Consider the following 115,343-nt stretch of genomic DNA (forward strand, 5'->3'; position numbering starts at 1 on the left):
TCACTATGCAGGCAGCACAAAAGGCAGAGTCTCAAGGTAATGAGCACAGCGCCGAGACGCCGACGGTTGCGGTAGAGGGCCGTGGTCACAAGGTCCGCGCCATGCTCAAGGTTCAGCTCGGAGATGAGGTCTATTCGAGCTGGTTCAAGAGCCTGGAATTCGAAAGCTTCGATGGACGGATCGTCAAGGTTTCGGTGCCGGTCAAGTTTGTGCGCAACTGGATTCAAGAACACTATTCCGAGCACTTGCTGCGCTGCTCGCGCGTTGAATTCGCAACGGCCGAGCGCGTCGAAGTCGTTTGGCGGCAGCCCGGTGCGGTTCCGCAGCGGTCGGCGGATGCTCGTATCGGAGACGCCGCGCACACCAGCGCTGCCATTCCAGCACCCATCGCGCACGTCGAGACGCCGCGTCCGGCAGCACCGCTGCGGGCTCCGGTTCTGCCCGTCCAGCGGACGTCTGCGGGCGGCCTTGAAGGTTCGCCGCTCGATCCGCGCTATACATTTGAAAGCTTCGTCGTCGGGGCGTCGAACCGGATGGCGCATGCGGGCGCCACGCAGGTTGCGGAAACGGTCCTAACGGGTGCGCCCGGCTACAATCCTCTTTACATCCATTCGGCGGTCGGCCTCGGCAAGAGCCACCTTCTTCATGCCATCGCTTGGGAAGTGAAGAAGCGTGCGCCGAATGCACAGGTGCTGTATCTTACGGCCGAACGCTTCCGCTATCAGTTCGTCGAAGCGCTGCGGTCGTCTGATCCGCTGGCGTTCAAGGAGCGCTTCCGCAACATCAACATGTTGCTGATCGACGACCTCGAATTCCTGCAAGGCGAGCGGACCGAGCAAGAGTTCGATCACATCATCAATGCACTGCTCGACGGCGGTAAGCAGGTCGTCGTTGCTTCGGCGCGGGCGCCGAACCAGATCGAACGCCTGAACGAGCGGATGCGGTCGCGGCTGCAACGCGGTCTCGTCACCGAGCTTCAGTCCCTCGATCATGAGCTTCGCCTCAAGGTGCTGGACAAGCGTCTGGCCGAGAAGAAGGCGGCCGATCCGTCCTTCTCGCTGTCGCGCGATGTCGTCGATCTCCTGGCGCTGCGCCTGACGGAGAACGGCCGCGAGCTCGAAGGGGCGGTCACGCGCCTTTACGCGACGTGGCAGTATATGCGCACGCCGATCACGCTCGACATTGCTGAGACGGTCATCCGTGATCTCGTGCAGAACCTTGAGCCGCGCCGGATCAAGATCGAGGATATCCTGCGGATTATTTCCCGGCATTACGGCGTGTCGAAGGGCGATCTGCTGTCGCAGCGCCGTCATCGTTCCGTCGTTTGGCCGCGCCAGATCGGCATGTACCTGGCCAAACATCTGACAGCGCGTTCGCTGCCGGAAATCGGACGGCGGTTCGGCGGCCGCGACCACACCACCGTTTTGCACGCGATCCGCAAGATCGAGGGCGAAATCAGCAAGAATCCGAACCTCGGAGATGAGCTTGAGGAGCTGAAACGGCTTCTCAACCACTGACCGCAACTTCACCCCTTGCGGCCTGATGCGACGCGGGGCCGGCATTTCATCCCCCTGGAGTGCCGGCCTTGCCGCGTGTGGGATAAGCCCGTAATTGGCGGTATCACGCAGATTGTGCGCTGACCCATACATCTTACTTGAAAAACTAGCTTCTTTCGGGTCTGATCCGGCTCCACGGGCGATTCCGCCCAGCGGCGCGGTCCGCGCCAAAATCGTTCTTTTGCGTGAGATGCTGCGGCGGGCTTCGACCGCGCTTCCATGCACACTTCCATAGCTGAGGATAAATATGCGTCTCGAGATCGAACGTGGGGAACTCTTGAAGGCGCTCAGCCACGTCACAAGCGTCGTCGAACGGCGGACGACGATCCCGATCTTGTCGAACATCATGCTTAAGGCCGCAGGCGATGCGTTGATGTTCAAGGCGACGGATCTCGAACGCGAGGTGAGCGAGAGCGTCGGTGCCAAGGTTTCGGCGCCCGGCACGCTGACGGTTCCGGCGCATGTGCTGCACGACATCGTGCGCAAGTTGCCGGACGGTGCCGAGATCGAGATCAAGCGCGACGGCGATAAAGAACGTCTGACGATCACGTCGGGGCATTCGCGCTTCAGCCTGCAGACGCTGTCGGCCGACGATTTCCCGGATCTCGCGGTTGGCGAGATCGGGCACGAGTTCACGATGGAAGCCGGCGACTTGAAGCGGCTCATCGACAAGACGAAATTCGCAATTTCGACGGAAGAAACGCGCTACTATCTCAATGGCATCTATCTGCATCCGGCTGAGACGGACGGCACGAAGACGCTGCGTGCTGTCGCGACCGACGGTCATCGCCTGGCGCAGGTGGAACTGCCGCTGCCGAAGGGCGCGGAGGGCATGCCGGGCGTCATCATTCCGCGCAAAACGGTGCACGAGTTGACGCGGCTGCTCGAAGATTCGAGCGCGAAAGTGAAGGTCGGCGTGTCGCAGACGAAGGTGCGGTTCGAGATTGGCTCGGTCGTGCTGACGTCGAAGCTGATCGACGGTACGTTCCCCGATTACGGCCGCGTCATTCCGCACAACAACGACAAGGAAATGAAGGTCCCGAACGCGTCGTTCAAGAGCGCCGTCGATCGCGTGTCGACGATTGCAAGCGAGCGCGGGCGTGCGGTGAAGCTCAATGTCGGCAAGGACAAGCTGATCCTGACGGTGAACAATCCGGAAGGCGGCAGCGCGACGGAAGAAATTCCGGTCGGCTACAGCGCTGGGCCGCTGGAGATCGGTTTCAACGCTCGCTATCTGCTCGACATCGCCGATCAGCTCGAAGGCGAGGATGCGCGGTTCCTGCTCGCCGATCCCGGTTCGCCGACGATGGTGCGCGACAGCAGCGACGCCAGCGCGCTCTACGTGCTGATGCCGATGCGGGTTTAATCAGCGGCGTGAGTTCGTCTCCCCTTGACTAGGAGAGGGTGCGGCCAGCTTCCCCTCCCCTCGACGGGGAGGGGGCAGGGGTGGGGTGGCGATTTGGTCAATGAGCGCGCCCGCGAGCTTCGCAACAATGCCACTGCCGCCGAGCGCCGACTTTGGTATCGGCTGCGAGTTTTAAACAGTGAAGGCCAAAAGTTTTCGGAGGCAAGTGCCTGTCGACAAATTCATCGTTGATTTTGCCTGCTTATCCCATCGGCTTATCATTGAGGTCGATGGCGCGACACACTCGACGGATGAAGAACTCGCGAACGACTTGGGCCGCCAACGCTATCTTGAGAGCCAAGGCTTCATGGTGCTTCGGTTTCAGAACGCCGACATTGCCGAAAACATAGACGGTGTGATGGATGTCGTTGTCGATGTTTTGCGAACGCGCGCCCATGATTTGACCCCCACCCCTAACCCCTCCCCGCAAGGGGGAGGGGAATGACACTCTGGGTCGAGCGGCTGCAGCTCACGAATTTTCGCAGCTACACGTCGGCGAGTGTGACGACGGATGCCGGGCCGCAGGTGATTGTCGGCGCGAACGGGTCAGGCAAGACCAATCTTCTCGAAGCATTATCGCTGTTGTCTCCGGGCCAAGGATTGAGGCGGGTGCCGTTCGTCGATCTGGCGCGGGCGTCGGGTGACGGGGGTTTTGCGGTTGCGGCGCGAGCGCATACGCTTGCCGGGCCTGCCGATCTCGGCACGGGTTTAGTGCCCGGTGCAAATTCGCGTGGCGAGCGCACGGGCCGCATCGTGCGGATCGACGGCGTGGCGCAGTCGGGCTCGGGTATTCTCGCCGATTACCTCGAAATCGTGTGGGTGACGCCGGCGATGGACGGGCTGTTCACGGGCGCGGCATCCGAGCGGCGGCGGTTTCTCGACCGGTTGATCCTGTGTTTTGATCATGGATACCGAACGATCGCAGGGCGCTTCGAGCGCGCCATGACGAGCCGCAACCGGCTGCTCGCAGATGGCGTGCGCGACAACGCCCAGCTTTCGGGTTTCGAGCAAGTGATGGCCGAGACGGGCATTGCGGTTGCAGCGGCGCGGCTCGAAGCGGTCGCTGCCATGCGCACCATCGTCGAGAAGCGGCGGGCGCGTGATCCGAACTCGGCGTTTCCCTGGTCGGCATTCCGGCTCGAAGGGACAATCGAAGACGACCTGAGCGGTATGTCGGCGGTCGAAGCGGAAGATTTGTATGCCAAGACATTGCGCGACACGCGCGAACGCGACCGTGGCGCTGGCCGGACGCTCGATGGGCCGCACCGGTCGGATCTTATCGTCGAGCATGGGCCGAAAGCACTCGAAGCGCGGCATTCCTCGACGGGCGAGCAGAAAGCGCTGCTGCTCGGCCTCGTTCTGGCGCACGCTGAGCTTTTGACGGAGCGACAGGAAGGCGCTGCGCCGATCCTGCTGCTCGATGAAATCACGGCACACTTGGACGTTCACCGCAGGGCTGCGCTTTTCGATGAAATCCTGCGGCTCGGCGCGCAAGCCTGGATGACGGGCACGGACGCGGATGCCTTTTCAGCGCTTGCCGAAAAGGCCCGATTCTGGGGTGTGAACGAGGGAAAAATCGAAGCCCTTCCGTAACGACTTCAACAGGGACAAACGGCCACATCCAAAATGCTGAAAAACAAAGGTTTTTTGGCCTCAAATTCTGTCGATTTCGTGCGGATTTTCGAGGCGATTTGTGCTATACAAAACGATCGAATATCCGCCTGCTGAGAAAGCCAAAAAATGAACGCGCAACCGCTCAAGAAAACCCCTGAGTCTGACGACTACGGCGAAGACAGCATCAAGATGCTGAAGGGGCTCGACGCGGTTAGAAAACGCCCCGGCATGTACATCGGCGACACCGATGACGGTTCGGGTCTGCATCACATGATTTACGAAGTGGTCGACAACGGGATCGACGAGGTTCTCGCCGGTCATGCGAAGTCGTGCATGGTGACGCTGAATCCCGACGGCTCGTGCACGGTGCGCGACGATGGCCGCGGTATTCCGACCGGCATCAAGCGCGACGACGATCACGATCCGAAGCGCTCGGCGACGGAAATCGTTTTCACCGAGCTGCATGCGGGCGGCAAGTTCGACCAGAACTCCTACAAGGTGTCGGGTGGTCTGCACGGCGTCGGCGTGTCGGTCGTAAACGCGCTGTCGACGTGGCTCAAGTGTCGCGTCTGGCGCGACGGCAAAGAGCACTTCATCGAATTTCACAACGGCAACGCTGTTGCGCCGCTGAAGGTCGTCGGCGATGCGGGCGAGGAGCGCGGCACGGAAGTCTCGTTCCTGCCGAGCACCGAGACGTTCCACAACGTGACGGAATTCGATTTTGCGACGCTGGAGCATCGCCTGCGCGAACTGGCGTTTCTCAACTCCGGCGCGAAGATCGTGTTGACCGACGCGCGCCACGCCGACGTGAAGCGTGAGGAATTCATGTACGACGGCGGCACGGCTGCGTTCGTGCGCTATCTCGACCGCTCGAAGACGTCGGCGCTCAGTGAGCCAATCCTGATTAATGCCGAGAAAGACGGGATCACCGTTGAGGCGGCGCTGTGGTGGAATGACAGCTATCACGAGACCGTGCTCTGCTTCACGAACAACATCCCGCAGCGCGACGGCGGCACGCATCTCGCCGGTTTCCGCGGCGCGCTGACGCGTATCGTCAACAAATACGCGGAAGAGTCGGGCATTGCGAAGAAAGAGAAGGTCAACCTCTCGGGCGACGATGCGCGAGAGGGCTTGACGTGCGTGCTCTCGGTCAAGGTGCCGGATCCGAAGTTTTCTTCGCAGACGAAAGACAAGCTCGTCTCATCGGAGGTTCGTCCGGTCGTTGAGGCGGCGGTTGGCGATCAGCTCGGCGCGTGGTTCGAAGAGCATCCGAAAGAAGCTAAGGTTATCGTCGGTAAGATCGTCGAAGCAGCGTTGGCGCGCGAGGCGGCGCGCAAAGCGCGTGATCTCACCCGCCGCAAGGGCGCGCTCGATGGCCTGCGTTTGCCGGGCGGTTTGGCGGAATGCCAGGATCGCGACGCGTCCAAGACCGAGCTTTTCATCGTCGAGGGTGACTCGGCCGGTGGCTCTGCGAAGCAAGGACGCAAGCGCGAGTTTCAGGCCGTGCTGCCGATCCGAGGTAAAATCCTGAACGTCGAGCGCGCGCGCACTGACAAGATGCTGTCGTCGGAGCAGGTGACGAACATCATCGGCGCGCTGGGCACCGGCATCGGACGCGACGAGTTCAAGCTCGACAAGCTGCGTTATCACAAGGTCATCATCATGACCGACGCCGACGTCGACGGCGCGCACATCCGAACGCTGCTGTTGACGTTCTTCTATCGGCAGATGCCGGAACTTGTCGACAAGGGGCATGTCTACATCGCGCAGCCGCCGCTCTACAAAGTGGCGAAGGGCAAGTCGCATTCGTATCTCAAGGATCAACGCGCGCTGGAAGATTACCTGATCGATCAGGGCCTTGCCGACGCGGTTCTCGTCACGGGCGATGGCGCGGAGCGCGCAGGCCGCGATCTACGCGATATCGTCGAGCAGGCGCGGCAGATTGCGGGCGGCATCAATGGGCTGCATCATCGCTACAACCGCGACGTGGCCGAGCAGGGCGCCATCGGCGGCGCGTTCGATGCCTCGATCCTGAATACGCCGTCGGCCGAAAAGGCAAACGCCATCGCCGAACATGTCGCGAAGCGGCTCGATGCGATTTCGGAAGAGATGGAAACCGGCTGGGAAGGCCGCTACGGCAACGACGGCTATGTCTTTAAGCGCGAAGTGCGCGGCGTGACGGAAGTGCACTTCCTCGACCGGGCGTTGCTCGGCTCGCTCGATGCGCGGCGCATTAACGAACGGCACGCGCATCTCGTCGAAGTTTACGAGACGCCCGCGAAGCTCAAGCGCAAGGACAAGACGGACATCATCACCGGGCCGCGCTCGCTGCTCGAAGCCGTTTACGAGACAGGCCGCAAGGGGCTCGATCTGCAGCGCTACAAAGGTCTGGGCGAGATGAATCCGGAGCAACTCTGGGAGACGACTCTCGACCCGGACGTCCGCACGCTCTTGCAGGTGAAGGTCGGCGATCTGGCAGAAGCCGACGAAATTTTCGCCAAGCTGATGGGCGATGTCGTCGAGCCGCGCCGCGACTTCATCCAGGAAAATGCGCTCAACGTTTCGAACCTTGATGTGTGAGTGGAGGTATCGCTCACTCGCATCGGCGGGGACACTCGGATTTTTGCTCCTGGTTTTGATCTGCAGTTTTTCCGCGTCGGCGGAGACTTATGGGCCTTTTTTCTACCGTATCGGGGTTGCGGAAAGTTACGTGGGTTTTGAAACGTCACTTTCCCTGAACGGTTCGAAACTGGTCGTCGAAAACTGCATTCAAGTCGTTTTTCCAGGAAAGCGGCAGTGTTCTTCTCAAACCTTTCAAGAGGGCGAGTTTTCATTGACCGACGATTTCGTCGAATATGTCAGCGGCAATATCGAGAAAGTTGATCGCAAATCTCGCCTGTTTACGATCGAAGACAGTCGGGATCACCACGCAATCGTTCGAAACGTCACCGAACGCTTCGAGGGGTGGGAGACTACGCCCGCGAACTGGCTCAATCGGTGACGGGTTAGATCGTTCATTCTGCGCGGGTGCTTGATGGATCCTCGGGACAAGCCCGAGGATGACATACGACTAGACCCTTTTGCGGCCGGGAAGGGCGTGGGTTTCGGTGCCTGCTTTCTTGGCGGCGCCTTGGAGTTCGGCGCGGAACTCGTCGCGTTTTTCGTGGATCGATGCGATGACGAGTCCGGTCGGAATGCCGAGGCCGACGAGCGCCGATTCCGATAGCTGAAGACTTGCTTCGATCGTCTCGGGCACGGCGTCGTTGACGCCGATGTCGTAGAGGTGGCGAGCGTGGCTTGCATCCTTGGCGCGCGAGACGATGAGCAGGTTCGGGTGACGCGTTCGCAGCGCCTTCACGATGGCGTCGATCTCGGGCTGCGTGTGGATGGTGATAATCGCGGCCTTGGCGGTGTCGAGACCGCAATGTTCAAGAAATTCGACGTTGCGGACGTCGCCGAAATAGACCGGCTTGCCTTCGCGCCGGGCGTTGGCAACGAGGCTCGGGGCGCGGTCGACGGCGATATAGCGAATTTTGTGCTCGGCCAGCAGGTCGCCGATCAGTTGACCGACGCGGCCGTAGCCGACGACGAGCGCTTTGATGTTACCTTCGCCGGCGGGCGTTACGGTGAGCGCCGGATCGACGGCCGCAGGAGGGGCGTTGCGTTTCGCCAGCCAGCGGCCGAGCTTGGCGCAAGCCGGGATTAACGCCATCGTCAGCGAGACGGATGTTAGCAGGATGCTCGTCAATTCGCGGCTGACGAGGTGCGATTCCAAGGCGAGCGTCAGTATGACGAACGCGAATTCGCCGCCGGGCGCCAGCAGTGCCGCTGTTTCGAGGGCTGCGCCGCGGGCAACGCCAAAGAGGCGCGAGAGGCCGTAGATGATTACGGCTTGCAGGGTGAGTAGCCCGACTGTCGCTGCAAAAATAGCTCCGGGCGCCGCAACCATGGCTTTTAGATCGAGTTGCGAGCCGACCGAAAAGAAGAAGACGCCGAGCAGAAGCGATTTGATCGGCTCGACCGTCGTCTGCACGGCGCGGCGATATTCGGTTTCGGCTAACAGCAAACCGGCGACGAATGCGCCGAGTGCGAGAGACAAGCCTGCCGCGGCGGTGACGAATGCGGTGCTGACGGCAACGAAGAGCGTGGTGGCGATGAACAGGTCTTCGTTGTGTGTCTGCGCGACGACGCGGAATAGCGGCTGAAGAACGTAGCGGCCGACGCCGACGATCGCGACGAGCGCTGCTGCAGCCTGCACGACGGCCATTAGGATGCCGGCGAGAAGCGAGCCTTTGTTGCCGGGCTCCAATATGCTGATCAAGATCAGGATCGGAACGACGGCGAGGTCTTGGAACAACAGGATCGAGAAGCTCGTTCGGCCGACGGAGGTTGCGAGCCGCTTCTGGTTCGCCAGCATTTCGATGACGATCGCGGTCGACGACAGGCACAGCGCGGCGCCGATGACGAGGGCGATGACCGGCGGCTGACCCAACAGGTAGGCGACCAGTCCGATTAGGGCCGCCGAAACAACGACTTGCGATGCGCCGAGGCCGAAGACCAAGCGACGCATCGTTGAAAGGCGTTCAAACGACAGCTCAAGGCCGATGATGAAGAGCAGAAAGACGACGCCCCACTCGGCAAATTTTGCAAGTCGTTCGGGATCGGTGATCGTCAGCCAATCGAGATGCGGAATGTAGGGCGTCAGGGCGCCGAGGCCGCCGGGACTGAGGAACGCGCCTGAGAGGAGGAAAGCGAGAACGGTACTGACGCCATAGCGATGCAATAGCGGCACGACGACACCAGCCGTGCCCAAAACCAAAAGCGCATCTTTGTAGTTCGCCAGATTTCCCGCAGCCGACATCACCTCTCCTTAACAGTTGGTAAGAGTATGACGGCCCGGAACGCCACGCGCCACTGGGCATTTCGCTCGCTCGTCCGTATGCAGAAATTTTGCGTGCCTACAACTTGGCCGTCCGCGTTCGGATGTTTAAGCGCTGAGCGCTCGCGATGCGCGAACTTAACGCGGCTTTAGCCAACCTTCTGTAACAGTTTCACAGACGATCTGCGTCGGACTGGTGCCACCGACGCAGTGCAGGGGAGGGGGCTCCGCCTTCAAAGGAATTGACGGTGTTGCGTGCCATCGCAGCAGCTCTGGGTTTTGTGTTGTGGCTGGTCCGCAGGATTCTGTTCGGACCGCGGCGCAAGCCAGCTGCGGCGCCCGAGCCGACGCTTCCGGCGTCGTTTCAGTCCGTTGCGACGCGGGCGTTCGGTGCGGGTGGGGCCGACAAGCCTGTTCAGGCTGTGCAAGCGGCTTCGCGACCGAAACAGAAACGCGCGCCTCGGCTGACGCTGAAATATCGCGTCGCAATCGGCGGTGCGGTTCTGGGCACCGGTCTGTTGATGCTGACCTTCGCATTCATGATGGTCTATTACACCGTTGTTTTTCCGGACCCGCTGGCGCTGCGTGCCTCCGGCCATGCACCGCTCATCCGGATCCTGGCGCGCGACGGAACGGTGCTCGCCGTGCGTGGTGCGCCGCATGAATACATCCCGCTCGAAAAAATGGCCAAAGCGTTGCCTGCGGCAGTCGTTGCAACAGAAGACCGGCGCTTTTTCGATCATTACGGTGTCGATCCGGCTGGCATGCTGCGGGCGATGTTTGCGAACTTGCGCGCCGGGCGGTTCGCGCAAGGCGGTTCGACGCTGACGCAGCAGCTCGCGAAGAATTTGTTTCTGACGCAAGACCGAACGCTGTCACGCAAGATCGCCGAGCTTGGGCTGGCGCTGTGGCTCGAGGTTCGTTTGACGAAGCCGGAGATTTTGGAACTCTACTTGAACCAAGTCTATTTCGGTAGCGGCGCATATGGCGTGGAGGCGGCAAGCGAGCGGTATCTCAATAAACCTGCGAGCGAACTGACGATCCCGGAAGCGGCGATGATTGCCGGGCTTCTGAAGGCGCCTTCGAAATATTCGCCGTCGGCGAGCCCTGGCGCTGCCCGCGCGCGGGCGCGCGTTGTCATTACCAAGATGTTTGATGCCGGCTTCATCTCCGAAGCGCAGGAGACGCAGGCGCTGGCGCAGACGCTGGTGTTCAACGAACAGAAGATCGAGCAGACGGCGGCAGACGCGGGCTATGTCGTCGATTGGGTTCTCGATCAGTTGCCGGCTGCGGTCAGCGAGGACGAACAGGCCGATCTCATCGTCGAGACGACCGTTGATAAAAATCTTCAGCGGCGCGCGCAAGAGACCGTCGCGGATACGCTGGCACGGAAAGGCGAGGCCTACGGTGCGAGCCAAGCGGCGATGACGCTGCTCGACGGCAGCGGCGGTGTGCGTGTGATGGTCGGTGGCCGTGATTATGCCGGCAGCCAGTTCAATCGCGTCATCAGGGGCAAGCGACAGCCGGGGTCGGCGTTCAAGCCGTTCATCTATCTCGCCGCGTTGAACAAGGGCATGTCGCCCGACACGATCGTCAATGATGCGCCGATCACGATCGGCGGGTGGTCGCCGAAGAACGACGACGGGAAGTACGCAGGGCCGGTTCCGATCCGGCGCGCGATTGCGCAGTCGATCAACACCGTTGCGGTGCGCCTCAATCAGGCGATCGGGCGCGGCACGGCCGTCGATCTGGCGCAGCGGCTCGGCATCAAGTCCGAGCTGCATGATGGTCCGTCGCTCGCGCTCGGGACGTCGGAAGTGACGCTGCTTGAAATGGCGGGTGCTTATGCGGCGTTCTCGAATGGCGGATACGTGGTCACGCCGCACGTCATCACGCGGATCACGACGAGCCGCGGCCGTGTGCTCTACGAATACGAGCCGCCGCAGAACGCGCGCATCCCAGAGGCGGACCGCATCGGCGCGCTGAACGACATCCTGAATGCGGCCGTCGATTACGGCACCGGACGGCGCGCCGCACTTCCCGATCGGCCTGCGGCGGGCAAGACCGGCACGACGCAGGATTTCCGCGATGCCTGGTTCATGGGATACACGGCACAGTTTGCGGCAGGCGTCTGGGTTGGCAATGATAACGGCAAGTCGATGAACCGCGCGACGGGCGGCAGTCTGCCCGCCGAGATCTGGCGGCAGGTGATGCGCGTTGCCGACGAAGGCTTGCCGCCGCTGTTGTTGCCGGGAACCGTTGTCGCGAACCCCCAGGTCGAAGCGGCGACATGGGGCGGCCTTGCGAACCGGCTGCCGCGTGTGGTCGAAGCGCCAGAAATTCTGCCATGGCAGCGTCGTCCGGGCGCTTTGGTACAGCAGCCCTATTCGGCGACTTCGGTGTCGCTCGCCGCGCCGAATGCATCGCATCCGGCCAACAGCATCGGCGAAGACTTCATCGAGAAAGCTCTGGCGTCATCGCCGGCGAATGGCAGCAGTCATGCCGCGCAAGTCGCTGCGCCGGACTCATCGACGCCGCAAAGCGGCGCCTTTCCATTCAGCAATTGGTGGTGACGCCGGGATGCCCTGTCAGTGTCCGCGACAGTGGGCAGGGCCGTAGCGGTGAAGATCGGGACCGAGCACCTGCAACCATTGCTTGGCGCTTTCGAAATCCGGACAGATCTTTTTGACGAGCGCCCAGAAGCGTGGGCCGTGATTCATCTCGATGAGATGGGCCACCTCGTGCGCGGCGACGTAATCGAGCACGAATGGAGGCGCGAGGATCAGGCGCCACGAGAACGACAACGCGCCGGTCGTCGAGCACGAACCCCAGCGGCTCGTTTGATCGCGGATCGCAATGCGCTTGGCCTGGAGCGATAGCGGACGCGTGTGTTTTTCGACGCTCGCTGCGAGATCGCGTTTGGCTTCCTCGAAAAGCCAGCGCGTCAAACGGTTGGGCGCCAAGTCTTCGTCGCCAGGAACGACAATCGATGGATGCGCGCCACGCTTGTCGATGGCGATGATGCGTGAGCGCTTTTGGCCTGAGAAGGTAATCGTGTGCGGAACGCCGCGCAGCGGCATGGCGGCGGCGTGCTCGAACGGCACATGGTTCGGCAAGCTGTCGAGGCGGGCGCGAACCCAATCGATGTGGCGATTGAGGAAGGTGCCCGCTTCGTCGAGATCGCATTGCAGTGGCAGCGTGACGATCACGGCGCGGCGCGTGCGACTTACGCGGAGCGTAAGACGCCGGGCGCCGGGATGACGACGCACTTCCAACTGCGCACCGATGTCTTCGAGGCGGACGGATCGTGTTTTGGAACTCAAGTCGATGGCGCGCCGTCCGTTCATGATCCTCATGCGCTCTGCCCCCTAAAGCCGACGCGCATCCAAGTGATGCAACGAAGTGCCGATCGCGAATGGTTGATCAATACAGCACGATGATGACCTATCAAGGTTCTCGTCGTCGCTCCAGATGCAATGTCACAGGGATGTTCCAGCATGTGAAAGTGTGGCCCGCGGGTCTCAGGAACGAATCGCCGCTTGCTCACTGCGGAAGTGCCCTGTCCAACGAAGCAACGAGCTGATCGACATCGTTCGTATGCGGGATCGGCGCGAGCAGTTTTCCATCTTTCCCCATCAAATAAAAGATCGCGGAGTGATCGATGGTGTAGCTCTTGGGATCCTTTTCATCGGCGACTTTCTGATAATAGACGCGATAAGCCTTCGCAGTCGCTGCGATTTCGCTTTCTGTCCCGGTGAGACCAACAAGACGCGGACTGAACGCCTTAACGTATGTCGCCATCTTCTCGGGCGTATCCTGAGCAGGGTCCAGTGTGATGAAGATCGGCACGATGTCGTCGGCGCGCTTGCCGAGCTTGTCGAGTGCGGCGGACATCACTTGCAGGCCTGCGGGGCAGATGTCCGGGCAGTTTGTGTAACCGAAGAACACCAGCATGTAGCGGCCGAGGTAGTCCTTGTCGGTTACGCGCTTGCCGGTGTTGTCGATCAAGCTGAACGGTCCGCCGACGGAGGGGCGCCCGGAGACGGTCGACTGACCTTCGATCGTCGAACTCGGACTTCTGAGTGCAATAAATCCGAGCGCCGTGCCGGTCAGCAAGCCGGCAAAGGCGAGAGCTATCGTCGTGCGATTCATAATCTTGATGTCTCCAACTCGCATTGGCTAGAAATGTTATCAGGCGCCGAAGTCGCCGCATCGATGGGGCGGCCCTTCGCTCGCAACCCGCAAGCAAAGGTCTCGACATGCCCGTTGCGATTACAGCCCTCTACTCCGGCATCCTGGCTCTCATTATCGTTGCAATGGGGATCAACGTTACGGTGCACCGTTTCCGATACGGCGTGATGCTCGGTGATGGTGGACAGAACGTGTTGAAGCGCATGGTCCGCATACACGGCAACACCGTCGAAAACATTCCCCTCTGTGCGCTGCTCATGGCTCTCTATGAACTCAACGGCGGCGACAAGATAGTGCTGCATGCGGCAGGCATCGCTCTCATCGCGGGTCGGATGCTTTTCGCGGGACCTTTATGGTTTCACGATGGGCCAAGCCCCATCCGGGCGAGTGGGGTAACCCTGACATGGGCTACAACCGCGCTTCTAGCAATGCTAAATATTCTGCAGTTGCGTTCATAGCGCGAGCGCATACGTGACGACCGTGCGACGTGAAGTCACGACATTCAACATTGGATCATTGCGTTTATGAGCACGTCAATGGATGGCCCTCCGGCGGGGCAGCTTCTGAAAGGCATCGTCAACGAGCGCGAGAGTCAATTGCGGCTCGTCACCAGCGTTCGCCTGAGATGGGTGGCGGTGCTTGGGCAGCTCGGCGCGATCTCCGCCGTGACACTGCTTTACGGTTTTCCTTTGAATATCGGCAGTTGTCTCGTGCTGATTGCGGCGTCGGCATGGCTCAACGTGTTCCTGTCCATTCGCTATCCGGCGCGCCATCGTTTGACGACACACTTCGCCTTTGCGCTGCTCGTTTACGATGTGTTGCAGCTCGCAGGGCTTTTGTATCTGACGGGCGGGATCCAGAATCCCTTCGCGGTTTTGCTGGTTGCGCCGATCACGGTCGCATCGGCGACGCTGCCGCCACGTTACACGCTTTTTCTCGGCGCGATGGTGATCGCCGCCGGAACGCTGCTCATCAGCCATCACTATCCGTTGCCGTGGTACCAGGGCATGCGGTTCGATCTGCCACGAGATTATAAGGTCGGTGCGTTGATCGCGCTGATCTCGACGATGGGCTTCATGGCCTTTTTCACGTGGCGATTGAACAAGGAATCGCGACAGATGTCGGCGGCGCTTGCCGCAACCGACATGGTTCTCGCGAGCGAACAGCGCCTGCACGCGCTCGATGGCCTGGCGGCTGCGGCGGCCCATGAACTCGGTACGCCGCTGTCGACGATCGTTCTGGTTTCGAAGGAGCTCGAATACGAGCTCGGCAAGGACAGCCCATATCGCGAAGATCTTCAGCTCTTGCACAGCCAGGCGCGGCGGTGCCGTGAAATTCTGCAGAAGCTAACGCGCAAGCCCGACGAGCAGGATCCGATGCATGCGAGCCTGACCGTTGTCGAGCTTCTCGAAGAAGCTTCGGCGGCGCATCGGTCCGCGGGCAAGCGCATCATCATCTCGGCCAATCCGCTGCCCGGACTCGACGACGAAGTGCGGATCGAACCTGTCGCGCACCGGCGACCGGGTGTGATCTACGGCCTCGGCAACCTCATTGAGAACGCCGTGAGCTTTGCGCAGTCGGAGGTGCAACTATCGGCGCGCTGGAACGGCTCGCACGTTTACTTCACGATCACGGACGATGGTCCGGGCTTCGCGCCGGAAATGATGGACTCGATCGGCGAGCCCTACGTCACTTCTCGACGTTATGAGGATAAAGGCGAGCACGGCCATTCAGGCCTCGGGCTCGGGCTTTTCATCGCCAAGACCTTGCTGGAGCGGTCGGGGGCAACGGTGACGTTTTCAAACCTGTCGCCTCCGCGCCGGGGGGCTAACATCCAGATTTCTTGGCCAAGAACGGCGTTCGAGCTGCCGCCGGGGGCCTTCAATTGGCCGGGACGGCGTGGTATGCCTCTAAATGCGGCCTAGACGGGCAATTTGCCGCTAAAGCCCTGTCTTTTATTGCCCGCGAAGTAACCTTTCGGGTTGCTTTTTGCTTGCTTAAGGGACGTTAGCCCTTTAGGCCGCATAAGAAATATGGCCTGTCATGAAAAAAGCTAACGGATAAACCGTGATGCGGGAGGCTCCCTTGGTTACCGAAGACCTGTCTTTTAAGCAGGATGAATTGCCGGCCGACCGTTCGTTGGTCATCGTCGATGACGACCGGTCCTTCTTGCAACGTCTGGCGCGCGCAATGGAGCTTCGCGGCTTCGAAGTCCGCTTTGGCCACTCGGTTGCGGAAGGCGTCGATCTGATCCGCGAGAAGGCTCCGGCTTTCGCCGTTGTCGATATGCGTCTTGAGGATGGTTCGGGCCTCGACGTCATTGCCGAACTGGCGAAGGCTCGTCCCGATTCGCGCGCTATCGTGCTGACGGGTTACGGCAACATCGCGACAGCTGTTTCGGCTGTGAAACTCGGCGCTGTCGATTATCTCGCGAAGCCTGCCGATGCCGACGACGTGACGGACGCGCTTCTGGCGCCGACGGACGCGAAGGCGCCGCCGCCGGAAAACCCGATGTCGGCCGATCGCGTGCGCTGGGAACACATTCAGCGCGTCTATGAGCTTTGCAATCGCAATGTCTCGGAGACGGCACGCCGGCTCAACATGCATCGCCGCACGCTGCAGCGGATTTTGGCGAAGCGCGCGCCGAAGTAAGCGCGCCGCTTTCGCAACTGCTACCTCACACGACTTATTCGATCGCGAGGCCGGGGTCGATCTGCGCCAGCAGACGCATCGACGCCGTGCGCGCGATCGCTATCGTTAACGCCTTCCGCCGCGCGGCCGTCAGCGGATGCGGTGGCGGCGGACGCACCAAATCTCCAGCATAGGCGTCAGCGAGAATAAGCCCGGTATCGGGCGGCAGGATCTCCGATGGAAAATCGGGCGCCACCGCAAAGAGCAGCGCATCGCAGTACTCACGGTACTCCGGCCATTTCTGATCGGCGCGGAAGTCGGCAATGCTCGACTTGATCTCTACGATCCAGATCTCGCCGTTGCGTCCGATAGCGAGAACGTCGGCGCGACGGCCGTTACCGAGTGTGATCTCGTGCAAACTTTCGAAGTTGAGCGTGCGCAGCAGGCGCTGCGTGCCGCGCAGGATTGCACGTGCCCGCTCGTAGTTGCGCACGACCTCGGTCGCCGCGCTGTCCGTATTCGGGACAGGCTGAAAAGGATTCGTTGAGGAAGAGGAACCGTCGGTCATGGTCCCGCCATTATGACCGTGCGACTGTTGCAGACAAGCTGGCAGCGGGGACGGCCTCTTGGTCGTCCAAAACGTCGTTCGAGGGGATAGGGTCCCCGGGGGGAGAGCGTGCGAATGGTCTTCTGGCGCAACAGATCGGAGAAGAAGGCCGAGGCGCCGGTCACAGTCGAAGCGGAAACGCCGCCACCGATCACTACCGTCAAGCAGGCAGCAGCTGAGCAGCCTGCGGCGGAGGTCGCGGTGGACACAGTTGATACCATCGAGGCCGAAGCATCAACCAATGTGGTGACGCTCGTGACCAGTCGGCTTGCTGATCGCCTCGCGGATGTTGCGCCTACTGGCGAGCGTGGCGCGGCAAAGGATCAGCGCTCCGTCACGGAGACGCCCGCGCGCGATCTGGCGCAGATCAAGCCGGTCGAGCAGACGCATTTCTTCGGACAGAAACGAGCCATCGGCAAAATTCGCGCGGCGCTCGGCGCCGGTCGCGGCGAACATCTGCTCATCCTGGGCGAGCCGGGCACCGGCCGATTGGAACTCGCGGAAGCGCTCGGCACCGAAGTGGATCGTGCGCCTGCCGCCGACTGGATCTTCGTGGTGGATCCCAACGCGCCGTCGCGAGCTAAAGGGTTCGAGTTGCCGCCGGGCGAAGGCGCGCGGTTCCGACGCGATACGAGAATTACGCTCGACAAAGCGTGCGCGGCGTTTGGACGTTATCTAAAAAGCGAAGAGCACCGCATCAGTCTCGATCTCCTCGAAGAAGACATGCGCTATCGCAGCGAGCGCGCGGTCGAATCCATTCGTCGCCGGGCTGAAGCGCAGAACATTGCGGTCGTGAAATCTCTCGACGGCTACGTGCTGGCGCCGATGCATGAAGGGCGCGTCGTGCGCTCGGATGTTTTTCGGGCGCTGCCGGAAGCTTTGAAACGCAACGTCGAAGCGAAGATCACGGTGCTCGAAGACGAGTTGCAGTCGATCGTCGCGACGTTGCCGGACGCCGAATTCGAAGCCAGCGAGAAGCATGACGTGCTCATTCGTCAAGCGGCGCTCAGGACATTGCGTCCGGGCTTGGCTGCCGTTCGGCGCGCTTATGCCGATGGGCTTTCCATCGGTGCGGCGCTCGATGCTATCGAAGAGGCGTTTCTTTCGGCGGCCACACGCCATGCAGGGACCGAGACTTTCGCGCCGGTCATTTTTCTCGATTCCGAGGACGTGCAACTCGTCGATCCGACAGTGCCGAGTAAAGTCGTCATTGCGCGGCAGGCGTCGGCAACCGATCTGCTCGGCGAGGTCAGCCGCGATGCGCTGGGGTTTCCTGTTCTTCTTCCCGGCCACTTGATGCGCGCCGGGTCGGGAATCGTCATCGTTGAGGCGTGGCGGCTCGCGGCCGATCCGGCGGCTTGGCTGGTGCTCAGTGCTGCAATCCGCAGCAAGCAAATTTCTCCACTCAGTGCGCCGGGCGTCGGCGTAAAGATTGATCCGATGCCGTTTGCTGCGACCGTCGTGCTGGTCTCGGATGCGCAGTCGTGGTCGAAGCTCGAAGCCATTGAGCCCGGTATTGCGCGATATTTTCCGCACGTCGCAAAGCTCGCAGACACGGTGCCGATGTCGGAGCTCAGCGAGGACGAGTTCGCGAAAGGCGCGGCGCGGCTGGCGGTCGATCATGGTCTTCGCCCGATCAACGCCGGTGTAGCGCCGCTTATCTATAAGGACGCTGTTCGTCGCGGTGGCGGGCGTGTGTCGCTTGCCGGCATTCAGCTTCTGCATCTGCTGCAAGAAGCCGATGCCATCGCCGCAGATCACTCGGCGTCGCAAATTCGCGTGGCCGATCTCAACGCAGCGCTCGCCCGCCGCGCCGATGGCGATACGCCGTGATCGCCCACGTCGCCGAAGCATCGGAACTGAGCGGGCGGGTCGTGCTCTGGCTCGATCCGGAAGCCGAATATCCGGCGTCTCGGCTTGAGGCTCCGGTGCGCCTCGCGGCAGCTTATGGCGCCGAGATTGAAACAGTCGTCATTGCGGATGCCAGCAGCGGCTTGACCGAGGATGTGCCGATCCGCGTTATCGCGCCTTCCGGTGCCTCAGGTCGCCGCGATTTCTCCGAGCATGATCACCGCTTCGAGCTTCTGGTGACGCGGTGCCGCCGGGCGGTTGACAATGTGGGCGCGGCGCACGGCGTTCGGGTGCGGCATGCCTTGGCCAGCGGCGATGCCGTCGACCGGATTTCCGAAATGTGCGTTGAACGCGGCCCTTGGAATATCGTTGCGCTGGGGCGGATGCCGGTGTCGGGCAGCGATAACGTCATCGGGACGCTGCTTGCGAACGTCAGCGGTGCGACCGGCTTTCTGCTCTGCGGACCGCAGCGAACGAAACAGCCGCGCGTGGTCGTAATCGTCGAAGATGCCGAACGTTTGACGTCGATGCTGCGGGCGGCCGAGCGGCTGTCGGGTCCGCGCGGGCCGGTGCATGTCGTCATCGGCGCCGATACGGCCGAGTCTTATGCCGAGATCGAAGCGCAGTCGCGGCTGATCGCGCTCGAATTCCATGTGCCTGTCGTGTTCGAAGAGGTCGGGCCGACGTTCGGCGTGCCGGAAGCGCTGACGGAAGTCGTTGCGCGGCTGCGGCCGAGCCTCGTCATCGCCGTGTTCGGCGGGGCGGCCATTGCGGACGGACGCGAGCTGTCGCGTGCGTCCGTCGTCGCGCGCGCGCCGATCCTGCTGGTGCGATAGATAGCATTCGAATTGTCCTCCACGAGGAAACGTCTCGCTCGATCACGTCATTGACGCCTTGGAGGCGGCCTTCCTGGAGCACACACTCAAGGATCTTACCCGCAGTTCTGGATGGCCGGGTCAAGTCCGGCTAAGGTGTGAAAAAGGTGTGCACGGCAGCGCGAGAAAGGAAATTCAAATGACCGGCGATACGATAGCTGGCGCGTCGGAACCACTTTCAAGGCTGCTCGGACGCTGGATCTGCATGGATGAATGGTCCACGTGGGTCGCGATCGAAATTGAGTGGGTGCCTGGTCAGCGAATTAGTGTAAGGGCGACTGATACCAATGACTCAGAAAACGCCGAAATATATGACGTGAAGTTCGAAGGCGAAGTTTTGGAATTCGCGGCGCATTGGTCAACCGGATATTTTACAAAATATAAAGTCCGCGCGTTGGGTCATCACATGGAAGTCACTGCTACTTACACGCGCGTGGATCATTTTAAAAAAGCATAAGTCTCATCTGCGTTCGGGCCGAGCTAGTTAGGTTTAGTCGCCTGCTTTTTCGACTTGCGGATGGAAGAACTCCGGGCCGGAGCCGATGATCTGCGGGTCGTGCTTGCCGATGGCGTCGAGATCGCGGTCTTCGTAGTCGATCGCCAGCAGCACATGACGGATGGTTTCGAGGCGGGCGCGGCGCTGGTCGTTGGCGCGAACGACGACCCAGGGTGCAATCGCGGTGTGGGTGAAGCGGAACATCTCGACCTCGGCGCGAGTGTAATCGTCATAGCGGTTGAGCGAGGCCATATCGACCGGCGACAGCTTCCACTGTTTCAGCGGATCTTGCGCGCGGTCGTGGAAGCGCTCGATCTGCATTTCGCGGCCGATGGTGAGATAAAACTTGAAGAGCTTGATGCCGTCGCGGACGAGCAGGCCTTCGAATTCGGGCGCCTCGCGCAGGAAAACGGCGAGTTGGTCTTCGGTGCAGAAGCCCATCACGCGCTCGACGCCGGCGCGATTGTACCAGGAGCGGTCGAATAGCACGACTTCGCCCGCAGTCGGCAGATGCACGGCATAGCGTTGGAAGTAGAGTTGTCCGCGTTCGGTTTCGGTGGGCTTGGGCAGAGCGACGGTGCGCGTGTTGCGCGGGTTCATGTGCTCGTTGAATGCTTTGATGCACGAGCCTTTGCCGGAGCCGTCGCGGCCTTCGTAGAGGCACAGAATGCGATTGCCGACCTTGAGATTGTACCTTTGCAGCTTCATCAGCTCGATCTGGAGCGCAAGAAGCCGCTCTTCGTAGTCCTCGCGCTTCATGCGCTTGTCATAGGGATAGCCGCCGGAACGCATGGCGGCGTCTTCGATTTCCTTCGGAAGTTTTGGATCAGCGAGAGAGAAACCCTTCGGCAACGGCGACGTGTGCTCGAACGTCTCGTCCATGCCGCCGTTATGGATCGACATAGCGGTAGCAGCCTCGTCTGGCAGCGGCTCGTCTTCCAGCCTTTCGTGTTTTTTGTCTTTGCGCTTGCTCTTCGACATTTACCATCTCCGGCCCATAACGATGGTGAGCCTAGCATGCCGCTTCAAGGCGGTGTCGCTTGGCACTTTCGATGGTCAATCGCGTTCTAAAATGGGAAAGCCAGCAGTCACCCCCGCGACTGCTGGCTTTCCGCTTCTTCCGCCAAGCCTGCCCCCCAGCCGGCCGGCGGGCAATCCCGTCAGGATCTCTGTTTTGGATCGGAACCAGCGATGGCAGGCGCCGGAAGGCTGACCGCAACAGGCGCTTCGATCTCGGTGCGTTCGCGGCGACGCGGAGCGACCGGCTGGAACGCGCGGCGGGCATGCACCTCGCAATAGGGCAGCGCGGGAACCTTCGGTTTGCCGCAGAAATGGAAATCGGCAGATTGAGGATCGCCGATCGGCCAGCGGCAGCTGCACTCGCTCAGCGTCTGAATGGTTTTGCGCTCGGCGACCGGAATCTCGATCTCCTCTGCAGGCGCCACGTAAGTTTCGGCGTCTACATAGAGCGCGCGCACGGCCGGATTGCCGACTTGCGCAAAGCGCGGTTTGTTGACGGGCCGTTTCACATTCGCCAAGCGGGTGCGCGGGCGGTGCGACTTCATCCGCGAGGTGGTGGCGCGGCCGGAAAGGCCCAGGCGATGGACTTTGCCGATGACAGCGTTGCGCGTTACGCTGCCGAGGCGTCCGGCGATCTGGCTGGCGCTCAGTCCTTCAGACCAGAGTCTTTTTAAAAGGTCCACGCGCTCATCAGTCCACATAGCGTCGATTGCTCCCTCTCGAGCCGCATCAGCGGCGGAACACCCCCCGGTGCCCGCGATTACCCCGGCCGAAATCGAGCCCATGCCAAGCGCGCGTAAACGAACGCGACGCGCGGCGAAGGACGACGGTCCCAAACCGGTTACAAACGCAAAAACTTGAGAAGACGCAGAACAGAAACGCGCGAGAGACGCGGGCGGCCGCCAACTGGCAGATTGCCCAAAGCGCGGTCAGAGCCGATACACAACCGAGGATTTAGCGACTGGCGCCGCCATATCTCGTGGCCTGACTAGGAGAGATTACAACATGCTGAATCCCGCCTACAAGCCGGAGCTTTCACATTAGGGGTATTGACAGGGAAAAGTTGCGAGGAGGCCACAGACGATTCGCAGCAGGGGATATGTCAGATTTCCGTGCATGGCTGGGGGCGATTCAACCATAAGCATCTGGCGTTGAACTTTGGGTTCGGGATCGCGGGCGGCGCGGCAGAGCTTTTATTGACAGCGAAGCCGTCAGGAGGTATCAGGGGTTGTGATCGAGCCGCCGAATTTGGCGGCTTTTTGATTTTCTGCTCAGGGTTATCCACGCGCCATGGGAAGTTCCTCTGCTGCGTTGGGGAAAGCTCCCCGTAGCGCTTCAGACACAGCTGTTTCCAGCGGCCCATCGTCCGCTGTGATGGGTACATATGCCCGCCAGGACGTCGTCTTCGTCCGTGGCGAGGGCTGCTGGCTGACATCCGATACCGGAGAGCGCTATCTCGATTTCGGCTCCGGCGTTGCCGTCAACGCGCTGGGGCATGCGCATCCGCAACTCGTCGCGGCGCTGAAAGCCCAGGCGGAAAAGCTCTGGCATACGTCGAACCTTTATCGCGTCGAAGGCCAGGAGACGGTCGCCGAGAAGCTGACGCGGCTGACGTTCGCCGAAACGGTTTTCTTCTGCAATTCCGGGGCGGAAGCGTGCGAAGGCGCGATCAAGGTGGCGCGCCGCTATCATTATGTTTCCGGCCAGCCCGAACGGCAGCGGATCATTGCGTTCCGCGGCGCCTTCCATGGGCGGACGCTGGCGACGCTGGCTGCCGCGGGCAATGAGAAATATCTCGAAGGTTTCGGGCCGACGGTCGAGGGCTTCGACCATGTCGACCTCGGCGATGTCGCGGCCGTCGAAGCGGCGATCGGGCCGGAAACCGCCGCGATCATGCTGGAGCCGATCCAGGGTGAGGGCGGCGTTCGCACGGCGACGCCGGAATTTTTGAAAGCCGTTCGCGAGCTTTGCGACAAGCACGGTGTGCTGCTCGTGCTGGACGAAGTCCAGACCGGCATGGGCCGTACGGGCAAGCTCTTCGCGCACGAATGGGCAGGCATTACGCCGGACGTGATGGCGGTCGCCAAAGGCTTCGGCGGCGGCTTTCCCGTCGGCGCGGTGCTGGCGACGGCAGAAGCAGCGAAGGGCATGACGCCCGGCACACACGGCTCGACGTTCGGCGGCAACCCGCTCGGCATGGTGGTCGCCTCGACCGTCATCGACATTGTCTCCGAGCCGGATTTTCTCGAAGCCGTGCGTGATAAGACGCTGCGGCTGAAACAGGGTCTTGAAGGGCTCAAGGATCAGCACGCCGATCTTATCGAAGAGGTGCGTGGCGCCGGCCTGCTCATGGGGCTGAAGCTCAAGTCGCACGTCACGCCGCCGCAAGTGGTGAAAGCCGCCAACGCTGAAAAACTGCTGCTCGTCGGCGCGGGCGACAACTGCGTGCGCGTGCTGCCGCCTCTCATCGCGACCGATCAGGATATTTCCGATGGGTTGCTCGCTCTTTCCCGCGCGCTTGGCCGCGTGGCTGGTGAAACGTCCTGATGTCCGGCTTGGTAGAAGAGCTGGAGAAAGCTCCCGAATTCATGACCTCCAAACAGTCTCCTCGGCACTTCCTCGATATCTCAGATCTCGACGGCAAGACGCTGCGCAAGATCATCGACGCAGCGCACGCGATGAAGAAAGCGGGCAAGCGCGTTCCGAAGGAGCTGCGGCCGAAGGGCATCGAGGATCTCGTGCTGGCGATGATCTTCGAGAAGCCGTCGACGCGAACACGCGTTTCGTTCGATGTCGCCATGCGCCAGCTCGGCGGTGGCGGACTGGTTCTCAATCACACCGATTTGCAGCTTGGGCGTGGGGAGTCGGTAGCTGACACGGCGCGGGTGTTGTCGCGGTATGTCGACGGCATCATGATCCGCGCCAACGCGCACGCGACGCTGGCGGAGCTTGCGAAATACGCGACGATCCCGGTCATCAACGGTCTGACGGAAAAGAGCCATCCGTGTCAGGTGATGGCCGATATCCAGACGTTCGAGGAGCACTTGGGGCCGATCAAGGGTAAGACGGTCGCCTGGGTCGGTGACGGCAACAACGTTGCCGTGTCGTGGATGCATGCGGCGGTCCGCTTCGGCTTCAAGCTGCGGCTGGCGTGCCCGAAAGCGCTGTTCCCTGAAGATGAGGCCGTCGAGTGGGTCACACGCGAGAAGGGTGACGTCGAGATCGGGACGGACCCGGATCGTGCTGTGAAAGGCGTCGATTGCGTCGTGACCGATACCTGGGTTTCGATGGGGCAGTCGGATGCGGCGAAGCGCAAGAAGATGCTGGCGCCCTACGCGGTCGATGAAAAGCTGATGAGCAAGGCAGCGAAGAACGCGATCTTCATGCATTGCCTGCCCGCCTATCGGGGCCATGAGGTTTCGGAAGCGGTGCTTGAGGGTCCGCAGTCGGTGATTTTCGACGAAGCCGAAAACCGTCTGCATGCTCAGAAGGCCATTCTGGCGTGGTGCTTCGGCGCCTGATGGAGGGTTCTGCCGATGCCGGTTGATGCACCGCCAGCGCCGCCTTCCATTCCGGCAGATGATGTCGTCGTCGCGTTTCGCACGCAGAATTCAAATATTCGCGGGCGTCTCGTTCGGCTCGGCGCCACATTAGATGCGATCGTCACGCCGCACGCGATGCCCGATCTGCCGGGACGCGCGCTGTCGGAAGCGCTGGCGCTTGCGGCACTGTGCGGATCGGTGCTTCCCCCGGCCGGCAATCTCAATCTGATGATGCGCTCAGACGGGGCGGTGTCCATTCTCGTTGCGGATTACGCAGCGAGCGGGAAACTGCGCGGCTATGCGCGGTACGATGCCGAGAAACTTAAGGTCTTCACGCAAGGTGCGACGCGATCCGATATCGCGGCGGCGTTCGGGGACGGGCATCTGGCGATCACGCTCGATTCCGGGCCAGGTGAAGAGCGCTATCAGGGCGTGCTGGCGTTCGAGCATGCGCCGCTGTCGGGTACGGTCGCGGCCTACTTTCAGCAGCGCGAAAATCTGCCGACATTCATTCGCTCGGCTGTCGCAGAGCAGTACGTCGGATCGCGACAGGAGCCACATCCTCAGTCCCGCTGGCATCGGCGGGCAGGCGGCTTGATGGTGCAGAGCCTCGGCGCATCGGACGAGAGCGAGGGCCTGAGCGACGACGACTGGAAGCGCGTCGAAATGCTGGCGGCGACGGTTGAAGATCATGAGCTGCTCGATCCTGGGCTTTCGGTCGAGCGACTGTTGTTGCGGCTGTTCCACGAAGAAGCCGTGGCGGTCGAGCGTGTCATTCCGCTTTCGGCGTTCTGCCGGTGTAGCCGGGAAAAGGTCGAGAACGTGCTCTCGGCGTTCGGTGCGGCCGAGCTGTCGGACATGCTGGATGACAACGGCAAGATCGTCGTCACGTGCGAATTCTGCACGAAGCGTTACGTCTTTTCGCCGGACGAGCTGCGGGAGAGCGGGGGCTAGACCGTCATCCCGCCGCGCTCCGCGCTGGCGTTATTGTCCCGGAAGAGCGCCGTTTGCTGCCTGACCGACCTGGCCGCCTTGCTCACGCGGGTCGCTGTTTTGCGGCTTCGTTCCAGACAGATCGTACTCCGTCTTCGAACGGGCGCTGGCGATCTGGTTGGCGTCGAGCTTACAGGTTCCGGACTTGTCCATCAGGACGAAAGCCGGGTTCGGCTTGTCGACGAATTCCTGGCGCGAGACTTTGCCGTCGCCGTTGGCGTCGAAGTATTTGAGGTCGGCCGTTACGAACATCTTGTCGACGTTCGTCAGGTTCTGCCATTCGGTGGCGTCGAGAAAATCATCGTGGTTGGCGTCGGCGCCGTTGAATAGATCCTCGGCGTAGGACTTCCACTCGTCGCAGGTGACAACGCTATCGTGGTTCTGGTCCCAGCTTCCGGCCGCCTGAAGGTAAGCGCGGTCGATTTCGGAAATCGTGTTGCCGCTGCCGAACGGGTTGATCGAGCCGACGCTCGGGAGTGAGGCCGTAGAACAGCCGCCCAATGCGATCGCCGCTGAAATCGCGCACGCGGATGCGGTAAGCAGATAGATGCGTTTCGACATGGGCGCGTCTCTTAAATTGCGATGCTCGGCGGCTAGGCTGGATTGGTACGCCGAACAGTGGGTCGGAAGCACGGCGGTAGCGGAAAAAAGTCGTGTGTTTGCTCAACTTGTCGCATGAGCTGTCGCAAGCGTGCCACACATCTTGGCGGATCGTAAGTCTTTGCAGCCGCTTGTAATTTTCGGTTTATGCCGGAATTGGAGCGAAAAAACACGGTTCGAGGGCGATCACGTCTCGGCCCAGTCGCCGAGGCGGTCGAGAAAATCCATGCATTTCGCAATCTGGCTTTCGGCGATCCACTCGTCGGCGGTGTGGGCCTGCGCGATGTCGCCCGGGCCGCAGACGACGGCGGGAGCGCCTGCCTCCTGAAAGAGACCGGCCTCGGTGCCGTAGGAGACGCCGTAGGTTTCGTTTTGTCCGGTGAGCTTCAACGCGAGCGCGACAACCTCGGATTTTCGCTCGGCGCCGAACGGGGGAACGGCGTTGACACGTTCGATACGGATGTCGGCTTCCGGTGCGATTTCGTGCATTTCCGGAAGACAGCGCTTTTCCGCGAAACGGCGCAGGCGCGTTTCGATCTCGTCCGGGTCGAGGCCCGGCAGCGCACGAATGTCGAAAACGAACGTGCAACCGATCGGCACGATATTCGTTGCGGTGCCGCCGTCGATCTTGGTGACTTGAAGCGTCGAATAGGGCGGCTCAAAGCGGATGTCGATCACGCGCTGCTTCAGCTCTTGCTCCATGCGCTCGAGCTCGCCGATGAGGCGTGTCGCGTAGGTGACGGCATTGACGCCGAGATGCGCCATGCTCGAATGCGCAGCGCGGCCTTTGACATCGACCTGCCAGCGCACCGGCCCTTTGTGCGCATCGACGACCTGCATGCTCGTCGGTTCGCCAACGATGACCATGCGAGGCTTGGGAAGATCCTTGCCGAGTTCGGCGATCATCGGGCGGACGCCGATGCAACCGATTTCCTCGTCGTAAGAAAACGCCAAGTGGATCGGCTTTTTGAGCTTGCGCGCCTTGTAGCTCGGAACGGCGGCAAGTGCGGAAGCGATAAAGCCCTTCATATCGGCGGAGCCGCGGCCGTAGAGCTTGCCGCCTTCGGATCGCAGCGTGAACGGATCGCTGGTCCAGGTCTGGCCGTCGACCGGCACGACGTCGGTGTGGCCCGACAGTGCAACGCCGCCTTCGTCGTCCGGTCCGATGGTCGCGTAGAGCGATGATTTCTGCCCGTCGTCGCTGACGATGCGGCGCGAGGCGACGCCGTGGCCTGCTAGATAATCTTCGACGAAAGCGATCAGCCCGAGATTGTTCTTCGAACTCGTCGTATCGAAGGCCACGAGGCGCGCGAGCAATTCGACGGGTGTGAAGCTTTTGCCTTTTGCTGCGCTCATCGGCTGATGGCCGGTCAGTTCATGCTGCGTCGCGTGTAGGGGCTATCGAGCGAGAACGCCGGAATGGCCACTTCGAAAAGCTGGCCAGCCTCGTCGGTCATCTGATAGCTGCCGACCATGATGCCTTGCGGCGTCTTGAGTGGGCAACCCGACGTGTAGTGAAATGCCCTGCCCGGCTCGATGACGGGCGTCTGGCCGACGACGCCGGCGCCGCGCACTTCTTCGGTGCGGCCGTGCGCGTCGGTGATCCGCCACATGCGCGAGCGAAGCTGCACGGTCTCGTTGCCGTCATTGGAGATTTCGACGGCGTAGGACCAGACGAAATGGCTGTCCTCGGGAGAGGACTGCTCTTCCATGTACTTCGGCTCGACGCGGATGCGGATGCCGCGCGTCGTCGATTCGTAGGCGTGAAAGTCGTCAGCGGCCTGCCGTTTTGTCGGCGTTGTCGGCGTACTTTTACTCATGGCTCCCATCACCCCGTCATCGTCTTCATCGCGTTGGCGAGATCGTCCGCCAAATCTTCAGCGGCTTCAAGCCCGATCGAAAGACGGATCATACCATCACTAATGCCGAGTTCCGAGCGCTGGTCGGGCGTCAGGCGGAAATGCGTCGTTGTGGCCGGGTGCGTAACGAGGCTCTTGGCATCGCCGAGATTGTTGGAAATACGGATGATGCGGAGCGCGTTAAGGCACCGGAATGCACCGGCTTTGCCGCCTTCGACCTCGAAGGCGACCATCTGGCCGCCGCCCGGCATCTGCTTGGCTGCAAGCGCCGCCTGCGGATGGTCGGCGCGGCCAGGGTAAATCACACGCGTCACGCCTTTGAGGCCGGTCAGCACATCGGCGATCTTGGCTGCCGTTTCGCATTGGGCTTTCACGCGGATCGGCAGTGTTTCAAGGCCTTTCAGCATGACCCAGGCGTTGAACGGGCTCATCGACGGGCCGGTCTGGCGCAGCCATTCCTGGACATACTTGCCGACGAAGTCGGTCTTGCCGAGCACGGCGCCGCCGAGGCAGCGGCCCTGGCCGTCGATGTGCTTCGTCGTGGAGTAGACGACGATATCGGCGCCGAGCGCCAGCGGCCGTTGCAGCATCGGGGTTGCAAAAACATTGTCCACGATCGTGAAGATGCCGTTGTCGTGGGCGATTTTGCAGACGCCGGCGATATCGACGAGTTCGAGCGTCGGGTTCGACGGCGTCTCGAAGAAGAACATCTTGGTATTCGGGCGAATGGCTGCCTTCCACGCGTCGAGGTCCTTGCCGTCGATCAGCGTCGCCTCGATGCCGAAGCGCGGACACAGCGTTTCGACGATGTAACGGCACGATCCGAACAGCGCGCGGGCGGCGACGATGTGATCGCCGGTTTTGACGTAAGACAGGATCGCGGCGGTGACGGCGGCCATGCCGGTCGCGGTGGCGCGGCATTCCTCGGCGCCTTCGAAGATCTTCAGGCGATCTTCGAACATCGAAATCGTCGGATTGCCGAAGCGCGTGTATTGATAGCCTGGATCTTCCTGCTTGAAGCGGGCTTCCGCCTGCTCGGCGCTGTCGTAGACGAAGCCCTGCGTCAGAAACAGACCTTCGGACGTCTCGCCCCAGTGCGAGCGGGTGATGCCCGCATGCACGAGCGCCGTCTCAGGCCGCCAGGCCGGATTGTTGTTCGGGAACTTCTCGTCATTCGCCATGGGCTTGGCCTTTCGCGCAATAAAAATCCCGGTTCCGAGCTGCCGGCTGATAAAAGCCGGGCGCGGGAAACCGGGTGCGCGCACGGCCTCTTTAGCGATTTGTTTAACGTGGCTGCAAGCCGGCCGGCCAAAGGACCACGAAATCGGCGTCGGGCTTACCGCTCGTGGCTGGTTGCGTCAAGAGGTGGACTTGAGGGGCCAGCAAAGCGTGTATGGTGAAGATTGCTGCCCTTGGCGAAGACTTGCGGCTGCTCTAGACGGGGTGCGAAGGGGCTGAGCCGAAACGAATGACCAAAGCAGAAAAATCCACGTCAGTGCATAAACGGCGCGAGCGCGCGGTCGGTATTCTGCCGTCGCAGGCGATTTCACACATGATCGCGGACGGGGAGATCGTGCTGGCGGAGCCGCCCGCGGAAGGTCAGGTACAGCCTGCAAGTCTCGATCTGCGGCTTGGCGCGGTTGCCTATCGCGTGCGTGCGAGCTTTCTGCCGCGTCCGGGCGGCAAGGTGCAGGGCAAGCTCGATGAATTGGCGTTGCATACGATTAGCCTCAGTCAGGGTGCGGTTCTCGAAACGGGCTGCGTCTATATCGTGCCGTTGCTCGAAACGCTGGCGCTTCCGGCGGATATCGAAGCCTCGGCAAACCCGAAAAGCTCAACCGGACGACTTGACGTGTTTACGCGCGTCATCGCGGATGGCGTCGGCGCGTTCGATCAGATTCCGCGCGGGTATCACGGGCCGCTTTATGCCGAGATCTGTCCGCAGACGTTTCCCATCGTGGTGCGTAAGGGATCGCGGCTGTCGCAAATTCGGTTCCGCAACGGGCCCGCCGCCGACAGCGACGAGGTACTGCGCGAGCTTCACGCCAAGGAACGATTGGTTTCGGCGCAGGACGCGGATATTGCAGGCGGCATCGCGCTGACCGTCGATCTTTCAGGTCACGGAGACGGTTTGGTCGGGTTTCGCGCGCGGCGGCATACGGGTGTCGTCGATGTCGATCGCGTCGGCGCCTATCCGATCGAAGATTATTGGGATCCGATCCACGTCAAGGATAAGCACCGGCTGATCCTCGATCCGGATCAGTTCTATATTCTGGCTTCGAAAGAAGCCGTGCATGTGCCGCCGACACACGCGGCCGAGATGGTGCCGTTCAACCCGCTGGTCGGCGAGTTTCGCGTGCATTATGCGGGTTTCATGGACCCAGGCTTCGGGCATGCCGCGGCGGGTGGCAACGGATCACGCGTCGTGCTGGAAGTTCGCTCGCACAAAGTGCCGTTCATTCTCGAAGACGGGCAAATCATTGGCAGGCTGATCTACGAGCGCATGATCGAGACGCCCGCGACGCTCTACGGTCAGGGCCTCAAATCGAACTATCAAGGCCAGGGCCTGAAGCTCTCGAAGCATTTTAAGTAGGTTCTTTGATTGCGATTGGCGACTTGGCTTCGCCAAGCCGGCCGCCAATCGCGGGCTCTTTATTGACGCGGATGCGTCGGCAAAAGCGCTTACATCTCGATGATCGGTTTGAAGCCGCCGTAGATCAGGCGTTTGCCGTCGAAGGGGGTGACTTTCATCAGGGTGGCGAAGCGTGGATCGCTCATTACCTTCTTGTTCACGGCGTCGCGGTGCGCGCGCGAATTGAAGACGATCCAGGAAAAGACGACGACCTCGCCGTCCTTCAGTTTGACGGCCTTCGTAAACGATGTGTGCTTGCCGGGCGGGACGTCATCGCCGACGCATTCGACGTAGGCGAGCGCGCCGTGCTCGCGCCAAACCTTGCCGGCTCGTTTCGACAGCTTGCGGTAATCTTTCAATCTCTCGAATGGGACCGGGACGACAAAACCGTCGACGTAGCTCATCTTTCTCTCCCTAGCGGACCGTAATGTCCGCCCTGGAGATAGGCATGACGGCGCGTCCGCCAAAGAGCTGCTGTCAGACGACGCGCCGTTTTAGCGTTTCTTCGATTTCTCGCTGGCTTTGAGGATCGACGCGATGACGCCCGGAAAACGCTTGTCGAGCTCTGCGCAACGCAGCGAATTGACGACTTCGGTGCCGCGACGTTCAGAACGGATCAGGCCCGCCTCGCGCAGCACCTGGAAATGATGCGACTGCGTCGATTTCGGCAGATCGGCCGGCGCGGCCTTGGAACAGTTCATGGCACAACCGCCGGTCGCCAGCGTTTTCACGATCTCAAGGCGTGTCGGATCGGCGAGCGCATAGAGCACGCTCTCAAGCGTCACGTCTTCAACGGCGGGATGAACAAAGGGCCTCTGCATAAGCAAAAAGATAACCACGAGAATGTGAGATTTCAATAGTTCGAAAATCTTGAACTACCGAATATAGGGATTATCTGATGCCTCGTCCGGGGTGCCGGCCGGATGGGCCGGCCAACCTTAGAAGGACAGATCGTTTGAGAAAAAACGCGAGATGAACATGTCCAAATCTCTTGCCGGAAAGATCGCAGTCGTCACTGGCGCCAGCCGTGGCATCGGGCGCAGCATTGCCGAAACGCTCGCGGCGGAAGGCGCGCTGGTCGCCGTCCATTATGGAAAAAGCAAAGCCGGGGCCGATGAAGTCGTCGCAAAGATCAAGGCCAGCGGCGGGGATGCCTTCGCAGTCGGCGCCGATCTGACGAAGAAGGGCGCGGCCCAGGCGTTGTTCGCTGGCGTCGATCAGGAGTTGAAGCAGCGCACGGGCGACACGAAGTTCGATATTCTCGTCAATAATGCGGGCATCGCGCCGTTCGTCGGTTTCAACGAGACGACCGAAGACGTTTTCGATGAGATCTACAACGTCAACGTCAAATCTCTGTTCTTTATCACGCAAGAAGCGGTCAAACGCCTCAAAGACAACGGGCGCATCATCTCGACATCCTCCGGTGTCGTCCGCACGCCGCTTCCGGCCGTTGCAGCCTATTCGATGCTCAAAGCTCCTCTCGATAATCTGGCGAAATCCTTGGCGGTGGAACTCGGACCGCGAGGCATTACCGTCAATACCGTGGCACCGGGCGTCATCAATACGGATATGGCCGCCGACTTTGTCAGCAATCCCGAGGGGCAGGCATTTGCGATCGGGAAGCAGGCACTGAAACGTATCGGTCAGCCCGAAGACGTCGCCGATGTCGTCGCCTTTCTGGCCAGTTCGAAGTCGCGTTGGATTACCGGTCAGACGGTCGATGTCACCGGCGGAAGCGTGCTGACCTTCTGATCTTTCGTCCCTACTTTCCCCTGTCGTTCTTCCCTTTAGACGCCAAAATCCCGCATTTTGGCGTTTTTTTTGCGTCTAAGCGTTATGTCGCGCTTGCTTTCGGGCAACAAATGCTGCTCTTTTCGCCGACCTCATTCGAAAAAGGCCCTAAAACAGCGTGTTTTTGGACTTTGTCGATGTAGTGTTCGAACTGAAAACGATTCGTATTCGCATCAAGAGGGATGACAATGGCAAAGGCAGCAGCGCCAGCAAAGAAAGCACCAGCCAAAGCGCCAGCTAAGGCTAAGATCGATACCGTCACGTTGAAGCACATGGCCGCGACGCTCGCGGAAACGCATGAGATTCCGAAGAAGCAGTCGGTTGCACTGCTCGAAGATCTCGTTGCTCAGATCGCGAAGAACCTCAAGAAGGGCGCGCGCATCCGTATCGGTGGCCTCGGCGTTCTTCAGGTCCGCAAGCGCCCGGCACGCATGGGCCGCAACCCGGCAACGGGCGAAGCCATCAAGATCAAGGCTTCGAAGAAGATCGCTTTCCGCGCCGCGAAAGAGCTGAAAGAGTCGATCTAAGACTCGGCCTCAGCGGGGTTGAATTCGAAAAGGCCGCCGGAGCCACGGCGGCCTTTTTTGTTGGCGCCGACGACTCCGCTTCGCGGAGCCGGCCGTCGGCGCGGGCATGTTGAAACAGTCGACGGCGGTCGGGCGACATGCGTTCCGCGCGCCGGCCGCCCGAAACGGAAGTTTTGTTGGCGCTCCCATTGCGGCGAGCCGGCCGCACGCTCGGGCTTGGAGCGGCAGTGGCGGACCAATTCATTCCGTCATCCCGGCGCAGGCCGGGATCCAGTCAACTCGCAACACTGGTCATTTTGAAACTTGTCTGGGTGCCGACCTCCGTCGGCATGACGGTGGTTTTGGCGCGGATCGCGTCTCACTCAACGGCCGACGACTGTTTCAACAAACTCGCGCTGGTGGCCGGCTCCGCGAAGGGGAGCCGAGGGCGCAGAGAAAAGCTTCAGCCGTTGCGGAAATAATTCGTGATGAAGCGTTCGTAGATCGTCGTCAGGGTTTCGAGATCGGAGATGCTCGTGTGCTCGTCGACCTGATGGATCGTGGCGTTGACGAGGCCGAACTCGACCACAGGGCAAATATCTCTGATGAAACGCGCATCCGACGTGCCGCCGCCGGTCGTCAGCGCGGGCGTCCGGCCGGTGACGGATTTGACCGCGTCTTTCAGTGTGGAAACAAGCGGGCCGGGCTTCGTCAGGAAGACGTCGCCGGTACCGGAAAATTCAAGATCGTATTTGGCGTCGACTTCTTTTGCGGCGGCGGCGACCGTCTTGCTGACCCAGTCTTCGATCTTGGGGCGCGTCCAGGCGTCGTTATAGCGAATATTCGCGCGCGCCACTGCGCGGCCGGGGATGACGTTCGTCGCTGTGTTCGGCACGGAGACGACCGTCACCTGCAAGTCCGACGGTTGGAAGTTTTCGGTGCCGTCGTCGAGTTTCGTGGTCGACAGCCGGTCGATGATGCGCGCGAGCTTCGGCACCGGATTGTCCGCGAGCTGCGGATAGGCCGAGTGGCCCTGCTTGCCGTGCACGATAAGATCGATTGTCAGCGAGCCCCGCCGCCCGATGCGGATTTCATCACCTAAAGCTTTCGGGTTCGACGGTTCGCCGACGAGACAGGCATCGACGACTTCGTCACGCGCTTTCAGCCAGTCGAGAATTTTCATCGTGCCGTTGATCGACGGGCCTTCTTCGTCGCCCGTGATGATGAACGACAATGAGCCGCGCGGCAGGCCATTGTAGTGATGAATGTACTTCATGGCGGCGGCGAGGAACGCGGCGACGCAGCCTTTCATATCGACAGCGCCGCGACCGTAGAGAATACCGTCGCGCACTTCTCCGGCAAATGGGGGGACCGTCCAGGCCGCTTCGTTGCCGACGGGAACGACGTCGGTATGGCCAGCAAACGAAAGATGCGGTCTGCCGGTACCCAGGCGCGCATAGAGGTTATCGACGTCGGGCGTGCCGGGTTCCGAGAACACGAGACGATGGCACGTGAAACCGGCCGGTTCGAGCACGTTTTGCAGCAGCGTCAGAGCGCCGGCTTCGTCGGGCGTGACGCTTTCGCAGCGAATGAGAGCCTGCGCGAGCGCTACGGGATCTGTCGGAACGAGGGTCATGATAAGCCGGGATTTCTAGAGGTCTGTTCGATCGATGGCAATGGTACGTCGCGGCCGTAGAGCGTTTCGATGATCGTAATTTTTTGCCAAATTTTATTCGACAGTTCCGATGTCAGCCGTTCCAGATCGCCTACCGTATCGACGATGACGGAGTCACTCAGCCGTTCGGCATAGAGAGCGGAGCATTTCGCTGTCAGCGACAGCATCTCAGAACAATAGTCCAGATAGCGGACGAGTTCGATGGGTGTCAGGTTGCGGGCCGGTGACTGCTCGGTTCTTATCGCGCCCATGGCGCTGGGGTCTTTGGTCAATTGGTGCATATCGATGACGTGCACGATGGAGCGAAGCTCGTGCAGCGCACTCAAGGCACGGGCGCGCTTCCAGCGGGTTTCGAGCGTCGAGACGAAGAAGGCGCCGCCGCCCAAGAGCACAACGAGATTGAACAGGGCGTCCAGACCCTGCACCGCTTCTGAGAGTTCGTCGGTGCCTTTGAGGGAAGAAATCTGCGATGTGAAGTAAAGCAACGTCGCCAGCGCTCCGCCGATCATGACAATCAAAAGCAGGCGCAGCACCCAGTTCGGACGCGAGACGTATTCGATGCGTTGCGATGTTTGTTTCGCAACGTCGATCAGGCTGTCGCAAACGCGCGACAGGCCCGATCCGGGAAATCGAGACGAGATGCGCAGCTCGAGCCTTTCGAGCGTTTCCACGATTTTCGCGGGGCCGAGGGCTCGGTAGCTGCGCGGCGCCACGATCAATCCCGCAAGAGTTCGTTGATGCTGGTCTTCGAGCGGGTCTTGGCATCGACGCGCTTGACGATGACGGCGCAGTAGAGGTTCGGGCCCGGCTCGCCGTTGGGCAGCTGCTTGCCCGGCATCGTTCCCGAGACGACTACGGAATAGGGCGGCACCTTGCCGAAGAATTTTTCCCCCGTGGCGCGGTCGATGATCGTCGTCGAAGCGCCGAGGTAGACGCCCATCGACAACACGGAGCCTTCGCCGACTTCGACGCCTTCGGCCACTTCGGCGCGGGCGCCGATGAAGCAGTTGTCTTCAATCACGACCGGACCGGCCTGGAGCGGTTCGAGCACGCCGCCGATGCCGGCGCCGCCTGAAATGTGGCAGTTCTTACCGATCTGCGCGCAGCTTCCGACCGTCGCCCAGGTGTCGACCATGGTGCCGCTGTCAACGTAGGCGCCGAGATTGATGAAGGCGGGCAGCACGACTGCGCCGGGGGCGATGTAGGCCGAGCGGCGGACGACTGCGCCGGGCAGGACGCGGAAACCGCCCTTGCGGAAATCAGCTTCGGTCCAGCCTGCGAACTTCGGAGGCACCTTGTCCCAGAAGTAGCTCCCGGCCGGGCCGCCCGAGATCATCTCCATGTCATTGAGGCGGAAGGACAAAAGAACGGCCTTCTTCAGCCACTGGTTGACGGTCCAAGCGCCGTTCACCTTCTCGGCGACGCGGACCTGGCCGTTGTCCAAGAGGTTCAGGGCCGTTTCGACGGCGTCGCGGACTTCGCCTTTGGTGTCGAACGAAATGCCGTCACGGGCCTCCCATGCCGCTTCAATGGTGGATTTCAGCGCATCGTTCGTCATGGGAAGTCTTCTCCAAGGGCTGGGTATCGTCATACGAGACGCGCCTTGTCGCCTCTTGGACGTGGGGTGTCAATTTCTGCTTGACCCTCGGCTTGTCTATTCCTGGTTGACCCGAGAGGCCGCCCACGGAGCATCCGCATAAAGGATGCTGGAAATCGGTTGCGTTCGGGCTTCGGTGTGATTCCGCCCGCATATCGAATCTGGCATGGTTCGCCCTCGTCGGACCGCGCCACTGCGGCCGCTGCAACAAGAAAGCGATGTCCATGGCGAAATCGGAAAGCACGAGCAAGAAAGTCGCGTCGGCTGCTTCGAAGGTCCTGAAGAGCAAGACGGCGACGAAGGCGGAAAAGGCGGTTGCGGCTTCGGCCCTGACGCAGAAGGGCAGCACGGAAACGACCAGCGCGAAAGTGGCTTCGTCTGCGGCCAAGATTTTGAAGAGCAAGACGGCCAGCAAGGAAGCCAAGTCGGCGGCGGCTTCGGCTCTGACGCAGAAGGTCAAGGCGGCGAAGAAGAAGTAATCTTCAAGAAACTGGCATCGTCCTCGGGCTTGTCCCGAGGATTGATTGAGCAATTGCCCGGGCGGGAACATGAATCCTCGGCATAAAGCCGAGGATGACGATTGCTTTCGGTAAGGCTGCTATTTGCAAGAGTGGTGGGATGAGCCCGAGGCTGTGCGGGCTTAATTGATCGCGGTTTCGATGAGCTTTTTGGCGTCAGCGGAATCCCATTTCGCCGAGCCTGCCAGTCGACCGACTTCCAAGCCGTCCTTGTTGATCAGGATCGTCGTCGGCATGCCGATCAGCTTCAGGGCCATGCCCTGTTTCGCCGTCGGATCGGCGTAGAGGTGCACGTCGGTGGCTTTCAGCTCGTCGAGAAATTTGCGGGAGGCTTCGTAGCCGCCGCGGTCGAGGCTGAGCGTGACGACCTCGAATTTGTCGCTGCCCATTTCCTTTTGCAGCTTGTTCAGCGCGGGCATTTCTTCGCGGCAAGGCCCGCACCACGTCGCCCACAGGTTCAACAGGATCGTCTTGCCCTTGAAGCTCGACAGGTGAACTTCTTTCCCGGCGGCGTCCTCGAAGGTGATGTCGGGGAGCGCTTCGGGCGGCTTCTTCGTCACAAATGCCGCCATCTCGCCGAGCTTGAAGGACGAGTTGCCCGACGCACCGACGGCCGGAGCGGATGAATCCTGGGCTGCGGCACTAGAAATCTCCGTCGCTTTGTTGTCGAACCAGCCCCCGATGACGTATACGGCGCCGAACCCGGCAAGCGCCGACAGCGCCACGATCCAAAGTGCTTTCTGCGGCCGTGCCTTACTGTTCGCTGCCATCTGCTAACCTTGTTCGTTTCTCTGATACGGAGCCGTTCGTGACCGACAAGCCCGCCAATGCCATGTGGGGTGGCCGTTTTGCAATGTCTCCCGCGGAGATCATGCAGGAGATAAATGCCTCGATCGGCTTCGACAAGGCGCTTGCCCCGCAAGACATTCGCGGCTCGAAGGCGCATGCGGAGATGTTAGCCGAAGCGGGCATCATCACGAAGGCCGACGCGCGCGAGATTGCAAAGGGTCTGGACAAGATCAAGGCGGAGATCGACGCTGGGACGTTCACGTTTTCGCGTGCGCTCGAAGACGTGCACATGAACGTCGAGAGCCGTCTTAAGGATCTTATCGGTGCAGCGGCGGGGCGGTTGCACACGGCGCGCTCGCGCAACGACCAGGTTGCGACCGATTTCCGGCTCTTTGTGCGCGATGCGATTGACGGCATCGACGTGGCGCTTGCCGCGGTCCAGCAGGCGCTGGCGGAGAAGGCGGAAGCGCATGCGGCGACCGTCATGCCCGGCTTCACGCATCTGCAACCCGCGCAGCCTGTGACGTTCGGTCATCATCTGCTGGCCTACGTCGAAATGATCGCGCGCGATCGCGGTCGCTTTGCCGATGCGCGCAAACGTCTCAATGAAAGTCCGCTTGGGTCTGCGGCGCTGGCGGGAACGTCATTCCCCATCGACCGTGAAAAGACAGCCGAGTCGCTGGGCTTCGACCGGCCGATGGCGAACTCGCTCGACGGCGTGTCGGACCGCGATTTCGCGATGGAGACGCTGGCGGCCGCCACCATTACAGCGGTGCATTTCTCGCGGCTTGCAGAAGAAATCGTGATCTGGATGACGCCGCAGTTCGGCTTCGTGAAGCTTTCCGACCGCTTCACGACGGGCTCGTCGATCATGCCGCAGAAGCGCAATCCGGATGCGGCCGAGCTGGCGCGCGCCAAGGTTGGGCGCATCGCGTCGGCGTTCCAGGGTCTCGTCATCGTGATGAAGGGGCTGCCGCTCGCCTATTCGAAGGACATGCAGGAAGACAAGGAGACGACGTTCGACGCGCTGTCGAGCCTGCGTCTCGTGATGGCGGCGATGGCGGGCATGATCTCCGACCTCGAACCCAATGCGGACGCCATGCGGGCCGCTGCAGGGCGCGGTTATTCGACGGCGACCGATCTTGCCGACTGGCTCGTTCGCGAACTCAAGATGCCGTTCCGCGAGGCGCACCACGTCACGGGCTCGATCGTCAAGGTCGCCGAGACGAAAGGCATTGATCTCGAACAGCTTTCACTCGAAGAGATGCAAAAGGTCGAGCCGCGCATCACAAAAGCCGTATTCTCGGTGCTGTCTGTGGAAAACTCGGTGAAAAGCCGGACCAGTTATGGGGGAACCGCGCCACAGAACGTCGCCAAAATGGCGCGCCAGTGGCTTCGGCGGTTGGAAAAGGCCCGGCAGAAGGGCTAAGTACCAGGAAGGGTTGCCCGCAGGCTTCGCGGGTTGAGGGGTTCTGGAGTGAATTTGGGCATGGCCGCGCTTTTGCGCTGCATGAGGACCTGGGGGACCATGGTGCTGCTTGGCGCTGTGGCCGCAGGTTTTGCGGGCTGCGGCGTTAAGGGGCCGCTGGAGCCGCCGCCGGGCGCTAAGGCGTCGGGCGAGGCCAAATCGGCGGATGCCGCCGACCCCGGCAAGAATTCGGACGCGCCGCCGAAACCGCACGAGAACTTCATCCTCGATCCGCTGCTGCGATAGGCGCTTTTTTAGCGCCGTCTTGACCTTTCCTGCATTTTCCGGTGAAGCGGACGTTTCTCATCCGCTAGAAGCGCTTCCATGCATCATTTTCAATACAAGTCCGGCCTCCTTCACGCGGAGGATGTGAGCCTCGCACGCATCGCCGACGAGGTTGGCACGCCCTTCTACTGCTATTCGACGGCGACGCTGGTGCGCCATTACGAAGTTTTGTCGAAAGCGTTCAAAGGGCAGAACGCGCTGATCTGTTTTGCGGTCAAAGCCAATTCCAACCAGGCCGTGCTGAAGACGATGGCACGGCTCGGTGCGGGCATGGACGTCGTGTCGGAAGGCGAGCTTCGTCGCGCACGCGCCGCGGGCGTTCCGGCGTCGAAGATCATTTTCGCGGGCGTTGGAAAGACGCGGGGCGAGATGGCCTATGCGCTGGAAGAAGGCATTCTCGGCTTCAACGTCGAGAGCGAGCCGGAACTCAAGGCGCTGAGCGAGGTCGCGAACGCGATGGGCCGGACGGCATCGATCGCCATTCGCGTCAATCCGGACGTCGATGCCAAGACGCACGCGAAAATTTCGACGGGCAAGGCCGAGAACAAATTCGGCGTGCCCTATGCCGATGCGCGGCGGCTTTATGCCGAGGCGGCAAAGCTTCCGGGCATCAAGATTTCCGGCATTCATATGCACATCGGCAGCCAGATCACCGATCTTGCGCCGTTCCGCGATGCGTTCCGGCTGATGGCCGATCTGGCGCGCGATCTCAAGGGCGATGGCTTGGGCCTGGAGCATCTCGATATCGGCGGCGGCCTTGGCGTGCCCTATCGCGGCGCCAATGACATTCCGCCGACGCCCGATGAATATGCGGCCGTCGTCAAGGAGACGCTTGGGCCGCTCGGCCTCAAGATCGTGATGGAGCCGGGGCGCATGATCGTCGGTAACGCCGGCGTGCTGGTGACGAAAGTCACCTACGTCAAGGAAGGCACCGACAAGACGTTCACGATCATCGATGCGGCGATGAACGATCTGATCCGACCTACGCTTTACGAAGCCTATCACGACATCTGGCCGGTCGTCGAAGCGCGCAGCGAACTCGCGCCGATCCAGCAGGACATCGTCGGGCCGGTTTGCGAGACAGGCGATTTTCTGGCCGAAGATCGCGCGTTGCCTCCGCTAGAGGCGGGCGACCTGATTTCGGTGATGACGGCGGGGGCCTATGGCGCGGTGATGTCATCGACCTACAACAGCCGCTTGCTCATTCCGGAAGTGCTGGTCGATGGCGACAAGTATGCGGTCGTCCGGCCGCGCCCGAGCTACGACGATCTGATCGGCGCGGATCACCTGCCACCATGGCTTACCTCGCCTGAACGGTAAGCCGGGATCAGTTACTCTCGAAATTGAATTGGTGTGGATGGCCGGTGCTGCAGCCGGGACACCTGCGAAGAACGGGTGGATGCTTTCTAAAAGCGCTCGCCCCTTCCAAGACGCGCTGGCAGCTTTCCAAAGGCGGTTCGGTGTCGACGGAAACGCCTGAAAAGCCGATGACCTCCCCGGCGAGATCAACGACCCGCGTGCAAATCACGCGAAGGTGCCGGTCCCCGTGGACGTAGTTTTCTGCGATCGGTTCGTCGCTGAGCAGAGACTGATTGAGGATGCGTTTCACCGTTGCCAAGGTCGGTCCGCTCATGACGTCGGAAACGGTCTTCCCCTCCAGTTCGGCGCCCGTCATGTTATGGATGCTTGCGAACCTGTCGTTTACGCGCACATGCCGGTGGTTCAGGTCGAGGAAACACAATCCGACGGGTGCTTGCTTGTAGAGTGTGGCGAGCTGGTGCAATTGCTGAAACGGCGAAACGTCAAGTGGAGGGGCCGTGTGTTCGACAGCACCAAACATTTCGAGCGTGCGTCTCGCTTCATCTTTCGTCTGCGGTTTGCCGTAGAGCCACCCCTGTCCGAGGTCGCAGCCCAAGTCTCGCAATACCGCTTCCTCTTGGCGAGTTTCGACCCCTTCCGCCACGACGGTGATGCCGAGGCTCTGGCCGAGCCCAATAATGGCCGCTGCGATGCGACGTTTGCTGCTGTCCCGGTCTAATGCTCGGACGAAGCAAGCGTCTATCTTCAACTTGCGAAAAGGGAAGGCCTCAAGCCGCGCGAGGCTCGAATACCCGGTGCCGAAATCATCGAGTGCAACTTTGACCCCCATGTCGTCGAGCTCGCGCAAGCGCGCGTAGGCTCCTTCCACGTCGGAGATGAGCGAACTTTCCGTGATTTCGATTTGGAAGCGCTCTAGGGGAAAGCCGGTGGCACGAACGGTTTCCGAAAGCTCCAACGGCAACGCTTCGCCGATCAACTGTTTAGGTGAAATGTTGAAGGCCAGGAAGAACGGACCAGGCCATGTTGCGGCGACAGGACACGCGGTCCGCACAAGATGGTTAAACAGACGGTCGATCAGATCGCGCTGTTCCAGCACTGGGATGAAGTCGACGGGGCTAATCTCGCCAACCAGGGGATCCGTCCAACGGGCAAGGACTTCGAACCCCCTTAAGTGACCGGACCGGATGTCGACTATCGGTTGAAACGCAGGCCAAATGTGCTCATTCTCGATAGCAGTTGTCAGGCACGTGCGAACGGCCGTCCCTGCTTTGCTAATGAATTGAATGAGCACAATATCTCCTATTGATCCGGCAACTGAACGTCAGTGAGCGTCTGGCTGAAATCTGGATACGCACTTTAGAAAAGCCGTCAATCTGTGGTTGCCGATTGTCGCAGATTTTTGGGGAGGCGTATTGACACGCCTCGCACAACCATCGGTGGAGCTTCGCTATGCGAAGATGTGGCGCGGAAGCGACCGGGCGAAAGATGCCGAACTGGAGAGGCAGAACCTGCTATCGGACGTTCAAGTTGCATTTTCTTAACGTGCCAAGACTGGCCCTCGTGATAGCTTGAGTTAATGCCAGAGCCCCAAAGCAGGGACCCCGGTCCCGAAATGTCGCGTTCTTTCGCGCGTAAAGTTCGTCTCAGCGCGCTGGCGTTGTTCTTCGAACGCCTTTGGCCACGCCTATGGCTTGTGTTCGGCATTGCGATGCTGTTCGCGATGCTGTCGTTCCTGGGTTTGTGGCCGAACCTCGATCCTCTGCCGCACAAGATTTTGCTGGGCGCTTTCGCGGTCGCTGCAGTCGCCGCGGTCATCTACGCGGTGCGCATTCCGTGGCCGACGCGCGATGAAGCGATCCGGCGCATCGAGCGCCGTTCAGGCGTGCCGCATCGGCCCGCGACCTCTTACGAAGATACGCTGACCTCGGGCGCCGAAAACGCCGACACCTCGGCGCTGTGGCAGGCGCACCGGCAGCGGCTGGCGAAAGCCATTCAGCGGCTGAAGGTCGGCAATCCTGCGCCGCGCACGGACCGGTTCGATCCGTGGGCCGTCCGCGGGCTGTTGCTGCTGCTGCTCATCCCCGTCGCGGTGATGGCGACCGGCAACCTCGGAGACCGCTTGGCGGCTGCGTTCCGCTTCGGCGCGAGCGAGCATGGGCCGCCCGCGCGCCTCGATGCCTGGGTGACCCCGCCGCCCTACACCGGCTTACCGCCGGTGTTGCTGGCCGATGGTTCAAAGCAGGCCGATGAGCAAACGCCGGAGCAGGGCAAGTTTTTCGAGGTGCCCGATCATAGTCTGCTGACGCTGAGAGGCGTCGGCTTCGATTCCAACGGCGTCTCGCTCGAAGTGCTCGCGGATGGCGCGACCGAGCCGCTCACCGTCAAGCCCGAGAAGCCGAAGGCCGACGCGCCCAAGAACAGCGACATGGCCAACGTCGCCGAGGTTCGTTACGAGATTCGCAAGTCGGCGCGGGTGCGGGCGCTTGCGGGGTCGCAAGAGCTTGGGCTGTGGACGTTCGACGTCATCGTCGATGCGCCGCCGAAGATCGCGATGACGAAGCCGATTAGCGGTACGCCGCGCGGCTCGATGCGCGTGACCTACAAGGCGGACGACGATTACGGCATTCAAAGTGCCGAAGTGAAGGTGCAAAAAATTCCGCCCAAGCCCGTCGATCCGTCGAAGGCGTGGGCGCAGCCGCCCGCGCTCACCGGGCCGCGACTGCCGCTCGAACGGCCGCCGGTGCTGAGCCTGCGCATTCCTCGTCCGGGCGCCAAGACAGTCGATACGTCGACGCTGCTCGACGTGGCTGAGAACCCGCTTGCAGGGCAACGCGTCAAGCTGTGGCTGGAAGCGACGGATGTCGGCGGTCAAATCGGGCGCAGCAAGACGATCGAAGTCGTGCTGCCGTCGCGCCGTTTCAAAAATCCGCTGGCGCGCGCCGTCGTGGAGCAGCGCGGCAAACTCATGGACGATTCGCGCAACCGGCCGATGGTCGTGCGTGCGCTCGATGCGCTGACGATGGAGCCTGAAGGGTTCATCACGGATAATGGCGTCTATCTGGGACTCAGGTCGGTCTTTCATCGGCTCGACCGCGAGGACTCGCGCGAGGCGATCAATTCGTCGGTCTCGGAGCTTTGGCAGATCGCGCTGAAGATCGAAGACGGTGATCTTTCGCAGGCCGAGCGGGCGTTGAAAGACGCGCAGGATCGCTTGTCGGATGCCATCGAGAAAGGCGACGACAAGGAAATTCAAGACGCGATGGCGGAGCTGCGAAAGCGGCTCAACGACTATCTCAACGAGATGCAGAAGCAGGCGGAAAAGGACAATCCGTCTCAAGGCAATCCGCCAGACGATCAGAGCCAGCAACTCGGCCAGCAAGATCTCGATCAGATGATGAAGGATCTTGAAAAGAGCGCGCGGGAAGGTTCACGCGAAGACGCCGAGCGGATGCTCTCGGAGCTGCGCGAACTGATGGATCGGCTGCAGGCGGCCAACACGCCGGAAGCACGCGCGCAGCAACAGCGCGCCGAGCAGATGATGAAGAAGCTCAATCAGCTGAGCGATCTCACCGGCAAGCAGCAGCAGCTGATGGACGATACGTTCAGCGAGCGTCGCCGCCAGGAAGGGCAGGGCGGCTCGCAGGAAGACCAGCAGGGTCAGGACGGTCAACCGCGGACCGGCTCCAAGGGCAAGCAGGGCCAGGGCCAGCAGCGCGGCGACAACGGCATGCAAGGCGATCAAGAAGGCGGCGCCGACCAGGGGCAAGGTCCGCAGGGCCAGCAGGGACAGTCTGGCGGGCAGCAACAGCGGCGCGGCAAGGGCAGCTTGCAGGACCGGCAGGCGCAACTGCGCAACGAACTCGATCAGCTCAAGAAGGATCTTGAGCAGATGGGCGCCGGCGACCCCGACAAGCTTGGCAATGCGCAGGATGCGATGGGCAAGGCTCAGGATGCCTTAAAGCAGGGCGATCTCGACGAAGCCGCGAACCAGCAAGGCCAAGCGCTCGACCAGATGCGCCAGAGCGCGCAGCAGATGGCTGAGCAGATGCAGAAGAATGCGCAGCAGCGGCTGGGCCGAGGCGGTTCCTCACCGCGCGATCCGTTTGGACGGCCGCAGCGGGCGCAAGGTCCGGACTTCGGCAATTCGGTGAAGGTGCCGGATGCGATCGACGCCCAGCGGGCGCGTGAGATCCTCGAAGAGCTGCGCAAGCGCGCCGGTCAGAATACGCGTCCCGAGGATGAGCTCGAATACATCGACCGGTTGCTGAAGCGGTTTTAATATCGGGCGCGGAGGTTGCTCGGCACGTCCGCTCCCGAATAATGCTTAGGTTAGAGTTTGGTTAGCGAGTTCTTAACGCGGTCTATGTCAAAAGGCATATGACTGTTTTTTGTCCGTCGGTCACGAAGCGCCCAGCTAGCTTTTTTGAGCCGATAATGAATCCGATTTCCTCTGCCAGCGCCTTCACCGCGCTCTCCATTCTCCAGATGCGCGAAGAGGCCAGTACGCAGTCCTCGTTGACACCTCTGCCTCCTCCATCGCTGATCGCCAAGGCCGCGTTGAAGAGCCTGTCGCACAAAGAGGCCTCTGCGGATGTCTTCAAATTTCTCGGTTCAGCTCATTTCACGACAAACTCGGCCGAAATTTTTGACGGCTTGGTGCAAGCGTTCTTGGACCCGGGGCTGCAAGATGAGTTCAGTGAAAAGATCCACAAAGAAATCGCCAACGGGCGCGCACAAGGTATCTTTGATATGGATCCCGACAACGCTCGGAACAATGCGTTGTTTGACGTGATTATTGCGCACCGCAAAGATTTTCCGCCTGAGGAGTTTTCTATAACCTTTACGACAGAGAGCGGGGCATGGGGATCGACAACCATTCCGTCGCTCAAAGACATGCCTGCTTATTTCGCCGAACAGCAAGTTGCGTACCCGACAATCGGGGCGCGGAATGCTACGCCCGACAAAGACAGTGCGAAATTGGATGCGCTTCAGCAAGCGGTGAACAATCTTGTTCTGAATGGTGCGCAAACGTTCGACAAAGGATCCGTCGACGCGCAAGCTGCCTATGCGATCCTGACGCAGAAGCTCTTTTCGGACGACGAAGACCATAAGCGGCGCGTCAGTCGTTCGCCCATGGCCGACGGGCAGGGCAACTATCTCCAAGCCTGAACATTGACGAAAAGCTCCCCACGCCGACTTCCATTCTGTCAGGATCGCGGTTCGTCATCGAAGGGGCGGCGGTCGGGATAAAGCAGGGCTTCGATCCGTTCGATCAGGTGTTCGATCACGCGCATCATTGTATCCTCCGTTCTTGAATTCACTAAGAGAACGGTGCGCTTCCTCCGCGCGCACGACAAACGGCGTTACTTTACAGAACGTGTAAGTTTTTGTTACATCAGCCATGGCCCGACGATTGCCGCCGCTCAATGCACTGAAAGCGTTCGAGGCCGCCGCGCGGCTGTCGAGCTTTTCGCGTGCGGCCGATGAACTCAATGTTACGCATGCTGCCATAAGCCGGCATGTGCGCGCGCTCGAGGCCGAGTTCCGCACGCCACTGTTCGAACGCACGGGACGCGGCGTGGAGCTGACGGAAGTCGGCCGGTCGCTGGCGCTCGAACTTACAAAAGGGTTCGATCTTCTTGCTTCGGCGGTTAGTCAGTTCGCGCGGCCGTCGCGGCGGCGCAAGCGTTTGATGGTCACATCAGATCCGGCTTTCGCCGCGCTCTGGTTGGTGCCGCGGCTCGGCGCCTTTACGGCGCAGAACCCGAATATCGACATCGTTCTTGATGCAACGCCCCGTCTCGTCAATTTCTCCAAAGAGGACGTCGACCTCGGTATCCGCTGGGGCGGCGGTGCCTGGGAAGGACTGGAAAGCAAGTCACTCGCGCTCTCGGAACTGACGCTGGTCTGCAGTCCTCAATTCTTGCGCGACAATCCATTGTTTGTTGCCTCCGATCTGGACGGCAGTCTTCTCATTCAGGAGACGGCGAAGGAATGCTGGGACGCGTGGCTTTCGGCGGCAGGCGTCGCGGACGAGGTAACGCCGTCCGGGCCGACACTTAATGGCGACCTCGTCATTGCTGCAGCCGAAGCCGGACAGGGTTTGGCGCTCGCCGATCAAATCCAGGCGGGTGATGCGCTCATCGCCGGCCGGCTTGTTCGGCCGCTCGATATCAGGGCGACGCGGTTCGGCTATTATCTCGTGCGCCGATCCGGTGCGAAGATTTCGGATGCGGCGATGGCATTCGAAACTTGGCTCGCCGCCGAACTCAAGACGTTCCAGGCGGCTCTCAAATCAATGCAGACAGTAACTTCAATCAAAAGCCGTAAGACCGGGAAAGCCAAAGCTGCTCCCCGGTCCCGCAGCGTCCGCGTGTCTTAGGGCGTTGCCGGTTTCGGCACGAAGCGCGTGAGGAAACCACCGATCACCTGATGGCTCGTCAGTTTGGCGCCCGCCCAGCCGTCTTTCGTCGGCTCGCCCGACCACCAGCGCGAGAACTGGCGCCACATGTCGATCGGGAACCAGGTGCCGTCGCGGCCCGTTAGCGGTCCCCAATAATCGGCGCTCGTGAATTTGTATTCGATGAAGACGGAGCCGGTCTTGAGCCGCAGCTCGATGCCGAACAGCGCCTGGGCGACGGGGCCGGTGTACTGGTATTCGTAGGTCCGTGATGGCGCATTCTTCGGATAGATTTCCGAATGCGGGAACGACAGACCTGCGCCCGCACCGAAGTAGGGCGAGAAGATACCGAGCGACGGCAGACGCATCAGGCCGTTGAGCGTCAGCATGTTGTGGCCGTGCGTCCATTCGAGTTTCTTGAAGTAATCGCCAACGCGCCCTTTTGGCGGCACCGGCTTGCCGTCAAAGGTGCCTTCCATATCGAACTGCTGGTCGTCGAACGGCGCGTGGACTTTCGAGTGCGTGAAGTCGAGCATCGTGCCGAAACGGCCGCTGAACCAGCGCTGGATGCGCACGCCGTAGTAAAGCGGGTTTTCGAACGGCAGTGTGAACCAGTCGATCTTCTTGATCGTCAGGTCGGAGTTGCCGGGTCTCACGTAATGAAAATCGCTCGGATAGTGATAGGGCGCGCCGAGGTAGGCGCCGAAGTCGCTTTCGCGGCCGGGATGCTGGGCGGTCGAGACCGGCGGGTTGGTCGCGGCGGCACGCGTGTCGGAATCGTTCGGGAGCGCTGCTGCCATCACGAGCAGTCCCATCGCTGCGGCGGCTGCCGTCAGCTCGATGGCTCGGACGATTGTGGACGTCGAAGGCCGGCGAACCGCTCCGGGTGCTGGCCACAAGGGTGCCAAAAGGCGTTCGCGTGCGAGCATTGAAAATCCCCCCGTTGCCCGTGCCCCTGATGCGCCGGTCTTATCGGTTGCCCGACGTTTGTTGCTGGTAGGCTTTATGCGCCTCCGCCGGGCGCTTGCAAGGCATCGAGCATACGATTCACTGCGGCAATCTGCGGCGCGTCACGAGTTAAATACTGCGGCCCGGTATAACCCCACCAATCCCAACAGCCTTGGGGGTTGGCGGCCGAATCCGCCACCTGTGGAAAAAGCACGATGAAGCGGTTGGTGTCGGCCCATCGCGCGAAGCCCGATTCCTTGATGAACGTGTCGCCGACCGCCTCGCGATTCTGGGCGCAGCCGTGAAAGGCGATGTGGACGCGGCAGCCGGGCGTCTCGGTGCAGGACTTCGGCACGTAGACGACGCCGGTTTCCGCAAGCTCGGCGCTGTTGTCGTCACTTACGAATGGACGCTGATCGAAATCAAAGAAGTTGCCGGAGAGCGTCGTCGCGCGGGGCTGGAGATCGCCGTAGATGAATTTCAACAGCGCGCCAGCCTGATCATAACCGCAGTTGACGACGTAGGGTTCGCCGGAAACGCTACAGGCGCTGCCTTCATCGTCGGTGACGAACGCGTGACCCGCAGGCAGGTCGGAGACAAGGTCGATGTTGGCTTTCGGCACGCCGAGCTTTTCGTAGAATTCCGCCGCGTGCTTGACGATCGCGGGGGCGACGGTGCGATCGGATGTGCCGGTGAAGAGATAGATGCGGTCGCGGACGACGTCTGCGATCGGATCGATCTCGCCTTTGGCGGCGCGTTCTTCGGCTTTCTTCGCGAGGTCTTCGGGATCGGAGACGCCCCAGATGCCGAGCAGGTTCAGCATGCAGCCGTTGACGGCCTTGCTGAGATTCAAGATTGCGGTGCCGGTGCCTGGCATGGTGTTGGCAAAGATGCTCTCGGAACAGCCGTAAGGGCCGCCCGCGATGATGGCGGCGCCGACGACGCGCTTGGCGTGCGCCATCTGGAATTGACCCGCCATATAGGCGCCCGATGAGATGCCCGAGACGGATGTTTCATCAACCTTGGCGCCAAGTGCGGGCAGCGGCCGCGCCGAGGACGCATCGTGCTGGGCGTCGTTGCAGCCGCCGTTTGCAATCGCGACTGCGATCAGGGTGAAGGCGAGCGCGAAGCTGCGGAAAAAGGAATGGCAACACATCATAGGGCGTTTGAAATCCGGAATGCGCGAGGCGTCAAAAATGGAATACGCAGCGCACTCTGCACCATCGGCGTTGCGGTTCCAAATGGGACTTTTGGTTTCCTGTACGCCACCGAATTTGTGTTTGAAGTCTGACTTGGCTCGGTGCTCACTCAGGGGAGCGGATTTAGTTTGCTTAATATTGTCACCCTCGGCTCCAGGCGGAGGATCCATTTTGCAGTTCGTGCCGATGCTTGATGGATCCTCGGGACATGCCCGAGAATGACATCATGGCTTACCGCACGCGGATCGAAGAGCGGTCGGTGCGGCCGTTTGCGTCGATGACGGTCAGCTTGGCGAAGCCTTCGGTGGGTTGCCATGTGGCTTCGCGCGTGTGGGTGTCGGACGGAATGGGCTTGCCGTCGATGAGCCACGTCAGTGGCAGCGCGCCGCCGTCGGCTTTCAAGATCAGCGGATCGCCGTCGAGATCGGATTCGGCGATTTCCGATTGATCGGGCGGGAAAGAGATCAGCACCGGCGGTTCAAGAAACTTTCCGGCGACCGGATCGTCGCCGGGATCGCGCCAGCGTTTCAGCGGGGCGGGAAGCTCGGCGTTCGTCGCGCGGATGGCGTTCGCAGGCGCTCCGCGCAACGGCGTGCGACCTCCGGGAACGCGCTCGAACGCGTCGAACAACATCGGCGCGGCGGCGCTGCGGCCGACGAGGCCGGGAATGCTCGAATTGTCCGGCCGCCCGACCCAGGCCGCGATCACGTACTTGCCGTCGTAGCCGATCGCCCAGGCGTCACGATAACCGTGGGATGTGCCGGTCTTGTAGGCGAAGCGTCCGCCCTTGGCGTTGAGCGGGGGCGGCGCGTCCTTCAGAATATCGGTGACGTACCAGGCGGCGAGCGGCGACATCAGGCGGTGCGCATTGACGAGCGGCTTCAGATGCGACGTCGCCCAGACCTTGCCGCGCTCGCTCCAGCGGTGGGTCAGCATGATGCTGTCACCGCCGCGCGCGAGGGCCGCGTAGAGTTGCGTCATGTCTTCGAGCGTCAGGCCGGTGCCGCCGAGCGCCATCGCCAGCGTCGGCTCGGATTTATCCGGGAAACGGGCTTCGACGCCGGCACGCCGGAAGCGGCCGACGAGCTTGCCCGGTCCAACGCGCGCGAGAACGCGGACGGCCGGGACGTTGAACGATTGCTCAAGCGCTTCGCGGATCGAAACCGTGCCGTGATAGCCCTCGTCGAAATTCTTCGGTGCGTAGGTGCCGAAGCGGACGGGCCGGTCTTCGATGAGCGTTTCGGGATGCGCGAGGCCTGCCTCGAAGGCGAGGCCGTAGATAAAGGGCTTCAGCGTCGAGCCGGGGGAGCGTACGGCGGTTGCCATATCGACGGCGCCGTGGCGATCCTTATCGAAATAATCGGCAGAGCCGACTTCGGCGAGGATTTCGCCGGTCTGGTGGTTGGCGACGATGATGGCGGTCGAGACGTTGTCGCCGATCAATCGGGCATGATCCTGCGCGAGTTGTTCAAGGCTTGCCTGCAGATTGCGGTCGAGCGTCAGTTTGATGACGCTTTCGGTCGGATGCGCGGCGACTTCGCTTTCCGACAGATGCGGCGCAAGCAGAGGGAACGCGTAACGCACTGACGGAATGCGTTCGGCCTTGGCGCGCTCGGCTTCTGCGGCAGTGATGACGTGGGCGGCAACGGCGCGATTCAGCACGCGACTGCGTGCGCGCAGCGCGGCTTTCGGGTTGCGGTCGAGACGGCGGACCTCGGGCGATTGCGGCAACGCGACGAGCAGGGCGCATTCGCCCAACGATAAATGTTTCGGCTCCTTGCCGAAGTAAGCGAGCGAGGCTGCGCGAACGCCTTCAAGGTTGCCGCCGAAGGGCGCGAGGCGAAGATAGAGTTTTAGGATTTCGCGTTTCGACAGCGCCCGTTCGAGTTCGACGGCGCGGGCCATCTGACGAAGCTTGCCGCTGGCGGTGCGTTCGTGGCGGCCGTCGAGCAGGCGCGCGACCTGCATCGTCAGCGTCGAGCCGCCCGAGACAATGCGGCCATGACGCAGCATCTGCAGCGCCGCTCGGACGACGGCTTTGCTGTCAATGCCGTGGTGGGAATAGAAGCGTTTGTCTTCGAAAGCGAAGAGCATTTTCAGGTAGTGCGGATCGACGTCTTTCGGGTCGAGTGGCAGTCGCCACATGCCGTCAGTCGTCGTGAAGGCACGCAGCAGGCGGTCGTCGCGGTCGACGACGGTGGTCGAGACGGCGCGCGCATTTTCAAGCGGCAGCGGTCCGGCATCGGCAAAGGCTTTGAGATAGAGGGTGGTCGCACTGCCCGCCAAAACCGCGATTGCCAGCACTGCACATAGTGCGACACGTCGAATAGTAAAAAGCTTTCGCGGGTGAACGCCCCCACCCCTAACCGCTGCCTGCGAGGGGGAGGGGGATTCAAGGAAGAGATGCTGCTCATTTCTCCCTTCCCCTTGACTGGGAGGGGGTGGGGTGAGCTTGGAGACACGCGTAAAGCGCCGGAGGAGGGTGGCTGACGCTGGGGGCACCGACGGCTCGTCACCCCCTCTCCGGCTTTTCCCCAAAAGGGGGAAAACTTGCGCCGCTGCTGCGTGCAATCGTTTCGCGTTTTGAAGAAGCCCCAGCCGCACGTCGCGTTACTCCTTCAGCGAGACGGTGAGCGAGCCGGCTGCGGAGCGGGCATAACGCTCGGGCCGGTACATGTCTTCGACGGTTGCCGCCGGATAGACGAATGTGCCGGGCGTCACGGCGCGGACGATGTAGGCAAGCATCGCCGTTGTGGGTGCAGGCTTTGCTTGTGACGTGCCATCGGGCTGCGTGATCGTGTTGCCACCGGCGTCACCGTTCTCTGTATCCGACGATGACGCCACGCTTCCGAAGTTGAAGGCTGCAACAAAGCGATCGTCGCGGAACTCAGTGTGCTCCGGCGCTGCCGTCGATTTCAGCCACGAGAGGTTCGCGATCGCGCCGCTTTCGACGAGATGCGGGTTTTCGATCTCGAAGCCTGCGGGCAAGCGGTCGACGACCATGACGCGGCCGGCCGGATCATCCGACGTGACCTTCACGACCATGACGAACCGGTCGTTCTGCTTCACGTTCGCCTTGCCGCCGGTCAGGCTTGCGAGATCGATCTTCTTGCCATCGACCGTGTAGGCCTCGCGTTCGATCTTGAAGCCTTTCGAAACCGGCGGCTCGGGCGTGAGTGCTGCACCGAGAACCGAGATCACAGCATCGACGGCGGTGTCGCCGTTGTTGGTGATCGTCAGCGCGCCGTTCTTCAACTCGGCGGGCGTCAGACCTTTCAGCAGCGGGCCGTTCACCGGCTTGCCATCGACGGCGAGCGTCGTTGCTTTCACCTCATCGTTCAAAGCCTTCGCGGCAAGCAGCATCCAGGCTTGTTCCTGCGTGGATGTGTACGTGCGCGTCTCGTAGGCCTTGGCGATGACGGTCGCGAGCTTCGGCTGCTCTTCCCGCGCGATGCCGGTTTCGGCGGCGAGCGTGACGAGAGCTGCGCCGTCACGCAGAGTCGAGCCGTAGTCGCTGCGATAGCCGCTATCGGGCGTATCGGGCATTGCGGCGAGGGCTGCGGAGAACGCGCGCTCGGCGCGTTCCTTGTCGCCCATCATCGCGAGTGCGGCACCGATTTGCGCTTTAGCCAGCGGCGTCGAGAAGCGGTCAATGCGTTCATCGGCGTAGTAGCGAAGATCGCCGATGGGCGCGCGGCCGTTGCGGGCGAGAACATAGAGCGCATAGGCCCGGTCTTCGCCGCCTTTTTCGAAGTCGGATGCATAGGCGATGAAGTTCTGCAGCCGGTCGAGGGCGCGATTGAAGTTCTCGCGCGGCACGTCGTAGTTCGCTTCCTTCGCACGCGTCAGGAAGTCTGTGACGTAAGCCGTCAGCCACAGGTCGGTGCTGTATGGACCCCAGACGCCGAACGCGCCGGTTGAGTCCTGCATTTCGAAGACGCGGCCGATGGCTTTCTGCACGCGCTCCTTCAGCTCTTTGTCCTGTGCAATGCCGATCTGAGCCGCGACCGCATTGGCGACGACGAGCGGCATCGCACGCGACACTGTCTGCTCGGCGCAGCCGTAGGGGTAGCGGTCGAGTTGCGCGAGAAGCGTCGGCACGTCGAGACGCGCGGCCGGTCCGACCGACATGTTGATCCGCGTGCGCGACGGGATCAGATCGTAAGCGATGTCGGACGAGACGACGAGCTTGCCGCCGGGCTTCAGCGACGAAATCGTCGTGCGCTTGATGTCGCCTGCGGGCGGGAAGACATTGAACGTCATCTCCCGCTTGACGGCGATATCGTTCGGGCCGGTGACGACAGCCTTCAGCGTAATCTCACCAAGCTCAGTCGGCTTGAAGACAACGCGCTGCATGATGCGTTCGCCTTGCTTCAGGTCTGCCGTCTTGTCGGCAACGGGAGAGAGCATTTCGTTGCGGTCGTCGCCGGTTTTCTGGGACAGCGTGAGTTTGTACGGCGCGGCCGGCCCATCGACGTTGTGGATCGAGAAGCCGAGATCGACCTCGTCGCCAAGCGTCATGAAGCGCGGTACGGCGGCGGTCAGCGCGACCGCGTCGCGGACGATCAAATCGCCCGAGCCATGGCCGACCTTATCCTTGCTCCAGGCAACCGCCATGAAGCGGACGGTGCCGTTGAAGTCCGGCAGATCGAACGACACGCTCGCAGTGCCGTCGTCCTTCACCTGTACGATGCCGGAATAGAGCGACACGACTGTTTCGACCGTCGGATTTCCTTGCAGCGCGGCGGTGCCATCGCCGCCTGAGCGGAGCTTGCCACGGTCAGCGCGCATACCATCGATCAGCTTGCCGTAGAAGTCGCGGATTTCGAATGACAGCTTCTGCTGCTGACCGAACCACTTCTCCGGGGCGGGCGTTTCGAAGCGCGTGAGATTTAGAATGCCGAGATCGACAGCCGCAACGACGACGCGGGCGTCTTCGCCGGGTGCCAGGCCTTCGATCTTCAGCGGCACGTCGACGTGCGCGCCGGACTTCACCTTGTCAGGGAGCGTCACGGCAACTTTCAGCTGCTTGCTCGACTGGTCGATCGGTAGCCAGCGGATGCCGATGGCGCGGCTCGGCATGCGCTTTGCCGCTTCGTCCATCGGTCGGTAGAGAATCGCGGTGGCGTAGGCGCCCGGTCCCCAGTTGCTATCGACGGGAATGTCGACTTCGCCGCCGCCCTTGGCGATATCGACCTCTTTCATCAGGTCGAGGCCGGTGCCGAGCACGGCGACGAGCGCCTTGCCGCCGAGCTTCGTGGCGATGCGCAGCTTCGCGGTGTCGCCGGCTTTGTAGCTGTCTTTATCCAGCGCGACGTCGAGCTGCTCGGGTGAATCAACTGAGTCGCCGGACGTGTACCAGCCGGCGTTGAAGATGAGGCTCGATGCCGGGCCGTCCGCATCGTTTGACGCAACGTCAAGACGGTAACGGCCCCACTGGATCGGCTGCGAGATCTTTGCAGCACCGTCCGCGGTTACAGCGAGCGGTCCGCTGCCGATCTTGCGCTTCACGGTGACGGCGTCATAGGTCCACGTGCCGTCGCGGCGATACCACTGCCACGTCGTATCGAGGCGCGTCAGCGTCCAGGTGAGATTGCTCGATGCTTCGGCTTTGCCGTCGGAGCCGAGCAGCACGACGTTGAATTCGGCGGGCTGATCCTCGGGCGCTGTCAAGTTGTCGAACAGCGGCTTGATGCCGACGCGTTCGAGTTTCAGATCGACGGGCAGCGTGATGTTGCGCTCGATGGTGCGGCCGCCGTCTTCGCGCAGCTTCACGGAGATCGAAGCTTCCAGCGGCTTCGGCGTTTTCGGCATCTGCGGCAGGGTGATCGGGATCGACGCCTTGCCGTTCTGATCCATTGCGAGGTTCGACGGCAGCGCCTGACGTACCGGCGTTACGAACTCGTCAGCTTGGCCGAAGATATAGCCGGTATAACCGGGAACGTCCCTGGTCGATGCCTTGACGACGACTTCGCCTTCGAGGCCGAGACCAGCGGCGGGCGGGCCGTAGAGATAGCGGCCATCGGCGTCAATCGTCTGGTTTTCGTCCGGCGCGAGTGCCTTGATTTTCGATGAGAGCGTCATGTCGAGGCGTTCGGGGACGAAATCTTCGACGAGGAATGACCGCTCCGCGATCGGCTCTGATTTCGGATCGGTGTAGAGCTTCGCACGCCAGGTGCCGGTCATTGCTGTCTTGGCGAGATGCACGACGTGCGCGCGGCCGCCGAGACCCTGATCGTTCATCAGGAAGCGCGTCTGCTCGACGCCATCGGGGCGGAAGACCATCAGCGTCGCCGGGACGGATGACGATTTGCCGAACTGGTCGCGCACGAGCGCCGTGACGTTCACGTCCTCGCCGCCGCGATAGACGCCGCGCTCGGTATAGACGTAGGCATCGACAGGACCGGACGGATCGCGGCCCTGCACGCCGCGGTCGGAGAGATCGAAGGCGTTGAGTGTCAGATCGAGGAACGCGTATTCGCCTTCGCCTTTCTGCGCGACGAGGATTGCGGGCGCCGAGCCGCCTTCGCCTTTGGTGATCGCGGCGTCGAACTTGGCGTAGCCATGCTCGTCGGTCGTGGCGGTGGCGAGCACTTCGTTGTTTTTGGCAATCAGCTTCACAGACGTGCCGCCGACAGCGATGGCATCGCTCAGCGAGCGGACGAACGCGTGCACGCCGTCATTGCCGCTAAATGCGGTGAGGCCCAGGTCGGAGACAATGAACCACTGCGTCGCGCGCTCGTAACTTTCCTGCTTCTGCTTTTCGGAGGGCTTGGCGACCATGACGTAGACGCCGGGTTCGAGCTTGCCGGTGGCGTCGGTGACGGGCACGGCCGTCGTCACGTCCTCGTTGAGCTTGGAGGTAATATCCATCTGGCCTTCGTAGACCTTGATGCCCGAACGATCGCGAATGTTATCGACGTCATAGCTCGAAAGCTGACGCGCCATGTCGCCGTTTTGCAGTGTCGTCGCGAGGTTGCGGTCGCCGATGCGATAAACTTCAACGTCGATCTTGCTGGTGTTCGTCGTTGTGACCGGAATGCCCTGCTGGCCGCGCGAGGGTAGCACATAGGCTTTGCCGCCGAAGCGGACGTACGGCGTGCGGTCGGGAATGTAGACGGCGATATCGGAGGTTTTCAGCAGTTTCTCGCCGATGTCGGACGGCAATCCGGCACGGATCTGAACCTGATAGCGTTCGCCGTACTTCAGGCCTTCGAGGCAAAGCTGCTTGCCGTCCTGCACGAGGTTTTGCGGGTCTTTGCCGCCGACGGAAATGAATTTCGCAACGTCGGTCTGCGTGCGCGACAGGTCTTCGGAGAACTGCAGGCAGAGGCGCGGCGGCGTCGCGTCGTTGTCGGTCTTGTAGTCGGTCATGCGGAAGCCGTACTGGCCGCGCAGCTTGTCATACATTTCGCGGGTGGTCTGGTCGTCGGCGAGCGCGAGGCTGAGGCTCAGCGCGTCGATCGCGGGACGCCAATAGGAGCGGGCCTCGAGCGTGCGCCCGAGGACGTAAAGCGCGTGGGCTTTCTCGTTCTTATCGGTTGCGCGCTGGTAGCCGGTGTAAGCCGCGCCCGAGGCATAGATCGCAAGATCGTAGCGTTCGCTCGTATTGTTGGGATCAGGCGGAATGGCGAGCAGGGCTTCGGCGAGGCGCGTCCAGGCAGTAGAGTCCTGAGCGTTTGCCGAGACGACATTGGCGAGCGCGCGAGAGGCGGCTCGCGGATCACTCGCAAAGTCTTTTTCGGCCTGAGCTTTCAGCGCGGCGGGCGTTTTGCCGTCCGGTTTCCAGTTGGCCTTGAGATAGGCCTCATAGCGTTTGGCATCGGCGGCGATGCCCTGATGCAGGAACGGTTTGGGATCGGCGCTGGCGGTTGCGAAGGTCGCCAGCATGAGCGTGAAAACCGCCGCAAGGCGCGCGAGGAAAATCATGGGGGTGGCATCCTGTGTGAAAGCCTCGACGTCCGAGTGCGCGAGCACGCGGTCTCGCGCGCTCAACGAAGCTCTGGTGGAGTATCGCCAGTTGGCGTTTCAAGCAAAAGACCAACAAGGTCCAAAGGCCGAAGCGCGGCGATAATTAGGAATTTCCGGTGCTTGCGCGTTCTTGCGGCCTTTTTCTAACGTTGGCTCAGGCAAGCAATTTACCACCGCGCCGAGAGGCGGGGATAAGTTTCATTTTGGGGAATTTTTGAAAGGTGTTCGCCTTCTCCCTTCGGGGGCGAAGTCGAAGGCGTAAAAACGCAAATGCCACCTTCGGCATGAAGCCGAAGATGGCATTGAAGATCTACCGTGTCGCCGACGGCCGCTTAGTTAATGACGCGGGCGCAGTGGGAGCACGTTGGCGTCGTCCGACTGGGCGGCGATGATTTCCGGCGAGAGCGCTTCGGTGCGCGGCAGTTTCCGCGGACGGGCACGCTTCCAGAGCTTCTCGAACGAGGCGAGCGCGAAGACGGCGTTCGTTACGTCGTTGCCGTGGTAAAGCTCGAAGGCATCGCGCTTGGTTGGATCGCGGCGGAGGCAATCGCCGATCCAGACGCGCGTCGATCCGACGGTCAGCTGTTCGTGGGCCGGTGCGAAGCTCGCCTCGCCAAGGACGCGATATTCCACATCTGTGACGTCGAGGATTGACGGCGACGACGGTTCTTCGACGGTGGTATCGCCGACGACAAGGAGAATGCGTGCGCCTGCGATCAGGCCATCGGACCACGCGGCATGAAGCGCACGCGCAGCCGGGCTATCCGGGTTACGGACAAAGAGCGTCAGGCAAATTTCACGTGCCGGATCTTCACCGCGGGCGGTGAAGGCCTCGCCGATGAAGTCCTTGAGCCGAGCTTCCTTATCCGTTCGAGACATCATCATTGGCCGCGAAGGTGAAGCGATGCGCATTTATTCTTTCCCATTTCGAGCCGGTCATGTTCGGTGATCGAACTGCCCCCCGCAGGGCATCCGGTGACCCCATTAAGCCAAGAAGAATGTTAAACAAGCGTTGCGGCTCGGTTCCTTTTAAGGCGAACATCGTTATCCCGTTTTCTATCCAACGCTTTTTCATTCGGCGGCGGGTGGGGCGATGCGGCGAATAAAGGCGCGGTCGTCGTCCGAGAGCTGATCTTCCGCATGAAATGCGACGATCCGGCCGTGATTCTGAGGGGTGGGGCCGACAGGCTGCTCGTCGTCCGCATCGGCCGATATGACGTGCCTTTGCGCATCGAAGGCACGCATCGCGGCTTTTAACGAATCCGGCATAACGGCTTCGCTAACGGGAACGGAAAATGTTGCGGTTTCGCGCTGGAGGGTGACGCTGGCGCGCGGTTCGACGGACCGAGGAATTGTCACGACGGTCGCGGGGCGGGGTTCGGGCAGCGGCGGTGGCTCGCTTGGCGTGGCGCGGCTGGTGTTGCTGTTGGCGGCTTTGACGGTGACATCGGCTTCCGGCTCGGGCTTGGCGACGGGGCGTCTGACGCGCGGCGCTTGCGGCGGCGAGAATTCCGGTTCCGGGCGGTAGATACCGGCATAGGGGCCGAAGCGCGCTGCGTGCTCCGGGTCGATGGCGCCGTTGGGTCTGGCGCCGCGAATGTCGGCGTCGAATTTTGGACGTGGCGCTGGTTCGTCCGGTTCGAACGCGTCCGTTTCAATTTGCTGGGCGGCGTTCGGCGTGTGCTTTGTTTCCGGCGATGGCGTTGACGGCACGGGCGATGACGGCGCGGCATCATGCTCGTCGAAGTCGTTGCGGCGCAACTCGTTGCGTTCGGCGCGGCGGGCGGCACCCATGACGGCGCCGAGGATGATGTCCGACCAGGCGCCGTTCGTGAACTTATAGACGCGGAACGAGTCCGAGTTCGCAAATTTCGAGCCCTGGCGCGCAAGCCGCTTCTGGACGCTGCCGGTCGTCGGCAGCAGCGTGCGCTTAAAAATCTTTTCGCGTTCGAAGCTCGCAAACAAGTTGGCCAGAAGCTGGGCTTCGACGCGCAGGTTCTCGCGTTCGGCCGGATTGAGACGCGGCGGCGCATCGAGCGGCACGGCAACGTAGTAATCGCCATTCATGTCGAAGACGACATGGCGGAACAGCTCGAAGTTTTCGCGGATCTGCTTGTCGCGGTGAATGTCGTTGAAGCGCGACAGGATTTCGATCACCGGTCCGCGCTCGGCGGCTTGCATCTTCGGCACGAGACCGTCGAGACGGCCGCCGGGGCGCTTGCCCATCGAGACGAGGAAGAGGCAGAGATCGACGAACAGCGCGACTGCAAGCGGAACATAGTCGCGCTTCGACAGGCCGGCCGCCCGATCGTCGGCGTTGCGCATTTCGGCAGGGTTCTCGACCGATTGGATCGCCTTCTTCTGCAGTTCGCGCAGTTGGTCGGCGGACGGCGGCATCTTGAACGACAACAGGCCGTAGAAGGTCGTCGTCAGCCGGCGGAAAGCTTCGATGGTTGCTTCCGAGCCTTCGACGGTCGCGATCTCGGGCTTCTGCAACTCCGGCAACTGGTCGATGGCTTTGACAACGCCGTGCAGCGCCATCTGCAATTGCGGATCGGGGCAGGTGACGGTGCCGTTCCGGCCGTCGCTGAAGGTCGTGCGCTCGGCGCGGTCGGCGAGATCGGAACGGATCTGGCGAAGCTGCGGATCGGTGCGGAAGGCGTTGAAGCCTGTTGCCGTCAGGTCAAGCTTGCGTCCAAGCGCGCGCATGAATTCATTTCGCGTTCCGGTCTTGGGATCGAACGTGGACGAGTCCGCTGAGACGATCTTCGTCAAGTCGCCGTTCAGGGCTTCCATGTCGGTCTTCACCGCGCCGATCCTGCCCTTCACGAAGTCCGATGCGAAGGAGAAACGCTGAGCATCGTCTTCGCGCATCTTCCGGCGCGGTCCGTCGCCCGGCTTCGAATTTGGACATGAGGTGCCTTTCGTCTGTTCGAGCTGTGCTTTTTCGGTCGAGACCTGGGTGAGCTGGGTCAGCGTCGCCTGCAATTGTTCGAGCCGCGTCTCGGCGCCGTGCAGCGCGTTCTGGACTTCGGAGACGGCGCTTTCGGCCGAGCGCGTTGCCTCACCGCGGCTTTCGAGAACCTTCCAGTAAAACCCAAAACCGAACCCGATCGAGATCAGCGACAGGAAGATGTAGCCGCCGGCATAGGATAGTTTCGTGACGAAAGGATGCGGGCGAAAGAGCTGGTCGAGCAGCCAGACGATCATCGTCATCAGCATCGCGACCGAGAAGCCGACGATGACGCGATGGACGATTGGCAGATCGCCCATGTTGGCTTCGATCAGTTCGAGCATGCCGACGTAGGTTGCGACCCAGGACAGCGCGCCGAGTCCGACGATGAGGATGGCGCGCTTCCAGTCGCGGGGAGGCTTTTGCGGCGTGTCAGCCTCGGCGCGTGCGTCTGCATAGAGGCGCAGTGAGCCTGCCTCGCCTCCGCGTTCCGCGCCTTTCCGGTTCATGACTGCCAACCCTACCCAAGAGAGGCGTCGAGACTCCGCGGCCAGTCGGCGTTTTTGATGGTTAAACTGCGGCTGAGCAATGTCGGACTGTCGACGAATGTTTAGCGGCGCGATGAATGAAAGTCCGTCATCCCCGACCTTGATTCGCTTTGCTCACTCGGTCGAGGATGACGAAAGTCTTCCCCTCTCCGCATTGAATTGCAGGAATGGGGAGAGGGAGACGAGGTCAGCGGGCGGCGTCGGCGAATTCTTTTGCGGACATGCGCGTTGCAGCGACGGGCACCGTGCGGCGCCGAGGAAGGAAGTCGCGGCGCGGATGCGATTTGGCGTCGTCTTCGAGATCGCGCAGCAAGACGTCGAGCAGGGGTGCTGCGATCTGGGCGGCGTGCAAATGGCGGGCCCAGGGGCGCGATGCGTTTCCGGTCCCGACGAGGACGACATATGAATAAGCGGCGCCGTTCGTGAATTGCAGGCCGCCTGACGCCCAGGTGTCGACCGTCGCGTCGGGATCGAGTGTGACGGAGGTTCCGGTTTTCGCGAAGTGCACACGCAGATCGCCACGGCGTCGTGCGCACCATTGGCTGAGACTTCGGAGCGTGCCGTAAGATTGCCCGCCGGTCTGATAGCAAAGCGGGGCTTCGAGAAGTGCGCGGATCAAGCCGGTCGCCCTCGGGCGGATCAACGCTTTCGGGATGATCGCAGGACTCGCCGCGGCCGCTATTCCGGCGCCGCCTTGGCCTTTCTGCGTGTAGTCGTATGCAGCAATCAGCGTCGGCGGATGGATCGGCTGCGTGCTGCGGCCGATGAGAGACGCAAGAATGAGGCTCGACATGAAGTGGACGCGGCGCGGGGCGGCTGCAACCTGTCCGAGGACGACGGCCGTCGATGGTGGCGTGCCGCCGAGCGCGGCGGCGGGTGGCATCGTGAAACCAAAGCCGTCGATCAGCCGTTTGATCGGCGTTTGCCCGAGTTGCGCGCCGCGAGTGATCAGCGGCGCATTAAGCGAGCATGCAAACGCGACGATCGCTTTGCGGCTGCCGGTGCTGCCGCCCTTGGCGCATGTGTCGAGCTCTTGGGCGGGCGCCTGAGAGTCGGTGTAGAGACTGCCGGGTCCATCGCGGCCCTGGTTGGCGAGCGCGACGGCCAGGATCATCTTGCCGGTCGAAGCGACCTGCCGGCTTTCGAGTGATGGATCGTAAAAGCCGGTATCGGAGCGGCGGGCTGGGAGCGAGCCGAAGTAGGCCGCGGTCTCGCCGGATTCGTAATAGCGCACGATATTGCCGTTGCCGTCAGCCGCGACGACGACGACGTCCGGAAGCGTCTTGTCCGCAGTGACCTTTTGGGGATCGAGCGTGAAGGCCGGGTCGATGCGGGAGGCCCATTTCGTGTCCAGGGCGCTCAGTTCCGCATCGATCTTGTCGCGGAAAGCGAGGTTGTCGCCGATGTCGAAAGTCGTCGTTACGCCGCGGATGTGGTCGCGCCAGGCGAAGCCGTAACGCTGCTTCATTTCTTCGCGGATGCCGAAGCGTGCGGCGGGCAGCAGCAGGTTGGCGCGGATCATCGGGTTGGCTTCGGCGCGTTTCATTTCATGCGGCGCGAAGCGTTCGAGGGCAGCTTCGAGTTTTGGTTTGACTTTCGGATCGGGTGGCCCGCCCGCCAGGGCCATCAGCTCGAAGACGACTTTGCGCTGTTCGGCTTCGTCGGTGATGAGCTTTTCGGCGCAGGTGCGGGCGCGCACCTCTGTGATGTAGCGCCAGCGGTCGAGGCGGACGGCATTCAGGCGGTCGCTGCCTTCGAGCAGAATGATCGGCTTGTTGACGGCTGAGGCGAGCACGAACTGCTCGGCGGTCGAGAGGTCTTTTGCTTCCTTGCCGAACACGACCTGGCTCGTGACTTCGACGCCGTGAAGAGGTTGGCCGCCGGTTCGCTGGGCGAGCCAGATGTGGTTCGCGGCCCATTGCTTCAACAGCGTGTCGTCACCACCGCGCGTGAGGTCGCGGTAGATGACGGGTGCGAGCCACCATTCGCCGAACTTGCGTTTGAGCTTGTCGATGCCGCTTTCGTCGGCGCTCGGCGGAGTTTTGTAGATGACGCGCGCGAACTGCATAGGCAGCGTCGAGCCGCCAACGCCGAGAGAAGGGCGACCAGACGCGATCGTTCGCGTGACGGCGGTCACCGGAATTTTCAGGACGCCGAGAAGGTCGATGCCGAACGGATTGAGCGGACCGCCGAGATAACGATCTTCGTGGTATGAGAGGCAGCGCCAGTATTGCTCCGGCACAGTGCGCACAGGGATCGATTTGTGATCGGGGTTTGCGACGTAATCGCCGAGCGCGATGGCGCTGTCGGTGTAGTTCACATCTCGCAGGCTATCGAGGCGGGGATCAAAGGTGCCGACGAAGTTGCCCTTTGGGTCATAGATCGCTGTCGCGAGCCAGCGCTCGGCGTCGTAGCCGAGTTTGTCGTGCATAGATACGTCTCCGAGGTAGCCTCGGATGGGCGCTGCGATATAGACTAGGATCAGCGCGAAGAAGACGTAGACGATCGCGGCTGTGAAGACGTGACGGAGCGGCCCGAGCTTCGGGTTGAACGCCACCGCCATCATCAGCCAACGCGCAATCCAACGCGGTGCCCAGAGGCAGAAGTCCGCGAGGGCGGTCAGATGCCGCAGAAGACGTAACATCGGTGTCGCAAAGCCGCGCTAATGCCGTCGCCGAGGACGGGCGGCGGCTCAGTACGGATTGTTAGTTGACCTTTGCGGCGTCAACTCAACGGACTCTGGGCGGTTTCGGCGCCCGGAGACGGCAAATATATGGCCTGCGCCGGCAGCCGACTGCTGCAAGCGAGTGATATGACTTGTTGATCGGCAAGCCTGACGGCTCGCCGGATCAGAAGTTGTTCATAAGAATGAAAAGGCCGACGCCAACGGCCGGACCGATGAGGGCCGCAACGACCATCATCACGAATGGTTTCGCCACCATAACTCTTTACCCCGCACTCGAACTTTTAAGTTCTCTCCACTGTTACGCACGGCCCTAAGCGATGATCCAACCGGTTTGCCCCCTCGGTTGCCGCATCTCATTCCACTGAAAGGAGCCGCCCCCGATCAGCGCTGCCGGGCATAAACCCCTACTTCCCAGCCTTGTCAGAATACAGCCTTGCAAAAAAACTTGACAGAGCCTGCCTCGATTTTGCAGTCGCCGTAGTAGATCAGAGATCACATGGCGATTGATGCTTAACCCATAGGTCAGCGCATCGTTTTCTAATCGGTGATAATTTTATTTTATGCTGATATATCAGCGTCTTGCCGAGTCATCATGCGGTCATGTTCGCACTCGCGGCGGCAAACTCTGGCCGCGCAACATCACACGCCGTGTCATGTTTTGAAACGCGAATTGAACTTATCTAACGTCAAACAGGCGTAGCTGCCGCTCGTCCGTACCGCGGGTTTCGGCGGCCAATTGCTCGATCCGGTCGAAGGGCACCTGTTCGGCGCCGATCAGCGAACGCTGGGCCTTTATCGGCCGCACAAGGCCTTCCTGAACGAGGTGGAATTCACCAACGGTTTGGCCCGGCAGCGCCAGGGCTGGGTCGAGGCCCGATTCCGACTGGAAGGCGGCCTTGAGCTTGCGAAGGGCGGTGTCTTCGCGAACGCGGCCGATGAACCAGCTCGTGATCTGGTCGCGGCTCTTATAATCGAGGTCGCCCGGCGACTGGGTGGCGAGCATCAAACCAAGACCGGCGGAACGGGCGCGTTTCAGCAAGCTTTGCAGAGGCTCTGCGGTCGCAGGCTTTGCGTTGGCGGGAATGTAAAGGTCGGCTTCGTCGAACATGACGACGGCCTGCAGTTCGTCGTTCGGGTTGCGTTGACAGAAGCGCAGCGCTTCCGACAGGAACTGCGAGACCCAGAACAGGATGTTTTCGTTGTCGCCAAGGAAGCCGGTGTAAATGACGGACAGGCGCGTGCGATTCGGGCGCTGATAACGGCCGAGGCCGAGCAGGCTTTCCATGCGCAGGCTTTCGCCGCCGCCTTCAAACAGCGCGGCGTTGCGCAGGCGCAGCGAGTCCAACTGAGCGACGAGATCGCGGCGCAGCTTGCCCGACGGGTCCATGCGCTGGGTCTGGTCGGTCAGCTCCGGATGCTCATCTTCGAGAAGATGGATCAGGTCGGCGAGCGTCACTTCGTTGGTCGACAGCGAACCTAATATGCGCAGCGCCACGGCGAGCACGCCGGACTGCTTCTGGTGGGTCGCGGAATTCTTCAGATGCAGCATTTCGCCGAGAGCGGCGGCCGACAGGTTCGCCAGCAACTGCTGCTCGTGATCGGGCAGCTCGTTGATACCGTTTGGAAGCAGTGTAATCGAGATTGGCCGGCCGGATGCGCGGCCCGGTGTGTAAACGGCGACGTCAATCGCGTCGGCGAGTTTCTCGCGCTCCGAGCGACGGTCGGGCGTTTCGTTTTCGCTCGAACGCCAGACTTCGGGGTTGGCGTAGCTCGCAAGGTCGCCTTTGCGGTCGATCAGGACCGCGGGAATGCCGCGAAGCAAAAGCTGCTCGATGATTGAGAGCGCCAGGGTCGTTTTACCGGAGCCGGAGCCACCGAGGAACGCTGCGTGGCGCTTTAGAACGCTCTTGTTGAGTGTTACGGGACGCGGCCCACGCATGCCGTTTTCGCGCCCTGCGAGAATGCTCGCGCCGTAGCTGCCGTCTTCGTCGAGGATGACAGACATCGGAAGGTCGTCATCGTTGGCGGGAAGGCCAGAGTCGTTGCCGTTCGGGTTCGCGCCACGCGCCTGTTCGTTGGATAGCATGTCGAAGCCGTCGAGCGACGATTGCGGGTCGTCCATCTCTTTGGCGACGAGGCGTGGTACGGGACGGCCGAGCAGATCGAGACGCAAAAGGTGCGTGATCGAGATCAGGCTGGACAATGGCTTTGCGCCTTCCAGCCATTGCGTCATGCTCGCATCGCCGCGATGATGCGCGGTGAACTCCCGTACCGTCATCATGCGTTCCCACTCGGGGATCGGCACGAGAAGCTGACGGCCGCCATTTTCGCGGAATTTCCTGAGCGCCTGGGCCGTCTGGTTTTTCGAGTTCGGGGGGAAGTCGCTCGCGCGGAGCATGAAGCAGGGCTTGCCCTGCATCGATGTCAGCACTTTGTCGAGCTGGCGCTTCAAGGCGCCCCCCTGAGTCTTCCCGTTGCAGATAAAAATGCGCACGTCGTTGGCAAATCCGGTGCGGTGACGCACGGTGAGATCTAGCGCAGGCAGCTCGTCGCCGAGTTCCAGCCTCTTAGTCGTGATCTCGATCGCCCTATTCCATTCTTCGCGTGCGAGCTGCAGAGCGCCGGACAATATATCGACGAGTTCGCCCTCATCGGCGGGCATTTCGGCTTCGCTCTCGTTGGCGAAGCGTTCCCACATTTCGCGGAATTGGACGGCCGACAATGAGCCCGGCGCATCGGGTTCGTCGTTGAAGCCGATTGCCTGGCCAAGCGCTTGCGCCAGTGTCGAGATGAAGGACGGACGCTCAGGCTCCGGCTCGCGGTCATCGCCTTCGGTCGAGGTCGCTTCGCGCAGGCGCGATTGGGCGTGCTCCAACAGGCGACGCGTCGACAGGCCGCCGAACTCTTCGAAGAACTGCGGGCCGAAGAATTGCGAGGCATCGGGGAAGCTCAAGCCGTCGCCGTTGACCTCGGAATGATAGGCAAGACGCTTCGATATTATGAGGCGCGCTTCTTCCGGCGTCCGGCTTTCGCGCAGCAGGACGGGACCGGATTTCTCGATGCGGTCGATGTAGGACTGCGCGACGAGGCTGCGCACCTGGCCGTAGAAATCTTCAAGGCACGAAATGATGATGATCGCATTCGTCAGCCGGTTGGCGATCTGGATGAGATCGCGCACGGCGCGCTGAAAACGATCTTCGGCGTTGTCGAAGAAGCGCAGGTCTTCGACCTGATCGATGCAGAAGACGAGCGCGGCGCGATCAACCGTCCAGACGAGTGCGCCGAGCGCCTTGATGATCTCGAAAGCGCGATCTTCGCCGTCGTTCGGGTCGAGCGCGCTGACGGCTTCGTGCGCAATCGCCGTCAGATTACGGCCGTTGAGATATTGGCGGACGCGCTGGTCGATGCGCGGATCGCGGCGCTGCAGATAGAGAAGCGCGCGCACGATGTTGATGTCGAGTTCCTGGGTTTGGAACTTTTCGCAGGCGACGATCTGGTCGGCGAGACGCAGAATGAGCTGTGCGAGTTGCTTGTCGTCGAGCGTGTCGTCGCGGAGCTTGTCGAGGTCTTCGGAAGAGATCACCTCGGAATCGAGCACCATCCGGTTCGTTAGCCGCGACAGTGCGGATTCGCCGAAGCGATCCGGATCGTAGGGTTTTTCCAGCGAGTGCACGAGGCGCCGCAGATAGAAATCGGCGTAGTTCTGCACGTCGGGCGTCATCTGCGCGTAGCCGAAATAACTTTGGCCCGTGCGATGCGAGTCCGTTCTGAGCGCGCGCAGAAGATGGGTTTTTCCGGCGCCCGACTGGCCGTGAAACAGCAGGATGCGATCCTGCATGTGATAGCCGCGGCCCGAGGTGACGGCCGTCAGCAGATCGTTGAATTTCTGGCGCGCCTTGGCGTGAATTTCCGGCACGTCGACCGGGTCAGCGCGCCAAAGATCATCTTCCCAGGTGATCGAATGCTCGAACGCCTCGCTCAGCTTGTCAGGCGCGAGCGAGGGGGCGAACGTCGACTGTTTGAGGGAAGCGCCTTCAACACCCATTGATCTAATCGAAATGCCTTCAATCTTGAACGCGCACAAAGTGCCAGACGGTGTTCTTGTAGAGGATCTTGGAATCCTCGAGCGATTTGAGATCGCGACCGTCTTTGAGATCAGCGGTCGCTAGTTCAAGCCGGCCAGAGCGATGGGCTTCCGCGAGCATTCCTTTGAACGCAATCTCGGATAAACCCCAGTCGGGTCGTGCGTTGCGAATCGCCTTCCATACCAAAGAGATAAACGCCTTCCGGTTGCCTGGCCAGCCCTCCGCGACAGGACGTGCCGCATCAACAACAGCCTGACAAAATTCCTGCATGTCGGGTGGCGAGACAACTCGCGGTGCAGGCGGCGGCTGGGTTTCGTCGAGCGGCAAACGATCGTTGGCGGGGAGCGGAGGTGGTGTGCGCGCGAGAGGACGTTTCGGCGGTTCTGCACGCTGTTGCGGACGCGACGTCTCAACGCGGGCATTTTCCTCCTTCGGTGCGAGAAGGGTGCGAAGCAGCGCAAGTTCGAGGGCCGCAAGGCTGCCTTCGCGGGCGCTGACAATTTCACATGCAAGCTGGATGACGAGCTTGCCGTCGGTCGAGATTTCGCGTGGTGAGCGGAAGAGTTGACCGGCGAGCAGGCGTCCGGCTTTGGCGGGCAGGCCCGCGCTCTTGCCGAAGCCGGTCTTGATCTTGTTTCCGAAGGCGCGTTCGAGCGCGATGATCGCCAATTCGGAGCGGAGATCGGCAGGCGAGAGAACGCGCCCCGTCGTCTTGCCGAAGTGCCGTTGCACGATGAGCGCGGCGAGGCCCTCGGGCCGGGCCAAGCCCTTGCGGATCGATGGCGTGTCGCTGGCGGAGAGCGCGGCGAGGATGAGCGACGTCTTGGCGTCGCTCCAGGTCGCCGGGAAGGTGCGGGATGCGGCAAAGCTCGCCTCTGCAACCTGGCGTCCCTTGTCGGTGGCGGTCAGCCGGCCGCCCTTCGCCTCCGAGACGAGCTGAGCGCCGGCGAGCGTGCTGAGAGCCAGTTCGGCGGAGCGGCGGAATTCCAGGCCGGAAATCTTCGACGCCAGCAATGGCGCAACGTCTCGTTGCAGATCGGCGCGCGTTGCACTGCCGACCGCGATGCGCAGTAGCAAGAGATCTCGGACCGTGAGGAGCGGCGATGGCTCGTCGTCGGTCTTCAGCTCCGAATGTTCGATGGCTGCAGTCATCGAAAGGTCTCTCCTGGCGCGAATCAAATGCGCTGTCGCGACAACTTTGATGATTGGTCCAGCACTTCCAAGAGCCGGCCGACAAAGACCCACAGCGAGGGAAGGTCGGCGCAAATGCTCACAAACGCTTGCTGCGCCAGCCTTTCGCCGTGCGGCGGTCAAAATCGCGACACCTTGTTGGCGCGATCATTGAGGCGGGGCGGGACAGAGTTTCGTTGAGGGTTCCGGTGTCATGATTGGCTCTCAGGCGTCGCGGCGGCGCGCCAAATGCTGCGAGTCGCATTTCGTTAGCGTTAACGCCCAGTTAACGGATTTCCGGCAATGCTGACGTCAGCCGCCCGTTTCGTGCCGGGAGTTGCCAGAATGTATCGCGTTGCGCTCACCGCCGGGCTCGTAACCGCACTCGCCGGTTGTAGCCTCGGCTCGTCTTCTATCTCGTCAGGATTTACGGAACCCGAAACGACGTCTTCGGTGTCGCCGTCGTCGTATCTGTCGGCGCCCAAGAGCGTCGGACTTGGCGGCGAGCCTTCGACGTCGCGCGGCACGCAGGTCGCGACGCTGGATAAGGCGCCGGCTGGAACCTACGAACGGGCGGAGCCGGGCGTTCTCTCCAATCGCGACTATTCGCACACCGCGCTCAACGCCGAGATGGCGCGCGACGTCATTAATGCCTATCGCAAGAAGTACGGGCTGAAGCCGTTAAAGCTCAATGCGGAACTCACCGAGGCGGCGAAAGCGCATTCGCGCGATCTCGCAAAGTGGGATCGCATTTCGCATTATGGGTCTGACGGCTCCAATCCGTGGGACCGCGTGAAGCGCACGGGCTATAAAGCGCGCTTGACGGCGGAGAACGTCGGCACGGGCCAGATCAACTTCAACGAAGTGATGAAGGGTTGGGAAGAAAGCCCCGGCCACAACAAGAACCTGCTGACGCCGGATGCAACCGGCATGGGTATTGCGCTGGTGCAGGATCCGCATACCGAGTTCAAGTCGTTCTGGACCCTCGTTATCGCCGCGCCGATGTAGGAGTTTTTATTTTGGCGTCGGCGACACGCGTTCCGCGCGCCGGCCGCCGACGCAGAAAATTAAGTTACATCTCGTCGAGACGTTCGCGTTCACGCGTACGGACGAGTTCGGCGACGCCGGTCCAGGCCCATGCGCGTCCCACATCGCCTTTCTGGCCGTGATACAGTGCGAAGAATTCGGCTATCCCCGCCGCATACAATCCGTGTTTGCCTTCGAGGACCTCGGCCATCGCTCCTAGGTCCTGGGGCGGCGGCGTGAAATCCATTTCTTTGTTCATGGTCGCCCGGGCAGGCCAAGTCATCGCAAATTCCTATTCAAGTCGTAGTTGGAAAACTGACGACTCGGGAAAAGCAAGTTTGGAGCCATGTTGCGCGCGGATGCTTTCCGTACGTCCTAAAGGTAGGTTAAACTGAACAGCTTTTGATTGATTTCGGGCGCGTAGACCGAAAAGCTAGGGCGAAAGTCGTATGAATAACGTTTCCGAGGCGTCGGCGCTGGTCGCAGTTGCGATCGCTGTTTTCGTTACCGCTTCGCCCATAATGGCCCGCGAGTGTCCTGTTTTGCGCGGGTGTGCCGGAATGGAACTCGCGCAAGACGCTGCGCCAGACGATGGCGCACCGGACGCCAATTCGGCGCAGCCACCGTCGCAAGCTTCACCTGACGAGGGTTCTTCGGGAGACGATAGCGCCAAGTCGCCGGATGACGATGGAGGGAATGGCGACGACGGCGACAATTCCGATCAGGCGTCGCCGCCGGATTCGGCTCAGCCTCCCGGATGCCCCTTCGACGACAGGCCGCTGGAGCTACTGGTCTAGAGTCAGCGAGCGCTATTGCGGTTAATCGGCCGTCGCGGCAGCGGCGCTCGGCGCATCGCCGCTCGCTGCGGGAGCGCTCGGTGTTGGACCAACCGGTCCCTTCAACGCCGCAGGTTCGGCATTCGCAGCGGCAGCGGCCTTTTCGGCGGCTTTCTTCTTGGCGGCCGCAAGCTTGCGCTTCGACTTGTGCTTGCGTCCGGCGGTATGGCTGCCTTGGGGGTGACAGCCCCATGCCGCGACCGAATCGCGGACGGATTGCACCGTCTTATAGTTCGGGTCCATCGGGTAGTTGTCGATGGTCGAGGTATTGAAGAGCTGCTTCCAGTCGTAGTTCTGGAAACCGTATTCGAGCATGGCCGCGGCGCGGATGGCGCGCTCGTTGCCGGAGGATTCGCCAAGAATGACGGCCATCAGCCGGTGGTCGTCGCGCGTTGCGGATGCGACGACATTGTAGCCGGAATCGCAGGTGAAGCCGGTTTTCAGCCCGTCGGCGCCGGGGAATGTTTTCAGAAGTGCGTTATGGCTGCCGAGACGGCGCTTGCCGATGTGCATGGCAGGCATTGCCCAGTAGCTGGCGTACTGAGGGTACTCGCTGGTCACGGCGCGCGCGATCTTCGCGATATCCCGAGCGCTGGTCAGCTGACCGGGATCAGGCAAGCCATTGGTGTTGACGTAGCTCGTGTGCGTCATGCCGAGGCGTTTCGCCGTCGCGTTCATGCGGTCGATGAATTTCGCTTCGCTGCCTGAGATCGCTTCCGCCAGCATCACCGTTACGTCATTGGCAGACTTGATGATCACGGCCTGCAATGCCTGCTTGACGGTTAAGGTCTGGCCGACTTGCAGGCCGACTTTGCTGGGCGGTTGAAGCGTTGCGGGCAATGAGCAGGGAATTTTGTCGTCGAGATGAATCTCGCCGTTCTTGACTGCTTCGAACGCGACGTAGGCCGTCATCAGTTTTGTGAGAGACGCGGGATGCCAGATGTCGTCGATATCTTCGGCGTAAAGGATCTTTCCCGTCGAAGGCTCGAACAGCAGAGCGGGGCCGGCTGCGGCGGGTGAAGCCGCCAGCCACATCAGCACTGCTGCTACGATGGCCGTCGTCAGTGAGCGCATACGGTCCTCAATATTTCTCAGGCTGGGCTAACATATTCGCACGAACGGGCCAACCGACGGCCCGGACGGCGCGAAGCTTATGACAAGTTGTGTTGCTTATGCGGCGCTACTTTAGGGAAAGCTTGCTCTGTGATCGAGATTCAGCAATTCACGGCCCCCAAGTCTAATATGCCCTTTTGTGGGATACCAGCACGGCATCGGCGCGTTCCCCACCTCGTGGGACATACCCCGGCTTTTTTCGTTGGCTGTGAGGCGTGATGACACGCTTGGTCTCAATTTGAATTTGCCGGGCTTGATCGGCGAGATCGCGGTGCATCGCAATGGCATGCGCGGAAAATGCGGGGGTGATGTTCGGCACATGGCAATTTCCAATTCCAGGCAACAGTCTGTGCCCGACACCGGCGCGCGCGAGCGGATCGCGATTTTTTCGGCGCTGGCGCTGGTGTTATTGCTCGCATCTCTCGATCAGACCATCGTTTCGACGGCGCTGCCGACGATCGTGCGTGAGATCGGCGGGCTGTCGCATCTGTCGTGGATCGTCACGGCCTATCTGCTGGCGACGACCATCGTCGTCCCGCTCTACGGCAAGCTCGGCGACCTGTTCGGACGGCGGATCGTGCTGCAGGTCGCGATCTTGATCTTCCTCGTCGGTTCGGCGTTGTGCGGTGTGGCGCAGAACCTGCCGGAGCTGATCGCATTCCGCATCGTGCAGGGCCTCGGCGGCGGCGGATTGATCGTGACGGCGATGGCGGTCATCGGCGACGTCGTGCCGCCGCGCGAGCGTGGGCGCTATCAAGGATTTTTCGGCGGTGTGTTCGGGTTGTCGACTGTGCTCGGTCCACTGATTGGCGGGTTCATCGTCGGCAACGCGTCGTGGCGCTGGATCTTTCTGATCAACTTGCCATTCGGCGTCCTGGCGCTCGCCGTGATCAATAGGACCTTCCGGCCGCATCGGAAGCCGTCGCAGATCCAGATCGATTATCCCGGCGCCATGCTGCTGGCCTTGACGTTGACGTCGATCGTTATCGTCACGAGCCTCGGGGCGACGCTGGCATCGGAAGCGCCGGTCAGTCTCGTGGCGTTTTCGCTTCTCGGTGTCGTGTCGCTGGCGTCATTCATTTACATCGAGACGCGGGTTGCGGACCCGCTGTTGCCGTTGACGCTGTTCGCCAATCGCGCTTTCGTTGTCGCCGCGGCGATCGGGTTTATTGTCGGACTGGCGCTGTTTGGTTCGATTACGCTGCTGCCGCTCTACCTGCAGATCGTCAAAGGGCTCGATCCGACGAGCGCGGGCTTGCATCTGACGCCGATGATGCTTGGCGTGTTCGTCAGCTCGATCACGAGCGGTCAGATCATCAGCCGGATCGGCCGCTACAAGATGTTTCCGATCATGGGAACCGGCGTGATGACGGTAGCGCTGGTGCTGCTATCGTCCATTACGGTCGATACCTCAGCGTCGACGGCGTCAGTCTACATGGTGCTGCTCGGCCTCGGGCTCGGCATGGTCATGCAGATCCTGGTGATGGCGGTGCAGAATGCGGTCGCCTATGAGCAGCTCGGCGTCGCGACGTCGGGCACGACATTGTTCCGGTCGATTGGCGGCTCGGTCGGTGCGGCGCTGTTTGGAGCGATCTTCGGCTTTGCGTTGAACCGGGAAATTGCAGCCCACGCGCCGCAGCTTGCCGATACGATGAGCGATCCGACTGCAATCGGTACGCTCTCCGCCGAATTGAAGGCGACATACAACGAATTGTTCGTCGCGGCGCTGCATCCGGTTTTTCGGACGGCCGCTGCAACGGCGTTCGTTGCGTTTCTGCTGTCGTTCCTGATCAAGGAAGTGCCGCTCAGGGCGACGCTCGCAGTGGAGCCGCAGAACGATCCGCTGCAAATGCCGCGCGATGCGACGTCGCTTGAAGAGCTGGCGCGGATCGTCGAGCGCATTACGGCGAAAGAAAACCGTTGGCGCTACTATGAGCAGGCAGCGAAGCGGTTCGATGTCGCGCTGCAGCCGGATGAATTCTGGCTTCTGGCGCGGCTTGGCGAAATCGGCGGCCGGGCAGACAAGGCCGAGCTTCGCCAGCGGCTCGGGCCGAAGGAAACGCGGCAGCCGCGGGTTTTTCACCGTCTCGAAGATGCCGGCATGGCGCGCGAGGCGCCGGGCGGCTTTGTGGAGTTGACGGAGAAAGGTCAGCAGCTTTACGCGCGGCTGCTGCGTCAGCGGCAGGATAATTTGGAGAAGATGCTCGCGGACTGGGATAGCAACGAGCGTCCGGAAGTGCGCGCTTTGATGAAAGAGCTGGCGACGTCATTCGCCAGCTCTCCGCCTGTGAAGCCGGGCGTTATGCCTTCGGCTTAGAGAGTGCGCTGAGCTCGGCGAATTCCGCGTCGCTCAGTTTGATGTTGGCGCCGATCATGTTTTCCTCAAGGTGCTTGACCTTCGAGGTGCCGGGGATCGGAAGCATGACAGGGCTGCGCTTCAGCAGCCACGCGAGTGCGATCTGGCTCGGACCGGCGTCGTGATTTTTCGCGATTGCTTCGAGGCGTGAGCCTGGCTTAGCAAGATCGCCGGCCGCAAGCGGAAACCAAGGGATGAAGCCGATGCCATGCTTTTCGCAAAAGTCCAGCACGTCTTCGCTGGCGCGGTCGGCGAGGTTATAGCGGTTCTGCACCGTCGCGACTTTGAAGAATTTCTGCGCCGCTTCGATCTCTTTCACGCCGACCTCACTCAAGCCGACATGCCAGATCAGACCTTCAGCCTGCATCGCTTTGATCGCATCGAATTGTTCGGCCTGCGGCACCTTCGGGTCGATGCGATGCAGTTGCCAGAGGTCGAGGCGTTCGACGCCCAACCGGCGAAGGCTGAGAACGGCCTGCTGGCGAAGGTATTCGGGGCGGCCAAGCGGGACCCAGACGTTGGGACCTGTGCGGGCGAGGCCAGCCTTGGTCGCGATCTTGATGCCCTTGTAGGGATAGAGCGCTTCGCGGATCAGGCGCTCGCTGACTTCGGGGCCGTAGCTGTCGGCGGTGTCGATGAAATCGATATCGAGTTCGGGCAGCTTGCGAAGCGTGCGCAGGCATTCGTCCTTGTCGGCGGGTTCACCCCAAATGCCATTGCCGGTGATGCGCATTGCGCCGAAGCCTAGGCGGTTGACCGGCATGTCGCCGCCGATCTTGAAGACTCCGGAGTGGTTTTTGACGATTGTGCTCGATGACATTGCTGCCTGCCTTTCGTTTCGAAGTGAGCGGTTCAGGTCGGAGGGTTGCGCCTGTTTCGGGGCGCATGAGAATTGGTTGGCAAGGGCATTCGACACAACGCATGAACAAAGCGTCGCGATAACCGGTCGAATTCTATCGAGCCAATGATCGCGGCGCCTGTTTACCTCAACGCGAGTCCCTCGGTGTTGGCAGCACCTCCGAGCACGCGGTCTGAACGCGGATGTCATTACCGATGAAGCGGCAAACTTCTTCCTTGCGCGATGGATTGTTTCGAATGGCGCTGGCCGAGGCTTTGAAACCGTATTCGCGGGCCACCTGAGCAAGGTAGCCGTCGCGGCAATAGGGCGTCGAGATCGGTTGGCCGTTCACGATCTGATAGTCTTCCCGACATTCGATGGCGCTAGCGCTTGTCGCGGCTGCGATCATGAATGAGCCTGTGAGAAAGACGAACTGTGCGGCATTGGACTTCAACATGGAAGTTTCTCCAATCGGCGCACGTGCATGCGGGCACGCAGCGGGTTTCCAGGGCGGAACGCTGGGCCGCCGGTCACGTTCCGCCCGTCATATGGGGAGCCGGTAGGGAAGGCTCAATACGGTCCGTGGGAAGCAATATTCGCAATTACGTTATTGAGTGCGCCGATGCGCCGCTGGTAGGCGGCGTCGAGGCAGCCAATGTCTTTGCCGCAAGCGTCTCGCGAGGCGAGCCAGTTGCGCTGGGCATCCTGGATGTCGCCACGCTGGCCCATGGCGACGAGCGATGTCGCGACCGAAAACAGCGTCGCCATGCGGGCTTCGCTTTGGCCGAGCGGATAAGAGCTGCAGATTGTTTTTTCTGCGGGGGAGCTGGCTTTGTGACAGTTGAGAGGGGCGTAGTCACCGGCCCAAGCCGCGCCTGAGGCGCTCGCGAGCGCTATCGCCGTCACCATCGTAAGTATGGCGCGTCTCGGCATCATTCTTTGCTCCGTTGGGAATTACTAGAACATCGACGAGAGCGACTGCTGCAAGGAATTGAAGCCCTTGCTGATCGTCGTTTCGACGTCCTCATATTTGGCAGGACGGCGCCGCGCTGTCTTGGTTTTTTTCGTCTTTACCGATGTTGCCCTGCGAGGCTCGGGCTGCGGCGTCATCTCAGACGGTTGCGGATCGACGGATTGCGCGGCCGGAAGCGGGCTGTCGCCTTCGAAATGGAGTGTGGACGGCGGAGCGGACGTATCATCGGTCGGCGATACATCGTTGCTAGCGGTCACTTCCGGCGCGGCAGCGCGAGGCGTGCTGGATGATGCTGGCTTATCTTCCGATGCGGCCATGGTTGTCGGCGTCAGCATTCCCGCCGGTGCCAAGGCGCGGCCGAGCAGAGAGGGTGCGGGCGTGGCGTGACGATCGTCCGCGGCGCCATTAGCTGCGCGCATCTTTGAGCCCTGCAGCACGGCGTTGGCCTCAGCAGCAGATGCCTGCAACGCCGAACCCAGAGTACCAGTTTCGATCGTGCGTTCGGGGCGGCAGATCGCAGCCGCGTTGGAGTCGATCAAAGCGGCGAGTGCTGCGTCCGGTGCGCCGACCGGCAGTTCGGCGTTCACGGTTTTGAGGAAGCCGCGCATGGCGTCTTTCGACGCATCGCTCCAGACGCCACTGATCGGGCCGTCATAGCATTCGGCATGGGCCAGGGCTTTCTGGAGTTTGCGAATGAGGGCGGCGCGATCGACGGCGGGAGCCGGAAGGCCGACCGGGCGCGGCAACGACATCGCGGCTTCGCGGATAAGGTTCGGCGATTGTGACGGCTGGGCGCGGACGAGAGGGCTGTCGGCGACGGCATCAGCGTCGGCCGGGGCCGAGACGCTATCAGGCGCGGTTGCGAGATAGAGGGCAAAGCCCACCCCCACCGTCATGGCGAGGAGGAAAAAGCCGCCGAGAGCCGTAAACAGGCTGGCCAGTATGGTCCGAACGCTACCCACTATTACGATACTCTGCTTACAGACGCTGACATATCGACGTGTCCGGCCCGACTATGACGATGAGGTCATCGGCTGGCGCGGTAGATGATAAAGCCGCAATCGAGCAGGACGCGCGCAGTTGCGGTGACTGGAATGGATTTTTTCTAGGGCTTGGAACGGCGGCCGCATAGTGCCGGAGCGCACTTTGTTGCGCAAAATGCTGGCGTTCAGCACGCCTACCGGGGTAGCGCTGCAAGCTTGCAACAGGGGGCTTGACGGCAGGGTGGGGTTGGAGGGCCTAATCGCGTCCGAATTTGACGTTCTCCTGTGGCCGACGCATATCGTCCGCTTGTCATTTTAAATTGCATATATCATGTATCTGCGCGTTGCCGCGGGCGGCTCGAACACGGAAGGGCGGCCCAGCAAAATTTGGATCGGAAGGGGAACGCAGTTTGGCAGATCGAAAGACAAGTCCGCGGATCGTCGTGACCGGTTTGGGCGTCGTCTCGCCTCTTGGAGCGACCGTCGAGACGACGTGGCAGCGTCTCATCGCCGGCCAATCCGGAATCCGGCGGCTCGACGATGCCATCGTTCCCGATGTCGATTGCAAGGTTGCGGGCGTCGTTCCTGACATCAGCGAAGATCCCACCGGTTTCGACGTCGCCAAGGCCGTGCCGGTGAAAGACCGGAGAAAGATGGATCGCTTCATTCAATTCGCCGTTGAAGCCTCGCGCCAGGCGTTGGCGCAGGCGGGGTGGGCGCCGGACAATGATACATCGCGCGAGCGGACGGCGACGGTGATCGGCTCGGGCATCGGCGGGTTTCTCACCATCACGGATGCGGTTCATACGGTCGATCAACGGGGCGCAAAAAAGCTTTCGCCGTTCACGGTTCCGGCGTTTCTCGTCAACCTCGCGGCTGGCAACGTTTCGATCATGTTCGGTTTCAAGGGGCCGCTGGGCGCGCCTGTCACGGCATGTGCTGCGGGAGTGCAGGCGATCGGCGACGGCATGCGCATGATCCGTAGCGGCGAAGCCGATATCGCGCTGTGCGGTGGCGCGGAAGCATGCATCAATCGTGTGGCGCTCGGCGCGTTTGCAGCGGCGCGGGCGTTATCGACCGGCTTCAACGATACGCCTGAGAAAGCCTCGCGGCCGTTCGATGCGGCGCGCGACGGTTTCGTCATGGGCGAAGGCGCAGGTATGCTCGTGATCGAGACGGAAGAGCACGCACTGGCGCGCGGGGCCAAGCCGCTCGTGGAACTGGTGGGTTATGGGACAAGCGCCGATGCCTATCATTTGACGTCCGGACCGCCGGACGGAAACGGCGCACTGCGCGCCATGCGGGCGGCACTGGCGATGGCGGGTATCGCGCCGGGCGACATCGGGTATCTCAATGCGCATGCGACGTCGACGCAGGTGGGAGACGGCGGGGAGCTCGCAGCTATGCGTGCGCTTTTTGGAAATGGTCCCGGCGCAGCGATTTCATCAACGAAGTCAGCCACGGGGCACTTACTCGGGGCAGCGGGCGGACTTGAAGCGGTCTTCTCGGTTCTGGCCCTACGTGACGGCGTCTTGCCGCCGACGCTCAACCTTGCCGACCCGGATCCGGAAGCGCAAGGTCTCGACCTGATCGGACCGGAAGCGCGCAAGAGCGAGGTTGAATACGTGCTCTCGAACGGCTTCGGGTTCGGCGGCGTCAACGCTTCGGTGATCTTCCGGCGCTGGGCGACGTGACGTCATCCGGCGTCTTAACGGCCGGCGATCTGGTCGGCCATGGCCGCGATCGTACGGTCGTAGACGTCGGCTTTGTTCCACTCGGCGATGACGCCATAGTTCGGCGATCCGGGTTGCCAGCCTGCGCCGCGCTGCCAGCCGTGCCCGGCGAGGAAGTTCGCGGTCGAGGCCAGAACGTCCGGCACGCTGTGGATCAGATCCTTGCGGCCGTCGCCGTCGAAATCGACGGCATAGCGGATGTAGGGCGTGGGCAGGAATTGCGTCTGGCCGATTTCGCCCGCCCAGCCGCCGCGCAATTGCGATGGTGTCAGGTCACCTTCTTCAACGATCCGCAGGGCGTCGAGCAACTGGCCGGTGAAGAATTCGGTGCGGCGGCAATCATAGGCAAGCGTTGCGAGCGAACGGATGATCGAATAGCGGGCGCCAAGGTTGGCACCGTAGTTCGTTTCCAGTCCCCAGATCGCAACGATAACGGGCGCAGGCACGCCGAACCGTTTTTCGATGCGGTCGAAGAGGGCGCGATGGCGCTGCATCAGCGCGCGGCCGTGCCGGATCATCGCGTTGCTGACGCGGCGGGCGTAGAATTGTTTGAAGCTCAGTTTGAAAGAGTGCTGCGAGTGGTCCAGGTGGATTACGGTCGGATCGTACGTCACGCCCGATAACGCCGACACCACTGTGCTGGATTTAATGCCCTGCGCTGCGGCTTGCTGGCGGAATTTTTGTAGCCACGCGTTGAAACCACCGGGGCCGTTGCCGCACTGGGCGAGTGCCTGTCCCGCGGTTCCAGACAGCACGAGGCAGGCGAGGGCCGCGGCCCGGAGTTTGGACAGCGGCGATGCGACGGGGGCGGATGACATGCGGTTCTTCCGGAATTGTCGAGTGCAAATAAGATCTTATTGAGAATGTCGGCCGTCGGCCATCTCCCTTACTGTCATAGATCGCGCGCATCGCCAAATGCTTATCTCGGCGCACTGACGTTGGGCGGACAATGCCGACGGGTTGTTCCGCAAGGAACAGCCGGGGGCGGCACATCATGCGAACCATCGCGCTTTATCGCGATCGCGGATGATGTGTGATGACGGTAGATCTTTTTTCACTCGCCGACCTGGGTGCCCTTATGATCGGACTGGTCGTCGTCGGGGCGCTCATCTTCGGCGTTTCTACGAGTGCTGAGGACCCTTCAAGATTTTCCGGGTTCTTGCGCCATAAGCGCGTCAAAACGGACGCGCCGCGGCGAAGGAAAAAATAACGTCCTCATGGGACGCGGAGCGCGTTCGGACGACCGCGCTGAGGTGATTGCGAAGGGGCGCCCGCTTGCCGCCGCCTTCGCCTGTCGATGTCGAAATCTTAGAGTTTGCAGAATGTCGCTTGGGCATGGCAGGTCCACGCCAAGCCGTCTTGCGAGCAATGGTATTTGCGCGGGCTGAACGTGTAACCCGGTGTTCCGGCACCCGTCATCCAAACTGCCCAGACTCCCCAGTCTGTCGCCTGAAGAAGGGCTTCATCAGCCTGGAACTTGGCCGTGTCTTCGGTGAGCGCCTCGCCCATCGAATATTTTTTAAAGCATGAGTGCGAATGAGCGCTGGCCGGAGCGGCGGAGAACGTCGCAGCGGCGAGAGCGGCAAATGTCAAAACAGTGATCTTGCGCATCGTCTTCACTCCTGGATGTGAATAGCAAGCGGAGAAGGTGCCACAGGGCAAGAAACGGTGTTCATGACAAATAATGAACAGCCGTCGATTTCGGTGGAATCGCGGCTCATTTGCATCACTTGCGGTCATTTGGATTTTTTCGCGCCGGTCGGTGGACTCGCCAGAAACCTCCAGGCGTCACCGCGCTGGTGCTCATCATCTAAAGCGTATTGCGAAACGGGGATTGGGATACTTTATCTCGCTTCGCACTCGTGAAGGATGGGTGTCGTAGGTCTTTAACGCTCGCGGCCCATTGGGGGTATTCCAATGCGCGACCATGCGTAGCTTACAATTAAAGAGGCTCAGCACGATGTTTCGGAAAACCACGATTTTTTGCGCGGCCCTTGTCGCATGCATCTCGATGCCGATTGTGCTCTCGGCAGAGGAGGCAACCTGCCCCAAGCCGACGACGGACCCGCTCGTCAAATTATTGTCGCCGCCACCCTGTGATAGCTGCGCACAGACGAAAGTGGAACTCGAAGAACTGCAGACATTGCAGCAAAATCGAACGGAGGCGCAGGCAGACCATGCACACGCCGATTATAAAATTTCGCTCGCGCGTTTTATCGAGGGCGCCGATATCAAGTTCGATGGTGCGGCAATTGAGGCGTGCCATCCGATCTTTGATCGGCTGATGGAGCGGACGAAATCGGCGGCTGAGCATGCCAAGAATTCATTCTGCCGGACGCGGCCGTTCAATCTTCCAAACAACGATCTGAAGCCGCTAGAGGCCGGCAACAAGTATAGCCCATCCTATCCGTCGGGGCACACGACGGCCGGTACGGCGCTCGGCGCAGTCCTCGCATATATGGTGCCGGAGAAGCGTGCCGTCTTTCTGGCGCGGGCTGCGGATTACGGTCACAGCCGGATGATTGCAGGCGTGCATTATCGCAGCGACGTCGAAGCTGGAAAGCTGCTCGGCATGGCCGTGGCGGAAGAAGAGTTTTCCGACGATGCGCAGTTCCGGACCATGTTGCCCGAAGCGACGAAATGCGTTCGCGGCGCACTAGGCCTTGCAGCCGAGGTGCCCGCCGCTCCGGCACAAGCGTCCGTCGAAACGCCCGCTGCGAAACCGTAAAACACGCGCGCTTATCGTCTCGCTGATTTTGTATCGTCTCGATGCGCCTGCTGGCTCAGCGGGCGGCTTTTTTTGTCTGAAGCCCCACGCCTGCGCTTGTGGCTTCACAACAACATGCAGTCGCAGATGCGGAGGGCGCGACGGCGCGCGCGCTTGCATGTTTGGTCTCGCGCTTTTCTATATCGTATATTATAACATATAATACGAAAGATCTGGTATGGCTATTTCGAGAGTGCGCGGGCTTATGCTCGCTCTGTGTTTGGGTGTGAGCGTCATCCATGCTTCGAGCGCATCGGCGCAGACGACGGGGGGAACGGCGTCGCCTGCGCCGGGCACGACGGACAATGCGACGGAAGCGCAGCTTCCTGCCGTCGTCGTGGCTGAGCCGCACGCCAAGGCGGCGACTAAAAAAGTCAAGACGGCTCGGCGCGCCAAAACAACGCCATCGCATGCAAACTCGCAACCATCGGCACCGAGCCAAGAGCCGTCCGTTGCCGGAGCGCAAAGCACTGAGAATCCGCTCGCGTTTCAGAACAATGCCTTCAACGCGGCGCGCAACGAGATCTTCACGCAGATCGGAACGAACCAGTATTCGTTCGGTGAGGATGCGCTTCGCGCGTTGCCGCAAGGTACGGAAACGCCCGTGAGCAAGGCGCTTCTGCAGGCGCCAGGCGTCAGTCAGGACTCAGCGGCGAGCGGGCAGCTCCATGTGCGCAACGACCACGCCAATGTGCAATACCGGATCAACGGCATTCTGCTTCCCGATGGCGTTTCTGGTTTCAGCGATGTGCTGGAAACGAGCTTCATCAGCAATCTATCGCTGGTGACCGGTGCTTTGCCGGCGCAGTACGGATTGCATACGACGGGGCTGGTCGACATCACGACACGGTCGGGTGCGCAGGCGCCGGGCGGCACGATCGGTTTTTATGGCGGCAGCCGCGGCACCTTTACGCCCAGTCTCGAATATGGCGGCAGCACTGGAGCGGTCGATTACTTTTTCACCGGCCGCTATCTGATGAACGATGAGGGGATTGAAAACCCGACGTCGAGCCGGGACGCCATTCACGATCATACCGATCAAGAGAAGGGGTTCGGCTATGTTTCTGCGGTGCTCGATGACACGACGCGGCTGAGCTGGATATCCGGCGTGTCGGTGCAGAATTTTCAGATTCCGAATACACTTGGACTGCCGACGGATACGCCATTTGCAGGTAATGGCGGTCTTCCGAATTATTTCAACTCAGCGCTGCTCAACGAAAACCAGTTCGAGCAGAACTACTATGATGTGATCGCGCTGCAGAAGAAGATCGAGAACGGCGATTATCAAATCGCGTACTTCTCACGTTACAGCGATCTCCATTTCAAGCCGGACGATACGGGTGACTTGTTCTTCAACGGCATCGCGTCGGATGTCCAGCGGCGCAGTTTCCTCAACGGCGTGCAAGCCGACGGCTCTTATCGGCTGAATGCGTACAACACGTTGCGGGCCGGGTTCACCGTCAGCGCCGAGCAGACGAAAGCGATCAGCAATTCATCCGTGATCGCCGACGATGGCTCTGTCGAGAATGGGCTACTCGATGAGACGTCGAAACTTGGCTGGTTGATCGGTATCTATGCTCAAGACGAAATTCGTTTGACCGACAAATTGACGCTCAATGCCGGTCTGCGTTTCGACCAGATGTACGAATACGTGGATGCCAATCAGTGGAGCCCGCGGGTCAGTCTGGAATACCGTCCGTTTCAAGGAACGACACTGCATGCGGGATATGCCCGATATTTCACCCCACCCCCGCAAGTGGCGTCCGGGCCGACAAACATTGCGCTCTTCGATGGGACTGTCGCGGCAAGCAGTTGTCCGGCAGGCGGATGCGGGCTCGTGCAGCCTGAGCGGTCGCACTACTTCGACGCGGGCATTACGCAGACGATTTTTCCCGGGCTCGAAGTCGGCGTCGATGCCTACTACAAGCTAGCGCATGATCTTCTCGACGACGGGCAGTTCGGCGCTGCTCTCGTGCTCAATGCCTTCAACTACGAAAAGGCCGTCAATAAGGGCATCGAAATTACGACCAAATACAGTTGGGGTAATTTCAGCGCTTACGGCAACGTTGCAATCGGCCAGCAGAAGGGCAAGAACATCATCTCCAACCAGTTCCTGATCGATCCGGATGATCTGGCGTTCATTGCCGACCATTACATCTTCACCGACCATTCGCAGACGATTACGGCGTCGGCCGGGTTTTCATATCTTTGGGATGGGACGCGGCTCAGTATCGACATGATCTACGGCAGTGGGCTGCGTACCGATACGGAGGACGTTCCGAACGGTGCGAGCGTTCCGGCCTACACGCAAGTCAATCTCGGGATCTCGCACGAGTTCGCGAACTTGTTCGGGCGTCCGACGACAGTGCGCTTCGATGTCGTCAACCTGTTCGATGAGGTCTACACAATCCGCGATGGCGAAGGTATCGGCGTGTTCGCGCCGCAGTACGGTCCGCGGCGCGGATATTTCGTCGGCGTCTCGCAGAAGTTCTAGAACGAAAAAAGCTCGCCCCGTCGGGGCGAGCTTCTTATGCCGGCATGTCGATCCGCAGCTACGGATTGGTCGGCGGATTTGTCGTGCTGTTGCTGTTGTTTGACGGTGCGGGCGCATTCGCTGCCGGACCGTTCTTGCTGCCTTCGTCACCCTTTACGCCGGTTGCATCCTGCGAGGGAAGCGTCGACTTGTCGATGTTGGTGTTGTCGCCGCCGACGCCCGTGTTGCCCGACGAGGCACCCGTCGAAGAGCTGCTGTTTCCAGGCTGCGCTGCCGGGCCGTTCTTGCTGCCGGCTGCGCCTTCAACGCCTGGAGCTGAGCTTTGCGGCGACATCGTCGCGTTGGAATTCTCTGCGGTCGATGAGGTAGCGGGCTGCGTCGCGGTCGTATCGGCGACTTTCTGGCTTTGGTTATAGAAGTACCAACCGCCAAAGACGATCGCAGCAAGGAAGACGATACCGACGATCAATGATCCCGTCGAATTGCCGACGTCGTCTTGACCTAAATTGCGTTCACGTCCGGATTGCGGATCTTCGTATGTCATGTTTTTTCCTCCGAATACCTGTCGAAAGAACGACTGGGCGGCCTATCTGGTTCCTGTTTGCGCTGCGGAATTGAGTACTGTTACGCCTGCAGACGTTTCGGTGTGAGCGGGCGGTTATTCTTGCTGGCTTTTTTCGAAATTTTGTTGGTTATCGTGCGTCATGCTCAACACCGGTCAATCGCGACATATGCCGATGATCAGCGTTTATTGCGCAGCGCGAAGAGTTCGTTATGGCAGATCATCCGTGGACATCAAAATTTCCGGGTCTCAACTCCCTTGAACCGGAGATCACGAATTTACTTCTTCGCACCAGCATGGTCGTGGATTTGCCGGCTGGGACGCGGATCTTCGGGCCGGGACAATCGCCGGAAAATTATCTGCTGCTGCTCGAAGGGACGGTTCGCGTGCAGCAGGTCTCTGAGAACGGTCGCGAGATTGTGCTCTATCGGGTCGCCGCCGGGCAAAGCTGTGCGCTGACCACGGCCTGCCTGATGGGATATGAGGACTATCAGGCTGAGGGCGTGGCTGAGACAGCGGTGACGGCCGTCGCCATTCCGAGAGCGACGTTTGACGAAGCCATTGCGCGCTCTGCCGCTTTCCGGAAGTTCGTGTTCACAGCTTTCAGCGTCAACGTCACGACGCTCTTCAAGCTCATCGAGGAGGTGGCGTTCTCACGGATCGACGAACGGCTGGCGCAACGCTTGCTGCAACTTGCGGACGCCGCTGGGCATATCGAAATCACGCATCAGCAACTCGCGGCCGAGCTTGGGTCGGCACGTGAGGTGATCGGGCGGCAATTGAACGAATTTCAGCGCCGCGGGTGGGTCACCACATCCAGAGGTAGCATTGACTTGGCCAATCCGGGGGCCCTGCGTCAGCTCGCCACTATGCGTTAGTATTTTGCTATGTGACTTGATCACATACGGAGAATTTTTTTATCATTAGACCAGTCTCTGGAATTTCATTTCGGAGGCTACTATGAGCCAAAATGTCGGGATGTTCGATCGGATGCTCCGGATTGTCGTCGGTCTGATCCTTTTGAGCCTTGTGTTCGTCGGACCGAAAACGCTTTGGGGCCTTGTAGGGCTGGTGCCGTTTTTGACCGGTCTCGCACGGTTCTGTCCGGCCTATCAGCTTGCCGGCGTCAGCACCTGCGGATGCTGCGCCAAGCCAGCCGGCAAGAACGAATAACAAAGCGCCGTGAGAGGCGTTCGAGGAGCACAGCGATGGATCAAATCCCCCACCCCGTCGATCTCTCGGTCAAGCCGGAGGTCACCGCCTTTTTCGACGAGGCGACCAACACGGTGAGCTATGTCGTCAAAGATCCTAAGTCGAATGCCTGCGCGATCTTCGACAGCGTCATGGATATCGACTACGCGGCGGGCCGCATCAGCTATCAGTCGGCCGATAAGATCATTCGCTTCGTGCAGGATCATAATCTGAAGGTCGAATGGCTGATCGAGACGCATGCGCATGCCGATCACCTGTCGGCAGCGCCGTACATTCAAGGCAAGGTTGGCGGTAAGCTCGGGATCGGCGCCAACATCAAGATCGTGCAGGAAGTGTTTGGTAAAATCTTCAATGACGGCACCGAGTTCCGGCGTGATGGTAGCCAGTTCGATCGCCTTTTCGAAGACGGTGATACCTATACGATCGGCGGAATGGCGGCGTTCGCGATGCTGACGCCGGGACATACGCCTGCGTGCATGACGCATGTCGTGGGCGACGCTGCATTCGTTGGCGACACGCTTTTCATGCCGGACGGCGGCACGGCACGCGCTGATTTTCCTGGTGGCGATGCGCGGGTGCTTTACCGCTCGATCAAACGCGTTCTGGCTCTGCCGCCGGAAGAGCGCCTGTTTATGTGTCATGACTACGGCCCCAATGGCCGCGACATCAAATGGGAAACGACGGTCGCGGAAGAGCGTGCGCACAATATTCATGTCCGCGATGGTGTCAGCGAGGACGAATTCGTCCAGATGCGAACGGCGCGCGATGAAACTCTGGCGCTGCCCAAGCTGATCATTCCGTCCATTCAGGTCAACATTCGCGGCGGCAATCTTCCCGATGCCGATGCCAACGGCAAACGGCAGCTCAAGGTGCCGATCAACGAACTCTAATCCGCCGCCTTTTTCGATTTTCGCCATAGGACCTCGTGATGACCCCTAAAAAGCTTACCGACGATCTCTCGGTTTCGCCTCAGATTTTGCCCGGAGATGTCGCCGAGCTGGCGGCCATGGGATTCAAGTCGATCATTGATAATCGGCCTGATGGCGAAGGGTCGGATCAGCCCTCATTTGCCGAAATCGAGCGGGCTGCGAAAGCAAGTGGACTGACGGCGCGATATGTGCCGGTCGAAAGCGGCAAGGTCAGCGATGCCGATGCCGTGGAGTTCGGCGCAGCCCTTGCGCATATGCCCAAACCCATTCTCGCTTACTGCCGGACCGGCACGCGCAGCACCACACTTTGGGCGCTCGCCGAGGCTGGTCGCATGCCGATGGCCGACATTCTGTCGAAGGCCAGTGCGGCAGGTTACGACATGTCGGGCGTTGCCAGTCGCATCGCGACTGGAGGCCGGATCGCGTCGAATGGCCCGGTTGAAAAATACGATATCGTCATTGTCGGCGGTGGCGCTGCAGGGGCTGCAGTTGCGGGAAGTTTATTCGCGCGTAAGGGCAATCTGAAAATCGCGATCATCGATCCGGCCGACGTTCACTATTATCAGCCGGGCTGGACGCTCGTTGGTGGCGGCGTGTTTACGCCACAGCAAACCGTGCGGATGATGGGTTCGGTGCTGCCGCGAAAGGCGACGTGGATCAAGGCCGCGGTTGCCGGCTTCGATCCAGACAACAACAACGTCGTGCTCGAAGGCTGCCGTTCCATTCGCTATGGCCATCTCATCGTTTGTCCGGGACTGAAGCTCAACTGGGGCGGTATCGAGGGATTGACCGAGACGCTCGGCAAGAATGGCGTAACGTCGAACTATCGCTACGACCTTGCTCCTTATACGTGGGAGCTGGTCAAAGGGCTGAAGGCGGGGCGGGCGATCTTCACGCAGCCGCCAATGCCGATCAAATGCGCCGGCGCGCCGCAGAAGGCGATGTATCTGTCGGCTGATCATTGGCTGCGGACGGGATGCCTCAACAAGATCAACATCGAATTCGATAACGCCGGTGCGGTGCTGTTCGGCGTGCCCGACTATGTGCCCGCCTTGATGAACTATATCGAGCGCTACCATGTACAGCTCAACTTCGGGCACAATCTGGTTTCGGTCGACGGCCCGGCGAAGCGCGCGCGTTTTGCCAAAGCGTTGCCGGACGGTACGAAAGAGATCGTCGAAAAGTCATTCGACATGATGCACGTTTGTCCGCCGCAGATTGCGCCGGACTTCATTCGTGCAAGCGTCCTGGCCGATGCCGCCGGATGGGTCGATGTCGATCAGTCGACGCTGCGCCACAAGAAATACAAGAACATCTTCGGTCTCGGCGACGTGACCAATACGCCGAATGCGAAAACCGCCGCTGCCGCACGCAAGCAGGCGCCCGTCGTTGCCGAAAATGTTCTTTACGACATGGGCTATCGGCAAAATCAGTTCGCCTACGATGGTTACGGCTCCTGTCCGCTGACGGTGGAGCGCGGAAAGATCGTGCTTGCCGAGTTCACTTATGGCGGCAAGCTCTCGCCGACGTTCCCGCTGGCGCTGCTCGATGGTCGCAAACCATCGCGTGCGGCTTGGCTTCTCAAGGAACGTATTCTCCCGCCGATCTACTGGCAGGCCATGCTGAAGGGACGCGAGTGGATGGCCAAGCCCAAAGTCATGGCTTAACGGGAAGGCCGTGATTCTATGGAACACAATCTTCTAGCCGTCTTCTCCGGCTCGCTGGTCGGATTCGTTTTGGGATTGATCGGCGGTGGCGGATCGGTTCTTGCCGTTCCCCTGCTCGTTTATGTTGTTGGCGTGCAGTCTCCGCACGTGGCGATCGGGACGAGCGCGGTTGCCGTCGCGTTAAGCGCCGTCGCGAGCCTTGTCGATCACGCGCGGCACGATCACGTCAAATGGCGCTGTGCGATCGTGTTCGCCGCGGCCGGTATCGTCGGAGCGGCGCTCGGGTCGGAACTCGGAAAGCAGGTCGACGGTCAAAAGCTTCTGCTGTTTTTCGGCATTCTCATGCTTGTCATTGCCGGGATGATGTTCATGAAGAAACATTCCGGCAGCAACGAAACAGTCGAATTGACCGTTGAGAGCGCGCCGAAACTGTTGCCCTATCTTCTAGGTTATGGCGTCCTGGTCGGCGCCGTTTCGGGGTTCTTTGGGATTGGCGGCGGTTTCCTTATTGTTCCAGGGCTCATGGCTGCCACGAACATGCCGATGATTTTCGCTATCGGGTCATCGCTGTTCTGCGTCGCAGCTTTCGGTTTCACGACGGCCGGCAATTATGCGTTGTCGGGATTTGTCGATTGGCAGCTCGTCGGACTTTTCATTTCCGGCGGTGTCATTGGTGGCCTTATCGGACGGCAAGCCAGCTCGGCGCTGGCGAAAGAGAAGCGTCTGCTGTCGCAAAGTTTCGCCGCGATCGTGGCCGTGGTCGGCGTCTACGTCGTTGCCCGCGGCATTCCTGCGATCACCGGTTGAGCGCGTAAGCGCTCAGTTCCCTCTTGCCGAAGCTCGGTCCGCCGGTTGATGATATCGGCCGGTGATCGGGGGCTGGTAGGGAGTAGGGTGCGGATGGCCGAGCAGAAAACGGTGGCGTTCTTTCCAGAGGCCGCCTACGGGCCGGCGCTTAATTCGGTCGGTATTGCTCAGGCCATCGAGGCGCGCGGCCATAAAGCGGTTTTTCTATCGGACCCCGGTTTCGTCGACGTTTATCGCTCGTATGGTTTTGAAGCCCATCCTGTCAATCTGTCGGAGCCGATGCCGCCCGAAGAGATGGCCAAGTTCTGGGTCGATTTTATCAACGGGCATATCCCGAATTTCCGCAAATCGCCGTACGATCAGATCGACAACTATGTGAAGGATTGTTGGACCGCGATCGTCGATAGTGCGAAATGGGCGCAGAAAGATCTGCCGGGCGTGTTGAGCGCGCTAAGCCCGGATCTCATCGCCGTCGATAACGTGATCCTGTTTCCCGCGATCAAGCAGTTCGGCAAGCCGTGGGTGCGGATCATCTCGTGCTCGGAAAACGAGATCGAGGATCCGGCCATTCCTCCGCATCTTTCCGGATGTGCGCAGAACGATACCGAAGGCCATCAGCGGTATCGCGATCACTTCAACGACGTGATCAAACCCATTCATGACGATTTCAATGCATTTCTGGCGGAGTGTAATGAGGCGCCATATCCCATCGGCCAGTTCTTCGAGGCCTCGCCTTACATGAACCTGCTGCTTTATCCGGAAGCCGCAAAGTTCCGCCGCAGCGAGCCTCTGATGCCATCGCAGTTTCAGTATCTCGAAGGCTGTGTGCGTAAGGAGAAGCCCTACGAGGTTCCGGAGTTTGCAGCGAACAACGACAAGCCGCTCATTTATGTTTCGTTCGGCAGTCTCGGATCGGGCGATACCGAACTTCTGAAGCGGATTATCGAGGTGATGGGCACGCTGCCGTACCGCGCGCTCGTCAACGTCGGTGATTACATGGACCAATATGAGTCCGTGCCCCCGAACGTTGTCATGGATAAATGGTTTCCGCAGCCGTCGGTCATTCCGCAGGTCGATGCCGTTATTCATCACGGTGGCAACAACTCGTTCACAGAGTGCCTCTATTTCGGCAAGCCCGCTATCATCATGCCCTATGTTTGGGACGGGCACGATAACGCCATGCGCGTCGAGGAGACGGGGCACGGGTTCAAGATGCCACGTTACGATTGGAGCGACGAAGAACTGGCGACCAAGCTTGACGCCTGCCTGCACGATCCGGCAATGCAGGCAAAGCTTGCCAAGACAAGCGCTCAGATGCTCGCACAAAACGGCCCGGAGAAAGCCGCGACGATCATCGAGGCATTGCTTCAAAGCGGCCGCTACGACGGTTGAACGATCCATCCAGCAAGGACAAATCCGTGACGACACCGATTATACGCAACCCAGAAGACGTTACCGATCTTGCGGATTGGGGTGTCATCCCGACGATGCTCGAAGGGCAATCGCAGACATCGGGCAAGCTGCTGCATAAGAACGCGAACGGCGAGTCGGAGTGCGGAATCTGGGTGTGCACGCCGGGTAAGTGGGAATGCCATGTGACGCGCGATGAGTTCTGCCATTTCCTCTCGGGCCGGTGCACGTACGTTCGCGACGATGGCGAAGTGATCGAGATTTTGCCGGGAACGGCTGCATTTTTTCCGCAGGACTGGAAGGGCGTCTGCACCGTCCACGAGACCGTCCGCAAAGTCTATATGATCCGTTGACGCCGCAAGTCATGAAGACTTCACCGCTTCGCCTTTTCCATCGGGCGGAGTTCCGTAGAGGGCTGCGATGACGCGCGGCGCCAGAAGTCCCTGCACGACGATGGTGAAAATCACGACGGCGTAGCAAGCAGCGATCAGGTCATCGGTGTAGGGGCCTTGCGGCGCGATTTGAACCAGCGCGACCGAAATCGCGCCGCGTAGTCCAATCCAGGTCAAAAGGAATGGGGTTTTTAGCGGCTCTTTCGTATTCCGTCGCAGGAGCCACGGCGGAAGTCCGACGCTCAAGAAGCGGGAGAGAAACGCAAGCGGGATCGCCGTTGCCGCCGAGACGATGGCGAATTGTGATACGGTCATCGCTAGAATCTCAAAGCCGAGCAGGACAAACAAGAGCACGTTGAGAACGCTATCGACCAGAGACCAGAAAACGCGGATTTTCCGCTGTCTTTCATCGTCGTCGATTTTCGACATCGGCCGGTTGGCGAGAACGATACCGCATATGACGACGGCAAGCGGGCCGGATAATCCCATGCTCGTTGCCAGCCGATAAGTTCCAAGTGCCAATGCGAGAGAGGCGATTATCGCGATCTCGTCGTCCTTGATGACGGTCATCAGCCACGAAACGAGAAATCCGGTCACTAAACCGAGCAAGATGCCGCCGCCGCCTTCGACCAGCATCGCCGACAGAAACCGGCCGTGACCGAAGACGTTTCGGTCGCCCGCGATCACGGCCAGCGCCGACAGAAACAATACGATCGCCGTCCCGTCATTGAAGAGGCTTTCGCCCACGATGGTCGATTTCAAAGACGGCGGGAGCGGCGCGGACTTGAGCAGTCCTTCGACCGCGATTGCATCGGTCGGCGCCAGGATCGCTCCAAGCAGGAAGCACCAGGCAAGGGGAATTGCCATGCCCCAAAGATGCAACACGCCCCAGAACGAGAACGTGAAAATCGCCGTCGAGAGCATCACGCCCAACGTCGCGAGGCTGAATACAGCAACGGCGTTAATGCGCAGATCGCGAAGGTTCGCATGCAAGCTCGACGCGAAAAGCAGTAACGCGAGAAGTCCATCGAGCAAGACGCGCGGCAGGTGCGCGCCGCCGATGCGTTCTTCGATCAGCGCGGCGATGTGGAAATTTTCGATCGTGTGGCTGGCAAGCAGGACGAGAAGCGAAAGCAGCAATGAGCCAAGCAATTGCGCGATCACGCTCGGGATGCGGAAATAGCGCTCGTTAATGATACCGACGACGGTGGCGAGGATGAGAATAATGGCGCCGATATCGAATGCGGACACAGATTTTCACCTTGCTGAGCGGTAAGCCGTGCTCGAATGCCAGTTGACGGGAAGGACCGTGATCGGGAGTCTATCGCGGCGGATGCGCTGTCATAATTTGCCGCGCATCTATTGCAAGATGAAGCGTCTTCGGCTTGCGGACCTCGGCGTCGGCTGAAATATTCCGTCAGTCCGAATCGCTTTTCTCCAGGTGAGCCCTTTGACAGGATCGAAACCGGTTTCTACGCGCCGCGTGCTGCTGGCCAGTCTCGCCGGGACGGCGATCGAGTTTTTCGACTTTTATATCTATGCTACGGCGGCGGTGCTGGTTTTTCCGCACCTCTTCTTTCCGAACGCCGATCCGACGACCGCGACCTTGCAATCGTTCGCGACGTTTTCCATTGCGTTCTTCGCGCGCCCGATCGGCGCCATGCTGTTTGGGCATTTCGGCGATCGCATCGGACGCAAGGCGACGCTCGTTGCGGCGCTTCTCACCATGGGTCTTTCGACCGTCGCCGTGGGCTTGCTGCCGACCTATGCGCAAGCCGGTATCTGGGCACCGTTGTTGCTTGCCGCGTGCCGCCTCTTTCAGGGGCTCGGGCTTGGCGGTGAATGGGGCGGTGCGGTGCTGCTCGCCACCGAGAATGCGCCGGACTCGAAGAAGGCGTGGTTCGGCATGTTTCCGCAGCTCGGCGCGCCGATCGGCTTTCTCTGCTCGACCGGCATCTTTCTGCTGATCACCGAAACGCTGACGGAAGAGCAATTCAAGGCGTTCGGCTGGCGCATCCCCTTTATCGCGAGTGCCGTGCTGGTTTTTGTCGGGCTTTATGTCCGGCTGCGCATTTCCGAGACGCCGGCTTTCCAGCGCGCAATCGAGAAAGACGAGCGCGTGCGTGTGCCGCTGGCTACGGTGCTGACACAGCATTTCTGGCTTTTGATTCTGGGGACGTTCGGTGCGTTGGCGACCTTCGTGCTGTTCTATCTGATGACCGTCTTCGCCTTGAGCTGGGGGATCAGCGCGCTTCACTTCACGCGCGACGAATTCATGCCCATTCAGATGCTCGGCGTGATTTTCTTTGCCGTGACCATTCCGCTTTCGGCATGGCTTGCAGATCGCTTTGGCCGCCGCACAGTGCTGCTCTGGACAACGGCGCTGATCGGCGTATTCGGATTATCGTTCGAGACGCTGTTCGGATCGGGGCAGACCTTCAGCGTGATCATGTTCATGATTATCGGCCTGGCATTGATGGGATTCACGTATGGGCCGCTGGGGACGGCGCTGTCGGAGCCGTTTCCAGTGGGCGTTCGCTATACCGGCTCGTCTTTGGCCTTCAATCTGGCGGGCATCTTCGGTGCGTCGCTGGCGCCCTATATCGCGACGACGCTGGCTACGAAGTACGGGATTCATGCCGTCGGCCTTTATCTGACCGCAGCCGCGACGCTGACGTTCCTGGCTCTCTTGGGTCTCGGGAGGGTTAGCGGCGCCCACGAGGCGGTGACGCTACGGCGTGAACAGACGACGTAGCCATTTTGCCTAGGGGCTCTGGCTGAGTATGACGTCGCGCATTTCGATGCACAGTAGCGCGTTCGAAACGTGGACTTATGTAGCTGAAATTGCATGCTCTTTTTATCTGCGCTCATCTGCGTCGGAGATTTGCAATTGCCCTTTGGTCCAGGTTAAAGGCATAGATGCGTGGCTCTGGCGGATGCGCCCTGCCTTCGGGCAGTTTGGGGGCATCGTCGTCGCGTCATCGTTGTGATTTACACGTACTAACCGACCGAAATCCCGGCGCGAGATTGATGGACGAAGTCGTCGATAGAGCAAATGGTGTCGGAACGAAGGGCTTTGCTCCCAGACCGGTGCTGACCCCTGCTGATCGGGTGCGTGCCTGGTTCGATCTTGTTTTTGTCGATCACGGTCTGCTGCGGCTCTGCTATTGCAACCGGCATAAGGTCGATCAGCGCTTGTGGCGCTCTGCACAGCCGACTCCCGGGGACTTACGGCGGGAAAAACGGCGCGGCATTCGCACGGTGCTGTGTGTGCGCGGAGGATTCCCTTTCCGGCCATGGCCCCTTGAGCAAGAAGCCTGTGAGCGGTTCGGTCTCGAACTTCATAAGGTCGGCATTCGTGGCCGAGAGGCGCCTTACAGGAACGACCTGCTCGCGCTGATAGATCTGTTTTCATCAATCGAGTATCCGGCGTTGGTTCACTGCAAATCGGGCGCGGATCGGAGTGGTTTCGTCGCGGCCGTTTATCTCATGGCGATCGAGGGTCGCCGCGCCGATGACGCGATGCGTCAGCTGTCGCTTCGCTTCGGCCATTTGCGCACTTCGCGCGCCGGCATTCTCGGAGAGGTCATCAAGGCCTATCGCGCCGAGGGCGAGGCGCGAGGGCTTGATTTTCGACAGTGGGTCGCAACCTGCTACGATCGCGACGCCGTTACCGCACGTTTTCAACCTCGACCTTTTCCGACAGCAATTGTCGATCAGCTGTTGCGGCGCGAGGGGTAGGCTTTCCAGGCCAGCGGTGCCCGACTGCGGGCTTCCAATCACTTAAGGAATTCAGCACCGCGAAATATCACCGCGCGCAGGGGTGCCTAGCTGCGTGCAAGCAAAAAATGGTGCCCCAGGAGGGACTCGAACCCCCACACCCTTGCGGATAGCAGATTTTGAGTCTGCCGCGTCTACCGTTCCGCCACTGAGGCAAGCCGCCCCGGAAAGGGGGCGAAGCGGCGACTTATAACGGCCGTTGTCGCCACGTCAACGCAGGGAAAGCGGTTATCTGAGGGTATGCGTCACCCGGCCCGTGGCGTGGTGGTGCTCGACGACGTGGATTTTGTCGCCGATCTTGAGGCCACGGGATTTATAGGCGAGCACGCGGACGAGCTGGCCGTCGTCCAGGCGGACGATGACATTTTCGCCGTCGGCCGAATCTTGCTTGGAAACCAGCGGCTCCAGGTCCGTGACGGTGCCGCCGATATCCTTGTTGTCGACCTTGAGATCCAGCTCTTCGTAGCTGAATGCCAAGCCGATCGCCGCGATGATGGCGAGGCCGATGCCGGCCATTTTGGCGCGGTCGATCCAGAGTGCTCGTTCAAGCCGCTTTCGAGTTTCTTCGCGCAAGGGCCCCTCCCTTAATCGCGCTGCGTGTACCAGACCTGTCCCCAGGGTGTCATCCACTCCGTGATGGATATGTTCGCGCCGACTTGAACGCTTTGGGGATTTTGAGTTGCGACGTCGATCAGGCGGCCGTCCGGCAGTCGCACTTTGAACCGGGGCGGGGTGGCCGGAAACCATTTCGGCACCGGATTCCCTCGGTTGATGGCGAGGACTGTGCCGGTGAGCGCCCCCTTCTCTCGCGAAAACAGATCACGGGCGAGGCCCCAGGCAACGCCTGCGGCGAGCAAGATGAGGAAAAGGACGACCCAGGTTTTCATCGATTCTTTTCAGGGGCCGCGGCGTTCCGCGTTCGGCGCGCCGGCCGCCGCGGCGGGCGACCGGACTGGGGAAAGGACAATGAGCCTCCCGTCGTTTCAGGCCGCCTTGGCGTAGCGATCCACGAGCTTCACGATATCGGCCATGATGTCGTTCAGCTGGAAGTCCTTGGGCGTATAGACGGCAGCGACCCCAAAGGCCTTTAGCGTCTTCTCGTCTTCCGGCGGGATGATGCCGCCGACAACGACCGGGACGTCTTCCAAGCCCTCCTTACGCATGCGATCCATCACGTCTTTGACGAGCGGGACGTGCGAGCCGGAGAGGATCGACAGGCCGACGACGTGAACCGACTCGTCGACTGCCGCGCGAACAATCTGGCTTGGGGTGAGGCGGATACCCTCGTAGACGACTTCCATGCCGACGTCGCGGGCGCGGACGGCGATCTGCTCGGCGCCGTTCGAGTGGCCGTCGAGGCCGGGCTTGCCGACGAGGAACTTCAGGCGGCGGCCCAGCTTCTCGGAGGCTGCATCAACCGATTTTCGCACCTCTTCCAAGGCGGCGCTATCGCGCGCGACGGCAGCTTGCGAGACGCCGGTTGGAGCGCGGTACTCGCCAAATATTTTGCGCAACAGGCCTCCCCATTCGCCCGTCGTCACGCCAGCCTTGGCGGCGGCGATCGAGGGCTCCATGATGTTGCGCCCCTCTTTCGCGGCGGCTTCGAGATCTGCGAGCGCTTTGGCCACGGCCTTGTCGTCGCGCGACGCACGCCAAGCCTTCAGGCGTTCGACCTGATCGATCTCGACGGCTGGGTCGACGACGAGGATCGCTCCCTCACCTGCGCCAAGCGGAGAAGGTTCTGTCTCGGTCCACTTGTTGACGCCGACCAAGACCTGTTCGCCTGACTCGATGGCGGACAGCCGAGCGGTGTTGCTCTCGACGAGATTGCGCTTCATGTAATCGATGGAGGCGATGGCGCCGCCCATGCGTTCAATCGTCTGGAGTTCGTTCTTCGCTTCTTCTTTCAAGGCATCGACTTTGCGCTTGATCTCAGCCGAGCCGTCGAAGATGTCGCCGAATTCCAGCAGGTCGGTCTCGTAGGCGAGGACTTGCTGCATGCGCAGTGACCACTGCTGATCCCACGGCCGCGGAAGGCCGAGCGCCTCGTTCCATGCCGGAAGCTGAAGGGCGCGGCAGCGCGCGTTCTTGGAGAGCGTAACGCCGAGTGCAGCGATCAAAATGCGGTAGACGTTGTTTTCGGCTTGGGGCTCAGTCAGGCCCAATGAGTTCACCTGCACGCCATAACGGAACATGCGGTTCTTGGGGTCCGTGACGCCGTAGCGGTCTCGCGTGATTTCATCCCAAAGTTCGTTAAACGCCCGCATTTTGCAGACTTCGGTAATGAACTTGAGGCCGGCATTCACGAAGAAGGAGACGCGTCCGACAACGGTGCCGAAGTCTTTCTCGGGCACCTCGCCGGAAGCCTTCACGGTGTCGAGAACAGCGATGCCGGTCGCCAACGCGTAGGCGAGTTCCTGCACCGGCGTGGCTCCCGCTTCCTGCAGATGGTAGGAGCAGACGTTCGTCGGATTCCACTTCGGCACGTGCTGGTAGGAGTAGACGATCGTGTCCTTGATGAGACGCAGCGACGGCTCCGGCGGGAAGACGTAGGTGCCGCGCGACAGGTATTCCTTGATGATGTCGTTCTGAATGGTGCCCTGCAGCTTCCTGCGGTCGGCACCCTGCTCGTCGGCTGTGGCGATGTAGAGCGACAGCAGCCAAGCCGCCGTGGCGTTGATCGTCATCGAGGTGTTCATCTGCTCGATGGGGATATCGGCGAACAGAGTGCGCATATCGCCCAGATGCGAGACCGGGACGCCGACCTTGCCGACTTCGCCACGGGCAAGCTCATGGTCGGAATCGTAGCCGGTCTGTGTCGGGAGATCGAAAGCAATCGAGAGGCCCGTCTGGCCCTTTGCCAAGTTTTTCTTATAGAGCGCGTTCGACTTCGCAGCGGTCGAGTGTCCGGCGTAGGTCCGGAACAGCCACGGCTTGTCGCGCACGATTTTATCCGACATCGAAAGGGTGCCCCTTAGGCTCGGGTCAAAGACACTGGAAAAGACCTAAAGTAACCGATTGCGGCGATACAGCAAAATCGGCAGTTCGCCGCGTTTTCGGGCGCGGCGGTTTTGTCGGCGGCGATGCAATCAGCCTAGCGGCGGATGCGCGGCGGCCTGGATGGGATGGCGACGAGCTTCGTCCGGCTCACGCGGTATTCGGTGAAAAGCGCCCAAAGCCAGTTGCCCATGAGAATAAGAAACAATGCGGCCAGCGTCCCGATCGCCACCGAGATCGCAGTGTTGACGGTCTTATCGTACGAAAGGGTAATCAACTGTTGGGCCAGAAGGGTAGGGGCGAGGATGCCTCCAGCCGCTAGAATGGGGGTGGAGAGCCAAGCCAGCGTTGGCGAGCCGACAATCTCGTGAATAAACAGACAGACGGCGCCCGCAAATGCGAGGGAAATATAGACAGTGAAGGAATCGACGTCCTGGAGCTGCCACCAAAAGTCTTGCATTGCGTGCGTCCTAGAGGCCCATATAGGGCGGAATAGGCAGCTAAAATATCGCTCTCCCGTTAAAGAGGAATTGAGCGAATATTAACTGCGGACTAACCCTCTTCATTGCAGCGCAAAAACGTGCTTCATACTGCGATCCCCGCGCGGAGAGCAGGGGGCAAACGCGAAGAAGACGAGCCATAACGGCCCTCGTCGCGGGGACAAGGTCGGGAGACGCAACACCAATGTCGAGCCAGAACTTGGCAGCCAAAAGCGAAGTATCCGATGCTTCGGTGACGGCAGGAATCAAGAAAGACCTTTATGAAATCGGGGAAATTCCCCCGCTCGGACATGTTCCCAAAAACATGTACGCCTGGACTATCCGCAAGGAGCGTCAGGGTGAGCCCGACAAGGCGATGCAGGTTGAGGTGGTTCCCACGTGGGAACTCGATAGCCACGACGTGCTCGTCCTCGTTATGGCGGCCGGCGTCAACTACAACGGCGTGTGGGCATCGCTCGGCGTGCCGATCTCGATGTTCGACGTCCACAAACAGCCTTACCACATCGCTGGATCGGATGCTTCGGGCATCGTTTGGGCCGTTGGCTCGAAGGTGAAGCGCTGGAAGGTCGGCGACGAGGTTGTGGTTCACTGCAACCAAGACGACGGCGACGATGAAGAATGCAACGGCGGCGATCCGATGTTTTCGACGTCGCAGCGCATCTGGGGTTACGAGACGCCAGACGGTTCGTTTGCGCAATTTTGCCGCGTGCAGGACCGCCAGCTTCTCGAACGTCCGAAGCATCTGACGTGGGAAGAAAGCGCCTGCTACACGCTGACGCTCGCAACCGCTTACCGCATGCTGTTCGGCCATCGTCCGCATGTCCTGCGGCCTGGCCATAACGTGCTGGTGTGGGGTGCTGCCGGTGGTCTTGGCGCATTCGCCGTGCAGCTGTGCGCGACGTCGGGCGCCAACGCCATCGGCGTCGTGTCGGATGACGACAAGCGCGACTTCGTCATGCAGCTCGGCGCGAAGGGCGTCATCAACCGCAAGGACTTCAAGTGCTGGGGACAGCTGCCGAAAGTGAACTCGCCTGAGTATCACGAGTGGCTGAAGGAGATGCGCAAGTTCGGCAAAGCGATCTGGGACATCACGGGCAAAGGTGTCAACGTCGACTGCGTGTTTGAGCATCCCGGCGAGACGACGATTCCGGTCTCGGTGCAGGTCGTGAAGCGCGGCGGCATGGTCGTGATTTGCGCCGGCACCACCGGCTATAATCTGACGATGGACGCGCGCTATCTCTGGATGCACCAGAAGCGCGTGCAAGGTTCGCACTTCGCCAACCTGATGCAGGCAAGCCAGGCCAACCGTCTCGTCATCGAGCGGCGTATCGACCCGTGTATGTCGGAAGTGTTCTCGTGGGAGCAGATCCCCAAGGCGCACATGCGCATGATGAGGAACGAGCACAAGCCGGGCAACATGGCGGTGCTTGTCCAGGCGCCGACGACGGGTCTTCGCACGCTTGAAGATGTCATCGAGGCCGGCCCGAAGTCAGCCTAAGTTACGCAGGAATTCAAGATCGAAGGCCCCTTACCGGACTTGCCGGTGAGGGGCCTTTTGCATTTGTGCCCTATCAGGATTTTTGTTGCGCTGGCGCTGGCGCTTGTCGCGAGGCGTCGGCGCGGAAGGCGGCGCGCTCGGCAGCTTCCCGGCGCATGCGTTTCATTTCCATGATTCCGCGGTTGAATTCGGCACCGAGCAGGATCGTGATGGCCGTGAACTGGAAAAAGATCAGCGCGATCATGAGCTGGGAAAGACCGGCGTAGAACAGAGAGTAGTTCGTGATTTCGAGATAGTTCGACCACAGCCCCGCCAGCGCCAGCCAGAGAACGATCGTCAGCGCGATGCCGGGCCAGACATCGGCCATCCGCCGTTGCCCCGCAGCCAGCAGCAAATGCAACGCAAAGAGCTGCGCAGCCATCACGGCACCTGAAAGGCCGTAGCGAATGACAGGTCCGATGTCGCTCGAATCGACAAGAATTCGGACCCAGTTGTCGGGCAGGTGCGACGCGATCGCGGGGCCGAAGACGCTTGGGCCGACGACGACCGCCCAAGTAAGTACTAGCGTCGAGATGCCGTTAACGAAAACGAACAGCATGCTGATGAGCAGGCATAACGGATAGGGGCGTTTTTCGCGGACTCTGTAGGCGCCGTTTAAAGCCGCGCGCAGCGTTTCGACGGCGCTTGTTGCGAAAAACAGCGCCAGGAAACCGCTGACGGTCGCGAGGTCGATACGCCGCGTCCCCATCACCGCCTCGATCTGGGGGGCGATGCCCTGGGCGACGGGCGCGGGCAGAATTGCAAACAGCTGATTGATCGCGTCCTGTGCCAGCTCACGGCCGCCGAAATAGCCTGATAAGGCGCCGAGAAAGATGCAGAACGGAAAGATCGAGACGACGAACGAGAACGCGACTGCGCCGGCCATCGCGAAGCCCGAATGCTCGTAAACCCGATAAAGGGCTTCGACCAATCTGCGCATGCGCTTCATATGGTGTCTCTTCTCCCGGGACGCCTTGATTTTGTGGCGCGGAACCTAGTGTTTCGGCCAACTCCGGTCCACAGGTCAATTTCCGGCTGTGAGTGCGGGTCTAGCGAGACGTCGGCAATTTGGACACAGTCCAAAGGACGGGTTCGATATCGTAAACACGGAAAGGCCGGTGCGGTTCGTAATGCTTTCGGGAGGTGGGCCGCGACGCATTTTCGCGCGGATAGGTCGCGAGAGCATTTGTTGCGGTCGATGACCAGTTGACTAATCATTCCCGAGCGGTGAATTGGTCGCGCAGCGCATCAGATTTGGCCCGGCGTCGCCCCGGGCATATAGGTATTCCTCAGGAGAAACGTATGTCCGTGACGCCCATGAAGGCTGGAGAAAATCTTCTCGCCGCCGGTCCCGTCAAGCTTATTGAGCGGAGCGGCGAAGCCGTGGCGTCTGCGGACAAGATCCTGCAGGCCGCCAAAGCCGGTGTCAGGATAAAAATTCAGGAAGAGGGCGGCGTTGATCAGGCGCAACATGCCGCGCACGGTCTGGCGTGGCTGGCGACGACGGTCGAAGGTCTGCGCCAGATGCACGACTGGGCGGCCCGCCTCCAGGACGAGGGCCGGTTCGGCGAGTTCGAGCAACTGTTGCTGATCGCGGCTTTCGGCGAATACGCGGCGCAGATCGCAAACGGCATCCCGATGAGCCAGCTCGAAATCGCCCGCGCTGACGCGCTGGGCGTGCCGAAGGCAGAGCTTCGCCGTTATGAGGATTCGGTTGAGGATCTCGTCGCGGAAGGTGGCGCAGAAAGCGTGAAAGCTCGCCTTGCCGAGCTGATCGCGGCGCAGCCCGAAGCGATGACCTTCGGCGATACGGGTCTCGATGAGACGCACGCGCAGATCCAAGATCTGATGCGCAAGTTCAGTCTTGAGGAAGTCATTCCGCACGCACACGAGTGGCACCTCAAGAACGAATACATTCCGCTCGAAGTGATCGCGAAGCTGGCGGAGCTTGGCGTTTTCGGTCTGGCGCTGCCGGAAGAATTTGGCGGCATGGCACTCGGCAAGGAATCGATGTGCGTTGCCTCGGAAGAGCTGTCGCGCGGCTACATCGGCGTCGGTTCACTCGGTACGCGCGCAGAAATCGCCGGCGAGCTTATCCTGCACAACGGAACGCCGGAGCAGAAAGAGAAGTATCTGCCGAAGATCGCGTCCGGCGAAATGCTGCCGACGGCCGTTTTCACCGAACCGAACACCGGCTCGGACCTCGCGTCGCTCAAGACGCGCGCGGTGAAGGACGGCGACGTCTACAAGATTACAGGCCAGAAGACGTGGATCACGCATCCGGTCCGCGCCGACATCATGACCGTGTTGACGCGCACCAATCCGAACGAGCCGGGCTACAAGGGCCTTTCGATGTTCCTCGCCGAGAAGCCGCGCGGCTCGGATGACGAGCCGTTCCCGGCCAAGGGCATGACGGGTGGCGAGATCGAAGTCCTCGGCTATCGCGGCATGAAGGAATATGACATCTCCTTCGACAGCTTCGAAGTTCCGGCGGAAAATCTGCTTGGTGGCGTCGAGGGGCAGGGTTTCAAGCAGCTCATGAACACGTTCGAGGGTGCGCGTATCCAGACGGCGGCGCGTGCGGTCGGCGTGGCGCAGTGCGCGATGGATCTCGGCCTCAAGTATGCGCTCGAACGCGTGCAGTTCGGCAAACCGATCTATTCGTTTCCGCGCGTGCGCAACAAGGTCGTGATGATGGCGGTCGAGACGATGATCGCGCGGCAGCTCACCTATTTCTCGGCGCGCCAGAAAGATGCCGGCCGGCGCTGCGATCTTGAAGCGGGCATGGCGAAACTGCTCGGCGCTCGTGTCGCCTGGGCTAACGCCGACAACGCGCTGCAGATTCACGGCGGCAACGGTTTCGCGCTCGAATATCCGATCAGCCGCGTGCTTTGTGATGCGCGCATCCTGAACATCTTCGAAGGTGCGGCCGAAATTCAGGCGCAGGTCATCGCACGGCGTCTGCTCGAAGGCGCGAACTGAGCGGGGCAACGAGGGAAGACGTCGGGATGCGGTACGTCATAACGATCCTCGCTGGTGTGCTGTCTCTCGCGGTGGCCGCAGCGGCCATCGCGCAAGAGGACGGTGATGGACCGCTTACCGCGAGCTGGGTTGCGACTGAACTCAACGGCAAACCAGTCGATGGCCCGACGCTTGCCTATACGACGGACCGGGTGTCGGGCACGGGCGGCTGCAATCGCTTCAATGGTCCGATCAGCATCGAGGACGACGCCATTCAGATCGGACCACTGGCCGCGACGAAGATGATGTGCGAAGGCAAATCGGAAATCGAGGCGCAGTATTTTTCGGCGCTCGAAGCCGCTCGATCGTTCACCGTGCACGGCGACACCCTCACGCTCAAATCGGATGATGGCCGCGACCTCGTGAAGTTCAAGAGGTGATTCGCGGTTCCGGAGCTCTCGCGTTCTGGCAACCCTCAAAACATATGCGGCATAACTCGCGTCTCGGGGAAAGACGCGGCGCTTCGGCTCGTGCTAAGGCAAACCTCCAGATGGCCGCAATCACTGGAGCCCAATGACACGGTCTATTCTCATCACCGGATGCTCTTCGGGCATCGGCCTTGATGCGGCCAGAACCATGCGCGAGCGCGGATGGCGCGTTATAGCGACGGCGCGAAAGCCTGACGATCTTGCGCGCTTGAAAAACTTCCTGAACGTCGAAGTGCTGCCGCTCGAACTTGCCGACTCGCAGTCGATCGCGACGTGCGCCATTCGTGCATTGGAGATGACGCGCGGCAAGATCGATGCGCTGTTCAACAATGCCGCCTTCGGTCAGCCCGGTGCGGTGGAGGATCTGACGCCGAAGCTTCTACGTGAGCAGTTCGAGGTGAACGTCGTCGGTACGCATGATTTGACGCGGCGTCTCATTCCGGCGATGCGCAAGAACGGCGCGGGGCGCATCGTCAATTGCTCGTCGGTGCTCGGCATGATCGTCGCGCCTTATCGTGGCGCCTATTGCGCGTCGAAGTTTGCGCTCGAAGCGCTGACGACGTCCTTGCGGCTTGAACTCGAGGGTTCAGGCATTCATGTGTCGCTGATCGAGCCGGGGCCGATCCGGACGCGCTTTGTCGAGCATTCGGTGGACCGATTGCTGGCGACGGTTGATATCGACAATTCTCCCCATCGCGACGTTTATCGTGCGCGGCTCGAAGCCATGCAGGCAGGCGGACAGCAAACGTTCAAGCTCGAACCGGAAGCAGTGACGAAGAAGCTGATTCATGCGGTCGAAAGTTCCAGGCCGCGGCGGCATTACTATGTGACTACACCAACTTACTTGGCGGCGGCGATGCGCCGGTTTCTACCGCAGTTTGCGATTGATTATTTCGCGCGGCGGTTTTGATTTTGGGCCGGTAGGAAAGCTTCGAGCCTAGCCTGCCAGAGCTTCAGCTTTTCTTCGAAGGGAATGGTGTAGAGCGGGCTCGATGACGGCAATTCGATTGCGGTGAAGCGGTCTTGCCGAACGAGGCCCGGCTTTACGACGTAGCGACGAAAAAGATCGCGGGCTTTCTGGCCGTTGAACGCAACCGTGGTTATTGCTGGATACACGGCAAAGAAATCGCCGAAGGCATTCACCGTCGGGTTGCGAATGGCCGCATCCGAGCTGCCGATGCGTTCAGCGCCTTCGAGCACATCCCAGAGCGCCCATTTATTAACGTGAAGCAGCGCCGTTTTTTCAGGATAAGTCGTGGGCAGCGGTTGACCTGAGAGCGCTGCGATCAGCGCCCAGAAATGGTTGCGCGAGAAGCCGTAGTATTGCTGCAGGCGAAGGGATTCTTCGCCAGGCAGCGTGCCGAGGATGAGAAGGCGTGCGCCGTCGGGGACGATGGGTGGAAAGCTGTATTTGGTCGGGGACGGCGTTGCGTCGGCCATTGTCGTCATGCGCGATGATAAGGATGACCCGCGAGGATCGTGGCGGCACGATAAAGCTGCTCAGCCAATACAACACGCGCAAGGCCGTGGGGAAGCGTCAACGCGCCGAGGGAGAGTTTCAGGGTGGCTGCACTTAAGACAGCTTCGCCGTGGCCGTCGGGACCGCCAATGAGGTAGACGCAGGACTTCGCACCGCCGTCGCGCGTCTCACGCAGGAAGGCAGCGAAGGCTTCGCTGGTAAGCGATTTGCCGATCGGCTCAAGGGCGACCGCAATATCGCCCGGTCCGACGTCACGCAACAATCTCGCAGCCTCGTCACGCTTGCGCTCGGCGACGTCGGCGGCGCGGCTTTCGGGATATTCGCGAATGTCGATTGGGCCGAGGCCAAGCGGCTTACCGGCGCCGTTCAGCCGTTTGGCATAGCGCTCGACGATGGCGCGCTCTTCGGCGTCTTTCAATTTGCCGACCGCGGAAATGGCGATGCGCATCAAGGGAGGCTCCGCGGCCGAAGGGTTCAGCCGCGTTTCAACAAAATGCTTCTCGGGTCTCGCGCCTAGTGCTGCGAGCTATCGCCACGCGATGCGTCCGGCGGGATCTCCGCCTGCCACATCTTTTCGAGGTTGTAGAATTCGCGGACCTCGGGGCGGAAGACGTGGACGATGATATCGCCCGTGTCGATCAGCACCCAATCGCAGGCGTTCAGGCCTTCGACGCGAACCCGGGCTTCGCCGCGCGCCTTCAGCTTCTCGCGCAGCTGCTCGGCAATGGCGCCGACGTGCCGGTCGTTACGGCCGGACGCGACGACCATGAAGTCGCCGAGCGCTGACTTGCCTTCGAGGGGGATGGAAACGATTTCTTCTGCCTTAGCCTCGTCAAGCCAATTGACGATGTCATCAAGCAGGGCTGCCGTGTCCGGCGCCTTGGCGGCGGACGGGGCAATTGAGGAGCTCTTGCGAGCGGCCTCGGTTGTGGGTCGGATCAAGCGGCGAGCGTCCTTTGCTGGTTGGTCCCGCATGTCACTACGGCCCGGACAATCCGGACAGCACCGATATTAAAGGGCGTCGGCCTGAGCCGCAATTGGAAATGCGCTCTAGGCCGTCTTAAAAGTGTCATAAAAGTCATAGGCTTAGGCGTTCTCACGCGCAGAGTGGGGCGCTGCTCTGCGCAGGGCGGTGGAGGAAAGCCCGGAAAGCCGGATGGTCAGCAGCATCCAGGCGGGGGGCTGGCGGTCGGCCAGAGAGGCGGCTTCGGACTCCGGAAGCCGGTAGCGTTTCAGCCACTGGGCGGCGGGGGAGGCGAGGCCGGCGTGTCGCCATCCGGGCCGGTCGACGACGGCAATCGGCATGGTCTGGGCGATCTCGCGCCAATGCTGCCATCGGTGGAACGAGGCGAGGTTATCGGCGCCCATGACCCAGACGAAGCGAACGGCCGGGAAGCGGTGACGGAGGAACGACAGGGTGCCCGCCGTGTAGCGGGTGCCGAGTTCGCGCTCGAAACCGGTGATCTTCATGCGCGGGCCCTGAGCGAAGACCTCGACGAGTTCCATGCGGCTGTCGAGTCCCGACAGGCCGTCGTCGGATTTGAGCGGATTGCCGGGTGTGATCAGCCACCACAACTGGTCGAGGCCAAGCCGTTTCACGGCGGCCTCCGCAGCGATGCGGTGACCGTCGTGGGGAGGATTGAACGTCCCTCCCATGATCCCGATGCGCTGCCCGGGAAGGCAGAGAGGGGTGTGGACGCGAAGGGAGCCAAAGCTTTGCGGCGGAATCTTTCGCGTCAACTCAGACGTGCCTCATTCCACATACGTCACTTCGGCCGGATCTGGCCGGTGCCGCGCACCTTGTACTTGAAGCTCGTCAGCTGTTCGACGCCGACCGGGCCGCGCGCGTGCATCTTGCCGGTCGCGATGCCGATCTCGCCGCCAAAGCCGAACTCGCCGCCATCAGCGAACTGGGTCGAGGCATTGACCAGAACTATTGCTGAGTCGACCTCGTTGAGGAACCGTTCGGCGGCGGCAGCATCTTCGGTGATGATGGCGTCGGTATGCTGCGAGCTATAGCGTGCGATATGGTCGATGGCGCCTTCGACCCCGTCGACCAGCTTCACGGCGATGATCGCATCCAGAAACTCTTTGCCGAAGTCGTCAGGCGCAACGGGCTTTACGCGCGCGTCGGTTTTCTGGATTGCAGCGTCGCCGCGGACTTCGCAGCCCGCTTCCAGCAACGCCTTCACCAGCGGCGTGACGATATCGGACGTCGCGTTCTTGTCGATCAGCAGACACTCGGTCGCGCCGCAGACGCCGGTGCGGCGCATCTTGGCGTTGACGACGAGCGGCACCGCAATGTCCATGTTCGCGGCCTTGTCGACGTAGGTGTGGCAGATGCCTTCGAGATGCGCGAAGACCGGTACCCGCGCTTCCGTCTGCACGCGCTCGACGAGGCTTTTGCCGCCGCGGGGTACGATGACGTCAACGGCGCCGTCGAGGCCGCGCAGCATCATGCCGACGGCTTCGCGGTCGGTCGTCGGCACGAGCTGAATCGCAGCTTCGGGCAGTCCGGCCGCGCGCAGGCCTTCGACGAGGCACGCGTGAATGGCGATACTCGAATGGTGGCTGTCTGAACCGCCGCGCAGAATAGACGCATTGCCCGCCTTGAGCGAAAGCGCACCGGCGTCAGCCGTTACATTGGGGCGGCTCTCGTAAATGATGCCGATGGTGCCCAGCGGCACACGCACGCGCTGGAACTTGAGGCCATTCGGCCGGGTCCATTCCGCCAGAACGGTGCCGACGGGATCGGGCAACTCCGCGATCTCTTCCATACCCTTGGCGACGCCTTCGATGCGCTTCTCGTTGAGTTCGAGGCGGTCGATGTAGGATGCGAGGCGGTTGGCGGCTTTCGCGGCTTCGACATCCTTGGCATTGGCCTCAAGGATTTTCGGAACGGCAGCGCGCAGCGCCTTGGCTGCGGCCTTCAGCGCCGTGTTCTTTTCTTCTGGCGTGGCGATGGCGAGGCGGCGGCTCGCAGCTTTCGCAGCTTCGCCGATGCCGCGCATGATCGTCGCGGTTTCGTTCTCGATGCGCTCCGGTTTGTTCATCGCTCAAGTCCTCGTCAGCGCCATGTCATCCCGATGGATGAGAGTGGTGCGCCCTTCGTAACCCAGGATCGTGGCAATCTCGCTCGAATGCTTGCCCATGATACGCCGGGCATCGGCCGCCGCATAGGCGATCAGGCCGCGCCCAAGCTCACGGCCATCGGCAGACCGTATAATAACGGCATCGCCTCTGTCGAACGAGCCGTCGATGCGCGTTACGCCAGCAGGTAAGAGGCTTTTGCCTGTCAGCAAGGCTTTCTCGGCGCCGAGATCCAGGAAAATCTGGCCGTTGGGCACGAGCTGGCCGGAAATCCAGCGCTTGCGGGCGGTTACGGGATCGGATTTGGCGATGAACCACGTCACGCGCGCGCCTTCGGAAATGGCGCGCAGCGGATGGTGAATCTTGCCTGTCGTGATGACCATATTGGTGCCGGCGGCGAGCGCGATCTTGCCGGCCGTGATCTTGGTCTTCATGCCGCCTTTCGACAGCTCGGTCCCGGCGTCGCCCGCCATCGCTTCGATCTCGGGCGTAATCTCGGTGACGAGCGGAATGTGCTTGGCGTCTGAATCTTCATTCGGCGGCGCGGTGTAGAGGCCGTCGATATCCGACAGCAGCACCAAGCAATCAGCGGACACCATCGATGCGACGCGGGCCGACAGACGGTCATTGTCGCCGTAGCGGATTTCCGTGGTGGCGACGGTGTCGTTCTCGTTGACGACGGGAATGGCCTTGAGGTTCAGCAGGACTTCAATGGTGTTGCGGGCATTCAAATAGCGTCGGCGCTCTTCGGTGTCGCCGAGCGTCAGCAGCACTTGCGCGGCGGTCAGGCCGCGGGCTCCGGCAAGCTCGCGATAGGCGTGGGCGAGGCTGATCTGGCCGACGGCGGCAGCCGCCTGGCTCTGTTCGAGCGCCAACGGGCCTTTCGGCAGACCCAATGCATGGCGGCCGAGTGCGATCGAGCCCGACGAGACTAGGATGACTTCCTTGCCTGCGCGCGAAAGGGCGGCGACGTCATCCATCAACGAATTGAGCCATTCGGCTTTCAGGCCGCCGGTTGTCCGGTCCGTCAACAGCGCCGAGCCGATCTTGACGACAATGCGCTGCGCCTCGGCCCATTCGGGCCGTGCGGTCGGCGTCGTAGCGTTGGAAGCGGTCATGCCGGCCATTGTCATCTCGGAAGCGGTGTCAAAGTAGGTAAGCTTGGGCGTGCCTTATCTGCAAATGTCGTCATTCCGGCAAGGGGAAGGGCTCGCATATCGGCAATGCCGGGCGGAATTTTACCAAATATGCCGCGAAAACGTCGCTAAACGCCTCTTTACGGCACGAAGGAGAGAAACAGGAACGTCCCAAAGATCACAAGGTGAAGAAAACCGAACAGGACGTTGGTGCGGCCGGTTCCAAACGTCAGGATGCTGGCCGCCAGCGTCATGACGATGAGCGCCAAATCCCCCGGTTCGAGACCGAGGACCAGGGGCGTGTGCAGAAAGAGGTTGGCGGCCGCAATAGCCGGTATGGTCAGGCCGATGGTCGCCAGCGACGAACCGAGCGCCAGGTTCAGGCTTTTCTGAAGCTGATTATTTCGGGCGGACTTCACAGCTGCAATCGATTCCGGCATGAGCACAATCAGTGCGATGATGACGCCGCTGATGCTCGATGGTGCGTCGAGCTTCGAGACGCCGACGTTGATGATGATCGCTACGAGCTTTGCCAAGAGAACGACGGCTGCCAATGCAACACAGAGAAAGAACGCCGAGAGCGCGAGCTTGCCCTCCGCCGGCCCCGGCGACTCCGTTGCGGTATGGGGGTGCTCGCCGACGAAATAGCCACGATGCAGAACGGTCTGCGTATATAGGAACACCAGATAGAGCGCGATCGTCACGATGCTGATGTAGCTAAGTTGGCTTTCCGAATAGAGCCCTCCTGGAACCGTCGTCGTGTAGTTCGGCAGGATGAGCGTGAGCGTCGCCAGAACGATCAGCATGGCGAGGTAGATCTTCGCCGACGTCACGTCGAAGGTCTGTTCTCGGAAGCGAAGACCTCCAACGACGATGCAAAGCCCGACGAGACCGGTCGTGACGATCATGATGACGGCGAAGACGGTTTCTCGCACGAGCGTCGGCGTCGCCTTGCCGGTGAGCATCAAGGAGATGATCAGCGCCAGCTCGATGATCGTGACGGCGACGGTCAGGACGAGTGTGCCGACTGGCTCACCCATAATGTGGGCGACTTCCTCCGCGTGGTAGACGGCCGCAAACACAACGCCGATGAGCATCGGGACGAGGAGGATTGTGTTGACGATACCGAGAGTGTGCGTCGAGAAATCCTCGCCATAGCTCGTAGCAGTGGCTTCGATGAAAAGTAGAAGCCCAAGCACGGGCACGACCCATGTCCAGACCGGTGTGCGCGCGGAGTGGGTCATTTCGAGACTTCCTGATGTTGGGAATTGCTGGGTGCGAGGCAGCTATTGTGAGCGAGTTGGCAGCGGGCGGCAAGGCGATCGTTTTGTCTCAAGGGCTGCGTTGTAGCCTCTGCGATGCCTGAGAACGCCGCAGAATGTCATTCTCCGAACAGTCTGAGGATCTACTCATCAGCGAGTGATCTGCGCGATGGATCCTCGGCCTGAAGCCGAGGATGACAACATGGCGACTAGGGTTGCCAGGGACCGGCCTCGTCGCCGTCAGCTTCATCGTCTGTCTCATTTGCGCGCGTGATCTCGCGGACGAGCGCATAGAGAGCATCTTTGACACCTTGGCCGGAGACCGCCGACAGCATCAACGGCGTCTTGCGGGCGGCCTTCTTCAAAATCTCGCGGCGTTCTGCGAGTGTGGCTTCGTCAAGCGCATCGCACTTCGACAGCGCGACGATCTCTTTCTTTTTCTCGATGCCCTCGCCGTAGGCCTTAAGCTCGCGGCGGACGGTTTTGTAGTCGGCCGCAACGTCTTCGGAGGTCGCATCGACCAAATGGAGAAGCACGCGGCAACGCTCGATGTGTCCAAGGAAGCGATCGCCCAATCCGGCGCCATCGTGGGCGCCTTCGATCAAGCCTGGAATGTCGGCGAGCACGAAATCGGTATCGCCCGCACGGACGACGCCGAGGTTGGGATGCAGCGTCGTGAACGGATAGTCGGCGATCTTCGGCTTGGCCGCCGAGACGGCCGCGAGAAATGTCGATTTGCCAGCATTCGGCAGGCCCACGAGACCGGCGTCGGCGATGAGCTTCAGCTTGAGCCAGATCGTCAGCTCTTCGCCCGGCTGGCCGGGATTGGCGTGGCGCGGCGCCTGGTTCGTCGCGCTTTTGAAGTGCGCGTTCCCGAAGCCGCCGTTGCCACCCTTCGCCAGGCGTACGCGCTCGCCCGGATGGGTGAGATCGGCAAGGAGCGTTTCGCCGTCCTCAGCGAAAACCTGCGTGCCGGGGGGCACCTTGACGATCATGTCCTTGCCGTTTGGTCCGGCGCGGTTCTGACCCATGCCGGGCGTGCCGTTCTGGGCGAAAAAATGCTGCTGATAGCGGTAGTCGATCAGCGTGTTGAGGTTCTGCACGCATTCGACCCAGACGTCGCCGCCCTTGCCGCCGTCACCGCCGTTCGGCCCACCGAACTCGATGAATTTCTCGCGACGGAAGGCGATGCAGCCGTTTCCGCCTGCGCCCGATCGAATGTAGATTTTTGCCTGATCCAGAAATTTCATGATGCGCGCGCTCGAATGGCCATGGTCCACGGACGACGGCGTTCATACGTCAGCGCCGGAAGTTCACATTGGCGCGCCTCGCACCAGCCCGTGGAGGTACCGGTGTGGCGGAAGCCGAGTTTGCGAATGACGCGCGCCGACGCATCGTTGCCCGTCAGATGTTTGCAGATGAAGCGGCGAACGCCGGATTTCGCGAAGCCATGCGCCATCACGGCGCGTGCAGCTTCGGTGGCGTATCCTTGGCCCCAGTAGGGCTTGCCGATCCAGTAGCCGAGCTCAGCGTCGCCGTTGTCGTCGAGCGTGAAGCCGCAGATGCCGATCAGCTCACCGTTGAGGTCGATGCCGAACACTTCTTCATGCTCGGCGACGCCATCGACCCAGTGATTGGCGGCTTCCTCGGAATAGGGAAACGGAATGCGCCCTGTCATGCTTGCGACGTCCCAGTCACCGGCCAGCACGGCGATGCGGGCGGCATCACCATGGACAACAGTCCGGAGAGTGAGACGGGCGGTTTTCATGACGTCCGATCAAAGGCAAAGGGGCCTTGGGCTTGTGGGCAATCCGTCGACGATATGAGGGGAGCTCTGAAAAGGCAAAAGGGGATGGCAGAGCCATCCCCGTAGTCCGTACAACCGAGCTTTTCGATCGAAAGCGGATTACTCCGCGGCGATCGCTTTGACCGGCTTCACCGAAATATAGGTGCGGCCGTTGCGCTTGGTGGCGAATTCGACGGTGCCTTCCTCGACGGCAAAGATCGTGTGATCGGTGCCCATGCCGACACCCGAACCCGGATGCCACTGCGTGCCACGCTGGCGGCAGAGGATGTTACCCGGAATCACGTATTCGCCGCCGTAGCGTTTGATGCCAAGGCGTTTGCTTTCTGAATCGCGGCCGTTACGTGTCGAACCGCCTGCTTTCTTTTGTGCCATTTCAAAATCCTCGAATGGAGCGGCGGTTCGTTACGCGCCTGCGATGTCGGTGATGCGCACGACAGAAAGGTCCTGACGGTGGCCCTTCTTGCGGCGAGAGTTCTTGCGGCGGCGCTTCTTGAAGGCGATCAGCTTTGGCCCGCGCGACTGCTTCACGAGTTCGGCGACCACTTTGGCGCCCGATACGAACGGCGCGCCGATGGTGACATCGGCACCCGAGCCGACCATCAAAACTTCACCGAATTCAACGGTAGCGCCGGCATCGCCAGCTACACGCTCGATCGTGACGACGTCGTCTTTGGAAACGCGGTATTGCTTGCCGCCTGTCTTGATGACAGCGTACATGGCTCTTGTCCTTTCGGCCTTTCAGGCCTGTTGCCGCGCCCTATGGCGTCACCGAAAACGGTGAACTTTCAACATGTTGCTAGCTAGAGCCAGCAAGGAGCCTCGGGCAGCGCGTTCAACGCGGGCAGTTTTCCTGGCCCACGGGTGGCGGGCTTTATTGTCGATGTGAGGGCTATTGTCAACGGCCGTGCGGCGTTTCAGCCGGCCAATTTCTTTTTGATAACGCATCGTAAATGCCGCTGGGGTCGCCCATTTTAGGGAGCTCCTGGGATTGTCACCAGAGGCGAATGATGGCCGTTCCTGCTTCCTCGGCGCACCCGCGATCGCAGAGCGATATCCTGCCGGCGATACCTGTGATCGAAACCGGGCCGGATTTTCCGCTGGTAACGCTGCGTGCCTCTGTAGAAAAGACGCATGCGCTGCTCGATGTGGCGACGCGGCGTTATCCGAAGCGATTATTGGCGGGCCTTGACGGTGTGTCGCGGGCGTGGCTCGTTCGCACGAACAATGTGCATTTGTCCGAGATCGACGCCATTGCCGAAGCGCTGGGCCGACCAGGCGCCTATTTCTTTTCGATCAACTATGAGTGGGGCTGCACCTGCCGAGCGGCGTCGTCGGCGGATGGCCATTCGGCGCGTTTGATCCGGGTGCTCGATTGGCAGACGCCGGGGCTTGGCGCGAACCTCGTTTGCGCAAAAGTCGTGGGTTCGTCCGCTGGGCCGTTCGCCGTTCTCACCTGGCCGGGATACACGGGCGTGCTGCAGGTGATGGCGCCGGGCCGGTTCTCGGCGGCGCTGAACCAGGCGCCGATGCATGATCCGACGGGGCTTTTTTACGTCGATTGGGCCGTCAATCGACGTCGCGTGTGGAAAATGCCCTTTCCAACGCCTGCGCACCTGCTGCGCCGGGTTGCGGAAGAGGCACGAGATTTCGCCGAGGCGCGCCGGATGCTGACGGATGCGCTGATTTCTACGCCCGGCATCTTCACGCTTGCGGGGCTGGCGCCCGACGAGACCGTCGTCATCGAACGGACGGAGCATGAGGCGCGTGTGCGTAAAGGTGTCGATGCGGTCGCTGCCAACCATTGGAGCGAGGCGGGCTGGAGGGGACGGCCGCGCGGGGACAGCAGCTTTGAGCGGTGCCGGGCCATTAGGAGCGTTCCGCCGACATTCGATGACGGCTTCGCGTGGCTTGCCTCGCCGGTGCTCAACGCTAAGACGCGGTTGGCGATGGTTGCTGATGCCAAGACCGGCCGCCTCCTGGCGCGTGGCTACGAGGCGGATGGCCCTGCGACGCAATCCCTCGACCTTGAATGGCATGCGGCGGTCTGAGCCGCTTGCGTCCGGAAGCGAGCGCCGCTAAAAGCCCCACTTCGCCGTCAGGCGCCACGGCTTCCGGAGAGGTGGCAGAGTGGTCGATCGCGCCGCACTCGAAATGCGGAGTACTCGCAAGGGTACCGGGGGTTCGAATCCCTCCCTCTCCGCCATAAGTTATTGATTTTGCATAGAAAATTCATTTTCTGGGGCGAGTTTGAACTTCGTCCGTAGTTCCGCGGGGTTATGTGCGGTCGTGCTAGCGGCTCGCGTCAGAGACCACTTTGGTGCGGGCTCTTTGGTCCTTCATTGCCGAACGTCTCTAACGGCACTTTGCGTGGTCCGAAAGTCTAGGGAGCGTCCACGCGTTTGACGGCTACGCGAGTGGTGAAAGGGGCGCGACGTTCTCCGCAGCGGCGTGTTTTAGCGTCGGCACCGAATTGTTCGTCGACAATGAGAGCGAGATCGCCCGCGTGATCCGCGAAGCTCGTCGCACCCATTGCCTCAGCGCTTCATGGCGACCGAAAAAGGGTTCCGGACGGCAAGGCTAAGCAAGATTTCGACACAGATAGCGGAACGCCATTGAAGCCTTTCGGTTGCAATTCCCAACCGATCAGCTCGCAACAATGACACTTGAATTCCGGGCGGAGGATAAAGGGGCCTACGATAAAGTATGGGTGGGCAAAGTATGGGTTGGCACGCACTCGGAGACAAATGGATGTCCTGCGTGCCCGCGAATTGGCCGAGATACTTTTGCATGACGGCGAGCGCCTCAAAACGAGGTACCGTCTGCACCTCATACTTGATTCGAAACCAACGGCTTTAGCATGGCAGATGTCTTTATTAGCTATTCCAAAGCAGAGCGCAAACTCACCGAAGATTTGGCAAAGATTTTGACAGGAGCCGGCCTAACAGTCTGGTGGGATACGGAGTTGCTACCGATACAGCGGTTCCGGACCGAAATCGATGCTCAACTCGACGATTGTTCCGCCGCAGTAATCATTTGGTCGGCCACTTCCGCGAATTCCGATTGGGTTCGGTCTGAAGCTGATCACGCTATGCGGCAGGGCAAGCTTTTCAACGCGCATCACTTCGACATTCTGCCCGAACACTTGCCCAAACCCTTCGGCCAAATTCATGCCGTGCCGCTGACCGATGCCGACCGTATTCTCAGGGCTATCAAGCTTATCACCGCCGGCAAGCCGCCTCGGGCGACCGCGGTGTCCTCCGTCGAGACGAGCGCTATAGAATTCATCACAGACGCCATCCAAGATGCACTCAGATACGCACTGCAACTGCGCGACCTAGCCGATCGCGAGGATTGGGAAGACGGTGAAGCATACCCCAAGGAGCTGCTGAAGCTTGCCGAAAAGGTTTTAACGCCGCTCCGGCTATTCCGAGAACGACTACCCTATATGGATATCACCAGCTATCGCGGCAGGCGGCTTGTCGAGCACCTCGATGAGGCGACGTTATATGCGCATCGACAGATTTCTAAGGAAGTTAAGTGGCTCCGG

Annotated in this window: 100 protein-coding genes, 2 tRNA genes and 1 riboswitch (1 of these 103 running past the window's edge); of the genes, 49 read left to right on the plus strand and 53 right to left on the minus strand. The window is 61.0% G+C overall.

What is annotated here, in order from left to right:
• Positions 1–101 precede the first annotated feature (101 nt).
• From dnaA to HYPMC_RS00030, 7 genes are all read left to right on the plus strand, one after another.
• Positions 102–1,517, plus strand: a complete 1,416-nt coding sequence (gene dnaA, locus HYPMC_RS00005; protein WP_244421076.1) for a chromosomal replication initiator protein DnaA — start codon at positions 102–104, stop codon at positions 1,515–1,517.
• Between the two features lie 286 nt (positions 1,518–1,803).
• Positions 1,804–2,922, plus strand: a complete 1,119-nt coding sequence (dnaN, locus tag HYPMC_RS00010; RefSeq protein WP_013945661.1) for a DNA polymerase III subunit beta — start codon at positions 1,804–1,806, stop codon at positions 2,920–2,922.
• Positions 2,923–3,015: 93 nt separating this feature from the next.
• Positions 3,016–3,153: a DUF559 domain-containing protein gene (locus HYPMC_RS24835; protein ID WP_256380091.1), complete on the plus strand. Its 138-nt coding sequence runs from the start codon at positions 3,016–3,018 to the stop codon at positions 3,151–3,153.
• Entirely contained in the window at positions 3,128–3,406 is a 279-nt protein-coding gene (locus HYPMC_RS23520) for an endonuclease domain-containing protein (RefSeq protein ID WP_256380092.1), read from the plus strand. The genes HYPMC_RS24835 and HYPMC_RS23520 overlap by 26 nt, the downstream gene beginning before the upstream one ends.
• A complete protein-coding gene (recF, locus tag HYPMC_RS00020; RefSeq protein ID WP_013945662.1) occupies positions 3,403–4,554 on the plus strand; it encodes a DNA replication/repair protein RecF in 1,152 nt (383 codons plus the stop codon). The genes HYPMC_RS23520 and recF overlap by 4 nt, the downstream gene beginning before the upstream one ends.
• A 147-nt stretch (positions 4,555–4,701) precedes the next feature.
• A complete protein-coding gene (gyrB, locus tag HYPMC_RS00025; protein ID WP_013945663.1) occupies positions 4,702–7,155 on the plus strand; it encodes a DNA topoisomerase (ATP-hydrolyzing) subunit B in 2,454 nt (817 codons plus the stop codon).
• A gap of 43 nt (positions 7,156–7,198) precedes the next feature.
• Positions 7,199–7,576 (plus strand): hypothetical protein, encoded by a 378-nt coding sequence (locus HYPMC_RS00030; protein ID WP_157135372.1) that lies wholly within the window; start codon positions 7,199–7,201, stop codon positions 7,574–7,576.
• Between the two features lie 69 nt (positions 7,577–7,645).
• Here HYPMC_RS00030 and HYPMC_RS00035 read toward each other — a convergent pair whose 3' ends face one another.
• The gene (locus HYPMC_RS00035) at positions 7,646–9,436 is read right to left on the minus strand and encodes a cation:proton antiporter (RefSeq protein ID WP_013945664.1); all 1,791 of its coding nucleotides are present in this window, start codon (positions 9,434–9,436) and stop codon (positions 7,646–7,648) included.
• Positions 9,437–9,702: 266 nt separating this feature from the next.
• Here HYPMC_RS00035 and HYPMC_RS00040 point away from each other — a divergent pair, with 266 nt between their 5' ends.
• Positions 9,703–12,027 (plus strand): transglycosylase domain-containing protein, encoded by a 2,325-nt coding sequence (locus HYPMC_RS00040; RefSeq protein WP_013945665.1) that lies wholly within the window; start codon positions 9,703–9,705, stop codon positions 12,025–12,027.
• Between the two features lie 15 nt (positions 12,028–12,042).
• Here the strand turns inward: HYPMC_RS00040 and HYPMC_RS00045 are convergent, their stop codons facing one another.
• Together HYPMC_RS00045 and HYPMC_RS00050 are read right to left on the minus strand one after the other, a co-directional pair.
• The gene (locus tag HYPMC_RS00045) at positions 12,043–12,810 is read right to left on the minus strand and encodes a M48 family metallopeptidase (protein WP_013945666.1); all 768 of its coding nucleotides are present in this window, start codon (positions 12,808–12,810) and stop codon (positions 12,043–12,045) included.
• A 187-nt stretch (positions 12,811–12,997) separates the two neighbouring features.
• On the minus strand, positions 12,998–13,606 hold the full coding sequence (locus HYPMC_RS00050) for an SCO family protein (RefSeq protein ID WP_013945667.1): 609 nt from the start codon (positions 13,604–13,606) through the stop codon (positions 12,998–13,000).
• A gap of 107 nt (positions 13,607–13,713) precedes the next feature.
• Between HYPMC_RS00050 and HYPMC_RS00055 the strand changes: the two genes are divergently transcribed.
• The 3 genes from HYPMC_RS00055 (at position 13,714) to HYPMC_RS00065 (ending at position 16,297) form a co-directional block, all read left to right on the plus strand.
• Positions 13,714–14,103 (plus strand): MAPEG family protein, encoded by a 390-nt coding sequence (locus HYPMC_RS00055; RefSeq protein WP_013945668.1) that lies wholly within the window; start codon positions 13,714–13,716, stop codon positions 14,101–14,103.
• A gap of 66 nt (positions 14,104–14,169) precedes the next feature.
• Positions 14,170–15,570, plus strand: a complete 1,401-nt coding sequence (locus tag HYPMC_RS00060; protein ID WP_244420945.1) for an ActS/PrrB/RegB family redox-sensitive histidine kinase — start codon at positions 14,170–14,172, stop codon at positions 15,568–15,570.
• Between the two features lie 145 nt (positions 15,571–15,715).
• On the plus strand, positions 15,716–16,297 hold the full coding sequence (locus tag HYPMC_RS00065; protein ID WP_013945670.1) for an ActR/PrrA/RegA family redox response regulator transcription factor: 582 nt from the start codon (positions 15,716–15,718) through the stop codon (positions 16,295–16,297).
• 34 nt (positions 16,298–16,331) lie between these two features.
• Here HYPMC_RS00065 and HYPMC_RS00070 read toward each other — a convergent pair whose 3' ends face one another.
• On the minus strand, positions 16,332–16,844 hold the full coding sequence (locus tag HYPMC_RS00070; protein ID WP_013945671.1) for an MmcB family DNA repair protein: 513 nt from the start codon (positions 16,842–16,844) through the stop codon (positions 16,332–16,334).
• Between the two features lie 114 nt (positions 16,845–16,958).
• On the opposite strand from HYPMC_RS00070, the gene HYPMC_RS00075 reads away from it, so the two are divergent.
• From HYPMC_RS00075 to HYPMC_RS00085, 3 genes are all read left to right on the plus strand, one after another.
• Positions 16,959–18,716 (plus strand): AAA family ATPase, encoded by a 1,758-nt coding sequence (locus tag HYPMC_RS00075; RefSeq protein ID WP_013945672.1) that lies wholly within the window; start codon positions 16,959–16,961, stop codon positions 18,714–18,716.
• Positions 18,713–19,570 carry a hypothetical protein gene (locus HYPMC_RS00080; protein ID WP_013945673.1) on the plus strand — a complete coding sequence of 286 codons (858 nt, stop codon included), beginning with the start codon at positions 18,713–18,715 and terminating at the stop codon, positions 19,568–19,570. The genes HYPMC_RS00075 and HYPMC_RS00080 overlap by 4 nt, the downstream gene beginning before the upstream one ends.
• A gap of 178 nt (positions 19,571–19,748) precedes the next feature.
• Complete coding sequence (locus HYPMC_RS00085) at positions 19,749–20,066, plus strand: hypothetical protein (RefSeq protein WP_013945674.1); 318 nt, start codon at positions 19,749–19,751, stop codon at positions 20,064–20,066.
• 33 nt (positions 20,067–20,099) lie between these two features.
• On the opposite strand, the gene ppk2 is transcribed toward HYPMC_RS00085, so the two are convergent.
• Both ppk2 and HYPMC_RS00095 read right to left on the minus strand, forming a co-directional pair.
• Positions 20,100–21,086: a polyphosphate kinase 2 gene (ppk2, locus tag HYPMC_RS00090; RefSeq protein WP_013945675.1), complete on the minus strand. Its 987-nt coding sequence runs from the start codon at positions 21,084–21,086 to the stop codon at positions 20,100–20,102.
• A gap of 179 nt (positions 21,087–21,265) precedes the next feature.
• Complete coding sequence (locus HYPMC_RS00095; protein WP_013945677.1) at positions 21,266–21,826, minus strand: GcrA family cell cycle regulator; 561 nt, start codon at positions 21,824–21,826, stop codon at positions 21,266–21,268.
• A 673-nt stretch (positions 21,827–22,499) separates the two neighbouring features.
• Here HYPMC_RS00095 and HYPMC_RS00100 point away from each other — a divergent pair.
• Genes HYPMC_RS00100 through HYPMC_RS00110 form a run of 3 tightly spaced genes read left to right on the plus strand, consistent with a single transcriptional unit; the run spans position 22,500 to position 25,621 of the window.
• Positions 22,500–23,672, plus strand: coding sequence for an aspartate aminotransferase family protein (locus HYPMC_RS00100; protein ID WP_024275111.1), 1,173 nt, complete (start codon positions 22,500–22,502; stop codon positions 23,670–23,672).
• Entirely contained in the window at positions 23,672–24,646 is a 975-nt protein-coding gene (gene argF / locus HYPMC_RS00105) for an ornithine carbamoyltransferase (protein WP_013945680.1), read from the plus strand. Before HYPMC_RS00100 ends, argF begins: the two co-directional genes overlap by 1 nt.
• Before the next feature lie 15 nt (positions 24,647–24,661).
• Positions 24,662–25,621: an Hsp33 family molecular chaperone HslO gene (locus HYPMC_RS00110; RefSeq protein ID WP_013945681.1), complete on the plus strand. Its 960-nt coding sequence runs from the start codon at positions 24,662–24,664 to the stop codon at positions 25,619–25,621.
• A 30-nt stretch (positions 25,622–25,651) separates the two neighbouring features.
• On the opposite strand, the gene HYPMC_RS00115 is transcribed toward HYPMC_RS00110, so the two are convergent.
• The 4 genes from HYPMC_RS00115 to metZ form a co-directional block, all read right to left on the minus strand.
• Positions 25,652–26,221 (minus strand): histidine kinase, encoded by a 570-nt coding sequence (locus HYPMC_RS00115; RefSeq protein WP_013945682.1) that lies wholly within the window; start codon positions 26,219–26,221, stop codon positions 25,652–25,654.
• A gap of 225 nt (positions 26,222–26,446) precedes the next feature.
• Positions 26,447–27,616 carry an acetylornithine deacetylase gene (argE, locus tag HYPMC_RS00120; protein WP_013945683.1) on the minus strand — a complete coding sequence of 390 codons (1,170 nt, stop codon included), beginning with the start codon at positions 27,614–27,616 and terminating at the stop codon, positions 26,447–26,449.
• Between the two features lie 14 nt (positions 27,617–27,630).
• Entirely contained in the window at positions 27,631–28,080 is a 450-nt protein-coding gene (gene apaG / locus HYPMC_RS00125; protein WP_157135373.1) for a Co2+/Mg2+ efflux protein ApaG, read from the minus strand.
• An 8-nt stretch (positions 28,081–28,088) separates the two neighbouring features.
• Positions 28,089–29,300, minus strand: coding sequence for an O-succinylhomoserine sulfhydrylase (gene metZ / locus HYPMC_RS00130; protein WP_013945685.1), 1,212 nt, complete (start codon positions 29,298–29,300; stop codon positions 28,089–28,091).
• 70 nt (positions 29,301–29,370) lie between these two features.
• Positions 29,371–29,449, minus strand: a riboswitch (SAM riboswitch).
• Positions 29,450–29,587: 138 nt separating this feature from the next.
• Here metZ and HYPMC_RS00135 point away from each other — a divergent pair.
• Positions 29,588–30,712, plus strand: a complete 1,125-nt coding sequence (locus tag HYPMC_RS00135) for a 2'-deoxycytidine 5'-triphosphate deaminase (RefSeq protein WP_013945686.1) — start codon at positions 29,588–29,590, stop codon at positions 30,710–30,712.
• Positions 30,713–30,801: 89 nt separating this feature from the next.
• Here the strand turns inward: HYPMC_RS00135 and HYPMC_RS00140 are convergent, their stop codons facing one another.
• The gene (locus tag HYPMC_RS00140) at positions 30,802–31,155 is read right to left on the minus strand and encodes a DUF1428 domain-containing protein (RefSeq protein ID WP_013945688.1); all 354 of its coding nucleotides are present in this window, start codon (positions 31,153–31,155) and stop codon (positions 30,802–30,804) included.
• A gap of 90 nt (positions 31,156–31,245) precedes the next feature.
• Positions 31,246–31,572, minus strand: coding sequence for a helix-turn-helix transcriptional regulator (locus tag HYPMC_RS00145; RefSeq protein WP_013945689.1), 327 nt, complete (start codon positions 31,570–31,572; stop codon positions 31,246–31,248).
• 157 nt (positions 31,573–31,729) lie between these two features.
• On the opposite strand from HYPMC_RS00145, the gene HYPMC_RS00150 reads away from it, so the two are divergent.
• Both HYPMC_RS00150 and HYPMC_RS00155 read left to right on the plus strand, forming a co-directional pair.
• Complete coding sequence (locus HYPMC_RS00150) at positions 31,730–32,503, plus strand: SDR family NAD(P)-dependent oxidoreductase (protein ID WP_013945690.1); 774 nt, start codon at positions 31,730–31,732, stop codon at positions 32,501–32,503.
• A gap of 227 nt (positions 32,504–32,730) precedes the next feature.
• The gene (locus HYPMC_RS00155; protein WP_013945692.1) at positions 32,731–33,069 is read left to right on the plus strand and encodes an HU family DNA-binding protein; all 339 of its coding nucleotides are present in this window, start codon (positions 32,731–32,733) and stop codon (positions 33,067–33,069) included.
• A gap of 442 nt (positions 33,070–33,511) precedes the next feature.
• Here HYPMC_RS00155 and dapE read toward each other — a convergent pair whose 3' ends face one another.
• The 3 genes from dapE to dapD are packed head-to-tail and all read right to left on the minus strand — an operon-like array spanning position 33,512 to position 36,281.
• Positions 33,512–34,684 (minus strand): succinyl-diaminopimelate desuccinylase, encoded by a 1,173-nt coding sequence (gene dapE / locus HYPMC_RS00165; protein ID WP_013945694.1) that lies wholly within the window; start codon positions 34,682–34,684, stop codon positions 33,512–33,514.
• A complete protein-coding gene (locus HYPMC_RS00170) occupies positions 34,681–35,436 on the minus strand; it encodes a hypothetical protein (protein WP_013945695.1) in 756 nt (251 codons plus the stop codon). Before HYPMC_RS00170 ends, dapE begins: the two co-directional genes overlap by 4 nt.
• A gap of 2 nt (positions 35,437–35,438) precedes the next feature.
• Positions 35,439–36,281, minus strand: coding sequence for a 2,3,4,5-tetrahydropyridine-2,6-dicarboxylate N-succinyltransferase (gene dapD, locus HYPMC_RS00175; RefSeq protein ID WP_013945696.1), 843 nt, complete (start codon positions 36,279–36,281; stop codon positions 35,439–35,441).
• Between the two features lie 263 nt (positions 36,282–36,544).
• Here dapD and HYPMC_RS00180 point away from each other — a divergent pair, with 263 nt between their 5' ends.
• Positions 36,545–36,799, plus strand: a complete 255-nt coding sequence (locus HYPMC_RS00180; RefSeq protein WP_013945697.1) for a hypothetical protein — start codon at positions 36,545–36,547, stop codon at positions 36,797–36,799.
• 161 nt (positions 36,800–36,960) lie between these two features.
• On the opposite strand, the gene HYPMC_RS00185 is transcribed toward HYPMC_RS00180, so the two are convergent.
• Positions 36,961–37,608 carry a TlpA family protein disulfide reductase gene (locus HYPMC_RS00185; protein WP_013945698.1) on the minus strand — a complete coding sequence of 216 codons (648 nt, stop codon included), beginning with the start codon at positions 37,606–37,608 and terminating at the stop codon, positions 36,961–36,963.
• A 38-nt stretch (positions 37,609–37,646) separates the two neighbouring features.
• On the opposite strand from HYPMC_RS00185, the gene argH reads away from it, so the two are divergent.
• The 3 genes from argH (at position 37,647) to lysA (ending at position 40,700) form a co-directional block, all read left to right on the plus strand.
• Positions 37,647–39,056: an argininosuccinate lyase gene (gene argH, locus HYPMC_RS00190; RefSeq protein ID WP_013945699.1), complete on the plus strand. Its 1,410-nt coding sequence runs from the start codon at positions 37,647–37,649 to the stop codon at positions 39,054–39,056.
• 99 nt (positions 39,057–39,155) lie between these two features.
• Positions 39,156–39,341: a lipoprotein gene (locus tag HYPMC_RS00195; protein ID WP_244420946.1), complete on the plus strand. Its 186-nt coding sequence runs from the start codon at positions 39,156–39,158 to the stop codon at positions 39,339–39,341.
• A 78-nt stretch (positions 39,342–39,419) separates the two neighbouring features.
• Entirely contained in the window at positions 39,420–40,700 is a 1,281-nt protein-coding gene (lysA, locus tag HYPMC_RS00200) for a diaminopimelate decarboxylase (protein ID WP_013945701.1), read from the plus strand.
• 7 nt (positions 40,701–40,707) lie between these two features.
• Here the strand turns inward: lysA and HYPMC_RS00205 are convergent, their stop codons facing one another.
• The gene (locus tag HYPMC_RS00205; protein WP_013945702.1) at positions 40,708–41,991 is read right to left on the minus strand and encodes an EAL domain-containing protein; all 1,284 of its coding nucleotides are present in this window, start codon (positions 41,989–41,991) and stop codon (positions 40,708–40,710) included.
• Between the two features lie 321 nt (positions 41,992–42,312).
• On the opposite strand from HYPMC_RS00205, the gene HYPMC_RS00210 reads away from it, so the two are divergent.
• The 3 genes from HYPMC_RS00210 (at position 42,313) to HYPMC_RS00220 (ending at position 47,082) form a co-directional block, all read left to right on the plus strand.
• Positions 42,313–44,979 (plus strand): TIGR02302 family protein, encoded by a 2,667-nt coding sequence (locus HYPMC_RS00210; protein WP_013945704.1) that lies wholly within the window; start codon positions 42,313–42,315, stop codon positions 44,977–44,979.
• 155 nt (positions 44,980–45,134) lie between these two features.
• Complete coding sequence (locus tag HYPMC_RS00215; RefSeq protein ID WP_013945705.1) at positions 45,135–45,869, plus strand: hypothetical protein; 735 nt, start codon at positions 45,135–45,137, stop codon at positions 45,867–45,869.
• Positions 45,870–46,101: 232 nt separating this feature from the next.
• The gene (locus HYPMC_RS00220) at positions 46,102–47,082 is read left to right on the plus strand and encodes a LysR substrate-binding domain-containing protein (protein ID WP_013945707.1); all 981 of its coding nucleotides are present in this window, start codon (positions 46,102–46,104) and stop codon (positions 47,080–47,082) included.
• Here HYPMC_RS00220 and HYPMC_RS00225 read toward each other — a convergent pair.
• From HYPMC_RS00225 to HYPMC_RS00265, 9 genes are all read right to left on the minus strand, one after another.
• Complete coding sequence (locus HYPMC_RS00225) at positions 47,079–48,029, minus strand: hypothetical protein (RefSeq protein ID WP_013945708.1); 951 nt, start codon at positions 48,027–48,029, stop codon at positions 47,079–47,081. The two genes, HYPMC_RS00220 and HYPMC_RS00225, sit on opposite strands and share 4 nt — an antisense overlap.
• A 74-nt stretch (positions 48,030–48,103) precedes the next feature.
• A complete protein-coding gene (locus HYPMC_RS00230) occupies positions 48,104–49,207 on the minus strand; it encodes a poly(3-hydroxybutyrate) depolymerase (RefSeq protein ID WP_024275119.1) in 1,104 nt (367 codons plus the stop codon).
• Positions 49,208–49,478: 271 nt separating this feature from the next.
• On the minus strand, positions 49,479–51,551 hold the full coding sequence (gene pbpC, locus HYPMC_RS00235) for a penicillin-binding protein 1C (protein WP_244420947.1): 2,073 nt from the start codon (positions 51,549–51,551) through the stop codon (positions 49,479–49,481).
• 306 nt (positions 51,552–51,857) lie between these two features.
• Positions 51,858–57,224, minus strand: a complete 5,367-nt coding sequence (locus HYPMC_RS00240) for an alpha-2-macroglobulin (protein WP_244420948.1) — start codon at positions 57,222–57,224, stop codon at positions 51,858–51,860.
• A gap of 330 nt (positions 57,225–57,554) precedes the next feature.
• A complete protein-coding gene (locus HYPMC_RS00245; RefSeq protein ID WP_013945712.1) occupies positions 57,555–58,130 on the minus strand; it encodes a hypothetical protein in 576 nt (191 codons plus the stop codon).
• A gap of 159 nt (positions 58,131–58,289) precedes the next feature.
• A complete protein-coding gene (locus tag HYPMC_RS00250; protein WP_013945713.1) occupies positions 58,290–60,680 on the minus strand; it encodes a hypothetical protein in 2,391 nt (796 codons plus the stop codon).
• 226 nt (positions 60,681–60,906) lie between these two features.
• A complete protein-coding gene (locus tag HYPMC_RS00255) occupies positions 60,907–63,363 on the minus strand; it encodes a transglycosylase domain-containing protein (RefSeq protein WP_013945714.1) in 2,457 nt (818 codons plus the stop codon).
• Between the two features lie 718 nt (positions 63,364–64,081).
• On the minus strand, positions 64,082–67,450 hold the full coding sequence (locus tag HYPMC_RS00260; protein WP_013945715.1) for an ATP-binding protein: 3,369 nt from the start codon (positions 67,448–67,450) through the stop codon (positions 64,082–64,084).
• 19 nt (positions 67,451–67,469) lie between these two features.
• Positions 67,470–68,642 carry a hypothetical protein gene (locus tag HYPMC_RS00265; protein WP_013945716.1) on the minus strand — a complete coding sequence of 391 codons (1,173 nt, stop codon included), beginning with the start codon at positions 68,640–68,642 and terminating at the stop codon, positions 67,470–67,472.
• Between the two features lie 321 nt (positions 68,643–68,963).
• Between HYPMC_RS00265 and HYPMC_RS00270 the strand changes: the two genes are divergently transcribed.
• On the plus strand, positions 68,964–69,668 hold the full coding sequence (locus tag HYPMC_RS00270) for a CAP domain-containing protein (protein ID WP_244420949.1): 705 nt from the start codon (positions 68,964–68,966) through the stop codon (positions 69,666–69,668).
• Positions 69,669–69,732: 64 nt separating this feature from the next.
• Here HYPMC_RS00270 and HYPMC_RS00275 read toward each other — a convergent pair whose 3' ends face one another.
• On the minus strand, positions 69,733–69,969 hold the full coding sequence (locus HYPMC_RS00275) for a hypothetical protein (RefSeq protein WP_013945718.1): 237 nt from the start codon (positions 69,967–69,969) through the stop codon (positions 69,733–69,735).
• 166 nt (positions 69,970–70,135) lie between these two features.
• On the opposite strand from HYPMC_RS00275, the gene HYPMC_RS00280 reads away from it, so the two are divergent.
• Complete coding sequence (locus tag HYPMC_RS00280; RefSeq protein ID WP_013945719.1) at positions 70,136–70,483, plus strand: hypothetical protein; 348 nt, start codon at positions 70,136–70,138, stop codon at positions 70,481–70,483.
• Positions 70,484–70,504: 21 nt separating this feature from the next.
• On the opposite strand, the gene HYPMC_RS00285 is transcribed toward HYPMC_RS00280, so the two are convergent.
• Positions 70,505–71,596 carry a D-alanyl-D-alanine carboxypeptidase family protein gene (locus tag HYPMC_RS00285; protein WP_013945720.1) on the minus strand — a complete coding sequence of 364 codons (1,092 nt, stop codon included), beginning with the start codon at positions 71,594–71,596 and terminating at the stop codon, positions 70,505–70,507.
• Positions 71,597–71,954: 358 nt separating this feature from the next.
• Between HYPMC_RS00285 and HYPMC_RS00290 the strand changes: the two genes are divergently transcribed.
• Positions 71,955–73,952, plus strand: a complete 1,998-nt coding sequence (locus HYPMC_RS00290) for a DHA2 family efflux MFS transporter permease subunit (RefSeq protein WP_155831118.1) — start codon at positions 71,955–71,957, stop codon at positions 73,950–73,952.
• On the opposite strand, the gene HYPMC_RS00295 is transcribed toward HYPMC_RS00290, so the two are convergent.
• From HYPMC_RS00295 to HYPMC_RS00310, 4 genes are all read right to left on the minus strand, one after another.
• Positions 73,936–74,811, minus strand: coding sequence for an aldo/keto reductase (locus HYPMC_RS00295; protein ID WP_013945722.1), 876 nt, complete (start codon positions 74,809–74,811; stop codon positions 73,936–73,938). The genes HYPMC_RS00290 and HYPMC_RS00295 overlap by 17 nt on opposite strands.
• 166 nt (positions 74,812–74,977) lie before the next feature.
• Positions 74,978–75,286 carry a hypothetical protein gene (locus HYPMC_RS00300; protein WP_013945723.1) on the minus strand — a complete coding sequence of 103 codons (309 nt, stop codon included), beginning with the start codon at positions 75,284–75,286 and terminating at the stop codon, positions 74,978–74,980.
• Positions 75,287–75,399: 113 nt separating this feature from the next.
• Positions 75,400–75,765 (minus strand): lysozyme inhibitor LprI family protein, encoded by a 366-nt coding sequence (locus HYPMC_RS00305; protein ID WP_013945724.1) that lies wholly within the window; start codon positions 75,763–75,765, stop codon positions 75,400–75,402.
• A gap of 21 nt (positions 75,766–75,786) precedes the next feature.
• On the minus strand, positions 75,787–76,764 hold the full coding sequence (locus tag HYPMC_RS00310; RefSeq protein ID WP_013945725.1) for a hypothetical protein: 978 nt from the start codon (positions 76,762–76,764) through the stop codon (positions 75,787–75,789).
• A gap of 431 nt (positions 76,765–77,195) precedes the next feature.
• Between HYPMC_RS00310 and fabF the strand changes: the two genes are divergently transcribed.
• A complete protein-coding gene (fabF, locus tag HYPMC_RS00315; protein WP_013945727.1) occupies positions 77,196–78,479 on the plus strand; it encodes a beta-ketoacyl-ACP synthase II in 1,284 nt (427 codons plus the stop codon).
• Positions 78,480–78,493: 14 nt separating this feature from the next.
• Here fabF and HYPMC_RS00320 read toward each other — a convergent pair whose 3' ends face one another.
• Positions 78,494–79,336, minus strand: a complete 843-nt coding sequence (locus HYPMC_RS00320) for a lytic transglycosylase domain-containing protein (protein WP_013945728.1) — start codon at positions 79,334–79,336, stop codon at positions 78,494–78,496.
• 490 nt (positions 79,337–79,826) lie between these two features.
• Positions 79,827–80,129 carry a hypothetical protein gene (locus HYPMC_RS00325; protein WP_013945730.1) on the minus strand — a complete coding sequence of 101 codons (303 nt, stop codon included), beginning with the start codon at positions 80,127–80,129 and terminating at the stop codon, positions 79,827–79,829.
• A 349-nt stretch (positions 80,130–80,478) separates the two neighbouring features.
• Here HYPMC_RS00325 and HYPMC_RS00330 point away from each other — a divergent pair, with 349 nt between their 5' ends.
• A complete protein-coding gene (locus HYPMC_RS00330; protein ID WP_013945732.1) occupies positions 80,479–81,246 on the plus strand; it encodes a phosphatase PAP2 family protein in 768 nt (255 codons plus the stop codon).
• Positions 81,247–81,463: 217 nt separating this feature from the next.
• The gene (locus HYPMC_RS00335) at positions 81,464–83,779 is read left to right on the plus strand and encodes a TonB-dependent receptor (protein ID WP_013945733.1); all 2,316 of its coding nucleotides are present in this window, start codon (positions 81,464–81,466) and stop codon (positions 83,777–83,779) included.
• 58 nt (positions 83,780–83,837) lie between these two features.
• Here the strand turns inward: HYPMC_RS00335 and HYPMC_RS23020 are convergent, their stop codons facing one another.
• Positions 83,838–84,323 carry a hypothetical protein gene (locus HYPMC_RS23020; RefSeq protein WP_013945734.1) on the minus strand — a complete coding sequence of 162 codons (486 nt, stop codon included), beginning with the start codon at positions 84,321–84,323 and terminating at the stop codon, positions 83,838–83,840.
• Between the two features lie 230 nt (positions 84,324–84,553).
• Between HYPMC_RS23020 and HYPMC_RS00345 the strand changes: the two genes are divergently transcribed.
• The 7 genes from HYPMC_RS00345 (at position 84,554) to HYPMC_RS00375 (ending at position 90,719) form a co-directional block, all read left to right on the plus strand.
• Positions 84,554–85,219: a Crp/Fnr family transcriptional regulator gene (locus HYPMC_RS00345; protein ID WP_013945735.1), complete on the plus strand. Its 666-nt coding sequence runs from the start codon at positions 84,554–84,556 to the stop codon at positions 85,217–85,219.
• A gap of 82 nt (positions 85,220–85,301) precedes the next feature.
• Positions 85,302–85,514, plus strand: coding sequence for a DUF2892 domain-containing protein (locus tag HYPMC_RS00350; RefSeq protein WP_013945736.1), 213 nt, complete (start codon positions 85,302–85,304; stop codon positions 85,512–85,514).
• Positions 85,515–85,549: 35 nt separating this feature from the next.
• Positions 85,550–86,443 carry an MBL fold metallo-hydrolase gene (locus HYPMC_RS00355; RefSeq protein WP_013945737.1) on the plus strand — a complete coding sequence of 298 codons (894 nt, stop codon included), beginning with the start codon at positions 85,550–85,552 and terminating at the stop codon, positions 86,441–86,443.
• Between the two features lie 38 nt (positions 86,444–86,481).
• Positions 86,482–88,149 (plus strand): bifunctional protein tyrosine phosphatase family protein/NAD(P)/FAD-dependent oxidoreductase, encoded by a 1,668-nt coding sequence (locus HYPMC_RS00360; RefSeq protein ID WP_013945738.1) that lies wholly within the window; start codon positions 86,482–86,484, stop codon positions 88,147–88,149.
• Between the two features lie 18 nt (positions 88,150–88,167).
• Positions 88,168–88,956 (plus strand): sulfite exporter TauE/SafE family protein, encoded by a 789-nt coding sequence (locus HYPMC_RS00365; protein ID WP_013945739.1) that lies wholly within the window; start codon positions 88,168–88,170, stop codon positions 88,954–88,956.
• 93 nt (positions 88,957–89,049) lie between these two features.
• Positions 89,050–90,348, plus strand: a complete 1,299-nt coding sequence (locus HYPMC_RS00370) for a glycosyltransferase (RefSeq protein WP_013945740.1) — start codon at positions 89,050–89,052, stop codon at positions 90,346–90,348.
• Positions 90,349–90,374: 26 nt separating this feature from the next.
• On the plus strand, positions 90,375–90,719 hold the full coding sequence (locus HYPMC_RS00375) for a cupin domain-containing protein (protein WP_024275127.1): 345 nt from the start codon (positions 90,375–90,377) through the stop codon (positions 90,717–90,719).
• Positions 90,720–90,728: 9 nt separating this feature from the next.
• Here the strand turns inward: HYPMC_RS00375 and HYPMC_RS00380 are convergent, their stop codons facing one another.
• Complete coding sequence (locus HYPMC_RS00380; RefSeq protein ID WP_013945742.1) at positions 90,729–92,009, minus strand: sodium:proton antiporter; 1,281 nt, start codon at positions 92,007–92,009, stop codon at positions 90,729–90,731.
• A 199-nt stretch (positions 92,010–92,208) separates the two neighbouring features.
• Here HYPMC_RS00380 and HYPMC_RS00385 point away from each other — a divergent pair, with 199 nt between their 5' ends.
• Positions 92,209–93,513 carry an MFS transporter gene (locus HYPMC_RS00385; protein WP_013945743.1) on the plus strand — a complete coding sequence of 435 codons (1,305 nt, stop codon included), beginning with the start codon at positions 92,209–92,211 and terminating at the stop codon, positions 93,511–93,513.
• Between the two features lie 275 nt (positions 93,514–93,788).
• Complete coding sequence (locus HYPMC_RS00395) at positions 93,789–94,499, plus strand: tyrosine-protein phosphatase (protein ID WP_013945745.1); 711 nt, start codon at positions 93,789–93,791, stop codon at positions 94,497–94,499.
• 108 nt (positions 94,500–94,607) lie between these two features.
• On the opposite strand, the gene HYPMC_RS00400 is transcribed toward HYPMC_RS00395, so the two are convergent.
• The 5 genes from HYPMC_RS00400 to HYPMC_RS00420 form a co-directional block, all read right to left on the minus strand.
• Positions 94,608–94,693, minus strand: a tRNA-Leu gene (locus tag HYPMC_RS00400).
• Positions 94,694–94,766: 73 nt separating this feature from the next.
• Complete coding sequence (locus HYPMC_RS00405; protein ID WP_244420950.1) at positions 94,767–95,054, minus strand: hypothetical protein; 288 nt, start codon at positions 95,052–95,054, stop codon at positions 94,767–94,769.
• 68 nt (positions 95,055–95,122) lie between these two features.
• Positions 95,123–95,425 carry a hypothetical protein gene (locus HYPMC_RS00410; protein WP_013945748.1) on the minus strand — a complete coding sequence of 101 codons (303 nt, stop codon included), beginning with the start codon at positions 95,423–95,425 and terminating at the stop codon, positions 95,123–95,125.
• A 96-nt stretch (positions 95,426–95,521) separates the two neighbouring features.
• Positions 95,522–97,498 carry a protein meaA gene (locus HYPMC_RS00415; protein WP_013945749.1) on the minus strand — a complete coding sequence of 659 codons (1,977 nt, stop codon included), beginning with the start codon at positions 97,496–97,498 and terminating at the stop codon, positions 95,522–95,524.
• 134 nt (positions 97,499–97,632) lie between these two features.
• Complete coding sequence (locus tag HYPMC_RS00420; protein WP_013945750.1) at positions 97,633–97,995, minus strand: hypothetical protein; 363 nt, start codon at positions 97,993–97,995, stop codon at positions 97,633–97,635.
• Positions 97,996–98,219: 224 nt separating this feature from the next.
• Between HYPMC_RS00420 and ccrA the strand changes: the two genes are divergently transcribed.
• Positions 98,220–99,533 carry a crotonyl-CoA carboxylase/reductase gene (gene ccrA, locus HYPMC_RS00425; protein WP_013945752.1) on the plus strand — a complete coding sequence of 438 codons (1,314 nt, stop codon included), beginning with the start codon at positions 98,220–98,222 and terminating at the stop codon, positions 99,531–99,533.
• 73 nt (positions 99,534–99,606) lie between these two features.
• Here ccrA and HYPMC_RS00430 read toward each other — a convergent pair whose 3' ends face one another.
• Positions 99,607–100,521 (minus strand): YihY/virulence factor BrkB family protein, encoded by a 915-nt coding sequence (locus tag HYPMC_RS00430; RefSeq protein ID WP_013945753.1) that lies wholly within the window; start codon positions 100,519–100,521, stop codon positions 99,607–99,609.
• Positions 100,522–100,874: 353 nt separating this feature from the next.
• Here HYPMC_RS00430 and HYPMC_RS00435 point away from each other — a divergent pair, with 353 nt between their 5' ends.
• The 3 genes from HYPMC_RS00435 to HYPMC_RS00445 all read left to right on the plus strand — a co-directional run bounded on the left by HYPMC_RS00435 (position 100,875) and on the right by HYPMC_RS00445 (position 103,931).
• Entirely contained in the window at positions 100,875–102,554 is a 1,680-nt protein-coding gene (locus tag HYPMC_RS00435) for an acyl-CoA dehydrogenase family protein (RefSeq protein WP_013945754.1), read from the plus strand.
• Between the two features lie 26 nt (positions 102,555–102,580).
• Positions 102,581–102,973 (plus strand): META domain-containing protein, encoded by a 393-nt coding sequence (locus HYPMC_RS00440; protein ID WP_013945755.1) that lies wholly within the window; start codon positions 102,581–102,583, stop codon positions 102,971–102,973.
• Positions 102,974–103,106: 133 nt separating this feature from the next.
• Positions 103,107–103,931, plus strand: a complete 825-nt coding sequence (locus HYPMC_RS00445) for an SDR family NAD(P)-dependent oxidoreductase (RefSeq protein ID WP_013945756.1) — start codon at positions 103,107–103,109, stop codon at positions 103,929–103,931.
• Here the strand turns inward: HYPMC_RS00445 and HYPMC_RS00450 are convergent.
• From HYPMC_RS00450 to rplU, 11 genes are all read right to left on the minus strand, one after another.
• Positions 103,910–104,461 carry a DNA-deoxyinosine glycosylase gene (locus HYPMC_RS00450; RefSeq protein ID WP_035575928.1) on the minus strand — a complete coding sequence of 184 codons (552 nt, stop codon included), beginning with the start codon at positions 104,459–104,461 and terminating at the stop codon, positions 103,910–103,912. The two genes, HYPMC_RS00445 and HYPMC_RS00450, sit on opposite strands and share 22 nt — an antisense overlap.
• A gap of 5 nt (positions 104,462–104,466) precedes the next feature.
• A complete protein-coding gene (gene rlmH, locus HYPMC_RS00455; protein WP_013945758.1) occupies positions 104,467–104,949 on the minus strand; it encodes a 23S rRNA (pseudouridine(1915)-N(3))-methyltransferase RlmH in 483 nt (160 codons plus the stop codon).
• Between the two features lie 65 nt (positions 104,950–105,014).
• Positions 105,015–105,476, minus strand: a complete 462-nt coding sequence (gene rsfS, locus HYPMC_RS00460) for a ribosome silencing factor (protein ID WP_013945759.1) — start codon at positions 105,474–105,476, stop codon at positions 105,015–105,017.
• 111 nt (positions 105,477–105,587) lie between these two features.
• Positions 105,588–106,241, minus strand: a complete 654-nt coding sequence (locus HYPMC_RS00465; protein WP_013945760.1) for a nicotinate-nucleotide adenylyltransferase — start codon at positions 106,239–106,241, stop codon at positions 105,588–105,590.
• A 26-nt stretch (positions 106,242–106,267) separates the two neighbouring features.
• Positions 106,268–107,554 carry a glutamate-5-semialdehyde dehydrogenase gene (locus HYPMC_RS00470; protein ID WP_013945761.1) on the minus strand — a complete coding sequence of 429 codons (1,287 nt, stop codon included), beginning with the start codon at positions 107,552–107,554 and terminating at the stop codon, positions 106,268–106,270.
• Positions 107,555–107,557: 3 nt separating this feature from the next.
• Entirely contained in the window at positions 107,558–108,718 is a 1,161-nt protein-coding gene (gene proB, locus HYPMC_RS00475; RefSeq protein WP_013945762.1) for a glutamate 5-kinase, read from the minus strand.
• A 149-nt stretch (positions 108,719–108,867) separates the two neighbouring features.
• Positions 108,868–109,971: a calcium:proton antiporter gene (locus HYPMC_RS00480; RefSeq protein WP_013945763.1), complete on the minus strand. Its 1,104-nt coding sequence runs from the start codon at positions 109,969–109,971 to the stop codon at positions 108,868–108,870.
• 227 nt (positions 109,972–110,198) lie between these two features.
• Positions 110,199–111,239, minus strand: coding sequence for a GTPase ObgE (gene obgE / locus HYPMC_RS00485; protein WP_013945764.1), 1,041 nt, complete (start codon positions 111,237–111,239; stop codon positions 110,199–110,201).
• Positions 111,236–111,757 carry a GNAT family N-acetyltransferase gene (locus HYPMC_RS00490; RefSeq protein WP_013945765.1) on the minus strand — a complete coding sequence of 174 codons (522 nt, stop codon included), beginning with the start codon at positions 111,755–111,757 and terminating at the stop codon, positions 111,236–111,238. The genes obgE and HYPMC_RS00490 overlap by 4 nt, the downstream gene beginning before the upstream one ends.
• A 138-nt stretch (positions 111,758–111,895) precedes the next feature.
• The gene (rpmA, locus tag HYPMC_RS00495) at positions 111,896–112,168 is read right to left on the minus strand and encodes a 50S ribosomal protein L27 (RefSeq protein ID WP_013945766.1); all 273 of its coding nucleotides are present in this window, start codon (positions 112,166–112,168) and stop codon (positions 111,896–111,898) included.
• Between the two features lie 30 nt (positions 112,169–112,198).
• Complete coding sequence (gene rplU / locus HYPMC_RS00500; RefSeq protein ID WP_013945767.1) at positions 112,199–112,513, minus strand: 50S ribosomal protein L21; 315 nt, start codon at positions 112,511–112,513, stop codon at positions 112,199–112,201.
• Positions 112,514–112,803: 290 nt separating this feature from the next.
• Between rplU and HYPMC_RS00505 the strand changes: the two genes are divergently transcribed.
• The 3 genes from HYPMC_RS00505 to HYPMC_RS00515 form a co-directional block, all read left to right on the plus strand.
• The gene (locus HYPMC_RS00505) at positions 112,804–113,844 is read left to right on the plus strand and encodes a hypothetical protein (protein ID WP_013945768.1); all 1,041 of its coding nucleotides are present in this window, start codon (positions 112,804–112,806) and stop codon (positions 113,842–113,844) included.
• A 65-nt stretch (positions 113,845–113,909) separates the two neighbouring features.
• Positions 113,910–113,999, plus strand: a tRNA-Ser gene (locus HYPMC_RS00510).
• Between the two features lie 654 nt (positions 114,000–114,653).
• On the plus strand, positions 114,654–115,343 hold the 5' portion of the coding sequence (locus HYPMC_RS00515; protein WP_013945769.1) for a toll/interleukin-1 receptor domain-containing protein. The gene runs 99 nt beyond the window's last position; 690 of the gene's 789 nt are visible here — the first part of the coding sequence; its start codon is at positions 114,654–114,656; the stop codon falls past the right edge of the window.

Source organism: Hyphomicrobium sp. MC1 (genome assembly GCF_000253295.1).
Classification (GTDB): Bacteria; Pseudomonadota; Alphaproteobacteria; order Rhizobiales; family Hyphomicrobiaceae; genus Hyphomicrobium_B.

Coding starts and splice junctions, on each gene's coding strand:
- dnaA (WP_244421076.1), top strand. CDS start 102: ATGCTCAAGGTTCAGCTCGGAGATGAGGTCTATTCGAGCTGGTTCAAG.
- dnaN (WP_013945661.1), top strand. CDS start 1,804: ATGCGTCTCGAGATCGAACGTGGGGAACTCTTGAAGGCGCTCAGCCAC.
- recF (WP_013945662.1), top strand. CDS start 3,403: ATGACACTCTGGGTCGAGCGGCTGCAGCTCACGAATTTTCGCAGCTAC.
- gyrB (WP_013945663.1), top strand. CDS start 4,702: ATGAACGCGCAACCGCTCAAGAAAACCCCTGAGTCTGACGACTACGGC.
- HYPMC_RS00035 (WP_013945664.1), bottom strand. CDS start 9,436: ATGTCGGCTGCGGGAAATCTGGCGAACTACAAAGATGCGCTTTTGGTT.
- HYPMC_RS00045 (WP_013945666.1), bottom strand. CDS start 12,810: ATGAGGATCATGAACGGACGGCGCGCCATCGACTTGAGTTCCAAAACA.
- HYPMC_RS00050 (WP_013945667.1), bottom strand. CDS start 13,606: ATGAATCGCACGACGATAGCTCTCGCCTTTGCCGGCTTGCTGACCGGC.
- HYPMC_RS00055 (WP_013945668.1), top strand. CDS start 13,714: ATGCCCGTTGCGATTACAGCCCTCTACTCCGGCATCCTGGCTCTCATT.
- HYPMC_RS00060 (WP_244420945.1), top strand. CDS start 14,170: ATGAGCACGTCAATGGATGGCCCTCCGGCGGGGCAGCTTCTGAAAGGC.
- HYPMC_RS00065 (WP_013945670.1), top strand. CDS start 15,716: ATGCGGGAGGCTCCCTTGGTTACCGAAGACCTGTCTTTTAAGCAGGAT.
- HYPMC_RS00070 (WP_013945671.1), bottom strand. CDS start 16,844: ATGACCGACGGTTCCTCTTCCTCAACGAATCCTTTTCAGCCTGTCCCG.
- HYPMC_RS00075 (WP_013945672.1), top strand. CDS start 16,959: ATGGTCTTCTGGCGCAACAGATCGGAGAAGAAGGCCGAGGCGCCGGTC.
- HYPMC_RS00085 (WP_013945674.1), top strand. CDS start 19,749: ATGACCGGCGATACGATAGCTGGCGCGTCGGAACCACTTTCAAGGCTG.
- ppk2 (WP_013945675.1), bottom strand. CDS start 21,086: ATGTCGAAGAGCAAGCGCAAAGACAAAAAACACGAAAGGCTGGAAGAC.
- HYPMC_RS00095 (WP_013945677.1), bottom strand. CDS start 21,826: ATGTGGACTGATGAGCGCGTGGACCTTTTAAAAAGACTCTGGTCTGAA.
- HYPMC_RS00100 (WP_024275111.1), top strand. CDS start 22,500: ATGGGTACATATGCCCGCCAGGACGTCGTCTTCGTCCGTGGCGAGGGC.
- argF (WP_013945680.1), top strand. CDS start 23,672: ATGTCCGGCTTGGTAGAAGAGCTGGAGAAAGCTCCCGAATTCATGACC.
- HYPMC_RS00110 (WP_013945681.1), top strand. CDS start 24,662: ATGCCGGTTGATGCACCGCCAGCGCCGCCTTCCATTCCGGCAGATGAT.
- HYPMC_RS00115 (WP_013945682.1), bottom strand. CDS start 26,221: ATGTCGAAACGCATCTATCTGCTTACCGCATCCGCGTGCGCGATTTCA.
- argE (WP_013945683.1), bottom strand. CDS start 27,616: ATGAGCGCAGCAAAAGGCAAAAGCTTCACACCCGTCGAATTGCTCGCG.
- apaG (WP_157135373.1), bottom strand. CDS start 28,080: ATGAGTAAAAGTACGCCGACAACGCCGACAAAACGGCAGGCCGCTGAC.
- metZ (WP_013945685.1), bottom strand. CDS start 29,300: ATGGCGAATGACGAGAAGTTCCCGAACAACAATCCGGCCTGGCGGCCT.
- HYPMC_RS00135 (WP_013945686.1), top strand. CDS start 29,588: ATGACCAAAGCAGAAAAATCCACGTCAGTGCATAAACGGCGCGAGCGC.
- HYPMC_RS00140 (WP_013945688.1), bottom strand. CDS start 31,155: ATGAGCTACGTCGACGGTTTTGTCGTCCCGGTCCCATTCGAGAGATTG.
- HYPMC_RS00145 (WP_013945689.1), bottom strand. CDS start 31,572: ATGCAGAGGCCCTTTGTTCATCCCGCCGTTGAAGACGTGACGCTTGAG.
- HYPMC_RS00150 (WP_013945690.1), top strand. CDS start 31,730: ATGTCCAAATCTCTTGCCGGAAAGATCGCAGTCGTCACTGGCGCCAGC.
- HYPMC_RS00155 (WP_013945692.1), top strand. CDS start 32,731: ATGGCAAAGGCAGCAGCGCCAGCAAAGAAAGCACCAGCCAAAGCGCCA.
- dapE (WP_013945694.1), bottom strand. CDS start 34,684: ATGACCCTCGTTCCGACAGATCCCGTAGCGCTCGCGCAGGCTCTCATT.
- dapD (WP_013945696.1), bottom strand. CDS start 36,281: ATGACGAACGATGCGCTGAAATCCACCATTGAAGCGGCATGGGAGGCC.
- HYPMC_RS00180 (WP_013945697.1), top strand. CDS start 36,545: ATGGCGAAATCGGAAAGCACGAGCAAGAAAGTCGCGTCGGCTGCTTCG.
- HYPMC_RS00185 (WP_013945698.1), bottom strand. CDS start 37,608: ATGGCAGCGAACAGTAAGGCACGGCCGCAGAAAGCACTTTGGATCGTG.
- HYPMC_RS00195 (WP_244420946.1), top strand. CDS start 39,156: ATGGTGCTGCTTGGCGCTGTGGCCGCAGGTTTTGCGGGCTGCGGCGTT.
- lysA (WP_013945701.1), top strand. CDS start 39,420: ATGCATCATTTTCAATACAAGTCCGGCCTCCTTCACGCGGAGGATGTG.
- HYPMC_RS00210 (WP_013945704.1), top strand. CDS start 42,313: ATGTCGCGTTCTTTCGCGCGTAAAGTTCGTCTCAGCGCGCTGGCGTTG.
- HYPMC_RS00215 (WP_013945705.1), top strand. CDS start 45,135: ATGAATCCGATTTCCTCTGCCAGCGCCTTCACCGCGCTCTCCATTCTC.
- HYPMC_RS00220 (WP_013945707.1), top strand. CDS start 46,102: ATGGCCCGACGATTGCCGCCGCTCAATGCACTGAAAGCGTTCGAGGCC.
- HYPMC_RS00225 (WP_013945708.1), bottom strand. CDS start 48,029: ATGCTCGCACGCGAACGCCTTTTGGCACCCTTGTGGCCAGCACCCGGA.
- HYPMC_RS00230 (WP_024275119.1), bottom strand. CDS start 49,207: ATGATGTGTTGCCATTCCTTTTTCCGCAGCTTCGCGCTCGCCTTCACC.
- HYPMC_RS00245 (WP_013945712.1), bottom strand. CDS start 58,130: ATGCGCATCGCTTCACCTTCGCGGCCAATGATGATGTCTCGAACGGAT.
- HYPMC_RS00250 (WP_013945713.1), bottom strand. CDS start 60,680: ATGAACCGGAAAGGCGCGGAACGCGGAGGCGAGGCAGGCTCACTGCGC.
- HYPMC_RS00255 (WP_013945714.1), bottom strand. CDS start 63,363: ATGTTACGTCTTCTGCGGCATCTGACCGCCCTCGCGGACTTCTGCCTC.
- HYPMC_RS00260 (WP_013945715.1), bottom strand. CDS start 67,450: ATGGGTGTTGAAGGCGCTTCCCTCAAACAGTCGACGTTCGCCCCCTCG.
- HYPMC_RS00265 (WP_013945716.1), bottom strand. CDS start 68,642: ATGACTGCAGCCATCGAACATTCGGAGCTGAAGACCGACGACGAGCCA.
- HYPMC_RS00270 (WP_244420949.1), top strand. CDS start 68,964: ATGCTGACGTCAGCCGCCCGTTTCGTGCCGGGAGTTGCCAGAATGTAT.
- HYPMC_RS00275 (WP_013945718.1), bottom strand. CDS start 69,969: ATGACTTGGCCTGCCCGGGCGACCATGAACAAAGAAATGGATTTCACG.
- HYPMC_RS00280 (WP_013945719.1), top strand. CDS start 70,136: ATGAATAACGTTTCCGAGGCGTCGGCGCTGGTCGCAGTTGCGATCGCT.
- HYPMC_RS00285 (WP_013945720.1), bottom strand. CDS start 71,596: ATGCGCTCACTGACGACGGCCATCGTAGCAGCAGTGCTGATGTGGCTG.
- HYPMC_RS00290 (WP_155831118.1), top strand. CDS start 71,955: ATGGCAATTTCCAATTCCAGGCAACAGTCTGTGCCCGACACCGGCGCG.
- HYPMC_RS00295 (WP_013945722.1), bottom strand. CDS start 74,811: ATGTCATCGAGCACAATCGTCAAAAACCACTCCGGAGTCTTCAAGATC.
- HYPMC_RS00300 (WP_013945723.1), bottom strand. CDS start 75,286: ATGTTGAAGTCCAATGCCGCACAGTTCGTCTTTCTCACAGGCTCATTC.
- HYPMC_RS00305 (WP_013945724.1), bottom strand. CDS start 75,765: ATGATGCCGAGACGCGCCATACTTACGATGGTGACGGCGATAGCGCTC.
- HYPMC_RS00320 (WP_013945728.1), bottom strand. CDS start 79,336: ATGTCATCCGCCCCCGTCGCATCGCCGCTGTCCAAACTCCGGGCCGCG.
- HYPMC_RS00325 (WP_013945730.1), bottom strand. CDS start 80,129: ATGCGCAAGATCACTGTTTTGACATTTGCCGCTCTCGCCGCTGCGACG.
- HYPMC_RS00330 (WP_013945732.1), top strand. CDS start 80,479: ATGTTTCGGAAAACCACGATTTTTTGCGCGGCCCTTGTCGCATGCATC.
- HYPMC_RS00335 (WP_013945733.1), top strand. CDS start 81,464: ATGGCTATTTCGAGAGTGCGCGGGCTTATGCTCGCTCTGTGTTTGGGT.
- HYPMC_RS23020 (WP_013945734.1), bottom strand. CDS start 84,323: ATGACATACGAAGATCCGCAATCCGGACGTGAACGCAATTTAGGTCAA.
- HYPMC_RS00345 (WP_013945735.1), top strand. CDS start 84,554: ATGGCAGATCATCCGTGGACATCAAAATTTCCGGGTCTCAACTCCCTT.
- HYPMC_RS00350 (WP_013945736.1), top strand. CDS start 85,302: ATGAGCCAAAATGTCGGGATGTTCGATCGGATGCTCCGGATTGTCGTC.
- HYPMC_RS00355 (WP_013945737.1), top strand. CDS start 85,550: ATGGATCAAATCCCCCACCCCGTCGATCTCTCGGTCAAGCCGGAGGTC.
- HYPMC_RS00360 (WP_013945738.1), top strand. CDS start 86,482: ATGACCCCTAAAAAGCTTACCGACGATCTCTCGGTTTCGCCTCAGATT.
- HYPMC_RS00365 (WP_013945739.1), top strand. CDS start 88,168: ATGGAACACAATCTTCTAGCCGTCTTCTCCGGCTCGCTGGTCGGATTC.
- HYPMC_RS00370 (WP_013945740.1), top strand. CDS start 89,050: ATGGCCGAGCAGAAAACGGTGGCGTTCTTTCCAGAGGCCGCCTACGGG.
- HYPMC_RS00395 (WP_013945745.1), top strand. CDS start 93,789: ATGGACGAAGTCGTCGATAGAGCAAATGGTGTCGGAACGAAGGGCTTT.
- HYPMC_RS00405 (WP_244420950.1), bottom strand. CDS start 95,054: ATGGCCGGCATCGGCCTCGCCATCATCGCGGCGATCGGCTTGGCATTC.
- HYPMC_RS00410 (WP_013945748.1), bottom strand. CDS start 95,425: ATGAAAACCTGGGTCGTCCTTTTCCTCATCTTGCTCGCCGCAGGCGTT.
- HYPMC_RS00415 (WP_013945749.1), bottom strand. CDS start 97,498: ATGTCGGATAAAATCGTGCGCGACAAGCCGTGGCTGTTCCGGACCTAC.
- HYPMC_RS00420 (WP_013945750.1), bottom strand. CDS start 97,995: ATGCAAGACTTTTGGTGGCAGCTCCAGGACGTCGATTCCTTCACTGTC.
- ccrA (WP_013945752.1), top strand. CDS start 98,220: ATGTCGAGCCAGAACTTGGCAGCCAAAAGCGAAGTATCCGATGCTTCG.
- HYPMC_RS00430 (WP_013945753.1), bottom strand. CDS start 100,521: ATGAAGCGCATGCGCAGATTGGTCGAAGCCCTTTATCGGGTTTACGAG.
- HYPMC_RS00435 (WP_013945754.1), top strand. CDS start 100,875: ATGTCCGTGACGCCCATGAAGGCTGGAGAAAATCTTCTCGCCGCCGGT.
- HYPMC_RS00440 (WP_013945755.1), top strand. CDS start 102,581: ATGCGGTACGTCATAACGATCCTCGCTGGTGTGCTGTCTCTCGCGGTG.
- HYPMC_RS00445 (WP_013945756.1), top strand. CDS start 103,107: ATGACACGGTCTATTCTCATCACCGGATGCTCTTCGGGCATCGGCCTT.
- HYPMC_RS00450 (WP_035575928.1), bottom strand. CDS start 104,461: ATGGCCGACGCAACGCCGTCCCCGACCAAATACAGCTTTCCACCCATC.
- rlmH (WP_013945758.1), bottom strand. CDS start 104,949: ATGCGCATCGCCATTTCCGCGGTCGGCAAATTGAAAGACGCCGAAGAG.
- rsfS (WP_013945759.1), bottom strand. CDS start 105,476: ATGCGGGACCAACCAGCAAAGGACGCTCGCCGCTTGATCCGACCCACA.
- HYPMC_RS00470 (WP_013945761.1), bottom strand. CDS start 107,554: ATGAACAAACCGGAGCGCATCGAGAACGAAACCGCGACGATCATGCGC.
- proB (WP_013945762.1), bottom strand. CDS start 108,718: ATGGCCGGCATGACCGCTTCCAACGCTACGACGCCGACCGCACGGCCC.
- HYPMC_RS00480 (WP_013945763.1), bottom strand. CDS start 109,971: ATGACCCACTCCGCGCGCACACCGGTCTGGACATGGGTCGTGCCCGTG.
- obgE (WP_013945764.1), bottom strand. CDS start 111,239: ATGAAATTTCTGGATCAGGCAAAAATCTACATTCGATCGGGCGCAGGC.
- HYPMC_RS00490 (WP_013945765.1), bottom strand. CDS start 111,757: ATGAAAACCGCCCGTCTCACTCTCCGGACTGTTGTCCATGGTGATGCC.
- rpmA (WP_013945766.1), bottom strand. CDS start 112,168: ATGGCACAAAAGAAAGCAGGCGGTTCGACACGTAACGGCCGCGATTCA.
- rplU (WP_013945767.1), bottom strand. CDS start 112,513: ATGTACGCTGTCATCAAGACAGGCGGCAAGCAATACCGCGTTTCCAAA.
- HYPMC_RS00505 (WP_013945768.1), top strand. CDS start 112,804: ATGGCCGTTCCTGCTTCCTCGGCGCACCCGCGATCGCAGAGCGATATC.